The sequence below is a fragment of the Pseudomonas syringae group sp. J248-6 genome, from assembly GCF_032586995.1.
Taxonomy (GTDB): Bacteria; Pseudomonadota; Gammaproteobacteria; order Pseudomonadales; family Pseudomonadaceae; genus Aquipseudomonas; species Aquipseudomonas amygdali.
In genome coordinates, this window is record NZ_JAWHOP010000009.1 from 112,414 (window position 1) to 207,816 (window position 95,403).

Below are 95,403 nucleotides of genomic sequence, written 5' to 3' on the forward strand. Positions count from 1 at the left end.
GGTGATTCCACTGGAATCACTTTGAGCACCGACCAAGGTGATTCCACTGGAATCACTTTGAGCACCGACCAAGGTGATTCCACTGGAATCACTTCGAACGCCGGTCAGGGTGACTCCATTCGCCAGCCCCCGAAAAACAGGGTCTCCAACAAAAAACCATTCCAATCAAGAAACGGTTTGTTACTGACCCTGAGTTACACGCGCAGGCAGTCTTGCCTCGCCCTATCAATCATTTCTTATAAAGGAAGCGCTCAGCATGGCTGACAACTTTCAGCTCAACCTCGGTTCATTGCGAAGCAGCGTCAACCTGACCCTGCACACCCACCATGCCTCGCGCCTCTGGTTTGGTCGTCAACGCACCGAAGGCAAGCCTGGCATGATCGGCCTGAGCGGCTTTGCCAACATCCTCAATCGCATCAAGCGTGGCTGTGAACAGGACGATCCTTATTCGGACTGGTTTCTGATCCTTATAGAAGAAAAGATCGAAGCCTCTGAACAGGAAATGAAAGATATCGACGCCAGGCTGGACGAGGTTATGGCCTCACTGCCCCCGATGCTGTCGATTGGCCAAAACCTGTCCGTGCAACCGGTGACACTGCCGCTGTTCCTATCCACGCCGCTGGCGTTCAAAGCGGTCTTCTTGCTCACGGCCTACGACGAGCTGGTGCGGCGCATTCTGCTGGCCAGCCACGTCGGTCTTATAGACAACAACGCCAAAGGCCAGTGGCTCGATGAGGGGGCCGCAATACTGCGTCGTCTTTTCGGCCTGAGTCAGCGCTGGAAGTTCTCGGGAGCAAGCCGGGATGATTTTGCGGCAAAGAACGCACGTTCCGAACAGGCTCGTGAGATGTACGCATCGTTCGGTGAAATCCCCCAAGACATCCTGGAAGGAACACGCAAATCAAGCTTCGCGCCGTCCGCCGCCGCGACATCAACTACCACAATCAATGATGACGATCACGAGGATGGCTTCGAGGAGACCATCACGCTGGGCCTGCCCCATCAAGACATGCCTGATCCTGAGTCCGACAAGTGAGCAGCGTGACGGCCAACACTGCGTATCAGACTCAAGAGGGTCACAGTCTGCAACAGGGTGCCTTCCAACCCCTGCAACAGGATGCCTTCATCGGACTGCAACACGCGCCCTTCCTAAAAGGCCTTTTAAAACCTTTTAAAGGTAAGGGGGGGATGCTCCAGTTGGCGGAGTTATGCCGGTCCCTTGAAGGTGATTTGAATGCGCTGGCCGAAGATCAAGTGCTGGCCCAGGCGAACAGACATCCCTACACCCTTCTGCCTGTCCGGATGGTTCGGCAACGAACAAGTGCTGGCACAGTTTTTCTCCGCTGGCAGGAAATGGGGACGCGCCAGATGGGCGTCAATGTCTGGTCCAACTTGCTGGCCGACCCCAGAACACCCGAATCACTGCTCCAGGATCTGCACTCCATGGAACAGCAGCGCGTCGCTTTGAATATGCAAATAAGCCTGGTCCATACCATCGGCCGGCAGGCCGCCGAATGTGCCGAAAAGATGGCCCAGGCAGATGCCGTTTACTCAGGACGGCTGCAACAGATCTCACTATCCAGCGGCACTACACCGCATACCCCGAAGGAGTCCTAACATGGGCACATCAGTAGATTGGGAAGGCAACATCGGCTCTGTTCCAGAATTCAAGGAATTTGCCAACGGCAACAAGGATCCACGCCGCTTGCTACGGCTGAACGTTTACTTCGACAACTCGATTCCGAAAGCCGATGGATCAGGCTATGAGGACCGGGGCGGATTCTGGGCCAACGTAGAGCTTTGGCATAAGGACGCAGAGCACTATGCCAACATTTATCAGAAAGGCATGAGGGTGCTGATCCATGGTCGGGCGGTCATGGATACCTGGACCAAAGATGGGGAGGAAGTTACTGCGTTGAAGGTGCAGGCTTCACGTGTGGCGATCCTTCCAGCAAGAATTGAAGCCGTGCATTTAACCCAGTCCCAGACTCAACAGGCGGCGCGCGCTCAACAGACTCAACCTGCCCGACCAGCGCAGAACGACCACGATGCATTGCTGGATTTCGACGACGATATTCCGGTGTAGAGCATCCGAGCGAAAAATCGCGCGCTCTGCGTGATGCTGCTGGTGGAAACGAAACTGATCAGCGTCGTTCTCCATCGGCAGACTAATTCTCATGAAACTGATCCTATTTGGGTATCGCTATGATGAAGTCACGGGTTTCCGAACAGCAATTACCCTTCTCCAAAAACGCGCCTTCCGCGTGGTGCTTCTGAAAAACAAACAAAACGACGTCGTACTCCACCGACTAAAAACCTCATGCAAAATATAACACCAGGATCTTTTAACGATGAAAGCGCTAATTCTAGTTTCTGCTTTGGTTCTATTCGGCAGTGGTTTGGCAGCTGCTGTTGATCGTAAATTAGTAGAGTTCACTGTAGAGGATGAAAGCCAAAATACGACTGTCCTGATCCCGGAAGGCAGGCCAACTCCCTTTGGGAATTTCGGCGGAAACATGCGGTCATTTGGATGTGCTTTCGAGTCAAGCACGGCTGACACTCAGTTTTCCGTGGATCTCAGCTCAGGGATCTACACTATAATTCTTCCTTTTGAGAGTGATGAGCGGGGCGTTACGGCATATGTATCGATTACGAAACGCTCAGCTATAATCGAAAAAACTGCTGACGTATCTGGCAGTTGCAAACTCCCGATTGGGGTCAATACTTCGACGGGTGCCACATATCTTGGTCAATTTCCTTGGAATACAGCTGTGCCTGTGAAATTTGCGGATGGCTCAGTTGTAAACCTCACGGCAAATCAGCCGGTTGAAATCAAAAAAAAATAGCGTTTTGTCGAAGAACAGCTCTATCCGTGGATCACCAGGTTCTAAAGAATCGCTCACCTCGGCAATCCCAAGTTACGATAAATCTCTCACTGGTCGAAGCTCATGAGTCTCAACAACTTTGTTACCTATGTCATCCGCATGCCAAACGACACCGCGTCAAGGACCGCCCTGACTACTGAATTGAATGAGGTGGTTATCAGGAATGGAGGGGAGTTGACCGGAACATCACTGGAGGATGAAATCACGCTCAATGAGCTATTTGAAGCACGCATGAACGACCTGGATGTCCAAGAAGCTCGGAGGGCAGCTCAGGAGCTGGCGACAGCTGAATACCTCGAAGATTGAAAAAATCGCCTCGTTCGTGAAGTCTTGGATGTATCCGATCTACTCCACGGGAATCCTCTGTTGTGAGAACAACCCCTACAGCGACGCATGAGACTTCGGATCGGCGTCGATTCAACAACCCTCACCATGCTGTGATGCTCGCGGGTGCTGAAGCGGCGCTTAAAGGCATCCCTCTCCACGAATGCCCCTACCGGCATCCAGCTATGCGCGCATCGTGGCTAAAGGGGTTTGCCCAGGAGCAACAACAAAGCTTCAATTTCTGACTCAGCGCGGTTAATACTCTCCCTCTCGTTTACGGTTACGCATGGCGAGCGCAGATCAGGTCTAGGACAGTGCTGCCTCAAGTCACTTTGAGCTCATTGATTCATGACCGCCGAGCCTAATTGCGAGACAACTTTCGTTCAAACTCTTCTCGATATTGCGAAATTCCCAGAGCGTCATCGTGCTGTTGCTAACACTTGGGCTGATCATTTCGACGTGCCGCCGGAGCGACGTGACGAGTTCATTCTCAACTACCTGAGTCACACCTCTTCAACTCGATGCTGGTGCGTGTCTCTCCATAACGATGACTCGGTTGCACGTCCAACTGTGGCGCGCCTGGGCAGGCAGCTTCAATACTTCGATGGCCAGCTGATTTCAGCGGTGCGATTTGATGAGAAGAGAAAAGTCCCAGGCCACGCACCCACGCCGAAGCGAGCTTTGAAGCTGGCTCATCAGTTGATTACTCATGATGGTGCGGACGCGATTCTGACGTCATTCTGCAAACACGCACGGGACCTGGCGCGATATGAATCAGAACTTAGTATAAGACCGCTGGTGAAATACGATTTATGGCCGCTTAGTTCAGAAGGCAGAAACAAACGTTTTTACGCCCCACGCGACCGCTTTTACATCACCTGTATCGGCGCGGCACTGAAGAGGTTTTCTCAGAGTCTCGATCAGGAGCTGCTGCATGCAGTGCGTTCTGTGCAGTGTCCATCCGCCAAACTTTACAACTGGCTCGCTCAAGGCGACCGCAAACGACGACTACAAGCCTTGAAAGCACAACCGGTATTGGTGCCGGTATTGATCGTTGGGGTTGGAATGCCTTGGCCCAAGATTGCAGGTGGACTGTTGGTGGAATGCCCATGGGGCGACCTTCAGGAGTTTTGCTGCTCATGGGAGGGGGAAACCGTCATGGACGGGGCCGGGTTCTTAGGACGAGCCGTAGACACAGGCTTGCCTTTAAACAGGGTCTTGGCATGGTTGTTCTCAGTCCCGACATCCGCGATCCGATTCCTTGGCCAGCAGCGGGTCTACGACACCGGCAGCGCACTCAGTCGTTTGAACTCCGAGGGCCTTGAGGCAGGCTGGGAGCATTTGATCGCGGGCTCTGTGCTAGGCAATCGTCGCCCGAGAACGAAAGCAGAATGGCGTTTTTTCTATGCGTTCAGATCAGCTATTCCATTGCAAATACTTCGACCCTTGCGTGACATGAACAATCTTTTGGCGGGCTGCCCTACTGACTGGGCGGATCCTGCTTGGTCAGATATAGCGGCCAAACTGGTTGATTTCAGAGAGCTGTTAGACAATCTCGACAGGGCTAATAGTGAAGAGGCGCGAAGCACCAAGCGGCGTCTGCACGAGTTTGTGGGGGGGTTGAACTTTCGCCAAATATTCAATGTGATCGATGCTTTCCACGGAGCACTCGTAGACATCAGAGCGAGGATGGAGCGGGATATCCCGCCTGAGCCATCTGACTGTTTCACAACGTGGCCGGGGCTGCTGCTGGGGAGTGATCCAATCACCTGCAGTGTGACCGGTTTGCAGATCGTCGAATTGCGCTGCCCAGCAGACCTAGACCAGGAGCATCGCTCTCTGGGTCATTGCATCGACACATACGACTACCGCGCATATTCGGGCGACTGCCGACTCCTATCAATCCGATCTGGTGGACTGCCGCAGGCATCGGTCGAGCTCATACTCAGAGCGGGCCGTAATGAGCGGGCGACGGGGGAATTGACACTTCAGCATCTGCACATCGCTCAGATCAGAGGCTACAAAAACGCGACCCTGGAGGCTCATTCGGCGGTGATGAACGCCTTCGAGATATTCATGGTAGCAGTCAAAAGCGGTCGTATTCCCGTGCTCCTGCACTGGCCAAATATGGCGATGAAGATGGCGCGTTACGCTGACAATAATTCGATCTTCAACATCCGATTTGCAGAAGAAATCGTGGGCTGGGTTAACACCTTGCTGGACAGGGGGCTCTGATGATGGGATCGCCCCGATTGATGAACAAACGCCCAGTGTTACTGCGTAAAGCCATTTACGATGGCTACGACTTCGGGCTGTCACTGAGTTATCTCGAAGGTGCTAACAAGCTGTTGTTGCGCCGGGGTGGGTTTTTCATACGCCGAACTGATCATCCGCTGAATCAGTTCTGGCGCGTGCCCAAGGCCAAGCTGCTCGATGACCTCGATGTGCTGTACCGAGAACTGGCTGAGCTCGCGGATGGAAAACACATCGAAAGCTGGCAAGCATTCAGGGACAGGATTACCGCTGCCCAGTCCGATACGCACCGTGACGCATTCACCTGGGGGATGAAGTTCCGGCTCGCGCCGTTGGCTGAAGGTGGTGTGATCCTGTCAGGGGATTTTCATCCTGGGGCGGTAGCAATCGCCAAGCGCATGCGTGGAGTGTTCCTCTCGGCAGGCAAAGCCTGGCGGGTAACGGGCACAGCAGAGTTGGTGCGTAGCAACCTGATTCTGGAACTGGGCTTGACCGAGGATCAGTTCGAAATTCTGGATTCCCTGCAGGAGTTGCTCGCTGACGGGTCGGTCAAGGCGGTGAGTGAGGTCACCAGTATCAGTCTGGGTGGTCACTCTCCGGAGTCGACCAAAAGCGAAGAGGAAGTTTCAGACTCAGGTATCTACCTGGCATCTGTCCCATCGATCAAAAACACCGAGCTGACCAGCGCCGAGATCAATAAGGCGCTGGGAGGGTTCTCGCTGATGGAGCATCAGCCAGCAGGTATCAGGCACCTGCTGCAGCGCACGAGTGCGCTGCTGGCCGACGATATGGGGCTGGGCAAAACTCGCCAGGCGGTGATTGCAGCTGGTATACGCGCCCAAGGCAAACAGGTGCTGGTGATTGTGCTCAACAGCCTGATCATCAACTGGCAGCGCGAGATCCTGATGGTGTTTCCCCAAGCTCAGATCGCCATGCAAACCTTTGATGCCAGTGCTGGCTGGATCATCGTGAACTACGAGAGGCTGGGTGATTTTGTCATGCACGCGAGCCGTTTCGCGGTGATGGTCATTGACGAGGCTCACCGACTCAAGGAACCCACTGCAGCGTGGACACGCCACGGCTTCGACATTGCTGCCCAGGTACAAAACCGCTACCTGTTGACGGGCACGCCAGTGCTCAATCGCGAAGCGGAGCTGCACACACTGCTGAGGCTTTCGGGCCATCCAATCGGACAACTGCCCCTCAATGAGTTCTGCGAGCGATTCGCCGGCAGTCCTGAGTTTCGCAAGACGCTTAGAGATGAAATATCTGACTGGATGCTTCGACGCCGCAAGGATGTGCTGCCCAACCTGAAGGGGAAGCAGCGCCAGACTGTGCCGGTGATACTCAGCCAGGTAGAACGTGACGAGTACAATCAGATCATGCGCAGCGACCAGCACCGATTCGCAAGGCTGGGCGCACTGCGCCAACTGCTCGAGCGCGTGAAGGTACGGATCCTCGCGGATCTGATGGCCGAGCTGGACGTGGACGACAAGGTGATCCTCTTCTGCGAGTATCAGGAGTCCGTGGCCACGTTGCGTGAGCACTGCCTCAAGATGGGCGTGGGGTGCGTGACGTTAGTAGGTAGCGACTCGCCCAAGAAGCGACAGAAAGCGATTGATGCTTTTCAGCAGGACCCGGACTGCAGGGTGTTTATCGGCACCCGGTCGGCCGCCGGCACTGGTTACAACCTGACCGCCGCGAACTATGTCTTTTTTCTGGGGCTTCCATGGACACCGGGGCTGCAGGACCAAGCTGAGGATCGAGCCTATCGCAACGGTCAGTTACGCATGGTTGTCGTCAAGATCCCTTTGGCCGAGGACACCATCGACCAGCAGCTATGGCAGATGCTCAGGGACAAGCGCGCCTTGGCCAGCGATCTGATCGATCCGGAAGCGGAGGAGTCGAGCAAAAAGGCTCTTGCCGAGATCCTCTGATTCACTGTGGCGGGTTGCCATGCATTTGAGCTATGTTGCTGAGGCCTGAATATCCAGGCGGATGTACTCTCAAGGAACGACGATGGCCAAGCCTACAACTATTGCCGAAATTAACGCGCTGTACACCTACAAAGATGAAGTTCCAAACGGAACGAACGACGGGAAGCTGGTTTCTTGCGGACAGCACGGCGATTATAACGAGCTCAAAACCGTGTATAAAACCAAGCTCAAGGAGTCCGTTGATGCAAAGGATATAACTGAGCAGGATGCAATCGATATTCTTCACTCTGCATGCAAGCTCGTTGCAAATCCTCGCAAGCGCGAAGACTTTTATGATCACATTGATGAAAAGCTGAAAGAGTTGATCGACTGATCAATTTTCCTGGAGGGTGGCCGCTACTGCCCTCCTTTCCGTAATGCGTCCCTCCCCAATAACCTGAATCGATCCGTTAAGGGTTTAGCAGTGCTTTGCAACCTGAGCGCTGGCACCTTGGCCACCATCAAGAAATGGGGTCAAGGCACACATGATCAGGCAGCTTTCCACACTTTCCATACTCGCGCTGTTCGCCGGATGCACATCTGTAGCGGACAAACCGGTTGGGCCTGCTTTCGACAGCAGCCAGAATCCTGAGCTGCTCTCGCCAGACCTGTACTCAAGTGGCGCAAAGTCCGGCCAGGAGCCGATGGTCCGCTATGGTCGATACGCTCTGGTGAATACCGCCCCAGAAGCCGAACAGCGTGACCTGATGGCCCAGATCATCGATGTCAGCATTCCGGCCAATATGCATCCGTCCGTCCAGGATGCGATGCAGTATGTGGTCAGCCGCTCAGGCTACACCTTGTGCCCACCGAGCACCGGTCACGTAAACATCTTGTTCACACGCCCTCTTCCTGCTGCCCAGTACAAGCTCGGACCAATGAGCCTGCGCAACACGCTGCAGGTACTGGCCGGTCCGGCATGGCAGGTCAAGGTCAACGAAGTCACGCGCGGTGTTTGTTTTGTACTGCGGCCAGGTTACCAACTGCCGGAGACGTCTAAGCCCATGGCACTGGCTCAACCTGCGCAACCGGCCAGCACTGGATCAACCTCGGTAGCCAGCACCTCCCCAGCCGTTACCGTTGTAACTGCCCCGGCAACAGGAACCCCATTCAGCAAGGACACACCCCCTGCAGGGCAACCGCAAACCACGGTCGTCACGCAGGCAAAAGCGCAACCAGCTGCATCCATCAGCACCCCAGCCAAGGAAGGCACCCCTACACAGCAAAAGCCGACTCCTGTGAGCGCGGCTCCGGCGAAGGCCACATCTCAGACCACGGTCACCAAGAGCATCGCTTCGACCAGCCAGGCTTCGACAAAACCTGAACCTGCAGCGAAACCCGTCGCAACGGTTGTGCCACAGCAAACGTGGAACGCGCCTGTGGGCAGTACCTTGCGTCAATCGGTCGAAGACTGGGCCAAGCGGGCCGGCTGGCAGGTTATCTGGGTGCCGGAGGATCTGGACTACCCCATCGAAGCACCCTTGAGTTTTACAGGCTCCTTCACCTCGGCAGTCAGGCAGATATTCCCACTGTACGACAATGCCAAACGGTCCTTTGTGGTGGACGGTAATGAAGGAAATGGTCAGCAGGTTCTGCACGTATCGGAGAGGAAAAAATGAGCATGCCCTTCATGCGTCAGACCGCTCTGTGCCTCGCTGTTTTGTTGGCATCAGCCTGCTCAGTCCAACGGGTGGATGAAGCCGCTGCACGGGCAGAGGCTACCGCCGATTCTGCTGGCCGTTACGCGGCTATCCAGCGTAACAAGCAGAAGCAGGAACGGCGCGACACAGTGATATTCAGCGACAAACCCTGGGTTTCAACGCAGCCAGTTGTTGCGAGACGAGGTATCCCCTCCAAGTATGACTGTGAGGTCGCATACCGGCCTGCTGGCAGTGTCGGAATTGCTGAAATCGCCCAGTACATTTCTGGCCAGTGCGGGATCCCCGTACTTGTCTCGCCGGATGCGCTCAATCCTGGCCTGCTGAACGCCAATGCACCTGCCCAAGGCAACAATGCTCCTCCAATCAGCACTGCCCCCAACCCTGACAGCCTGGCCGGACTTTTGCCTGCAGGCATTACAGGCGGCTCCAACCTGGCGCAGGCCTCTCAGGGCAGAAGCTCTGACTTCGCATCGATGCTGACACCGAATCTCGTCAGTGGGTTGCGCTACTCGGGGAAAGCTTCGGGTCTGCTGGATGACGTCACCGCGCGGCTGGGACTCACCTATCGATTCAATCCCACCTCACGGTCAGTGCAGGTCAGCTATTTCGATACCAAGGTGTTCGACGTCTACGCATTTGGTGACGTGCAGGAAATCAAAAGCACCGTCAGATCCGGTATGACCACCTCCTCAGGTTCTGGCAGTGGTTCGTCGAGCGGATCGTCCTCAGGAAGCAGTTCTTCGGGCGTTTCAGGTGACTCGGGCAGCAACCAGAGCACGACAGTCACACTCAACACATCGATCTTGACTGACATCCAGAGCAACGTGAGGGCCATGCTTAGCACGTCGCCGCCTGGTCGCATGTATCTGTCGCCCTCGACAGGGACGTTGACCGTGACAGACCGGCCAGACGTGCTTTCGAACGTTGAGACCTATCTGGCCAAGACCAACCACGCGATCACCCAACAGGTGCTGTTCAACGTGAAGGTCTTTGAGGCGACTCTGACCGACACCGATCAGCTGGCTTTGAACTGGGCGGCCGTCTACAACTCGCTGAGCACAAAGTGGGGCCTGTCTCTGTCGAATACTGTGCCAGGCATCAGCTCCAGCGCTATCTCCGGCTCTGTAGGCATTGTAGATACAGCCAACTCCGCCTGGGCAGGTTCCAACGCGATCATCCAGGCAATCGCAGAACAGGCCCGGATCTCGAATGTTCGCTCGCCGTCCGTGACCACATTGAATCTGCAGCCTGCTCCACTGCAGATCGGTAACGTTCAAGGCTACATCCCATCGGTTCAAACCAACACCACTGCATCAGTGGGCTCCAGTACGGCAATTACTCCAGGCACGATCACCTCCGGCTTCAACATGACGCTGCAACCACGCTTGATGGACGACGATGAGATGCTGCTCATGGTTTCGATCAACATGAGCTCCAAACCTACCTTCGAGCCATTCACCAGCAACGGCTCCAGCGTTCAGATCCCCAACTACGATGCGAAAAGTCTGTCGCCAAAAGTGAAGCTCCGCAGCGGTCAGACATTGATCCTGTCGGGCTTTGAGGAGCTCAGCGACAACACGGACAAGATCGGCACAGGTTCACCTGGATTCTTCGGTCTTGGCGGTGGTCGTAAGCGCACCTCGTCAAAAAGCATTCTGGTGGTGCTGATCACCCCGATTGTGACCAACTGACATGGCGAACCCGTTCTCTCTGTTCCGAAAGCGCGCCCCGCGCGCTCAATTGCCCAGCGACGGCAAAGTTCAGATTCTGACTTATCACGGTAGATCTTTCGTGACAGGCCTACTGTGGCACCCGTTGGGTAGCCTTACTGGCTACATGAAAGAAGCACGACAGTTCGGTCGCGCCCAAGAAATGGACATTGTCGCCATCAGGCATACCGAGTCGGTGATTCAGGCCGGGTTCGTTTCGCAGAATGACGGCGCAGTCAAAGGCATGTATTCCCTTGCAGCATCACTCGCTGGGCAACTGGGCGCATCGTGGCTGGCTGCCTGGAGGATCGAGGACGCCGATGACAGATACGCCTTGGTCGCAGTGTACCGAGGCGCGGTCATCCCGGGAGCAGACCTGGTAGGCAGCAGTGAGGAAATAAAAAAGAAGGTGGCTCAGCAGCTGAGCCGCTCGATGAGCTTCGACAAGATCTTTCTCCCGCCGGAGTTTGCTCGCGGTGGCGAACGATTCGACCCAGATACATTGTTGCAGCCATCAAATCTCAAGCGCGAATACAAGCTGACACCGCTGGCATTCGGCCGGTCCAGACAGGAACTGCTGAAAGCCGCTGTGATTGGTTCGTTGGTCGTGGTCGGCCTGATTGGGTGGCAGCAATGGAACGAACATAAGCTGCAACTTGCTCGCCAGGCGCAGGAAGCGGCAGAGGCGGCAAGGCAAGCTGAACTGGATGCCCTGAACCAGCGAACAAACTCACCAGTTGTGATCGAGGCGCTTGTGCATCCGTGGGTAAAACAGCCTTCTGTCCCAGTTTTTCTTGAAGGTTGTAACGGCGCAATCGACCAGTTACTACCGGCAATCGAAGGGTGGCTATTCGTCTCCGCTAAATGCGACGGGACGCTGATGTCGGCCAACTACAACCGCACTGGCAACAGCACCACGATGGCTTTCACCGCTGCTACTGCGGGCTACTTTGCTGATACGCCCGCGTTCTACGACGAGGGCAACATGGCCGCTGTGAAGCTCACCTTCGAGCTGCCGCTTGCGGGTGATGACGTTCTGAATCCTGCAACGCAGGCCTTGGACAGCATCACTTCATGGCTGCAAGCCCAAGACCTGCAGCCCAAGATCACGGAAGTACCTGTGACGGTTGTCCAGCCACCAGCGTTGCCTGGCCAACCAGCGCCTCCACCACCACCGCCCCCGGATTATCGACACTTCGAAATCCGCTACACGAGCCTGTTGCCGCCAGCGATTGTTCTCCAAGGCGTGCAAAGCACTGGAATGCGCCTGCGTGAAATCAAAACCGACTTTCAAGACGGCAAATTAACCTGGAACGTCATAGGTGACCTCTATGTGCATTAACACTCGCGCCTCAATTCTGCTGACCTTTCTGTTGTCCTGCGTAGCCGCCGGGAACATGGCCGTCGCGGCTGATCCATCTCCCACCGACATCAGTCGGATCAACATTGGCGAGCTGTCCCAGGTGCAGAGTGAAACCCTTCTCTTCAAAGCTCAGGCGGCGCGAGCTCGTGCCAAGGAAGACATCGTAAACGGGGGCAAGACATCTACGTCTGCGCCGGTTCAAGTAACGCAGACCGCTTACACGATGCCCGCCCCGGCCAGCAATACCGCACCGCAGTTGCCGGTGGTCAAGACCGTGTTCAGGACGAATAACGCCCTGTATGCCACGTTGCTGTATGGAAGTGGTTTCGAGGTCGATGCATCAGTTGGCAATGCTGAGCTGCCAGGCGGGTTCAAGGTAATCAGCGTGTCCCTCGACAGCGTTGTACTGAGCCATGACGGACGCCGATATCCCCTAGGGTTCTCGACCAGGGCACCCATTGGTTCGGTTGACGCGCCCCAAATGTCACTGCAGACACTCAAGCCTATAACTCCCGGCCAGCCCTCGGCTATGAGTCCGCTGTCCAGCATGTCGCAGGAGTTACAGCGATGAGCGGCGCGGTACGAATTGAGCCAGAAATTGAGGCTGATCCGTTGGCACATCAGGTCACCCGACCGACTGCGCTCGTGCAACCGATAACCATCGCCATGCAGTCTGACGTGGTCGGAACGGTCCTGACTGCGGAGGGACAGCGGTTGGGGGATATCACCAGCGAGTTGCGTCAGCTGGTTGCCCTGTTAGCACCTGCCACTATGGCCGAGGAAGCAGAACTGCTCGTGTCGTCTCAGCACATGCACGACCCTTATGTGATGGCATTTATGGACCGCCTTGACCGAGCCGGAGTGCCGTTTCAGATCATCAGCAGCACGCTCAGCGAGATAAAGTCGCTGTACCAAAACGCCGGCAAAGCTTTCACCGGATCTGTAGACAGTACCCAGCGCCAGCAAGAGGTGATTCGTATCATTGGCGCGGCCCATGCACGACGCGCTTCCGACGTGCATTTCATCGTTGGCCACGAAATCACCTACATCAAGTTCCGTGAGGACGGTCTCTTGCGGGAGTACGGGCAGATCCAGAGCGCCGTAGGAAATGAGCTCTGTTCTTCACTCTTCAACTCAATGTGTGACGTCAAATCCGAGGGCTACTATCAACCGGAGTTGAAACAGGACGCGCGCATAGCTCGCACCTTCCTCGATCAATTGGGACTGTCCGGAGCCCGTGTAGCCACACGCCCTTTGGTCGACGGGCCCCTGATGGTGCTGCGTCTGATCTATGACGATCAGGAGAAACAGTCCGTAGACGATCTGGGGTTTCTGCCACAACAGAATTTGCTGTTCAAGAGGCTTCGAAGCCTCCCTTACGGCGTGATCATATTGACCGGTCCGACTGGATCGGGGAAATCGAAGTCGCTTCAGGTGCAGATCAACCTTCTGGCTGAAGAATGCAAGGGCACGAAACATATCCTTACCGTTGAGGACCCGCCCGAATATCCGATGCGTGCAAATCAGTCCCCTCTTGCCAGCAATGAGACATGGGGAGAATCCATTACAAACTCCGTGCGACTCGACCCCGACATACTTATGTACGGGGAGATTCGCGATCTGGAATCTGCTCAGGGAGCATTGCGCGGTGGTATGACTGGCCACCTCGTTTTAACAACTTTACACACCAACAACGCTGTAGCAGCAATCCCTCGGCTGATCGACATGGGGGCTGATACAAGCCTGGTCACCGACCCAACACTCATCGTCGGCCTTATCAACCAGTCTTTGCTGCCTACGTTGTGCAGGAAGTGTCGCGTGCCTGCGCACAGCCAGATCAGTACCTTGGATCCGCAGCTGGTCGAGCGGCTTGAAAAGATGACCGTGCTGGATCAGGTCTATCTGACCGGGCCTGGTTGCTCTCTATGCCGTGACGGGGTGAACGGCAGGGCCGCTGTCGCAGAAATTATTCTCCCGACCCACCGGTTCATGGAGGAGATCCGAAAGAATGGCCCAAGCGCTGCGCGTCAGTATTGGGTCAAGCACATGGGTGGTATCACGAAGGTTGCTCACACGCTCATCAAGATTAATGCGGGGCTGATTGACCCGCGTATGGCGGAGGCCGTAGTAGGTCCACTGGATTTTGACAGCTACATGCTGGATGCCGAGTCAACCGAGGCAGAAGCCTATGCTCAGTAAGGTGATGGACGCTTGGACTGGGTTTGTAGATAGCTTTTACAGAAACCAGTTCGGAGGCAATGAGCGTATCCGGCTGTACGACAGCATGACCGCTTTGCTGGAGAATGGGGTGCCACTCGACCTGGCCCTTGATCGTATTGGATCAATCTACAGTGATGGTGGCCGCCGTGCTCGACATCCGATCGCCCTTGCCAGCTATGGCATAGGCAAAGCTGTGGACGGCGGCAAGACGCTGGCCCAGGCATGCCTTAACTGGGTGCCTTATCAGGAGCACGCCGTCATCAGCGCCGGTGAGAAGTCAGGGAACTTGATCCAGGCATTCAGCGACTGCGTGCGCATCATCGAGGCTCGGCAAAAAGTGATGAGCCTGGTGCTCTCAACGGCCTTGTACCCGATATTTGTCTGGAGCTTGATGGCCTACTTGCTGAACGTAGTCGCCACTCGGGTGGTGCCTGCCATGAGCCGCTCATCCAACCCAGAAGCCTGGTCCGGCGCACCAATGGTTCTGAACATGATCGCCACCTTTGTGACTAACTGGGGGCTGCTGACTTTGTGCCTTGTAGTGGTCCTGGTTGTCACCAGCGTCGTCACTCTGCCTTATTTCCGTGGGCCTTGGCGGACACGGCTGGAGATCTTGCCTCCCTGGTCAATCTACAAAGCGCTCCACGGCTCAACTTTCCTCCTCAATATCGCGGTCATGCTGCGAGCAAATATCGATCCGCTCGGAGCGTTGGACACGTTAAAGCGCGGGGCAAATCCGTGGCTGCGTGAACGCCTGGAAGCCGCTCACTATGGGGTTCGGATGGGTAAAAACTTCGGCGAGGCTTTGGATCTTTCCGGGCATGAATTTCCAGGCCACGAAGCGATTCAATTCCTGATTGTTCTCTCCACCACGCAGAGCTTCTCAGCAGCAGTGCACCGCTACAGCCTTCGCTGGTTGGAGATATCACTGAAACAGGTCGAGCGTTACGCAAAGACACTGTCCCTCGTATCCATGGTTCTGATCGGCCTGTTGATGATGCTGGTCATGGTCGGAGCCTACAGCATGACCGGCAATGCCACACAGGGCATGACGCACTGAGCACTACACCCGTTACCCACATACCCAGGACCACACACATGCAAAACATTACTCAATCCGCTCGGGCGAACCAGATCGGCTACATATCGGTTGAATTGCTATTCGTTCTCATCGTTATTCTGATGGGGATGGGCTACGCCCTCTACAACGGTTGGAGCGCGATGGGCAGTTCGGACGTCAACAACGAGCAAGGTAACGTCGGTCAACTGATCGCCAACACTCGCAAGCTCAAAGGCAGTGCCGGTTACGGAGCGTCAGGGACCGATCTGATCGCCCAGCTCAGCTCTATTAAGGGCCTTCCTAATATGTCCTTCTCCGGCGGCAAGATTTACAACGCCTGGAGTGGGCAGGTCACTGTGGTTGCCAATGGCATGACCTTCACAGTCACCGAATCGGGCTTGCCCCAAGATGCCTGCGTAACGCTGGCCACGACGATTGGACGCGGGCATAAGGTCACCACCGCTATCAATGGCGGCACGGCTGTGAGCGGCGAGGTGAGTTCTGCTAATGCTACTAGTGGCTGCACTACAGACAGCAACACCCTCGCTTGGACGGCCTACTGAGCATGAGCCCGATCATCGACACGCCCTTTGTAGACCTCTATCTGGGGCCGGATTTCACGGACGTAAAAGGCCTGGATGGCCAGAGCGGACGTGTCGAGGCTCCGGAGAACTGGAAAGAAAGCGCCCAGCTTTTACGAGAGGAATGCTCCAAGCATTTTGAAGTGCATCAGGATCCTGAGTTCTCGTTGATCAAAGACGGGACGGTGCTTCGCGTCACTCAGATACCCGATGCCTTCGGCCAGGCTGTCTTCGTACTGCGCAAATCAAATGCGCAGGTGCGGCAGTTCGACCAGTTGGGTTTTCCAGAAGACCTGGTCGAATCGTTGCTTACAAAGCATGTGCGCGGCCTGGTGATTTTCTGTGGCGAGATGGGCACTGGAAAGACCTCAAGCGCGGCTTCGCTAATCATCGCCAGGCTAATTGCGTGTGGTGGGATAGCGTTGGCTGCAGAGGATCCTGCCGAGACAGATTTGAACGGTCGTCACGGACCTGGTCGCTGCATCCAGATGCAAGTTTCAAGACGCAATGGGGGTTATGAGGAGGCTCTGATGAGGGGCCTTCGCTCTGGCGCGGACATGATGCTTATCGGGGAGATCAGAGACACCCCGACAGCAGTTCAGGCGGTACGAGCGGCGATCAACGGCCTGTTTATCATCACCACAGTCCACGCGGGAACAGTACCGCAGGCGATTGAGCGAGTAGCGACACTTGCGGAGCCGGCCATCAGCAACGTCCGATCAATTCTGTCACAGGGTTTGGTAGCTGTAGCTGCGCTTGCCCTCGAAGGTGAAGGCGAAATGCGACATCTGAAGATACAGAGCCTTTCACTAACTGGACCTGACGGCCCTGGTATTCGCGAGAAGATCCGTTCAAATCAGATCGCGATGCTTAGCCAGGATGTGGATCAACAATCGAACAGGAGCATCTGGGGATGAATCTTTTCAAGCCCAGCCGGACCAGAACAAACGGTTTCGTGATAGTAGAGCTGCTCTTCGGCTTGATCATTTTTGCCATTGCGTCGGCCATTGGCGTTTCGCTGGTCGCAGACAGAATGGATGCGCAGAACTATCAGATCGCAGCTCAGCAACAGCAGCAGATCGCAGAGGCCGCTTCTAAATACCTAAAGGACAATTTCTCAACGGTCTATGGATCGGCGGGTACAACCACTCCCGCGACGATTACTCCACAGATGCTACGGAACACCAACTATCTGCCAGCCAGCTTCAGTGACACAAATGCATTCGGTCAGCGCTTCGTGGTGCTTGCCCGAAGGGTCAACGTCAATCAGCTAGAATCCATCGTGATCACTACCGGCGGACAGGCTATCGATGAGATCGGTACACGGACGATTGCGGAAAATATGGGCGCGCCTGGTGGCTTCATCCCGTTCAACAACACCGGCGTTATTCAGGGAGTACGAGGCGGCTGGCAACTTGCGCTGAGCAACTACGGCATCAACCCAGGTGTTGGCCACACTGCGAGCGCCTTGTTCCTCCAGGATGGCACTCTCTCCAACGACTACTTGTACCGCAACGCCATCCCAGGCAAGCCCGAACTCAATCGCATGAACACGGCGCTCAGTATGGGAGGAAACAATGTCAACGATGTGGCTGCATTGAACGCCTCTGGAACAGTGACAGTTGGGGGGAATGTCGACACTGCTGGATCAGTGAACGCCACTGGTAATGTGAATGCGTCGGGATCTGTCACAGCCCAGGGCAATGTGAGTGCGTCCGGGAGCGTCACAGCTCAGAACAACGTCGTCGCCGCAGGCGATGTATACGCCCAGTCGGTGAATGCCTCGGCCAACCTCACGGGCGCTGCTGCCCGAATATCAGGCGAGACTGTCACAGGCGGCTGGTTTCGCACTCAGGGCGACACCGGCTGGTACAGCGAAAAATGGGGCGGTGGCTGGTACATGAGTGACTCAGACTGGGTCCGGGTCTACGGCGACAAAAATCTCTACACAGCCGGGAACATTCGGGGTGGGACAGTGACTTCGGAAGGTCGCGCGACCGTCGGTGAGTACCTGCAGCTCAATGGCGTGGCGACTGCCGGCACAGCCTGTGCTGCAAACGGTATGGTTGGTCGCACCAGTACGGGTCGATCGCTTTCATGTGATAACCAGGTCTGGGTGGTGAACGGTTCCAGTGCCCCTACCTGTACAGCGAAGACTATCAACGGTTACGACGCAAACGACGCGACTACCTATTCCTGCCCAGTCGGCTACACGAAAGTCGGATGGGACACCACCGGCTCCGGCCAGCGGAACAGTAGTACCCCGGGAATCGTGATAGGCCAGAACGACTACGCCACCATTTTCTGTTGCCAGTTTTGAGCAGGCTCATAGCAGTCATCGAGGACGTAGAGTGAACATTTATTGGCTTGCAATGGTGGTTATTACAGCCGTGCTCGGAATGGTTTACGAGAAGTCACACCAGGCAGAGCAGAGCTCCCAGACCGTGGAGATATCCCTGATTGCTCATAACGTCCTCGTCTACAGAAATGCCTTGGCCGAGTATGCATACACTCACAAAGCTGCGTCAGGCAGGGTGGCAGACAACCAGTTGGTTCTGCCCACTTGGTACGCTCGTTACCCTGGAGTGGATGGAGTGATCGATGCTGGACGAAGTTACGCCTTCTTCGGATCCCCTCCTCCCGGTCTTGTTTCAGAGATGATCAATTTGACTGATGGATCGCTGGCCATCGGCACGGCGGCGTCTGGCAATCTTGTCACACCGTCATCAGGTAGCGTAGGGGTCGCATTACCGGCAATAGTACCCAACGGCGCAGCCGTGGCTTACCAGTGATGGTTACCACGGGTTAACCTAGCTCACCCCCTTCCAGCTACCTCTTTGTCGTAATCTTCCCAACTGGCAAACCCAATCGGCCGCTTAGGCTCTTCTGGACGAGCGCGTCGTTGGCGAACTAGCAACACATTGATTTGGCTCACATGCTGGATGAGCTTCACTGGAGAACCGTCGGATTTATTGCCGTAAAATCCAATCAAAGATGGATTCCAGTATGTTAAATCAGTGAATGAAAACGTAACTTCTCCACCAAAAGTGACCAGCTGGCCTCCAACCTCGTACTCGTCCTCGAGCTCCCTGTGAAAGGTATTGATCCAATCGAGGAGGCGCCAGTAGAACTCACTAGCGTGATTGTGATCAATCGGGACAGGCGGGAGATAGGGTGCGTTGTATCCAAAGCCGAGATCGAAAGTAGGTGCCATTGGAAGGTCCTTTTTGGTGGTTTAGGACCACTCTAGTCGAACCAAGGTGCGTCTGCGAAATTCTCCATAATGCCGCCCTGCGTCGCCCTTGATGAAGGCCGCTTACCGAAAGGCTCACGCAGCTGAATTTACAAATCAATATTTCACTTTGAATGTGGGTGAATCCTTAGGCCGTTGGCCGCGCCGGTCGTATAGCCCGAGAAACCGTCGTTCCGACATGCATGGCGCCAGGCGCAACATTACATTATCCCAGCGGTGGCCATTTACGAGCCGGACTGGCGATCAGGCAAGGCAATAGCCACGCGTATAGCCCGTGCAGACGGCGAGCTGCTGGGCATTGCTGGGCTGTGGGAGAAGTGGCGCGATCCGTACACCGACCAGACCCTGCACAGCTACACCATGCTGACCGTGAATGCAGATGATCACGACTTCATGAAGGCGTACCACAAGCCTAAGGATGAAAAGCGCATGGTAGTGATTTTGCCCAAGGGCTCGTATGCGGACTGGTTGACTGCACGGCCAGAGCAGACCGCGGCGTTTATGAACCAGTACCCGGCAGATCGGCTGATTGTGGACATGTGATGAGCCTTACCTGGAGCTGGTGACGGACAGGCTGACTTGTCGCGCTGGCTGTCACGGGCAACCTGAATATCGAGGGAACTCCGCTCGCTGAATTGAACCTCTACCGCCAGGCTCGGCATCACTACTGTCTTTCTCTAGACATGGCACAATGACGACCTAACAACCGCCAAGATTGAGCGACGACGTTTGAGCACGGACACTCTCCTACCCAAAATTTCTGAAGTAAAAGGCCAGCCTACGTGGGTTGATAGCAATCTTCCTGACCTGCGTACCTTGGCGCGTGAGCTGCGTACTCATGCTCTTGAGGAAGTCACTGCGGCGTCCAGCCATGAAGACGCCATTGAGGTGACAGCTCAGCATCTGGGGTTCATCGACTCTGCGATTCTGTCCATAACCGTCATCACGCCTATGGGGGATGTAACTATCCTGCGCAGCAGCATCTACCACATCGTCGAAAAACGACTGGATGCCCGTGAGCGCTACGTAAGATTGGCTTTAGACACTCTCACTGGGCCGCTAGAGGTCTGGAAAGTGGCTTTCACGGATGACACTGACCGTCTGGCTTTCATTGGTGCGTATGAGTCTAAGCGGCAAATGCTCGTAAGCGTTGTGTTCATCGAGGGCCAGATGCTCTGGAATTTTATGCACACGGACGCCAAATCGCTCAACAAGCATCGTCATGGCGAGCTGGTGTACAAGCGCTACACGCTTTTTTGAAAGCAAAGAAAAAGGGCTACTTGTGAAAGTAACCCTCAAATTTGAAGCTTGATATTCATATACACACCCTCAAGCAGGGGTGTGGAGGTCTCACCCTACGCCGATGTTCAGCCATCGCCGGGGTTCCTACGCCAGTCATTGCCGCTGAAGGCCACTGGTTTCGCGCTCACTTGCAATCATATACAAGGTGACACGTGTGTCAACCAAATTTGATGAATGGCCGTGATATTCCGGGACTTCCAGTGACCCTTGATGATAGGAATTTCCCTGCACCACCTGCCCTTGATTGGGCCTATGGCAGTACCAGGTAACTGCTAGCCGTTGTTTTGGAGAGTCAAAAACGGGAGCTAAGGCCCCCGTTTCTTCTCTGGTGCGGCTAGTCCTTAGAATTCCTGTATCACGCGATACAAGCGAATAGACCAGTAAGCCGCTTGGAGCGCGCGAATCAGTTCAGACGGCAGAAACCGTTCGAAAACTGCTTTCATAGAGTAAACCTCATGCGTTAAAGGGCTCGCCCAGATCGAGCGAGGGTATCAACGAGGCGGACAGCACAAAGCCTTAAAGTTGACGGCAGTGTCATCCCGCAATACCCTTTAACCGCCAAGTCAAAAGAAGTATTGCGTTTCGTCTTGCCCTGCATGTTACCAATCGCTTTGCAACGAAGGAAGAAGTTCGCTGAGCGCTACGTGTGGATGAGGCCAAAACGCCGTGAGGCCCGCAGTTTGCGGGCCTCGTCGTTTCTGAGTAAAAATTTGCAAAAGGTACATCGTGGGATGATATGCATTAAAAGTATTCCCCACTGTACCCCTCAGAATCATTGAGCCTCACCGTTCGTCGGTGGCCGGGGAGTTCGTTTTCGCAGTTTTTTGGTAAGTGTTGCTAGGGTATCTGTTGTCAACTAATCGTCGAATGCTTTTTTCCGACGAGCGGTCAATGCACTGAGCCATCAAGACAGTAACCGAACCTTTCGCTAGCGCTAGTCTCAGTACTTCACTTTGAAAGTCGGCGAATCCTCTGGACGCTGGCCGCGCCTATCGTATAGCCGCGTGGTACTGATGTTGGCATGGCCCAGCCACATCTGCACCTTGGCGATATCCGCATCATGCTCCAGCGCATTGGTTGCCGCTGTTGCTCGCAAACCATGCACACCCAATCGCTCGACCTCGATGCCTGCCACGCGTGCCCACTGCGCAACAATGGTGTAAAGACCATTCGCAGTGATACCGGCACCGGTGGTGGTACCACGCATCGAGCGAAACAGCGGACCTGGAGCAGTTGCACGTTCAACATCCTGTTCTAGGTAGGCATAGATGCGCTCGGCGGCCACTGGGTGTAGAGGCAGAAAGCGGATTTTGCTCCCCTTCCCATGCACTCGAAGATGCTTTATGCCTCGACGTTCCTGCAGGTCGACGGTCTTTAGTTGCGCCGCTTCCTCCCGACGCAGGCCGTGGTACAGCAAAACGGCCAGAATTGCCCGGTCGCGCAGCCCCTTGAGCGTTTCAGTGTCCGGAGCATCGAGCAGCTGCTTGGCCTGGTGATCACCAAGGGCCGGTGTCTTGCCTTCATTGCTCTCGACACGTGGCCGTTTGACGCCATGCACGGGATTGCCGCCGGCGACTGCGTTGTTCTCCAGGAGGTGATCGAACAAGCTGGCCAGCGCCGCCAGTTTGCGACGGATCGTGGCACCGGCCAGGCCACGCAGCTCCAACTGTGCACGCCAGGCTAAAACGTGAGAGCGGGTCACAGCGCGGAATTCCTCGGAGCTGGCCAGACCGACAAAGCTGCAGAAGTCCTGCAAGTCATTCTGGTACGCACGACGCGTGCGAGGGTTGTCGATATTGGCGAACCACTCCGCCGCCGCTGGCACACTGGCCAACTGCTGGAACTCGACAGCTGTAAGCCGACGTTCACTGGTAATGATCAGATCAGACACCTCAACCTCCATTCGCACCACTGTGAATCGTGCGGCAACGCTCAATGACTGCCATGACGCCAGGATGACGTGGGAAGTCCTGGAACGGCGGCTTTCCGTACCAAGGGAAGGTTCCAATAATACTGTTTGGTAGCGCATCCAGTTCAAGCGAGAGCAGCACCAAGGTCTTGAAGGCGTTAGGTACCTGGTCTTTTTCAAAGTCGGCCCATCGCTTCATCATTTTCACCACGGACTTTCCCGCGCTGTCACGCGGGCTGGACTTGTGATGCACCAAAGCATTGCGCGCGCTTACCAGGCTGTTGAGGCCATTGATGGCGGGACTATTGATCTGAAACGACTGTCCACAAGCCAGGCGGGTCGCAATCATCCATTTGCCCTCAAGGTCCATCTTATCGAGCTTTTTGGCCATTTGGTCACCCAGGCTCATCGCCGCGTATTCAAATGCCGCCGCCTCGATGGCCATTGCGGCAAACACGATGGTCTTAATGCCGGCGGCTCGGCGTCGTTCATATTGTTCCATCATTCCATTGGGATCGTCGAAACCGCTGTAGCCCGCCAGGGCATCCGGATCGATGGCCTCATCCAGAAAACACCCGAATGCTTGCTCGGCGATTTCGGCATAGGTCTCAACCAAGGAGTCAACGCGAGTGATGTAATCGATCTTGGTCAGCTCTGGAATATCCACCGACAGCTCCTCGCCCAAAAGTGGTGATAACCTATTTTATCAGCTCTTTGCTATCAGGTAGGTTTAAGGGTTGCGGCATAGCGATCGAAATGTGACCACGATACTCATCTTTATCTGTCAGCCTATGCAAAGGCGACGCGGATGAAACCTAGCCCATAAAGCTGGGCTTCATGTTATTTCCTGACTGCATGCTTGCAATACCTCATTGATTTTGCTTGCCATGCTGTTTCGCTTAGAACTTCAAGCAAGATCTTCCGAAAAATTTTACACTTTTTAGTGGTGCAAACTCTCCTCAGTTTCCGGCATAAAAAATATGGACATGATCGAAATAGCAACCAACGTCAAAGCTCCACCACACAACTGAAAAGTGCTGATGTTTTCACCCAGAAATACACAGCCCCCGGCAACACCAAATACAGGAACCATACATAGGAAAGCCCCTGCGGATGAAGCACTAATGAATCGGGTTGCATAGAAATAAAGCGCAAAAGCAACTGCATATTGAATTACGCCGGAGACAATAGCTAATATCCACTGCATTGCATCAGTGTGAGGGAGCTTTATCTCGCCAAAAATCCCACTAAACAATAAGGCCCCCAATGCCAACACCATTGCAGCAACCTGCTGGTATGCAACCATCACCAATGGATTTATAGAGCCTGACACTTTACTAGACAAAACTACATAAATAGCAGCGGAAAGCGTTCCGCCAAACACTAATAACTGACCCAATGGCTCCATGCTACCAACAGAAAACCCACCGTCGCCTAGAACTATTACCAAACCAAACAAAGCCGTACTTGACAGCAAGAGAAATTGTATAGAAAGACGCTCCTTGAATAAAAACGCACAAAGAAAAGCAATCATCAAGGCTTCAGTGGCTTGTATCAAGCTCGCGGTTCCTGCCGCGATCCACGTCAGCCCAATTAAGCCGAGAAAGTAGGCAATACCTGGCTCCAAAAATCCTAGATATGCAACCTTCCGTATGTCAGCGCTCGAATTTTTATCAATACGAAGAACAATTATTATCCCCCATAAAAATACAAGACTACTGACAAGTTGAACATTAAGTAGAAGCACTGGCGAAAACCCTTCCAAGGCACCTTTAGACATTACTGTCGAACTACCCCAGCATAAGGCAGCTAATAATGCCGCCCCCACCCCTTTCAAGCGTCTTGTTCTGAACGTATCCAATTTCGCCCCACCTCTTCTTCAATATATAAAATCTTTACTGTTAACGGCACGCAAAGGCTTCCAAGGATTGTGATAGATCGCCTCTTCATTTATTTTTTCGGGTGCAAACCACTCATCCATTGAATCGCCATTCACCTCATCATGGGATATGTAATCCATAGATAGCCATTTCCATACTTCCGCTTTCTGCGCATCACTTTCCTCAGGACCAGCTACTGTGACGTTATGCGGAATAAGAACATCCGTATGATACATGGCGCTATAGCTAGATCCACTATAGTCTTCTGGAATGTGGTGGGGGCATTTACGTAATGATAAGGTTGAAGCTCGAACCTCATTTGGCCTGAGCGAATTGTGCCATGTGGAACTACCGCCACCCCAACTCTGCCCTCCATTTCCAACAGAATGCATTGCAGTCTCGTAGACAAAACGAACAGCCTCGTTTATTCCTGGCTGATGGCCATTCATAACAAGAGCGCTAGCCAAATGACCAGGTGAGTTAACTGAAATCAAAACACCACCCGGAATTCGCCGATCGTGATTCAGCGTCTGATGGGCACCACCATAAAAAACGTTTACACCTGCCTTAAAGAGATTGATGTCGTCACCGATTCGTAACGGGATTGCCTCTGTATATATAACATCGGAAGCTACGGGCGAGTGCTCCAAGAGATACAAATTACTGACCTTTTGACAAACCTCTAAAATTTGGGGCCCGGGTTTCGCGCGTGCTAAGGCAGTGTGCTTAAAAAATATTAGTAGGGCACTAGCTCCTCCATCAAGAGCACGCTTCTTCCACCCCCTTCTGGCATCTTGGATTGTATTAATAAGGTGTATATCTCCGCACTCAATATCATGCTCATCGATAGTAACAAAGTCATATGACACCCCATTAGCTGATCGCGATCCAATTCGCCCGAATAGGCAAGGCTGAAACCTCGCAGCCCATTTTCGGAAAGCCTTTTCTATAAGATCATGATTTTGTACGGACAAGATCTCTTCATTGGCTATATCGATATCGGGGCCAATGGATTTCCCATTTGGATAAAGTTCTAGCCGATTCACGATATCGCTGAGCGATGGGCCTTGAAAACCAACAACCATCTTATATACCCCTTGTCAATTCCATTGCACCAGACTGCTCTACCGGAGTATTAACCAGGTAGTCTGAAAATCGATGATCAGTGCCTTCAGAACAAGGAAGCCAATTAACAAACTTACTTACGATAGGCTCCCAAAAATATTTAGTGTGCTCATACAGAAACTCCCAATCCAATTCGTCGGACTCAACAATTCCTCTGTCGGGATTTTCAGCCGCCCACTTCATGGCCGCAAGAATGCTCGATACAACTTGAAGACTGGTAGCGTTGTTATGCTCAGCAATTTTTCTGGTCCTTCCAATAGAAAGATTTGAACCCAGCCAATATCCTCCGTGAATGCCGCTTATAATAAAAACGCCGAGCTCATCCAGTCCGGCAACAACATCCTCTTTTATGACCCGTTTTGACTGAACAAGATTTTCGTCGCCGTTTTCGAGCAACTGCAATGAACTAACTCCGGCATCGCATGGGTGATAAGCATAGTAACAAGTTGGTCTGTATAGCAGACCGGAATGATCCTTAACCGTAAGATAATCTGCTATAGATAGAGACTCGTTGTGCGTGAGGAGGAACCCTTCAAAATCCAAAGCATTAGGGCTCCAAGACTTAACCCTAACTTCACGACCCGTCTCACTTAATTCAATTCCGCACCTTGATCCATATGACTGTGCCACAGCGCCATCGGGCATTATAGGCTCATGGGAACCCCACCCTAACTCACTCGGCTGAAGAGCTTCCGTGATAAAACCGTCGACTGACCAAGTGCAATTGAACTCACCTTTCTGTCTTGGAATATAGCTGACCTGGGTATCACGTTCTGAAATTTGTATAACCTTAACGTCTAGTTCTCTAGCCAATGCCCCCCACTCTTGCTGACACTTGGGGCTAGTAATCATCCCTTTTTCTCCTGCCATATCGAGGAGTGCTTTTTTTACAAGCACAGACACGAAGCCGGGATTTGCACCATGTGCCACGATAGCGGTAGGAAGGGCAAGATGCTTCTGCTTACTCCGGCGGGCCAACACCTGTTCCCGAAGAGCATAATTACTCGTATCTATTTTCCCATGAGACTTTTTATACTCCCAAGGCTCGATACAACTATCCAGGTAAAACGTCTTTTTACTTTGTGCCACCGCGATCAAATCCAATGTTGACACTGAAACAGCAAGATTCAGTAAAAAAGCCTTCTCTATCAAAACAGGACTGAGAACACTAATATAGTTTTCAGCTGAGATTGCCTTCTTGATAAAGTCCGCATTGTAATCACTGGCAATACTTTTTCGACCATCACTATCAGCTTTGTCGAATATGATTATAGGGCAAGTGAAGCAGCCCCTGAGTAGGGGAAGAAGGCCTTGTCCTACGTTACCGAACCCTACAATCACTATTTGTGTGATGGACTGCATGCTTCCGTACTCCTGTGCTTAGATCTATGTGGTATGGTGGCTGCGCCAAATGAAATATGCATGATGCATGCATACAAAGCTAACAGAGGTCACATGACAGTTCAACCTATCGCGTTTGACACCGTGCTCGGGATGCTAGGTAATCGATTCGGAGCCCTTGCCCTAACGGTCACCGACCTGATCGATGACTCATTCCGAGATGAGCTCCCGGTCCAGGGTTCAGATGCACATGCACTCATTTTGCTTGCCCAGAAGCAGGCTCTGAAGATCGATACACTGGCAAGACAGCTGAAGCTTGCACATTCATCGACCGTCAGATTGGTTGATAGGCTCGAAAGGAGCGGGTACGTGCTCCGCCAGTCTGGAAGGGACAAACGCGCTGTGCTGCTCAGCCTCTCAGATAGCGGGCATGAGATTGTTAGTAGAACTCTTAAAGCTCGCCAGGCTGCTGTTGAAAGAGTATTAAGCTCGTTGAAACCAGACGAAGCTTACGTGCTTCTAGATTTAGTAAATCGACTTCTTGAGGGTGTTTCAACGGATTTAGGACGATGCGAACACATTTGTAGGCAGTGTGATGAAAACGCTTGCGACCTTGATGTTTGCCCTGTTGAACGACGTTATTTGACCATGCCAGGCGCCATGACTGGCCCTGAAATCTAGTATCGAGGATGGGCGAGCTATTTTCGAACTTGACACCAGAATTTGCACACTGCGATCGCCCGCTGCACGAGGCTAGGGGGATAGTAATACCTTATGCTGCTGTCAGCGTTGCATACGCTTACTAACAATCCTCCGCTCCAGCAGCATTGTGATGGAGCTCTGCATCTTGCTTCATGTCAGAGGTAAGTGAAAAAGAAGCTATTCGATATGCCTGAGACCATTTCAAAGTATAGTAATTTGGCTACAATGTGATGATCCGAGGAGATTGTCTACAAATATAGCAAATAGGGGAACAGACCGACATGAATGAGGTAATACTTAAAGGTGGTTGCCTATGTGGAGCCGTCCGGTACACGTTCTCAGGAACACCTCTATCAAGCTCGCTTTGCTTCTGCCGTAGCTGTAGACTCGCTAGCGGTTCTGCGTCGGTCGCCTGGTTCACAGGAAACGATATACAGCTGGAGATCCGCGGCACAGCACCCCAGATCTTCAAATCATCTGCTGTCGCAGAAAGGGCATTCTGTCCAGTCTGCGGGACGCCATTGCTTTATAAACCTAAGGAACGGCCTGGCACTGTTGAGATAACAACTGCCACTCTCGACAATCCCGAACTGATTCGCCCCACAGAAGAGCTTTGGCTGTCTCATAAGATATCTTGGGCCGTGTCCGACCCAGACTTGAAACACTCCTTAAAAGACGGCCATGGATGATACCCGACGACGCTCTTTTCCTTCGGTTCATTTACGTCAGTCGAACCTCTGTCTCCCGAGTCGTCGGCTAAATTCATTGCAATCAAACGCTAGGGCTAGTCATAAAGGAGCGTAGCGAGCTTTCCTACACTGCCCCTACATGAGCATTTCTATTGATCTACTCATTTGCTGACAAAATGCCTGTGCTTGTCAAACGCGGCTGATAGCCTGTCAGTTGTGACCTTACGAATCTGTGTCAATCGGTACTCAATCCGTTTAGGGTTTCAGAGGGTGCGATCTTCAAATCCCTGTCAACCTGCTTCCTTTGAGCTAAAAGCCCTCATCGGAGACCTTATGCGTTTGTATCTGTGCGAGAAACCCAGCCAGGGTAAAGACATCGCCGCCGTACTCGGGGCCAAGACACGAGGTGACGGCTGCATCAAAGGCAATGGTGTGGCCGTGACATGGGGAATTGGACATTTGCTGGAAACCGCTCCTCCCGATGCTTATGGCGAGCACCTGAAGAACTGGAGCTTGGACACACTCCCAATCCTGCCAGCGCAATGGAAAGTGATCGTTAAGCCGAAAACATCCAGTCAGTTCAAGGTCGTCAAGCAACTGCTCAAGGAGGCCACTGAGCTCGTCATAGCAACCGATGCTGACCGCGAAGGTGAGCTGATCGCACGCGAGCTGATCGATTATTGTGGGTATCGTGGACCGATCCAGAGGCTTTGGCTTTCGGCACTGAATGAAGCCTCCATTCGGCAAGCGCTCAACAGCGTCAAACAGGGATCAGAAACCTATCCGCTATACCTTTCGGCACTCGCACGCTCCAGGGCAGACTGGCTGATCGGCATGAACTTCTCTCGTTTGTTCACCCTGTTGGGAAGACAGGCCGGGTACACAGGCGTGCTGTCTGTTGGACGTGTGCAAACCCCTACCCTTCGGCTGGTGGTTGACCGGGACCGGGAAATTTCGGACTTTCAGCCTAAACCGTTCTGGAGTCTAGAGGTTCAGCTCTGGACTGCCGGCCACTCGTTTCTGGCGAAGTGGGTCGCCGATGAGTCGGTAGTCGATGAAGAAGGGCGTTGCCTTGATCAGCGTGCTGCTGCTGCCGCGCTTGCTGCGCTGAAAAATAGCCAAGTTGCCACAGCTACTTCGATTGATACCAAGCGTGAGAAGGATGTCGCACCACTCCCTTTCGATTTGAGCACCCTACAGGAAGTGTGTTCAGCCAAATTCGGGATGGGGGTACAAGAGACTCTTGACGTTGCCCAGTCACTCTATGAAACCCACAAGGCGACTACTTATCCTAGAACTGATTGCGGTTACCTCCCAGAGAGCATGCTGGATGAGGTCCCTATAGTCCTTGATGCTTTGAACCGAACTGATCCCGCTATTGGTAAGACACTGCAGCTCATCGACCCGGAGCAGCGTTCCCGTGCATGGAATGACAAAAAAATCACTGGTCCCCACCACGGAATAATCCCTACGCTTGAACCAGCAAACCTTGCAGCAATGTCCGAAAAAGAACGCAAAGTCTATGAGTTGATTCGCGCGCACTTCCTTGCACAGTTCCTGCCTACCCATGAGTACGACCGGACCGTGGCCACGTTTGAATGCAACGCAGTTTCCCTGCATGCAGTGGGCAAGCGAATAGTGGTCTCGGGGTGGAAAATCCTCTTCTCGACACCGGCCGGGGATGATACCGACGTTGAGGGTGATGGAAGCGGGGGACGCTCTCAGACCTTGCCAGTTCTACAAATTGGCACACAGTGCGACATTCAAGACCTGCAGCTTAAAGCGCTTAAAACCGAGCCGCCCAAGCACTACACAGAGGGCACCTTGATCAAAGCAATGAAGACCATTGCCAAGCTCGTCAAGGATCCGCGGCTGGCTCAAAAGCTGAAAGAAACCACGGGCATTGGAACGGAGGCAACTCGGGCCGCTACCATTCAGGGTTTGATTGATCGAGGCTCGCTCATCAAGAAAGGTAAAGCATTACGGGCGACTGAGGCAGCGTTTTCGCTCATTGACGCTGTCCCGCCTGCCGTGGCCGACCCTGGTACCACTGCGATCTGGGAGCAAGCGCTCACCATGATCGAGCTAGGTACCCTTACGCTCGATGACTTCATCGCCAGGCAATCAAGCTGGATCAGTAGGCTGGTGGACCAGTACAAGGGCACTACCCTGTCGATCAAAGTGCCCGAAGGTCCCAAGTGTCCGCTGTGTAATGCGAAAACTTCGCAACGTAAAGGAGCCTCAGGGGTTTTCTGGGCGTGCTCCCGTTACCCCGAATGCAAAGGTACGGTGAACATTGGTACAAGCAAGAAAAAAACGCCGGGCAAGTCAGCCAAGCCGCGAGCCGCCACTGCCAGAAGCAGCTGAAAGGCTGGTTATAGCGGGGTTACAAATGATGTGCCACAATGGCGCTATTACCAGTTCCACCCCGCTGGTCACTGACGGTCATCAGTGACACCCAGGAGAAGTCGGCCTTGCCTTCATTCTCCTACCCCAAAGTACGCAAAGCATCGGGAGGGGCGTACAGATCTTGTTGTGAATTCTCCCTGTGTCTCCCTGTTCAGTAGCAGACACGCAGCCGTCTAACTCGTGAAAGCGGGTTCATAGGCACACAGAGTTCACAGAAGCTTCGATGCATAGTCGTCTAAGGGCCGCACTGGTGTTGCGGTCCACTTTTTTTTAAAACTCTCCCGACTCTCTCGGAAGGTAACCTGGTCATCTCGCAAAGCTGGATGACCAGGTTACCTTCCTAGGTAGCCACTTTTCGCTACCGGTGCCCACCGGTGAAAAAACGGGCTCCCTTTGTGCGCGAATGCGTGCCTTTTGATAACTGGCCCCAGCCACGACAATGGGCCGGGTGATGTCGATGTAGCAATGCGTGAGATCAATGCCCAGGGATCCTCGCTGAGCTAGCGCTCACAGGTGGCAAACTTTACACGTTGTAGCAAAGTACACATCGGCTGAGAGCTATCGTCATGAAATTAGATAGCTCTCAGCACGATTCCCACTGAGCCAGCTTTCGAAAATCATGGCTTCTCCAGCCAGATGAAACGCCTGTTCGCGTGAAATTCCTCCAACGTATTATTGATTTGTATGAATAAAGCAAGCTCTAAGTACGCCTCGCTTTTGCGGGGCTAAGTCAGTAAGGAACGCTGTATTTTGCGTTCGTCAATGTAAGGAATGAACATGAGTATATGGAAGGGAGTGCTTGACTGGATGATCACTAAATTTGCATCAAAGCAGTCTCCAGTAAGACCAGAAACGGTTGAAAACCAAGCGGCTCAGGCAGCCTTAGAACTCGCTGCAATTCTCAGGGTGGGGGGAGCCTTGGAGCATGACGAAATCCCCATGATCACACGTCGACTGCAGTCCGTGGTTGATGCAACAAATGCGGTGGTGGCTGCCTGCGAACCTATTCAAGCGGAAGGAAGATACTGTCGTAGAGAGCTCTGAAACAAGCATCTCATGCTGATCGTGGTCAAACCCGACAGCTCGTGCTTGACAAGCGTTCACAGAATTCACATTCTCAAGACATGTACCGCTGACGTTGTCAGCAACATGCCCGGGTAGTCAGGATCTCAAGACTACGATGCGCTCCACGCATTGATCCATCCCCAAGTTCGCAAAGCTTCCGGAGGCGCGAACGATCGGTGTTGATTGCCGATGGATGCATATTCTACCTTGCACTAAATGCTCTGCTCTACTCGGCTTGGCCGGAACATGTGACCTATTTTTCATACCCTCGGGGAAGCCTTTCCCTTAGGGAGGAGTGTCTCCGTTTTCTGCTGTTTAAACGGAGATAAACCATGTCAAATTATGCGGCTATATACTCATCGTCTCAAAATTCTGAAATCACCAAACGCGTTGACGTACTTTACGGCGAAGCATGCCGTGAATATCCGACATACGAAACTCTGGTCTTTGAGCATTTTTGCTCTCAGATGATTGAGACTTTCGGCGATGACGAACTTGCGCCAGAAGCGGCAGATGCATTTAGCTATGCACGCTCGGACTATGATTATCGTTCCCCTTCAGAAATCATGGCGGCAAGGGAAGTTAATCGGAGCCATGGAATCTGCAGCCACGGCCTTACTGAAGACACCTGCCCATGCGGTTGTTTTGAGTTCACAGGGCAAGAGGTTTACGAGGACTATGGCCCTGATGAATGTGAACCAATGGATGCTGATTGCTTTGTAACAACTGATCCTGCCCTCGAAATGAGTGATGAGGAATGGGAGCTTATGAACGAACAATGGCGTCAGCAAGAAATTTTAGAGGCTAGCAGACCAATACGCACTTTCCTAAAGACTTTGTGTATCAAGGCCTTGAACTTATCAACGATCCGTCAAAGGTAGTCAGGATCTCATGACTACGATGCGTTCTACGCATTGATCCAACCTAAAGTTCGCAAAGCTTCCGGAGGCGCGAACGATCGGTGATTTATATGCCGATGGATGCACATTAAACGCGTCACTCACCCAGCGGGGAATCACTCCCCTACAGGGCGGTGTTCTCCGCGATATTCCCTGGAGAAACATCATGAGTACAGCAAGCTTTCGTTTTGGCGTCATGGTCGGCACTGCATTGCGTGAATGCATACGTGCGGTCAACCAAAAGCCAAAACCTGCAACAGTCCATGTGGTAACAGCGCAGTGCAGGATAATGCCTGAACCTGCGATGACCCACGACGAGTGCGAAAACTACTGCAGCGTGCCCGCCATAGTGCGTCGCAAAGGGATCAATCTTCGTGATTGGTATGAGGCTAATACGCAAGAGGCTCAAACCAAACCGGTGAGGAAAGCCCGTAAATCTCGCGCATCTCAGGTGCCTGAGACGTCCAAAAAGCAGAATGCTGACCCAGCAGTTAAGGCCCCTGTCATGGGTTCGTTGGACCAGCTCATTGCTTGATTATCCCCGCCCCCGAGAAGCCCCTCATTCGTTGAGGGGCTTTTTTTCATTAAGAGGGTTGACAAGCGAATCGCCCTTAAAGGATTCTAAACCCATGTACCGCTGACGTTGTCAGCAACATGCCCGAGGTAGTCAGGATTTCACGACTACGATGCGTTCAACGCATTAATCCAACCCCCAGTTCGCAAAGCATTCGGAAGCGCGAACAGTCGATCAGATGTCTGATTGATGAATGCACATTGATTCACACACCCCACCGGGACCTTTCCCGTCGGGTTGGTCTCGTGCTCAGCAGGAGACCTTCATGAAAAGCAGTCTTGCGCTTTACCAAGCATTGATTTCAATCGATGTAACGGAAGATCGCGCCGCTGCAGTCGTCGATGCTCTGGAGTCGGATATGCAAACGCAACTCGCGACCAAAGCCGACATCGATAAGCTCGAGTCCCGACTCGAACTGAAACTCACCATTCGTATGGCTGTCATGCTGACTGCTGCCGTAGGCATTATGCTTACAGCATTCAGATTCATGCATTGATTGTCATAAAATTCGCTCTACCACCCATGCGGGAATACCTTTCCCCTTGGGCGAAGTGTATCTCCGCTTTGAACACTCAAAACTGGAGATACATCATGAGCAATTCTACTAACGAATCCAAATACTTCGACCTGCACACTACTGGCATTGGTTATCTCAACCGCATTCGTGAAGTGAAGCCTCGCAAGGGTAATCCTTTCATGGCTGTCACCGTTGCCGCCCTCAAAGGCAGCACAGAATCGGTTGAATACACATACATCGATTGCAACGTGGTTGGTGCTGAAGCTGATAAGCTGATTCGCCGTTGCCAAGAAGCAGTTGATGCAGACAAGAAAGTTCTTGTGAACTTTCGTATCGGTGATATCTGGGCTGATGTTTTCACTTACAGCAGTGGTCCAAAGCAAGGTCAAACAAGTGCCAGCCTCAAAGGTCGTCTCTTGTACATTGCCTGGATCAAAGTTGACGGTGAATACGTTTATCAGGCACCTCTAAAAGAAGAAGCACCTGCCTCTTCTGAAAGCCAAGCGCTGATCACACCTGCTGAAATTCAATCTGAAGCACCCGCTCCAGCTGAATCAACAGCGAAAGTTACTCCTGCGGCTGTTACTCCCTCTGCAAAAACACCAGCCAAACCGGCTCGTGCAGCACGAGGACAAAGACAAGCTGCTTGATAGCAATTTTACAAACTCAAGGCGCCCTTTAGGCGCCTTTTCTTTTCTCCACTGCGTAGGTAACGAAATCATGAAATCCGCCATCGCTGTTCTCGTATTTACGCTGCTCAGCATTTGTTTTTTTGAGTATGGACAACAGTTCGCCTCACAACTATCGACTCAAATCGGTGCCTGTGGACTGGTAGCCGCTTTCCTCTCACTCACAATCACTGCCTTCACTTCTTGATACGCAGTCTTAATACACACCCCCTAAGGATCCCCATCCTTAGGGACAGGGGACTCACACATCGGGCTCCCTAATGTCTCAGAATCCTAACCGACTGCCACTGCTCATTGAAATTGGTCTTCTGGCGTCCAGAGCGCTTACGCAAGAGCGTATTGATCATCTGGTTGTCGCAGGCGAGATTACACCGCATAAGACCGCTGACGCTCATTGGGAGGCGGTCATCGACAAGTTGGAAGACTTGGTACTCATGGATCACATCGACAACTTTAATCCGAGCCACAGTCCGATACTTGCTGGTTCGGGGCTCTTAAACTCGTACTGGACACTCAGGCATTGGAAGGAACTAGCCGAAAAGCCTGATTGCTGACATAAACTCACAAAGATTCCATACCAAACGTTCTCAAGAACGAAAACCAACCTGACCGGGTAATTCACCTCCCGGTCGGGCCAGGTGGTTGCCCGCACCTGGAGAATTACTATGTCCATCACCATAAATCACTTGCCATCCACTTTGCTGAAGCTGCCTGTTGTGCTGACGCCTTCCGCTTGGAAAGAGTCTGTTCATTTGGAACAACCGTCACACATTGCGGAGATCGGCACTCGTCTAGGTGAAGTCGTACTCGAAGCCTATCGCGAGCTGCATCTGCAGCCAGATGAGGTTCAGATCGACTTCGGTATCTATCGTTTTCTACCCAACGGGGACCGCTCGGGGCGTCATTGGCTCGAACTGAGACTTCATCGGATAGATGCCATAAACGGCAGTCCCTACCTTTGCATTTCGCTTAGAGCTGAACAGCCTCTCAACCTCTTCTGACCCAGTCGTCAACCTGAAATCACGAACAAGCCCGAATCTTCGGGCTTTTTTTCGGGCTTCCATATAAGTGGCCTGCCCGATAATCCGGAGTAGTCATGATCAATCTGCCCGGCTATTTGGCCATACGCACCATCAGCGGTCGCAACGGCGCTTTCAACGTTGGGCGACTTTCGACGTCCATTGGTGAGTTCGTTATCAAGGACGCGCTGCTGGACCAGTACCACGAGGGCAAATATCGAGGTGATTTTGTGATCACCGAAATTCGTCCCTCCTACTACACAAACGGCGGCAGATTAGTGGTCGAAGTCCGCGCCAGGCTGGACAGTATGTCTTTGGACGATGTGGCTAACCTGAGCGCCGACGAGGCTGACAGGCTGTCCAACAACGAAACTGACCCACTCGACGAAGAAGCATCCAGCGGCTCGTCGTCAAACAGACCTCGTCCGGCTATTCAAACAACGTCGAGAAGATCAGTTTCCGCTGACAGTGACGCACCGTTTGGGATGACGAGATCCGAGCCTGAGAAACAGGTCACCGCCCATGAGGCTGATGCAGAGCTGTTCGGCACGATCTGGCCAATTGGACGTTCAGTCAAGCTGGACACAACTGTAGACCGTAAGCGTCTGCGGCAACAATGTGTTCGCCTTGGCGAGCTCGGGTATGAACTTGACTTCAAGCTGCAGATTTGGAATCTCAGCACTGATTGACCTTGTTTAGAACTGAGCGTTTTCTATTTTCACTTCCCCTGAGGGCTCCCTCATGGGTGCTCCTCATTACTGACTGAAGGAGCATTACATGCACCCACTTTTCATGAATCTCAAGAAACAGATCCTGGACACCATTGAGGATCAACTCACCAACAACGAAGAAGCCCCTGACGCAGAAATCTGGAACATTCTGGTCGACGAACTCGAACTGACCATAGAACAGGCGGACGCGGCCATAGCAATGCGACCGCGCTTTCGATGCGAAATATTCATTGCGGGGCAAAGCCCGTTATATCAAACAAACACCGTAACCTTCGATCCGCATCAGAAAAAACTCGTGGCTGCTGAGCCTTTGAGTTTCGATCAGATCTTAGAGATATACACGATGCTGTTGAAGAGTCGACCGGGTTACCGACTCAAACTGGGGGCTCACTGGGCCGCTGGTTTGAACTCAGAGGGTGAGCTGTATTGCACCCATCTAAACCCATGCGACAAAAACATCATGTTTGAAGTTTACGACTTCGACCGCGATGCGTTCGTTGATGGTCGCTGGCAGTATGAGACAGAAAAACAAACACGGGCGGCAATCGAAAACCCCGTATTTATCCGCTAAACACATTGAATCCCGAGGGGCATCACCGCCCCTCAGGGCGGTTCCCCTCCTGTTTTGGAGGTCCTAATGCCGAACCGCACTCAACTCTTTCACATAGAAGAATGCCCGGATCTGTACGTCGACGCGTGCGTCTGTGACGAGCAGCGAAACCTGATATTTATCTCAGCCTGGGGCCGCGACACGGCCATGCAGGAGTTTCTGGCCAGGCTAACACTCGGTAACTCCGAGAACGGCTTGGACCAGTTCCACATTGTCATGAATGACCAACGCATCCCGGTGTTCCCTGATACGGATCTGTTGGAAAAACGCACCACTCGCCAGCTTCGCGGAACGCTGTTCGGTAGCCTGCTGCACTTATGGCTGTTCGATCAGCGTTGCTCGCAGCCGGATAGAGCAAACCATTCTGCTTACGCGCTCATCAATCAAGCCCAAGACCCGTTCGATAAGTTGTGGCCGCTGATCGTAGACACTTGCCCTCTTCCTTTCCTTCCACATTGGCGTGAGCCGGTGATGGAAGTCCTTACTGAGCACAACATGTTGTATCCGCTACCGGGAGCTATTGGCTCGGTGACAGCCTGGCGTTTGTCGCTGCAGCTGGACGTGCTCGAAAAAGTCCTGGGCGAACTCATTCGCGTAGGAAAACTCACCACTGAAGTTACGGCGTAGTTCACGCCACCAGTCTAAGGAGCCAACCATGGCTTTGATGTTCTCACGGCTTGCCCGTAATTTTGCACGCAACGGCTATTACCCCACTGACGAACTGACTCTGGAGCGCACTCTGCAGGCCTTGTTGCCGGCGTCCTCGGGACGGATGCGGATTCTTGATCCCTGTTCGGGAGAAGGAGTGGCTTTGGCTGAGGTCGCACACCGACTGGAGCGAGACCGAACAGAGGCGTATGCGGTTGAGTACGACAAAGAGCGCGCTGATCATTCAAAAACGTTGCTGGACCGAGTTCTGCAGGGTGACTTGATGGACACCATGATCTCTCGACAGTCCTTTGGACTGCTCTGGCTCAACCCTCCCTACGGGGATCTGGTCGCTGACCACTCCGGCGCTTCACAGTACCAGGGTAGCGGGCGCAGAAGACTTGAGAAGGTGTTTTACCAAAGGTCACTGCCGTTGCTTCAGTACGGAGGAGTGATGGTATTCATCGTTCCTCACTACGTGCTGGACGACGAGCTGTGTGGCTGGCTCACCAATCACTTTACCGGGCTGCGGATCTGCGCTGCGGTAGACCGGACGTTCAAACAGGTCGTTATATTCGGGATCAGGGTGCGCCGTCAGGATCTGGCAAGACCCCGGGAAGTGGCTGCGATGCGTGAGCATTTGCGGGCAATCGGATCTGGGGAGCAAGCTGCTGATCTGCTACCGGCCTCTTGGCCATGGGAGCAATACGCTGTGCTACCGATCGCCAATGATCTGGAACACTTCTACCGAATCACCCTTGAACCAGATCAATTGGGTGAAGAGGTTCTTCGTCTGAAAGGCCTATGGCCTGATTTCACGCTGAACTTTGGCCAGACTGGCGCTCATCCGCGCGCGCCCGTGAAGGCACTTTCACGGTGGCACTTGGCGCTGGCACTTGCTGCTGGAGCCATAACCGGTGTGGTGACCTCTCGTTCTGGACGTGTCCTGGTGCTCAAGGGCGACACTTACAAGGATAAGGTTCCCAAGACCGAATTCACCGAGGACGAGGACGGCAACGTGTTTGAGACTCGGATCTTGACTGATCGTTTTGTGCCAAGAATTCGGGCATGGGATATGACGCCAGGCTCATCCTATCTAGGATGCGCACTGACCATCAGCTCGGATGCGACAACACCATCTGCACACACAGCTACCTCAAACACTGCTGCACGTAGTCAGGACGCTTCATTTGAACTTGGCCGTGTGATGCTCACGCACAGCGTTCAAAGTCTGCTTCACAATAGCTCTCTCGACGTGAGGCAGTACCTGGGCCGTCACGCGACGGGCGATTGGGGCGAGATTTCGAACGACGACTGGGACAGCAACCAGCAAGCACTGAGCGCTGATGGCCGAGTGTTCTCCGGGTATGACATCGACGCAGAGGATGAGACCAGACTCTGGATCATTACCGAGTCTGATCGTTCAGTAACAACAGTCATGTTGCCATCTGACTACTAACAAACCTTACCAAGACCTTTAAATCATCTAACCGCACCTCAGGGTATGAACAATACCCTTGGTGGTGTCGTGCATGCCCTGTTTACCCCATTAGTGGAGAAACATCATGAACGACCTACCTTTGTCTTCGCCTGTAGGCCACCCTCGTGTGCCAACTTTGAACATTGAGCTCACTGAGTTTATCGAGGAGTTTGGTGACGAACTCCTCGAGTCACTCAACCGCTCGAATCCACCGGTCTATGCCGGCATCGACAATCCGGCTCGGCAGTGGGTGCTGGACGGCCTCAAACGACAGCCCTTCCCTGCCCAGGCTCAAGTGGTCCAGGCAATTGCCGCGCTTTTGCTCGATCAGAATGAGCAGGCTGGGATCATTAATGCCGAGATGGGTACAGGCAAAACAATGATGGCCATCGCAGTCGCTGCCGTCATGCATGGAGCTGGTTATCGCAGGACGATGGTCATCGCTCCTCCGCATCTGGTCTACAAGTGGCGGCGCGAGATCCTCGAAACCATTCCTGACGCTCGTGTCTGGGTGCTTAACGGACCGGATACCTTGGTCAAGCTGCTGAAGCTGCGCGATCAACTGGGAAATACCTACGACGGACGTCAGGAGTTCTTTATTCTCGGCCGCGTGCGGATGCGGATGGGGTTTCACTGGCGTCTGGCCTTTTGGCAACGACGTGCCGGCGGTGGAAGGAGCCTGGCAGCGTGTCCAGATTGTGGACGTCTGCTCCAGGACCCGGAAGGCAATCTGATCACCGCTGAGGAATTTCAGCGTGAAGAGCGACGTCGACGCTGCGAACACTGTGATGCGGCTTTATGGACGCTGATGCGTCCGGGAAAATCGGATGGCGGCAGCCGCCGCAACACGATCCTTAAGTCGATGTGTCGCATCCCTACAATCGGACCTGTTCGTGCAGAACGGCTTTTATCTGACTTCGGCGAAGACTTTCTCGCCTCGATGCTTCTGGACAATGTCTCTGAGTTCATCAACCTGATGGACGCCAAAGGCAATTTCATCTTCAGCGACCGCCAGGCCAAGCGCATGGAGCGTGCGATGGCCAACATCGAGTTCGGGTTCGGCGAGGGGGGTTACCAGCCCACCGAGTTCATCAAGCGCTACCTACCTGATGGGTGCTTCGACCTACTGGTCGTGGACGAGGGGCACGAGTACAAAAACAGTGGATCTGCTCAAGGCCAGGCTATGGGTGTACTTGCAGCCAAAGCTCGAAAGACTGTGGTGCTGACCGGCACTCTTATGGGCGGCTATGCAGACGATCTGTTCTACCTACTGTTCCGGATCCTCACCAGACGTATGATCGAGGACGGCTATCAACCCAACGCGCGAGGGAGCATGGCACCGGCTGCAATGTCCTTTATGCGAGATCACGGGGTATTGAAGGATATCTACACCGAGCGAGATGGCAGTTCTCACAAGACGGCCAAAGGTAAGAAACTCTCCGTGCGGACCGTCAAAGCTCCAGGGTTCGGCCCGAAAGGCATTCACCGCTTCGTTCTACCCTTCACTGTGTTCCTGAAACTCAAGGATATCGGCGGCAACGTGCTACCTGGTTATCGGGAGGAGTTCATCGATGTTCCGATGTCTCCAGACCAAGAGGCGGCTCACCGTAAGCTTGCCCAGACCTTGACCGTCGAGCTTCGGCAGGCGCTGGCCCGTAGAGATACGACGCTGTTAGGGGTGGTGTTGAACGTGCTGTTGGCATGGCCGGACTGCTGCTTTCGACCTGAGGTGGTGAAACATCCTCGATCCAGAGACACGTTGGCTTTCGTGCCGTCGGTCTTCGATGACGACGAACTCATGCCGAAGGAACAGGCCCTTCTGGACCTATGTCTTGCTGAAAAAGCTCGGAACCGCAAGGTTCTGGTCTACTCGGTTTACACGGGTACCAGAGACACCACAAGCCGCATGAAGCGGGTGCTGGAACAGTCGGGACTGAAGGTGGCAGTGCTGCGTGCATCGGTGGACACAGCCAGGCGCGAGGACTGGATCCTCGACCAGGTTGATCGAGGTGTCGACGTACTAATCACCAACCCGGAGCTCGTAAAAACAGGTCTGGATCTGCTCGACTTTCCGACCATTGCCTTCATGCAGACGGGTTACAACGTCTACACGGTGCAACAGGCGGCGAGGCGGTCATGGAGGATCGGACAGAAGCAGGACGTCAGGGTGATCTTTTTCGGCTACATCGGCAGTTCTCAGATCACCTGCCTGCAGCTGATGGCCAAGAAGATCGCCGTATCACAGAGCACGTCAGGGGATGTTCCAGAGTCTGGTCTGGACTCGTTGAACCAGGACGGTGACTCCGTAGAGATGGCTTTGGCGAGGCAGCTTATCAACGTTTAAAAATTGCCACCTTCGGGTGGCATTTTATTCTGCCCGAACTGGCGGTAGGTGCCTCAAACACAAAAGTCTTGACTGACGGGCCGAGCAAAGTTACTAGTACCAGTCTGCAATGTGTGACATTTCAACCACTAGCATCAGAAGTTGCACTGTAGGGAGCTTACCCGAACGTACCAATTAGCGCCGATGCTGCCCAAGGAAGAAAAATTGAACTACATCCAAGACATTAAAACAACATTAAAAAACTTCGCCACAGAAGATAACGATTCTTCTATAGTTTTGAAAGGGGCCTGGGGAACAGGCAAGACGCACTTATGGCAGCAAGTCGTATCAGCCGAAGCAGGACTCTTCAAGAAGCGCAACTACAGTTACGTATCATTATTCGGAATAAGCACTTTAAAAGATTTGAAGCGCGCTTTATTTGAGAATAAAGTCCTCCGAGAAAGTGCAGCATCACAACCCAGCGCAGATAGCTTTCACGAAAATCTAAAGGATTTAGCTGGTAAATCCTCCAGCTGGCTTCGTAAAGGCTCATCACTTCTGAACGACATAACCGCATTCGGATTCCGCGGAGTAGGACCTGCAGTCGAGGCGCTCCAATTTTTCAGGGTAACAGACACACTGATTGTGCTGGATGATTTTGAACGCAAGAGCTCGTCCCTACATGACAAAGAAGTCCTAGGCCTAGTATCTCTGCTAAGCGAGAGCAAAAACTGTCGTGTTTTGATGCTTCTAAATGACCAAGGACTTAGCGCCGAATACACCTCATACCACGAAAAAGTTTTTGACTACGAAATCAATTTTGAACCATCTGCCAGAGATGCTGCTTCAATCGCACTTCCCGAGACCCCAGAAGTCTTTGGCATTCTCAAGGAAAACTGCATAAAACTTGAGATTACCAACCTCCGACTACTTACCAAAATTAGGCGCTACGCTGAGATAATCTTAAAATCGATAAAAAACAAAGATCTCAAAGTAGTTGATCGAGCCTTTTTAGTGTTACCCCTAGCCATCCAATCAATTTATGGGGGGCCGAACGCCAAAGCCGAAATTGAGTTCATATTGCGAGAGCAATATAGGCCTTGGTTTGATTTGAACGATCCAGATCCTGCCATGCAAAAAAAGCGAGAGGAGCACGACAAAAAACTTCAATTTTTACATGACTACGGCTTATCAGCTATAGATGAGCTCGACATGTCTATTATTAAGCTTGTCCAGAATGGGTACGTTGAGCAGAGCAAGCTTGACGAGGTTGTTAAAAAATTTGAAGAAAAAATAGAACATGAAAAGCATATGCACAAACTCAGAGCGGCATGGGACTTTTATCACAAATCTTTTTTTGACAACGAGCAAGCTGTGATAGATGGCTTTAACGGTGCAATTCTTGAAGGCCTCCATCACTTCACACTAAGCGAACTCGACTCCATTACCGGCCTGTACTACGAACTCAATCGTGCAGATGAGATAAACCCGATAATCGAACAATATATGTCCACAATTATTCAAAAATTTAATTTTGAGGACAAGGAGGATGTGTTCCATTGGCCAGCATCCAGCTACCTAGATGAGAAGCTTAATGAGTACTTCTTGGCCAAATGCAGCGTAAGAAACCGCAACTTGCAAGAGCTTATAAGCAGCGCAATGGAATCAAAAAGTGGAATGCAAGTTCATGGGGCCATCGAAGGATTATCATTAGTCGACGAAAAAGAATACTTAAACTACTTAGCGACTCTAGAAAACTCTGAACTAACCAACATAGTTAGAATGCTTTTGAAATGCGGAAACGTGGTCACACACGACACGGATGCTCAAAAGGCTTACAAACTCACATTTTTGAAGACATACAGAAGCCTGCTGGAGCTAGCGTCACGCTCACAGCTAAACAAAACGAGAATGGTAAAGTTCCTGTCCTATGAAAAGCTATATCAACGTCTTGAATTGGAGATTAAGCAGCAAGAATCTGAAAAGTTATCGTCATCAGATTCCATATCCGAGGATTGAAATAACTGGCGGTGATGGGCGGCGAGGCTCAGCACTTACGGCAACGCATTCTAAGCCTGAGGCGAGGTAGCTCAGCTGGATAGTGATCCGTCAGTAGATTTGAAGATGCATGTGTTCCAAAAAAACCGTGAGCTGCTATCACATAGAGCTTACGGCGATCTAAACCTATTCCGACCGGAAAAGGGTTTCCTACTGTTACAAACCACATTTTTTGCGAACGTGCCTCACATCTTGAGTGAGGTCCTCCATGAAGCTGCCACTGCGCCCTTCTCTTTCCAGCACCACCGTCCTGCAAATCGTGGCCCTGATCGTCCTGATCGGCATGCTGGTCTACCAGCAGTGGCAGATTTTCCACCTGAAAACAGGTTTTGAATCAGCTGCGAACCTGGATACCGTAAACGCGATCACCCAGCGCATCAACGGCGTGGATGACCGGCTCGATGCCGCCAGCCAGTTGAAATCCGTGACCATCGATGACTTCAGGGCCGGCCAGCAGGCTCTGTCAAACCGCATCGATGCCGTTCAAGCCCTCCTGAAGCAGGTGCAGGAGGCGGCGAAGGACGCTGCCCAACAGGGTGCCTCGATGCAAGAAGTTGTGGTCATGGGCGCTCGGATCGAGGAGCTGCAAGTGAAACTCCAAGACCTGCGTGCGGCTAAACCAGCATCTGTTCAATTCACGGCAGCCAAACCAAAGACTCCACCCCCCTCCCGCAAAACAACAGCACAAACCAAAGTCCCGGAGGCTCCTCCCCCGTTTTCGGTCGTGGGTGTGGAGTACCGCGGGGGCGAACGTTTCTTGTCAGTTGCGCCGCCTGGCAGCACTCAGCTGAGTCAGCTGAATCTGGTACGCCCGGGCGACATGGTTGCGGGGAGCAACTGGCAGCTCAACAGCCTGGATGACTCCCGCGCCCTGTTCAGCATCAACGGCTCAACCCGCATCCTGCCCCTGCGCCCTTAGAGGTTCACATGACCGTTTACAACCTGCGAATGTTCACACTGACGGGAGTCATCCTGATCACAGCAGCTGGCATGGCCAACGCTGCAACAAACAGTTCTGCACAGTCCACCAGTAGAGAGCAACAGAGCGCCGTGCTGGACAGTCAGTCGCAATCGAGCGACGAGATGCTTGCACGAGACTGGAACCTCAGTCCTCAGGAATGGCAGCGCTATCAAACGCTGATGCAGAGTTCACGAGGTGTGTATTCCCCCGGGCTGGATCCGCTGACAGCATTGGGTATCGAAGCACGCAATGATGAAGAGCGCCGGCGGTATGCAGAGCTCCAGGTCAAAGCCGAGGCGCAGCGCACGGCAAAAGAGTTAGCGTATCAACGCGCATACGATGATGCCTTCAAACGCCTCTACCCCAATCTTATGCCCATCGCCAGTTCGGCGTCCCAAAGTGCGAACTCGAGCCCTGCCACTCAGGGCAACGGCCGATTGGCAGTGTTCGTTAAGGATGACTGCCCGGAATGCTCAATTCGGGTGAAGGCCCTTCAAGCTCAAAAGCAGCCGTTTGACGTGTACATGGTGGGTAGCCAGAACGACGATGAACGAATTCGCAACTGGGCGATTGTCTCGGGGATCGACCCTGCGAATGTCAGAACCCGACAAATCACCCTCAACCATGACGGTGGACGTTGGCTTGGCCTGAGCTTGGGTGGCGAGTTACCGGCCGTTGTGCGAGAGGTGAATGGGCAATGGCTACGTCAGTGACGTGGGCAGGCCTTGCCCTGCTGTGCTTCGCGTTGACAAGCCATTCAGCCGAGCTTCCCCCGCCGGCTTATCAACTGGCTGCCCACGCCGCGAACATTCCGTCGGAAGTGCTCTACTCGGTGGCACTGCAGGAAAGTGGGACGCCACTGCGGGGCCAGCTGGTCCCGTGGCCTTGGACGCTGAACGTTGCCGGCGCTAGTTATCGTTTTGCAACCCGTGCCGATGCCTGCACCGCACTTATCATCGCACTCGCGCAGGCGGGTCCCAAGCGGGTCGACGTCGGATTAGGTCAGGTCAACATGGGCTGGAACGGCCAGAGATTTAAATCAAGCAATCCGTGCGACGCGCTCAATCCCTACAAGAACCTCGATGTAGCTGCACAGATGCTCGCCGAACTGCGCGCGCTTGGCGGTGACTGGATCACCGTAGCCGGACGCTATCACCGGCCTGCCGGCGGCGCTCCAGCCGCCAATTACCGCAAGGCCTTTGCCAAACATCTCAGCCGGGTAACCGGCATTCAAATGCTGGTGACCAATCCATGACCCGATCAGTGATCCTCGGCGCAGCGCTCTGCCTGCCATTTATGATCTGCCAAGCTGCAGAGCTCACCGTGGTTGAAGACAAAGGCGGTGACTCAGCGTTGCCTTACTATCGATCTCTCAATCCCGAGCCGTCCTCTTCTGTCTCAAATCACCTGACCTCGCAACTGGATCCTGTAGCAGCACAGGGATTGCCGGTACGCACCACTCGAATGACTCCAGGGACAGTTCAAGGCCGAATCATCAACGCGCCAGGCCTGCAGCCTTTGTTCCTGATCGGGGACGATGAAACATCACGCCGATGGCTACAAGAGCGCGGTGCGGTGCTGAAGCAGATGCAGGCCGTAGGACTGGTGGTCAACGTGGCCACACAAGAACGACTTGCCATAGTCCGGAGTTGGTTGCCCGAGGCGCTCGTATCCCCCGCATCTGGTGACGAGCTTTCTCAGCGCCTCGGCCTGAACCACTATCCGGTGCTGATCACCCCAACTGCCATCGAGCAATAGGAGGTCGACTCATGGCTCATGATTACGCCATTGAATCACTGCTCAGGCCCGCCGTTGAGCTGTACACCGTGTACGTGTGCGCTGCAGGCGCATTCCTATGCGTGTTCGCGCCCTGGGCTTTTGCGCTGACGCCACTATTTGGCATCGTGACCTCTGCGGGCTTTCTCGCTTTGGGTTTAGTGCGTCTGAAACAAGCTTGGCAGGTGCTGCGCTATCGCCGAAACATCCGTCGACTGCCTCATTACACGATGACCAGTAAAGAAGTGCCGGTCAGCAATCAACGTCTGTTCATCGGACTTGGCTTTCGCTGGCAGCAGCGCCACACGCAACGGTTGATGGATACTTATCTGCCGAAGTATTCCAGCTACGTGGAATCCACCTCGTGGTTCCGGGCAGCACGTCGGTTTGAGGAAAGAGCAGAGTTTGCTCCCTACCCTGTCCGGCTTCTGGCCAGAGCCACATCTTGGGACGTGCCCATCAACCCAGTGCGACCTCTGCCACCCGTAGGCGGCTTGCCAAGGTTGCACGGCATCGAGCCATACGAGGAGAACGTCTCTCTTCCGTTGGGTGAGCGAGTGGGCCATTCGATTGTTCTGGGCACAACCCGTGTCGGAAAAACGCGCCTGGCTGAGTTGTTCATCACTCAGGACATTCGGCGGAAAAAGCACGGCCAGCACGAGGTCGTCATCGTCTTTGATCCGAAGGGCGATGCAGATTTGCTCAAGCGCATGTATCTCGAAGCCAAACGCGCCGGCCGCCTGAATGAATTTTATGTCTTCCACCTGGGCTGGCCTGATCACTCGGCACGCTACAACGCCGTTGGGCGTTTTGGGCGGATTTCGGAGGTGGCCACCCGGATCGCAGGCCAACTCTCAGGGGAAGGTAACTCAGCAGCGTTCCGTGAGTTCGCATGGCGTTTCGTGAACATCATCGCAAGAGCCCTTGTCGCATTGGGCCGTCGACCTGACTACCTGCAGATCCAGCAGCACGTGATCAACATCGAAGGGATCTTTCAGGAATACGCACTCAAATACTTTGATGAGTTTGATCCAAAAGCGTGGGACGCCATCGTTGCCATTGAAGGCAAGCTCAACGAAAAAACCGTACCGTTCAACATGAAGGGCCGTCCGTTTCGCGTGGTTGCTATCGATCAATACCTCTCTCTGACGCGCGTAGCGGACCCGGTCATGGATGGTCTGCGAAGTGCGGTCCGCTACGACAAGACCTATTTCGACAAGATCGTCGCCTCGCTGCTGCCGCTGCTTGAGAAGCTGACGACTGGAAGAATGGCGGAACTGATCTCGCCTGATTATCAGGACGTGAACGACCCGAGACCGATCTTTGACTGGATGCAAGTCGTCCGCAAAAAGGCCGTGGTTTATATCGGCCTGGACGCCTTGTCGGACACAGAGGTCGCCGCTGCCGTCGGCAACTCTATGTTCTCCGACCTGGTCTCGGTCGCTGGCCATATCTACAAGTTCGGTGTCGACGACGGACTACCGGGCGGCGTCCCTGGCACCAAAGTGCCTATCAACCTCCATGCCGATGAGTTCAACGAACTGATGGGTGAGGAATTCATTCCGATGATCAACAAGGGTGGCGGTGCCGGCATGCAGGTGACTGCCTACACCCAGACAATGAGCGATATCGAAGCGAAGATCGGTAACAAGGCCAAGGCTGGCCAGGTGATCGGTAACTTCAACAACGTGTTCATGCTGCGCGTCCGCGAAACGTCCACCGCCGAGCTGCTGACAAACCAGTTGCCTAAGGTTCAGGTTTTCACATCCACCCCGGCCAGCTCGGCGAATGACAGTGCAACGGGCAATACCGCGTTCACATCATCCAGTCATGACCAGGTGCAGCAGGTCAGCGTGCCAATGATTGAGCCAGCACACGTCGTCGGCCTGCCCAAGGGCCAATGCTTTGCGCTCATGGAAGGCGGCAATCTGTGGAAAATCAGAATGCCTTTGCCTGGCCATGATCCTGATGAAGTAATGCCGGCAGATCTGCAGGCCTTGGCGGAAAGCATGCGTCAGACGTATCAGGTGGGCAAGGTCGACGACACTGGCTGGTGGTCAGCGCCCGGTTATCAGACGCTAAACGAGTCGCTGCCTGCAGATCTGCTCGACGACTTCAAAAAAATCGCTGTTGCACCTGAGGATGCGGCATGACTCTCGGCGGGTTGAGCGATCGGCAAGGGGGCATCTGATATGGCGGACGTTGCCGATCGCGCGAAACAGCAGCAAGACCACGAACAGTCGTTCATAGGATCTCTCTTCACCCTGCCATTCCGATTCGCTGCAGTGATGTTCCTCTCTCTGGGGGGAGCCATCATCGTCGAATGGATCTGCATGTACTTCTTCTGGCCGGAGGCCGGTTGGCAGCATGCTCGTGCAATGCTCGATCATGAACTCAGCTGGCTCTCCAAGGGGTTCCTGCAGAGTGTGGTTGTTCAAGAGCCAGGCCGAACGGCGACAGGGCTGGTTCAAACCACATATGACTGGCTGGTGGTCAAGACTGGGCTTCAGGACTGGGTTCAACACACCTCTGATTATGCTGCGACAGGACAACGATCACGCGGTTTCGATATGCGCTACATGCTCGGCGTGGGAGTCAGCAAGTTTCAGGATTATGGCCTTGCGGCGCTCTACACGACACTGGTGTTTTGCGTGCGTCTGGTGATCCTGACCCTCGCAATCCCTTTATTTGTGATGACGGCATTTGTTGGTTTTGTGGACGGGCTGGTGCGCAGAGACTTGCGGCGGTTCGGTGCCGGCCGCGAGTCCAGCTACCTCTATCACAAAGCTCGGGCAACGATGGTGCCACTGGTGATCATCCCCTGGAGCCTCTACCTGGCTCTGCCATTCAGCGTGAGCCCATTATTGGTGCTCCTGCCATGCGCGGCACTGCTCGGCCTGGCGGTCAGCATTACGGCGTCCAGCTTCAAAAAATACCTTTAGGTGCCCTCCATGCAATGGACAGAAGAACAACTGCCGGCTATTCACTCCTTCGCAAAGAAGCTACTGGTCCAGGCATTTGCCGGTACCGGGAAGACAACAACACTTGTCGGTTACGCCACGCATAACTCGTCGGTCAAAATGCTGTACCTCTGCTACAACAAAGCCGTTGAGATCGCGGCAAAGAACCGTTTTCCACGCAATGTGACCTGCAAAACAGCTCACGGCCTCGCCTACGCTGTCTATGGCAGCCAGTACAAACACAAGCAGGCTGGCAACCTACGTTTGACCGACATCGCGAGGACGATCAATACCCAGGATTGGGAGCTGGCCAAAGATATCGTTTCTACCCTCAATGCCTTCATGGCCAGCAAGGATCTGGAGCTGCTGGAAGACCACTTTGTGCGATTCCAGAGCAACCGCACACTGACCTCGGTCCAGCAGCAGTACATGAGTAAAGCGCTCAACCTGACCAGAGACGTTTGGGAGAAGATGGTCGATATCAACGATCGCTCAGTCCCCATGACGCACGATGGCTATCTGAAGCTGTACCAGATGAGCCAGCCAGATCTGAGCCAGCGTTTCGGTGCGATTTTGCTCGACGAAGGGCAGGACGTGAACCCGGTCATCGCGAACCTGGTCCAGATCCAAACAATAACTCAAGTCACTGTAGGTGATCGGCATCAGCAGCTGTATCGGTTCAGAGGCGCTGTGGATGCTTTAAACAGCCCGGCGATGAAGGACGCCGAGAAGCACTTCCTGACTCAGAGCTTCAGATTTGGACCGGCTGTTGCCTACGTGGCCAACGTCATCCTTTCCTTCAAGGGTGAAAAGATCCCCCTGCAAGGCCTGGGACAGCCGACGTTGGTGAAACGAGCCTTACCGGACGATCTCCCTCACCGCACCTACCTGCACCGTACTGTGAGCGGTGTGATCGAGAACGCGCTGCGCCTGGTCAACCAAAACCACCGCATGCAGTGGATCGGAGGGATCGACAGCTATTCCTTGCGCGATCTGGAGGACCTGTTCTATTTCAGCCGGCATATGAATGACCAGGTCCAGCAGCGCAAATTGCTGACCGACTATGCCGATTACGACCAGTATGTCGTGATCGCGAAGGCCACGCAGGATCCTGAGATGCTGCGCTCGATCAAAATCATCGAAAACTATGCGGATCTGCCCCAACGGATCGAGCAGCTCCGTGCTGCATCTGTCACGTCGGAGCTCGATGCAACCGTGACCCTTACCACTGCGCACAGAGCCAAAGGGCTGGAGTGGGATTTCGTTGGGCTTTATGACGACTTTTCTGCAGATCCGCTCTCCCCTGACATCGACGCCGGCAAACGCGACGATGAGCTGAACCTTCTATACGTAGCTGTCACACGAGCCATGAAGATTCTGGCCGTCAACTCGCTGGTGATCGACATCATGCAGCGCTTCAAAGACAACCGATCCGTAATCGCGGCCACTGCGTGAGGCTGACCCATGACCACTTTTGAATACACCCAGACCTTCGTCCCACTCCCCTACAAAACCGTTACCAGCGGCGTGCTGATATTCAAGTCGACGGACGACACTACCGAACCGGACATGCACGGATATTTGAACAACCCTGAAACGCTGGCCGTGTTGAATCGCCACGGCAGAGAAGGATGGGAGTTGGTGAGCGTTCAGCAGATCAATCGTGGCCATGAACAAATTGGCAACCAAAACGCACAGGGCTGGGCGTTTGGCTACGCGATCAGCACCGGGTTTGTGTTCTTCTTCAAACGCAGCACTGCATCTTTAACTTCATTGGACAAACCCCCTCAGACCTAAAAAGGGTTTCGTACTGATTCCATCCGGGCCGATGGTCATGCTGTGGGCATAGATTCCTACAGCTTCCAAGGCACGCGACGTGAAAATCAAACTCCCCGCGATCAAACCAGCGTTTTCAAGCATCCAGATCTGCCTGTCTGCAGTCCTCATATGCACACCGCTGCTTTCCTTGCATGCGCGAGCAGCCGGCACGGCTTCCGAGCAAGCCAACGTGGAAGTAATGATTCGCCAGCTCAATGCGCTTGAGGCCGTCGCCCAGCGCAGCGCTGACCTGCCCAGTGAATCAGCCCAGCGCTATCACATGGATTACTCCAGGTTAGTCAGCGATATCGCACGCATTCGCCAGGGCCTGCAGGATTATCTGACTCCCTCCCGGGCACAGCCCCGTGACCCAGTCGAGATATCAGGCCAATACAACGTCAGCGGCGATCACACGCGATGACGATGTCCTCTACCCAGATCAGTGCCTTTCAGGCCGCTGCCGGCTTTTCACCGGCCAACAGCAACACGCTGTGGACCGGCCTTGCTATGGGCATCCTCATTCTGTGGGGCGTCTGGGTGTTTACAAGCATTTATCGCGGTTGGGCGACAAGAAATCTTGCAGCTCCGGCGGCTGCAGTAGCAGCTACTCGCTGGGCGGTGCTGTTCATGATTATGACATTCATGCTGTTGAGTTGATTTTTCCAAGGAGACAAAGATGATGCTGTATCGATTATTTTCCCAGGCAGTTGCCTTTTTTCAGTCCCGCCGCTTGATCGTCCTGATGGCGGTAAGCCCAGGTAGTGCTTTTGCAGTGCTACCAGCCGCGCAGGCCCCAACGCGCGGGACGGGCACCAGCTTCGCACAGACGATGCAAAACTACGCGTTTGATGGCTTCACACTACTGGGGTTGTGTCTCTGCGCTTACGGCATCGTGATGGTCGGACGCCATGCGCTGGGCGTCTACCACGAAATCCACATGGGCAAAGCCAAATGGGCTGACTTGGGCAGCACTGCCGTAGTCGGTGTGGGCTTGATTGGCGTCACGATCTACCTGGTCACTACAGCTACCAACATCCTTTGAGTCGCAGAGGCTTCCATGACTGAGCTCCAGCAAGATCAGCATGAAGACGGCACCCTGCGTTTTCTGCCAAGTCGATTGAACAATCAGCCAGTGGTGATTGGCGGTCTTACGGCGGACGAGATGTGGGTCACTGTATTCGGCTGCAGCGGCGTAGGCTTTGTGATTGGTCTGCCGCTGGCCTTCATCATCACACCATCAATGCCCGTGGTGTGCGCCCTGATAGGAGGAGTAATGGGACTACTCATCGCATCTCGGGTTTTGCGACGCCTCAAACGCGGTAGACCTGAGACATGGGTCTACCGCAGGTTGCAGCTGCAGACGGCAATGCTCGGTCCGACCTCATTCAACAAAGCCAACCTGGTCCTTCGATCAGGCAACTGGACTTGCCGCCGGAGCGAGCAACAATGAGTCGTTTCTTGAAGTTGGCCGACTCCCAACGTGCCCACATCAATAGCTTGAGGATAGCGATAGTCTTGATCGCGCTGGTGGCAGCAGGCCTTGGTTTTGGATGGTGGAGTTCGCCGAAGCAATTGACCGTTCACGTTCCGCCAGATCTGCGGTCTGGAAGCACGCGAATGTGGTGGGATGTCCCTCCCCAATCGGTATACACATTCGGCCTGTACATCTTTCAGCAAATGAACCGGTGGCCGGTCGACGGCGAGCTGGATTATCAGGCAAATATCACCCGCCTGGATGCTTACATCACGCCATCTTGTAAGCATTACCTTCAGAGCGATTTTGAACTGCGCAGGTCTAGCGGTGAGCTACGCAAGCGCGTCCGAGGCGTGTATGAAATTCCAGGTCGAGGCTATGGAGATTCGCCAGAAACCAGGACGGTGACCAACTCTATCGATGATTGGACTGTCACGCTCGATATCACTGCAGACGAGTATTACGGCGGGCAGTTGGTCAAGCGTGCCCTCGCGAGATATCCGCTCCACGTTGTACGCATGGACGTCGACCCCGAAACCAATCCCTTCGGTTTGGCATGGGACTGCTACAACGGCGCACCACAACGCATCGAGGGCAATGTGGAAGCTCCCGCAACTCCGTCGAAAGGAGTCTTCAAATGAGTGTATTGCGGGTAATCACATGCTCGACATTACTGGCGGTGCTGGCTGGCAACGCCCAAGTCGCCTCGGCAGTCGAGATTCTCCGCTGGGAGCGGTTGCCGCTGGCCATTCCTCTGCGCATCAATCAGGAACGCATCGTCTTCGTTGATCAAAATGTTCGTGTTGGACTCCCGCGCTCGCTGACTGAAAAGCTGCGGGTGCAGAGTACGGGCGGTGCGATTTACCTGTTTGCGAAGGAAGCGATAGAGCCCACTCGACTCCAGCTGCAGAACGCCAAGACCGGTGAAATCATTCTGGTCGACATCGCTGCTACAGAGGCATCTGCGGATCAAACGCCGCTGGAGCCGGTGAAGATCGTCGAAGGTGAAACATCATCCGCACGGTATGGAGGGGCTGCTACAGCACGCTCAGCCAAGGCCACTGCTAAGAGCACGGAATCAACCAGCCGTTCAAGCGATGAAAACGATGAACCAGAGGAAGTAGTCAAGCGAGAAACGCCCGTCCCAGTCGTCCTCACCCGCTATGCAGCCCAGATGCTTTATGCGCCGTTGCGCACCGTCGAGCCTGTAGACGGCATCGCACAGGTGAAGGTTGAGCGCAGCCTTGATCTGGCCACCCTGCTTCCCACTCTACCGGTGAAGTCCACCCCCTTAGGCGCATGGCGTCTGGATGATTTTTGGGTGACTGCCGTGAAGCTGCAGAATCAGACGGCGCAGCGCATCACGCTTGACCCTCGCGAGCTCATGGGCGAATTCGTCACAGCAGCGTTCCAACATCCTTATCTTGGATCACGCGGCGATGCCAGTGACACCACGACCTTGTACCTTGTCACGCGGGGACACGGGCTGACACAGGCGGCCGTATTCTCGGCGACCCAAGCAGATCCGCGTGCAGCGCAGGGAGCGAAGCATGAAAGGTAATCCGCTGCTCAAGTACCTGGTGATCCCATTCCTCCTGTTAGTGATTTTCGTCGGCATCAAGTCACTGGGAAGTGCTCCCGCACCTAATACCGAAACCCCTGCTCCAAAACTGACGGCTGAGCAAGCCAAAGCCCTTGGTGTAGAAGGCGATACGCCGAGCGACACGCTGCGCACGGTCGTCGCTGAAGGACGCGAGCTCAAGCAACAGGTCACAGACGTCCTTGCGCAGAACGCTGCCTACAAGCAGGACAACGAGACGCTCAAACAGCGACTGGCAAACATTGACCAGACCGTCGACCAGCGCCTTAAAAACGCCCAGGAGCAGTTCAAGCTGGATAGTCAGCAGCAACAGCAGAGCGTGCTGGAGGGCTTGCGCAAACAGATGGATGAACTGACCCGAATGGGACAAAACAATAATTCCAATTCGGATCTACCGATTGGCTTGGGTGTTCAGCCTGGTGATGGCCAACAGTTCAAATCGGAGACAAACGGTTCAGACATCGTTTGGATTGATCCACAGGACGCGACGGCCTTGGACAGCAACGGTAAACCGATCACAGCCGGCAATAGCGTCCCCGCGAGCGCCTACAGCTTTCCTACAGCCTTCGGCGAGTCTGTAGACCGAGGACAGAAAGCGCTCACGACAGGCGCTCAGTCTGTCCGCGATGACATGGGTGGCCAGCAACAGGAGCGTAAGAAGGTAAGACGTGCCTACACCCTCCCTCAAAACTCGACGTTGATGGGCTCGGTAGCCATGTCCGCTTTGATCGGCCGGGTTCCTGTTGATGGGACGGTTAATGACCCCTACCCGTTCAAGGTGCTGATCGGTCCGGACAACCTGACTGCCAATGGCATCGACCTTCCTGACGTAGCTGGTGCGGTGGCCAGCGGTACAGCGTCCGGCGACTGGACCCTCTCATGCGTGCGGGGGCAGATCAAAAGTCTGACCTTCGTGTTTACCGACGGCACTGTCCGCACGTTGCCAGCACCGGTTCAGGGTGGCAATCAACAGAATAACAACCAGAACAACTCTGGAGACCAACAACCCATCCAGGGTGGTCTTGGCTGGATCAGTGATCCATATGGCATTCCATGTATTGCGGGCGAGCGACGCAGCAATGCGCAGCAGTACATCGGTTCACAAGCCCTCATCACCGCAGCAGGCGCTGGAGCAGCATCGTTGATCAAGACCGAGGGAAGCACCTCCTCATACGTCTCGAACGCTTCTGGGACGCTTGGTAGCACCGGTTTGTCTGGCAACGAGGCGATGGGGAAGATCCTGACCCAAGGAGTCACGGACGTTTCGAGCTGGGTTAACAAACTCTACGGACAAGCGTTCGCGGCCATTTATGTTCTGCCTGGTGCGCAAGTCTCACTGCACATCGATCAAGAGCTGGAAATTGACTACGAACTCAAAGGCCGCAAGGTCAAGTACGCCTCAGGAGCGAACCATGCCAATGCCAACCTGGACTGATCACTTGGGGTCAGCGCGCAGCGCGCTGTTGTATTGCGTTCTTACCGCGGGCTTGCTGGCTGGATGCTCGACAAACAAAGAGCAAATGCTGCCGCATGGTCAAAACACCATGATGGACGTCTGGAACCAAGGCACGACCGGTTCAGCCGGGAGCGCTAGTGGGCGGCAGTTGCTCGATGCGCGCTCGGAGTTGCGCCGTCCAATCGATGTACGCGCTACCCAGCCCTTGCAGGACAGCGCGGCCTACACCCGTACCGCTCAAAACGAGATCTACAGCCAGTTCAAGCGACTGCCCAATCCGGATCTGGTCATGTACGTGTTTCCACACCTTGCGGGATCCGATCCAGCACCAGTCCCTGGCTACACCACTGTTTTCCCTCTCTATCAGCGTGTGCAGTACGCCATGCCTGGCGAGCGGGTTGAGGACTACTGATGACTCTTTTTCAACGGCTCAAAAGCCGCGCATCCCTCAATTCAGCTACGCAGACGGATATAGCGGGCTCCCCTCTGCTGAGCGAGCCTTCAGCGGTCGAATTTGAACAGCCTGATGATGATCTGGTTGAGGATTTGAAAGCTTCAGATCAAAACGATGTGGATGCTGCCCTGGAGCGTTACCTGAAGCGACTGGAGGATCAGGGCATACCTGCGCCAGGCGATTGGAGAAACCCAAAGCAGAAGCCTGCCACAGTTGGCGACGTCGCCGCGCTGTACGACGTCAAGCCGAGCTTTGTCGACCTCCTTCCATGGATTGAGTACCTGCCTGCTGAGCAAGCGATGCTGCTTGAGGATGGAAAATCCTTGGCAGCATTCTTCGAACTGACTCCGATCGGCACTGAAGGCCGGGATCCCGAATGGCTTCGCAAGGTGCGCGATGCCTTGGAGAACGCTCTGCAAAACAGTTTTGACGAGCTCGATACCTCACCTTGGGTTGTGCAGTTCTACGCGAAGGACGAAACCAGCTGGGATGACTACCTCCGGAACCTGCGGGAATACATCCGACCACAGGCTAAAGGCAGCCCTTTCTCGGAGCTGTACCTGGATCTGTTCAAGCATCACCTCGATGCAATCGCCAAACCTGGTGGTCTTTTTGAAGACACCACAGTTTCCAAATTGCCCTGGCGTGGCCAGCAACGCCGCGTGCGGGTAGTCGTATATCGCCGGGTAGTCGGAGATGCAGCTTTCCGTGGCCAAACCCCAGCCATGCACCTGGATAACATCTGTCAGCGCTTCACAGGAGGCCTGGCCAACGCCGGCATTAAAAGCAAACGGATGGACGGTTACGATATTCGACACTGGCTCCTGCAGTGGTTCAACCCTCACCCCGATCACCTGGGAACGACGCTCAAAGACTTTGATCGCTTCTTTCAACTGGTGAACAAACGCACAGAGGATGCCGGCGAGGATCTCCCACTGGTCACTGGCGACGACTTCGCGCAGGGACTCTTTTATCGAGAGCCAAAATCCGACAGTCAAAAAGGCTTGTGGTACTTCGATGGCCAGCCTCACAAAGTCATCATGCTGGATCGGCTGCGCGAAGCCCCGAAGACCGGCCACCTGACTGGCGAAACACGTAAAGGCGGTGATGCCTTGCATGCCCTGTTCGACAAGTTGCCTGAGGACACTGTGCTGGCCATCACCCTGGTCATCACCCCTCAGGACGTGCTTGAGGCTCATCTTGAAAAGCTGGCACGCAAGTCGGTGGGTGACAACCAAGCTTCACTACTGACCCGCGAAGCGGTAAACGATGCCAGGAAACTGATCGGTCGTGAACACAAGCTGTACCGAGGCAGCATCGCCTTTTACCTCAAAGGAAATGACGAAGCACAGCTCACCGCGCGCAGCATGCAGTTGACCAACGCATTGCTGGGTGCCGGTATGGAACCCGTAGCAACTGACGACGAGGTGGCCCCGCTCAACAGCTACCTACGCTGGCTACCCGGGAACTTCGACGTCAATCAAAAGCGAGCCATGGACTGGTACGTGCAGATGATGCTCGCCCAGCATGTTGCAAACCTGTGCCCTGTGTGGGGTCGCTCCAGTGGTACTGGGCATCCTGGCATCACGCTATTCAACCGTGGTGGGGCTCCACTGACATTTGATCCATTGAACAAGCTGGATCGTCAGATGAATGCCCACATGTTTCTGTTCGGCCCCACAGGGGCAGGTAAGTCTGCCACGTTGAATAACCTGCTCAACCAGCTCATTGCGGTTTACGCTCCCCGCCTGTTCATCGTCGAGGCGGGTAACAGTTTCGGCCTCTTAGGGGATTTCGCGAAAAAGCTTGGGTTGACGGTCAACAGGATCAAGCTGGCCCCGAACTCGGGCGTTAGCCTGGCTCCGTTCGCCGACGCTATTCGCTTGGTAAACACCCCGAGCCAGGTCAAGACCTTGGACGCTGATGACCTAGAAAGCTCTGACGAGGACATGAATGCCAAGCCCGATGAAGACGATGATGAACGGGATGTCCTCGGCGAGATGGAAATCGTAGCCCGTTTGATGATCACCGGCGGTGAGGAAAAAGAGGAAGCTCGGCTGACCCGGGCTGACCGCAGCGTAATCCGACAGTGCATCCTTGCTGCGGCCAGAATTTGCTCCGACGCCGATCGCACCGTCCTGACGGAAGATGTCCGCAATGCGTTGCGCGCGGCCGGGGAAGACACCTCGATTCCGGAGGGCAGACGCAATCGGATGCTTGAAATGGCCGAAGCCATGGACATGTTTTGCATGGGCGCCGACGGGGAGATGTTCAACCGTACTGGTACGCCTTGGCCTGAGGCAGATCTGACCATCGTCGACTTGGCCACCTATGCACGTGAGGGCTACAACGCCCAGTTGTCGATCGCTTATATCTCGCTGATCAACACCGTGAACAACATAGCGGAGCGTGATCAGTACAAGGGCCGTCCTCTGGTCAACGTGACAGACGAAGGCCACATCATTACCAAAAACCCCCTCCTCGCCCCTTACATTATGAAGATCACCAAAATGTGGCGAAAGCTCGGGGCCTGGTTCTGGCTGGCAACACAGAACATGGATGATTTTCCTCCCTCAACTGCACCAATGCTCAACATGATCGAGTGGTGGATCTGCTTGAACATGCCGCCTGACGAAGTGGAAAAGATCTCCCGTTTCCGTGAGCTAACACCTGCCCAGAAGGGCTTGATGCTGTCAGCACGCAAAGAAAGCGGTAAGTACACCGAAGGCGTGGTTCTTTCGAAATCGATGGAAGTCCTGTTTCGCGCTGTTCCGCCGAGCCTGTACCTGGCATTGGCCATGACCGAGCCGGAAGAGAAAAAACAGCGCTACGACCTGATGCAGTCCATGGGTGTCGACGAGTTGGGAGCTGCCTTGGAAGTAGCTGCAGATCTAGACCGGAAAAGAGGTATTGAACCCCTGAACATTACATTCCCAACACCCCGTGCATTGGAGAACCTGGCATGAGAGCCATGGATGCCCTGACTCAAAATCTGATCGACAGTCTTACCCAAATACTTCAGTGCCCGCAGGAAGACTCCCTGCTCGCATTGAAGGTCTGCGCGCCGGTACTGATCGAGCACCTACAAGTCGTCAAACATGTAGCAGTAGATCGCAGGGAGATTCAGTCCCAACTGCACAAAGCACTGGATCAGTGGCTTGAGCATCACCCTCAGCCTGAAAGCGCCCAGAAAGCTCTTCTGACGCTGCTGGATCAGGAGCTGCTGGCAAAACAGCTTCTCGACAAAGAGGCCTCCGCATGAAGAAGCGACCGTCGCGCCGGCAATTCCTCTACTGCATCGGTGCGGTCGCCTTGGCTTTCTCACCTTTTCTGCTGACCAAGGTGATGCAGAATAAGCCTGGCGTCACAGGTGACCCCGTGGCGCAGGCAGCCGATCAGAGGAGACATAGTGGCGGATGGGTTTACGGGAGCCGTGGCGCCCGTTTCACCATCGTCGAATATGCAGATCTGGAATGCCCTTACTGCAAGGATTACTTCCCACACCTCAAAGCCTGGGTTGATCAGCATCCAGACGTCAATCTTCAATGGCACCATCTGCCCCTACCGATGCATGAGCCTGCAGCGAGCTATGAGGCTCGGTGGGCTGAGTGCGCGGGGATTGAGAGAGGCAATGGGGCTTTTTGGCTCGCAGTCGAGCTCATTTATCAGCGTACTCGGTCGAACGGTGCTGGAACCGTTGGCAATCCGCAGATCCCTGGGCTTGAAGATCGACAGCGCTTCATTGATAACTGCGCTGCGAGTAACCCGTCTGTGCAGCAGGCCGTCATTAGCCAGGCTCACAAGGCGAGCCAGGACGGCATCACAGCCACCCCTACGCTGGTCATTAAGGACAACCAATCTGGTCGCTCGATCAAGCTGCAGGGAGCACCTGACGGTGACGTGCTGCTCTCCGCAATGGACTGGCTGGCCAGCGCGAGGGATAGATAAATGAATCCAGCCTTTGAACAAGCTCTGCAAGCGCGCTTGCTTTGGCTCCAGGTCCGTAGCTATGGCTCACTTGGCTTTCATCAGATGGCGAGGGATGCTGCCCACAAGGCGTACTGGCTCGTCGAAGAGCTTGCTATGACGCAAGCGCGCTGCGAGATTCCGTTCGCGACGTACGCATATCCATACGGTGCAAAATGTCCCATCATTCTCAGCGACGTTCCCAGACTCGCGGACCTCTATGAGCAGGCTTGGAGCCACGAAGCAGGGGTTATTGAGGAGGAGCGCGAAGAGGCTGCAGAACAACTCAGAAGGGAGCAGTCGAAGGCCTATGCCATCAAGTGTATCGAGCGTAACGACTGGAAAGCGCTGGACCTTCCATCGCCCGAACACCTATCAGAGGAGTTGTACGCAGGTAGACCGATGCGAGTCGATGGCCACTTCCTGGACTATGAGGACGGTATTGTATGGATGGACAATCCATATGGCGTCGAGGGGTGCTTAGGGGAGGAGCCAACAATTCACCTATGTCGCCAGTTCCTCACCAAGATTGCGAAGGGTGGCATGTACGGTCCAGAGCCTTAGCAAATTCGTAACCGTCCGGGCAACTCATCTAGCGTAGCTGGCTCTATTGTTTTACGAGATTGCGCAACGATGAAGCTCAGCCCTCAATGTCGATCAGGGACTGCCGGGCATCATCACCCCAGTCAGACCCGATCAAAGCACTTTCTCGTGCTATCAACAATTGAAACGCTTGAGATTCCTTTCAAGCGTTGCTGGATAACTTAAACTTGCCGACTACGCTGCGAAGTTCATTAGCGAGCAATGAAAGCTCGTCAGCCGTTACGGCGTTGTCCTCTACGCCTTCCATGACGATTAAGCTGCTGTTTCGAATGCCGATGACGTTGCGATTGATATCCTCTGAGACCGAATGTTGCTGCACCGCCGCACTTGCAATCTGAGTGTTCATGCCCACAATTCCGTCTACTGCTTCATTGATCTGGTTCAGGCTGCCAGACGCTTGGCTCGCTGCCTGAATGCATTCCCTAGCTCGGGTTTGCCCAGCTTTCATCTGTTGAACAGCGGCATCAGTAGCGCCTTGCAACTGTTGGATGATCCGTCGAATTTCTTCTGTGGAGTTTTGTGTGCGCGAGGCCAGAGTCCGCACTTCGTCAGCCACGACCGCGAAACCACGGCCTTGCTCGCCAGCTCGCGCCGCCTCGATGGCCGCGTTAAGGGCCAGCAGGTTAGTCTGATCCGCGATGGTACTGATGACCTCGATGACACCACCGATTTCTTTGCTGTGTGTCGCTAACGCTTCGACTTTGCTTGCACTGAGCTCCACTTCGTTGGCCAACGCCTCAATAGCGGCACTTGTTTCAATCATAACTTTCAAGCCGTCGTTAGACGCACTGCTTGCAGATTCAGCGGCACGTGCTGCGCCCTCGGTATTCTGGGCCACGTCGGCAACGCTCGCGGTCATTTCGTTGATGGCAGTAGCAACCTGCTCGGTTTCAGCCTGTTGTGAGTTCATTGAGGCTTTGGCTTGGCCTATGGAGATCTCTAGTCGCTTTGCCGCATCTGAGACTGAATGCGAGCTACGCTCCACCTGGCTCAGTGAGCCAGAGAAGGCCGTTACCATGCGGTTAAGTCCCTCGCCTACATCACCGATTTCATCGTGGCTGTTGATTCGGACGCGCGCGCTCAGATCGCCTTGAGCAATACGTGCCGTCACAGCTAGGAGCTCATCAACCCCAATCCGCAGAGCCTTGTAGATGCCGACGAACGCATAGAGCAGCAGTATCGCAATGGCGATAAATAGCTCAGTGCCGAAAGTACGCTCATTACTCAGTGTATTCAGACGCTCATCAATTCGAATTCGCAGCGATTCCTGGATCTGATCCTGAGCTTTGTAAAACTGAGCAACGACGGCGTTTCCACGCTCGCCCAAGGTGTTGGCATTCACGTTTGAGCGCTTGCTCGGATCAAGGTAGTCCACCAGGTCTTTACGCAGATTTTCCAGGTCGGTAATGGCTGTTGTTACAGACGGCTGAACTACACCAGATAATTTCGGCTCTTCTCGGCGAAGCAGGGAAAGGCTCTGCTGCAACTCTTGACGCATTAGCAGCTCCTGTTTCAACAAAGTCTGGGCAAAAATACGAGTGGTGTCGTCCAGAGGACGGTCAGCGCTAAAACCGCTGGCCAGACCGCGAATCTGTCCGACCAGATTTATTTGCCGAGGCAGACGTATAGAGCTTAGATCGATGAGGTACAACGAACCTGCTTCTTCGTCCAAAATCATGCCGGAAGTGGCCGTAATGTAGTAAACGAAATTCATTAGGTCGGTTAACTGGTCGTTCCACGCGGAAAAGATCACCAAAGGTGCTTCGCCTGCTTTGGCGCGTTCAACCAGCTGCACACTAGCGGTACGCAACGTCTGAACTCGGTCTGTCGTTGCCAGTTGGGTGCTAAATTTTGCGTCCTGCGCAGCAAGAGTCGCATAGGCATCGTTAAGCTTTTCAGCATTGCGTGCTGCATTGGCTACTGCGTTGGTGTCACCGCTGAGCATGCCGTGTGTCAGCGCCCTCTGAATCATGGTTAGACGCAGGATAGGGGTGACGTCCAACAAGTATTGTTGACCCACCTGTTCATGCTTGATGCCCGTGATGCTCGTGTTCAGTGAAAGCATCACCCGGGTGCCTAGCAGGAGCAGAGGAATCAGGACAATAAATCCCAAAATTGCGAATTTCATGGGGAATCGAACACGGTTGGTAACGAACAGGGCAGGCGCTAATAAATTCATCGGGTTCTCGATCACTCAAGGTCTGTGAGTGCTTTCTTAGGCGTTAAAAAGTGCCCATCTCTCATTTATGGTTATGAGGTAATGAAAGCATTCCAAGAGATCTTCCTCAAAAGCCGCTTACTCTCCTTTGTTACAGGATCGAATTGCCGCGCTTCTCTTGGTACGAAAACTATCGGCTGCACCGGGCGAAGCTGTAGGGAGGAATGCATGGATAACCAGCATAAAGGCTAAGTAGACCGGTAATGGCACCAGTTGGAGGTGCGTCCGGGCATCCCGTCTTGCGCAACTAAACCGGTCGCCACCTATGCGGTAGTAGCTCCGCAATCTCACTTGCCCGCTGCGTCGGCAGGCGCGTGAGGACGTCCTTCAAATAAGCATACGGATCATGGCCGTTGAGTCGCGCCGATTGGATCAAACTCATGATCGCCGCTGCACGTTTACCGCTGCGTAACGATCCCGCGAACAGCCAGTTCGAACGCCCAAGAGCCCACGGCCGGATTTGATTCTCGCACCAGTTATTATCGATCGGCACGGCACCGTCATCGAGATAGCGCGTCAGCGCTATCCAGCGTTTGAGACTGTAATCCAGCGCCTTGGCGATGGCCGAACCCTCAGGCACAAGCTGTCTTTGGGCGATCATCCAGGTATGAAGTGCGTCGGCGATTGGCGCTGCTTTTTCCTGCCGTATTCGCTGCCGATCACCCGGCTCCAGCTCTCGGACTTCTCGTTCAGCTTCGTACAAGGCCGCGATGTAGTTCAGCGCTTTTTCGGCGACCTGGCTCTTGTTGGTCACGTGCAAGTCGAAGAACTTCCGGCGGGCATGGGCCATGCAGCCGATCTCCGTAACGCCCAGTTCAAAGCCTGCCTTGTAGCCGGCAAAGTCATCGCAGACCAGCTTGCCGTTCCAACTGCCCAAGAAGGCTCGGGCATGTTCGCCAGCGCGGCTCGGGCTGAAGTCGTAAACGACCGCCGCCAGGTTGGAGAACTGACTGGTGGCATAGGCCCAGACGTAAGCGCGATGAGTTTTTTTCGCACCAGGCGTCAGCATTTGTACCGGCGTCTCGTCGGCGTGAACGACGTCGTGCGTCAGCACGGCTTCGCGCAGCGCATCAACCAGCGGCTGTAATTGCACGCCGCAGTTGCCCACCCACTGCGCCAAGGTCGAACGGGCGATGGGCAGCCCGGCGCGGCCGAAGATTTTCTCTTGGCGATACAGCGGCAGATGGTCGGCAAACTTGGCCACCATGATGTGGGCCAGCAGGCCTGCGGTCGGGACGCCTTTGTCGATGACGTGCGCCGGTACCGGCGCCTGGATCAGTGTTTCGCACTGTTCGCAGGCCCACTTTCCACGGATGTGGCGTTCGACTGTGAACACGCCGGGCGTGTAGTCGAGCTTTTCGCTGGCGTCTTCGCCGATGCGCTTGAGTGCGCAGCCGCACTGGCAGTGGCTGTTGTCCGGTTCGTGATGGATCAGTGTGCGAGGAAACTGCGGTGGCAGCGGTGCGCGCTTGGGTTGCTGGCGCACTTTGGCTTCGACAGGTGCCGGTTGCAGCGCCTCAAACTCGACTTCGATAGCGGCGATATCCGTATCGATCAAGTCGTCGAGCAGGCTGGCTTGATCCGGGCTCAACTGCTCGCTGCGCTTGGCAAACTTGAAGCGTTTGAGCAGCGCGATCTCGTGGGCCAGCTTCTCGTTGACCGATTTGTGATGAGTGATTTGCTTGTCCATCGTCTCGACGCGCTGGATCAACTGCGCCGCCAAGGCACGCAGTTCTTCAGGGTTTAATTGATCGAGATTCGGATGCGAAGTCATGCCGCCGATTTTGCCAGAGAGGGCTAGTGGCGGCGATAGACTGATGGGCCAATTGCGCTGGCAAGCAGGCCATGGCAGGCGAATTAGAGCACCGTGATGGCTGCTCCGGAACCGACGCGTTGCCAAGGCAAGCCGAGCACCAAGGCTTGAAGTTGCTCTGCATCCAACTCGACTTCAGAGCCGTGCCGCACGCCCGGCCAAAAAAAACGTCCTTGATTCAAGCGCCGGGCAGCAAGCCAAATCCCCAAGCCATCATGCACCAGCACTTTCATGCGATTGGCACGACGGTTGGCAAACAGATAAGCACAGTGCGGCTTCGCCGCACCGAACACCGCCACGACCCGCGCCAGCGCAGTTTCAGTGCCTGCGCGCATGTCCATGGGCTCGGTGGCAAGCCAGATGGAGTCGATGCGGATCATCGCAGCAGGTCTCGCAGGAAAGCAGAACACGCCGCTGCATTTTCTGCCGGCCAACTCACCACGACTACGCCTTTTGAATGCGGCACTTCGATTCGGATCGTGGCAGGAAGGGCCTGATGCATCGGCACCGGCGGCGATGTCTTGACCGGGATGAAGGCGGTTTGAAGTGTCAGGTTTTTCTGTGCATGCACCCGAATCCATTTATGGACGAGGTTTGCATTGAGGTTGTGGGTCAAGGCGACATTGGCAATTGAAGTGTCAGGTTGGGCGCACTCAGCAATGACCTGGGCCTTGAAGGACTTGGAATAGGAACGGCGTTCTTGTGGCATGGGCGTCCGCTTAAAAAGGCTAAAAATGGTGTCCACCTATATTTGGGTGGACACCATCGCCTCAAGCGACGGTGTCAGGAAGGTGTGTTGCCCGGACGGTTACGCAAATTCGCCAATGGCTAGCCGCCAACCTTTCACTCCCTGCTAGGTGTTAATAGGGGCGCTAAAAGAGTTCGGAAAAAATCGTACGCTAAGCATGCGACTTGTCAGGTTTTCCGGCCCAACAAGTTGACATACTGGTGAACTTGCTCCCGTCGCCGCGCCGCGCAGGATGCTGCGACTAGGGTCATGCCGACGTCGGCCGGTCATCCCGGGATCTACCTGTTTGTCACCTTAGCAACGTAGGTCCTCTAAGGAGCTATAGGTGTGCAGCTGAGCTAGTTCGCGGATCGCCCCGCTGGCAAACTGCATTGGGACCGGAAAGCTGAAGACAACTACGCTTTCCACTGTAAAATCTCCTGCGATACCAACAAAGGCACCCACTCGGCCCTGATATTCCCGCAGTACACGCACTCGGTCCAAGTGCTTTCTGAGCAGATCACGCTTGCCGTTTACTTCTACGTTGCGAAAATCGCTTAGCTGTTCGGCAATTTCCCCGTAGGTCTTACGAAACTGCAGGTCCTTGCACTCGATGATGAGGACCCGCTTTTGCTCCGGGCTCCAGGCAAGGACATCAACATCTCCATAGTCACGGTCCAGGCTTTGCTTCAAGATCTTGGTAAGCTTAAGTTCGGCTGCTGTCTGCCAGCCTAGTTCCGTCAGTCGAGCCAGCACCTTCGCATTGAAGGCCATACCATCTCTATTACGCGCATAGCCTGCGTAGCGTTTCATCGCGTTCCCCAAATGCCGGTCTGGGTAGCTGCCACTGTAGTAGCTCTGCACCGTCGCGGCGAACCCTTCACGCACCAGGCCGGGTGCAAGGATCAACATAGGGTCATCCTCAAGGTCGAGTTGGAAGATCGGTCGACGTAATGCGCTTAGCCGCCGACGGAAGCGCCAAGGATCGATATCCTTTTGGTCATACCCATGCGGTACATCGGCCCATGCTTGGCGGGGAACCAGCACGAAGTGCTCGAGTATCATTAGTCCCGTCTCGATCGAGTCCGCCATGGTCAATACCTGCGAGCGACGTATAGCGAGCACTGCCTGTTGCTGGTCGATCCCATAATCCTCGAGGGCATCCAAGAATCGCCGGTAAGCATCCAGGTCAACGCCAAATTCCTCCAGCCAGGCTTGGTTAAACTGACTGTCGACGTCCTGTTGCACGCTTGCCGCGACCTTTGGCTGTTGTAGGTTCTTGTCATAGCGTCGCACCGATGCCTGGTAGCGATAGGCGCTGGTTGCCGAGCCGTAACCTTCCATCACCGTGTCGATAAAATCCTGTTGCACATGAACATCGCCGAGCGGCCGGATGATGACAATCGGCTTCATCAGGTCCCAGCGGATTAAATCCGACCAGCCTCCAATGTGGTAAAGCCGCGACGCCTTAGCCAGCAATTTTGCCAAGTCCAATTTGCCTAGTGGTTTGCACGTGCCCAGAGGCGATTCGCACAGCGCCATTTCCAGCAGGTTTCGGCTTGGCTGGAAGACGGCATTGAGCCTGTACTCATGATCGCGCATAGCACTCAACGCCCCCGTCTGGTTCTGGCGCAAGGCCAGGACTGCTGCGGCTGTACGGTGCCAGCGATCCCGCGAAACACCCGCCACCTCATGATTTTCTAGCACTGCGCGGACCACGCTCTCCCTGTCGAAGCGTCGTAATTGCTCACAAAGATCTCGCTGCAGATGCCCGACTAACCGCCCAAAGTAGGCAAGGCACTCCGCCTTGCCTGTAATCCGCCCGCCGTGCTCGCGCCCGCGCACTGCCCAGCCCATGCCCAAGCAGTCCGCGGCGTCGTCCAGCCGAGTAATAGTGATCAGGGAACGACTTACTAGTTCGGTAATTGAGTCGCGATAGCTACGCACCGGAAATACATGGGCGTGCCGCGCCTGAGTGTTTGGCACGATCTGTGCGACAAGTGACTCGACCAGTCCAGACGCCGCCCCGGCAAGGGTGACCACGCCTTCCACGAAACCCCGGACCAATGCGCGCTCGGCTATGTTATCGGGATGATAGATAGCCTGATCGAGGCCTTTGTCGATTAAGAGCTCGACCGTCCGCAACTGTGGGTCCAGCCGACAGGTGATCGCGTCCCTGGCATCTGCCTCGTTGCCCCACTGGGACAGATCTCCGGCCAGAGGCGGGCATACAAAGACGCACCGCCATAAGATCGGCCCGTGGCCAAGCTGCTCTGCCAGCGCATGTTCCAGCACCGGCGCGCATCGGACCAGCCAGGTGGCCACCATCTTCCAACGATCATAGCTTTCTGTGTCCGGTCCTCCGATTGGAGACGCTAACTCACTCCACCAGCAGCGCTTGTTAGTCAAAAACGCCCCTTTAGGCCGCCCTGGCGCATTGACGCTTCCGTACAGCGGTTGAAGGTCATCCTCCTCGAAGTAGCTAGCCTCCTCTTTTCGAATCATAAACCAGGAGCCATCCACGTATTCCCGAGCGTGTTCGTCTGTGGCAAGAAGCGCCCGATTACGAAGATCCAGAAGGCCGTTTTGTGTGATAGATACCACAAGGCTGGTTCCACTAGCCTCGACCGGGATATCAGCATGCGGAATCATGTGGCCATTGAGCGCATCCGTCCACGCGTACATATTTAGGAGTCCGTTGGCGTTCTGCAGCCAGACGTTGCTGCCTTGCAGACGCATCTCCGATTCCCACAACCGCCATAGGTCCAGTGTCTTAAAACCATTAATATGGCTCAGCGTACAAAGATCGTGGATGGCGATCGCCTCGATCTTCCAGTCCGCTCGTGGCGGTGCGACGAACGACATGCCCATCCCACGCCCGACCCCACAGCAAACTAGCAAAGTGATGCCGCTTTCAAACCCCGCACTCTCGCTCGCCCGTTGCTGGGCTTGCTCCACGATCCGAGAAACATCGGGCGCGACTAACTCGGTCATCTTGTCAACGCCGGCGAAACCGCCATCGGCAAAATCCTGCAGGCTATCTAGCACAAACACCATGTTGAGCCAGCGGCCAGCGTCCACCATACGAGTCAGGTGCGCCAAAGGCGCTGCCTGTTCATTCGTGAACGACAGCGGCTGCCTAGAGGTCAACGGCACCGCATCATGTAGTAACTGGACGTATTCGATGGCCAGGTTGTATCGCAGTGATGCGCGCAAATAAGAAACGCTAAAGCTGCGCAGACACCACCAACGGATGGCTAGAGATACTGCGGTCGGCAACACCAGATACAGGGTATCGCCGACCATTGCCAATGGGCGACGCTCCAAATCAGTATTGCCGAATGATTGTCCGCTCAGCCCCTGCCTGAGCTGGGGAGTGAACATGAATGGGCGTAGATCTTCGACATCTACGTCAATTGCCCGCAAGTCTGCGGCAGTAAGTCCGACCCCATTACGTAATTCCGCTGCCTTAGACGCCATTCGCAACGGCAGGCTAGTGAGGCCCATTTCGGTACCGCGCAGATTTCGCCGAAGTCCCGCCCTTGAACAGAGCAGCTCCGACACCTTCAACAATGCGTGCCCTGCATCGGCTATGACTTTGAAGTTCCCTTCGACAGGCATATCGTCAAGTAAATTGACAAAACGTTGCAGATAAAAGCCTGCGCCCTCCCAGATGCCTGGGAGAATTCGGTAGTTACCGCGTCTGGAGCTGATGTTCTGGACCAGTACGTCCTCAGGTGGATCCTCCAGTACACCCACCGCACGACCTGCCACGTGAAAACCGTGCACTATCATTCCTGGAGGCAAAGATCGTTTACCATTGCCCGCCGCGATGGCCATGTGAATCAAAAGCTCGATACGTAGACAGTGTTTTTGGCAATCTGCACGAAGCAGCAGACCACCGAATGCGGCCGCACTTTTCACCGGGCAAAAACCGTCCAGCTTTTTAGGCAGTGGCGAACAAGCTGCCATTAGCGAACCGAGAGATTGTTGGCCGAATCCTTTCGCCATCTCAGCTAGTAATGAGCCATAATCCACTTGGTATGGGCCGAATTCCGGATCCTGCGTGTCCATATTCAATCCTTTGAAGCACCCGTTATAGTTGTGGTTTCGAGCAAACCGCTGGCCAGGGTGGAATTGCACAGCAAGATTCGGATGCACTATGCAAGGCTCGATTGAATAACGCTAGTAGGGAGCATGTGCAGCCTTGCGATAGGTGCTTGGCCAAAGCGGACGCACGCACGCTGCGCATGAAATCCATCGTAGCTTTGGAGAAAAACGCGCGTGCCCTTGCCCGCGTTTCATGTACTGGGTTGATAGACGGTACCGAACGTACCGATTCTGCCTATTGACACAACTGGCGAACTTGTAAGAGCCTGGATAGGTAACTTCAGCTTCAAACCCGTAATGAGGGCTACCTACTAGTGGCCTCGACGCAGCTGTCTGCGTGAACATCCCCAAAGCTCGCAAAGCAACCGGAAGCGCGAGCGGCCAACTGACGTTGGTGGCTGCACACTCCTCACTTCATCAACCCAATGGGAATCCTCCCATTGGGCCGGGTTCCCTTTTTTGAGAATCCTATATGAATACCTTCTCACTGCTCATCACCCCTAAGATAGGGGAAGCCCGCGGCGTCCCACGTATTTGGCTTGAGGGCCAAAAGCTTTTAAATGCCGGCATCGAAATAGGAACTCGTTTTTCACTCATCCGCCTAGAAGGACAGACCAGACTAGAACTCGTGCCAGCCACATCACCAGAGTTCAACACGGGCGATGTCACGGTCTCCAAGCGGGTTAAAAATGGAATCACTACGCCTCTCATCGAGATCCGGACAGCCCTACTCAGAAGCTTGTTTAAGGCCGCAGAGAAAGTCCGAGTTGTCATTCGTTTGGGAAGGATCGTCATCACTCCCCTCAACAATGACAAGAGGATTGAAGAGCGCCTGGCGCGACTGAAGCGAAAGCTCGATGAACAAGAACCACTGGCGGTATGCAGTCTGTTTCACGGTGGAGGCGTGCTGGATCGTGCAATACACGCCGGCTTGGCACGCTCTGGAATTGATACTTTTGTCAGGATTGGTATTGAGGTCGAAGATCAGTACCTGGACGCCAGCCTGCGCAACAACCCGATGCTTTGGCGAGACACTTCATTCGCAATCTGTGCAGATGTCCGGGACGTGCAGCGCGGCACGGGCACCCCGGAATGTGATTTGGTTGTTGCGGGCATTCCCTGTACTGGAGCCTCACGTGCAGGCAAGGCCAAAAACAAACTCAACTCAGCCGAACAACATCCATCCGCAGGCTCTTTATTCATAGACTTTCTGGACTTTGTCCGGTACTCCAACCCAGTCATGGCAATCGTCGAAAATGTACCTGATTACCAGACCAGCACTTCGATGGAAGTGATCAGATCTGTGTTGAAGTCATTGGGCTACCGGCTGTTCGAGTGCATCCTCGACGGAGCAGTGTTCGGGGCATTCGAAAGCAGGTCCAGGATGGCTTTGGTTGCATACACGGAGGGGGCTTTTGGGCCTTTGACACTGGATCAGATCACCCCTCTTCGCACAAAAGAGCGCTCACTCAAGGAGCTCATGGACGCTGTGCCAGAAACTGATGAAAGCTGGAAGTGCTATGACTACCTGGGACGTAAAGAGGAGCGCGACATTGCCACAGGCAAGGGCTTTCGCAGGCAACTACTAACACCTGAAGCAACCTCATGCGGCTGTATTGGGCGTGGGTACGCGAAGGCAAGATCGACAGAACCATTTATTCGACACCCAAGAAACCCGGCGCTAAGCAGGCTTCTGACGGTAGGCGAACATGCTCGCGTCAAAACAATACCGGTTGAAATCGTTGAGGGAGTATCCAACACCACAGCCCACGAGATACTGGGTCAATCTGTCATCTATACCGCTTTCGAAGCAATTGCGGCCACTTTAGGGAAGTTGATAACGAAGCTGCACAGAACTGCCAGACCGGCAGGTGTGATGGCGGCTTGAAAACGTCCGGCCTACCTTACGGGTAGCGCCGGGCTATCCTCGAAAGGATTTAGTACCAGCCATATCGCTTGTGGACTTTCCAAATCTGTACTGTGCATGCAAGGCAAATTACAGCGCAGATCGCCATGAATACGAGCTCCGGAGTCCCTCTACTGTCCCAGCCGGTCAATGCGCTGAGCGAGTCATACCCCAATGCTACCGTACCGGCCACAACAGCAGCAGTCCCCCCAAAAATGAGCACTAAATAAAGCAGAAACGTTTTCATCGTATCACCCTACTGTTTGTCCAGGTCAGCCGCCACCCAGCCTTTGGCACCATTATAGTCATCACCTCCAGCGGCGATGAAAATGTGGCCAGTTTCATCCACCGCGAATACACCTGGGCGCTCATGGCTCGCGTCGCGCAATGAATCCTTCCAACCGTACACAGTGCCTTGCCAGATCATCACTATGCCGCCACGGTGATCCTGGTTGATCTTTCGCCACTTATTGGCAGTTGCGCGCAAGGCTTCACAGAGATTGGTCATGCCTGAATTTCCTGTTCGGATAGGACCTGGCGGTAATAGGCGGTCCAGATTACTTACTCTGGACCACCATCCCACTTTGAAATGGCCACTTTCAATTCTGCATCAAGCATTTCGCATTGCTCATTACCCAGCAAATTCTCTGCCTGCAAAGCGCCTATCCAACCCTGAGCTTCAGCCGCAATGTGGAACATCACCTCACGGTCGCCAGCTATGGCCACCTGCTCGATGCGCTGACGGGCCCGTTCCAAGATTTGGGCAATCGGGTCATTGTCTTTCATCGTCTATTTTCCGCTCTGAGTGGGGCTATCGACAGCCGAATCGTTGAATCGGCTATCTACAAGCTCGGCGAACCGAGTCTGTTCGGAATCACTGATCCATCATGTCCTGCAAGTTGCCACGGCCAAGAATCAAACCGACAGCCTCCGCAGATGCGGCGCGAACCAAAATCTTACTATCATGCTTCAGCGCTGCACGCAGAGCGCGCAATGCATCAGCACCACCAGCAGCGCCTAGTCCCTTTGCGGCCCCAGCTCGAACTTCGGATGAGCCATCAGAGTTCAGTACATTGATCAGTTCAGCAACGAGTTCTTTGTGAGTAGCCATGACATTCCTATTCGTATCAACAAGTAAGCGAAAATCGCTTTCTACTTCTGCCACAATTGACCCCGCCCTATCAACCTAAGACGTGATCAACTGCCCTTGGCTCTGTTTACGACGCTCTACGGCACTCAGCATCAAATCAATGGCCTTCTCCAGATTCGCAACTGCATAGTCGGGACATGGTGTTGAGCTTGGCTTTTCAGGATCGTTGAGCCACGACCGAACTGTCCGCGCTGCGCAAGGCCGCGCTGTAACCGCCGCGATAAGCTTGGCGCTGTAGGCTTGGGTAATCCCATAGGTATCTAGCAGTTGCAGGTATCGAGTGCGATTATCCACATGCACCTCTTCTAGAGAAATAGGCAATGTTGCCTAGGCAGGCAAATAGGCAGTTCTGCCTATCATATCAAGGACTTTTCACGCAGCACTTCAAAGACCTCGCGCGCAAGGGCTGCCATCATCAGAAAAAATCCCAAGAGCAGAGCAATAATAAATGCCTCGCTGTAGGCCAGATCTGCAGTGCGCTGCCCTGCTTCTCCCAGACCTATAGAAGCCAAAACCGCAATCAATTGAGCCACTTCTAATTTCATAAGACGTTCCTTGTGTCTTTTTAGTGCAAAAGTCGTGCGTTCCTACTGGCCAGGCCCCGCACGAAGCGAGGCTTGGAGTGAAGCTGAGCGGCAGCCAGGCCGGCGGTAGGCACTGGGTGCGATAAGGTCTTTTCCTATGCAACTGCGTGCCCAGCAACAACAGTGCAGTGGTCAAGGGATACAGCACCCGAAACATCCTCCACCATGATAACCGGCTCGCAGCACATTACGTATGCCTTGCCCCGGGTTTTGGTCTTGATCTTTTCACCAGAGCCCAACAGCTCTTCGTAGAACACGGCCGCCCCTTCAGGGTGCGTGGTGTTCCAGTCGTGGCACTGAGCCTTAGCAGAAGTTTCCTGCTCACGCAGGGTCATGCTTTTGCGTTTCGGTAGAGGCATCGGGTCAGCCCTTCAAGGAGTTGGATGCCAAAGGGGCATCCTTCTACGGCCTCTGCCCCGCTTTTGAGGGCAGGGCTGGTTGTGTACATCAGCGATATTGGCTCAAAGAATGAAGGGCTCTTTGTTGCCCCATTCCTGAAAGTAATGTTGGAAGGTCTTGCGGTCAGTACCGATGTAACCCAATTTCACGCCCGGCCAGCGTGCACAAGCAACCTCAAATGCCACTTCCAGCGATAGGTGGCAGAGTATGTGCTCTAGTGCTGGACGTTTGATTTTATGCGGCGTGGAACTCACTTGCTGCCCTCAGTGATTCGATTGAATGAGGACACATTACCGTATTCGGAAATACTGTGGAAGCTTTTTATTTCCGTTATCGGTAATACTTTGATGCATCTTCAAGACGTCCACTCATGACCTGTAACGCTGCAGCCTTACGAGACAGCAAGCTCTGATTCACGCCAGTCTGCTGGATCGCATCGCGCTGAGACAGGCCGTCGACGAAATGCGCACGCAGCGCTGCCTCAAGCATCTCCCCTCTGATTCCGGTAAACGACAGCAGCACGTCGAAGTGCTGAGACGTGACCTTGCCTGGGATCAACCCTGACTCTTTGAGCTGTGACATCTAAACTCCAGACACACGGTGGACCAGGAACTTTACCGTAATCGGAAATCTTAAGCACGGCGATTGCGGAGGAGTCTGGACCTATACGCCACTTCCAACATCTACCTTAACCTTGCAGGCACGCTAGCAATGCTGTTTCCCTCAACCACTACCGCGCCTGCTGCTTGATGGCGGCCGCACGGCCCTAGCAGACGCCATCAAACCCCAACCGTCTCGATAACGGTTTCCTACTGACGACAGTTCATTAATCGCGTTTTCTGTACCTGACACCACCTGCAGGTACTGCCTAATGCCACCCTCCAGCCCCTACCGCCTCAGCGGCAAGAACCGCATGGCCTTACTGATCTTGATTGCGGCCATACAGGTCCCCCTCGCGAACGCGGAGACGTGGATCGTTACCGACCGGAACCACCCAGTTCAGGCACCGGCACATGTCCGGCTGATCCTCCTCGACGAATCCGAACGGCTCGAAGCCAAGCTGTCGGAAGGACTGCCGGCGAACCAGCAACAAGCCATCGCGATCATGCAGCAACGCCTCATGAGCAGCGATGCGCGGCGCTTGCAACGAGATCTGGCTTTGGCTCAACAAAACCTCGTAGACGCCTGGAGCATGGGGGTAACGAAGGTCCCTGCAGTGGTGGTCGACCGCAAGTTTGTTGTGTACGGGGAAACCAACGCTACGGCCGCTGAATCTCGCATTGCCCAGTGGCGCGCCGCCGCCAAATACCAAAATGCAACCGGCCGGGGGGAGGCACCGCGATGAACTTGCCAAAGCCTCCAGCATGGGCAGCCCTGGCACTGTCGATCACAACCTGGCCGGCAGCAGCGGGCACGGTGACATCTGCCACCCTAGTCGCCTCAACCCTGTCGCCTGACTGTCTGGAGTACAAGGTGGTCGGGATCTGCTACTGGCTGCTTTGCACCCCGTTTGGATGCAAGGTGAAGACGTCGACCAAGGTTCGTCACTTCGTTCCAGACGCCGTGGTCTCAAGCTATTCGAATACCGGTGAAAACCCCTGGATTGAGGTCTCTTCGTTGAGTTCATCAAATTCATTCGCCCAGGATGGCGGTGACGGAACCACCAATCACAACAACGAAGATAGCCTGGCTAAATTCAAAAACGCTGACGTCATAGGCCACCCCGGAGGAGCAACATTCAGTAAGTTTGCCAGCGCCTCGGGTTATGCCTGTCAGGGCGCTGCCACGCCCTACATGCCCTACCTGCTGAGCACTTTGAACACCGTCGCCTGGCGTTACGGAGTTCCAGAATCAGTTTATCCAGAAGCACTTATTCCCGGCCGTCGAGAGGTGGGGGGTCTGACGTCGGGGGACATGTGGGGAAGCGTCTACCCTCGCAGTGGTTTTATCCATCAAGCCGACGATTACAAGGCTGCATCCGTGATCGCGCAGCGTGCTGGTGACGTGGTCACTCGCAGTGGCCAGGTTCACGTCTATCAACCGCTTCTGGCACAGCCCCAGCCAGGCTACTGGCCTGCAGGAGAATTGATCGAGACCGACGCCACCACCGGTAAGTGGCAAGAGCTGACGCCGACCCTCAGTCAAAGCTGCGCGGTATTTCCAAACTCCCAGCCCCGTGTGCAGGCAACCGATGGTGGTTACGCCTGGGCGTTATGGCGCCCGTATTCCTGCTGCAAGCGGGAAGGACAAACCTTTCTTGGCAGTACGGACTTTCAATGATGATCATGAGGACTTCAACTATGCGCCGCGCTGCCTTTCTGACTATCGCATTCATGAGCACCCTGACAGCCCACAGTGCTCTCGCCGAAATTCCGGGAATCAATGCAAGCTCGTCGGGCAGCGTGATTGGCGACGACGTGCTCTACAGCGTCGGAGGCGGCAACGCTGTGACGATGGGTACGGCGGGGAATATGGATAGCATCAGCATCGGCGGAGGTTGGAACAGCAACCTGGTCTGCGGAAACATGAACATGAACAACACGCTCCAGAATCAGTTGAATGGAGCAACTTCCGGATTTCAGACGATCATGGGGTCGATGATCTCAAACGCTACCAGCGCCGTTTCATCACTACCAGGACTGATTATTCAGCGTGCTAACCCCGCTTTGTACAACCTGCTCACCAACGGCATCCTGCAGGGTCGTCTTGACTTCGACCGCTCCAAAGGCACTTGCCGTGCCATTGCTGACAAGATGCTCGATGTCGCCGGAGGACAGATGGGCTGGAACAAGATCGCCGAGGGCCAGGCTATGAGCCAGGCGGTGAAAAACGGGAACACAGATGCTGTATCAGCCGTTGCACAGGTCGAAAAGCAGGGAGGGAATGACGGTATTACGTGGCTCGGAGGAAATAAGGCCGGCGGATCTGGCCAGCAACCTATCAAGGTTGTAGGCGACGTTACCCGAGCGGGATACAACTTGCTGAACGGACGCGGCGCTGCCGATACATCGTCCATTAGTCCTTCGGCCTGCAACAACGGCATGGTGTGTTCCACCTGGTCATCGCCTCAGGCAGCCACCACTTTCGCCAATCGTGTACTGGGAGAGCAACAACAACGCACTTGCGAGGATTGCACCAAAACGACGTCCACTGCCGGCGTTGGGCTCACTCCTCTCATCCAGGAATCCTACGACTCCAAGCTAAAGGCGCTGCAGGAATTGATCTCAGGCAGCAAGGCCCTCACTTCAGAAAACTTGACTGCAGCGAGCAGCGATTCTCTACCTGTTACCCGTGGTGTGGTAGAGGCACTCAGGACTGAGCATGACCAGGATATCCTCGCTAAACGTCTTGCTTCAGAGGTCGCGTTATCTGAGGTTCTCGGCAAAGCGTTACTGCTTCAGCGCACCATGTTTACCGGCAGTAAAGAGCCGAACATTGCTGCCAACGATGTGGCCCTGCAGGCGGTCAGTCAGCAGAACAGCAGCCTGCAACAGGAAATTGACAACCTGAAGACCGAGCTGGATATGCGTCGCAACCTGGCCAGCAACTCACCGACAGCCATTCTACAGAGAGCTCAGAGCCGGAAGGACAGCTCCAAGGGCATCTTTCAAGGCGATCCAACCCCTGACCGCCTCAAGCAGCTGCAGAACCCTGCGAAAGGTAACTGATCATGAGTTCATCGCTGGTTGCCAAGGGATGGCTACGTAGGGGCGCGAAAGCGCTCGTGTCATTCACCTGGCCGGTCGTGCTGACCATTGTTCTGGCTGTGATTTTCATAACAGCCATCGCGCATTTCTTTGGAGATATTGAGCAGTTCAGGGAATGGCAAAAAACGCACTACAACTACATGCTGGCCTGGCGGCTGTCGCTTTATGCAGCGATAGGACTTGGCTGGTACCGGCTCAGGCGCACCCTTAAACAGCGAGCATCAGACACAAATCCATTTCCCTCGGGTCTTCGGCGCTGCGAGGTCATGGCCATCTTCGTCGTTCTCCTTTTCGAGTTTCGCCGCGCCGCCACTGTAGCGGGAGTCGAACTGCCATGATCTTGCACACGAATGACTACCTTGAGTATTACCTGACACTCGTCGGATGGCTGATCAACAGCGGCATCTGGAACATGATCGAGGACAGCGGCCTATTCGCGGCCCCCTTTGCCGCCATTGTCATCAGCGAATGGCTCAGAGCCCGCGGTGAGGGAGCTGATGAGGGCAACAAGGGCGTCCTATCACTTGCCAGAGTGGAAAACCGTTTCTACACAGCGATCCTAGTCATCATTCTTGCCTGCATGCCCTTGGTGAACGTCAGCATCGATACCATCCAGTTCGACCGAAGCCGATCTGATCAATGCCAATACTCGATACCTAATCCGGCTGACACGGGCTGGGAAACATCCTTCAGCACGCTGAACGGCAAAAGCGCCACCGTGCCCGTATGGTGGCTATTTGTGCATGCCATGTCCAAGGCAGCAACTGCCGCCTCAGTCGCGGCCATTCCGTGTGGAGTCGACTTGCAACAGGTCCGGATGGACGTCAACAAGGCCCGCATCAACGATCCGCTGCTTGCCCAGGAGGTCGCTGACTTCACGAACGATTGCTACGCACGTGCGCGCGCAAAGCTGTTCATGACCCAGCCTACCCTCAGCAATGATCAACTCAACGACGTCAACTGGATCGGTTCGCACTTCTTCCTGCAAACATCCGGCTATTACAGCGATGGTTTCTCTGGGTTCAGGTCACACACTCCCCGAACCAAATGGCCCTATGACGCAACCCGGGACGCAGGCCTGCCACAAACCACTGGTGGTGGTGGGTTTCCTACATGCACTCAATGGTGGTCGGATGGGAGCGTCGGCCTCAGAGCCAGGCTGCTGGAACAAGTTAGTCCAGATCTGCTGAGCAAGCTTGCCCAGTGGGCAAAGTTCATGACACAGACCGAAGTCGATGACTCAGTCATCCGCGATCTGGTCTCACCAAGGAAGCAGCAACTGACTCAGGGACAGGTTTATTCAGACTATGGCGGTCAAGTCGGTGGCTCAGTGCTAAATGACTTCACACGCCTTGCAGCTACAGCTGGTCAGGCAGCGGGATCTCTTGTGATGTATCCAGCCATGGACAGCGTAAGGCAAGCCGCCCCAATGGTGATGGCCTTCCTGAAGATGGCTCTCATCATTTGCATTCCATTTGTGCTGGTGATCGGGATGTTTGATCTGAAGGTCGTTATGACGATTACTTTTGCTGCGTTCGCTTTGATCTTCGTCGACTTCTGGTTCCAGCTGGCCCGCTGGGTGGATAGCACGATTTTGGACGCCCTTTACGGGAACGGGATCGGCAGTAACGTTCCCCACTCCAATTTTGACCCAGTGTTTGGGGCCAGCAATGCTCAGGGAGACTTGCTGCTGGACTTCGTAATGGGTGCCATGTTCCTAGTACTTCCGAGCTTTTGGGTAGTTGCCTTGGGCTGGACCGGAATGAAGCTTGGCTCACTCATGAATGGGCTAAGCGAGGGAACAAAATCTGCCCAAGCCGCAGGGGGAAAAGGAGCTGGAGAAATTATAAATCAGGTAAAAAAGTAACAGCGCAGAATAAAGAAAGACCAGCGAAAGCTGGTCTTTTTTTTATTTGTATTCACTATCAGAATCAAACCACCCCTTGGTCTGTCCGAAGACGTTGGACTCCATCCCATAGGGTAGCTCTTCCTCCTTAAGAGAATGGCTCAAAGCATCGCCTTGGGTTGACGTATTCATCAATCCAATTGCAATTGCGACTATCGCGATCACTCCCACAACGTACAGTAATCCCCAAGCCGCAAAAAAAGCGATGAATCCGATCGTAGCCAACCGGACGGCCCACTTCACAGGGCTCACAATCAGTGCTGGCATCCCGACGCGGCTGATAGATGACCACAAAGCTTTTTCCAAGCGCAGAACCGCAGCCACACTACGTCCCAGGCCTTGCCCGATCCGCATAGCAGCGCTGCCTTGTACTTTAACTGTGCTCATAGCCACCTCGTGACCCACTCAAATATGTCTTTCTGACATCATTTATAGACGTATACCCGCTCATATTCAACCTACTTCCCCTTGGAAATCAACCTTCCGACGAATAGCCGGCCAACTGGATCAAACCGTTTAGCTGTACGGTTCGACAGCGTTTTCGAATGAAATACTGTCCCAGTAATCCAAGTGCATCCGCGCTTCCATCCCTACCATTCCAGAGCTGCTACACACTTTTCACCTCCCACAACTGATCGAGCCTGGTCGTATAACTTTGACTCATCAGCTCGCGACGCATAGCCCACTCCGGATTAGAAGGAACACTCCCAGCTCGTAAAGTCCCTCTGCCCCAGCGTGTATTGATCTCGTCCAGGACTCCCATGACCTTCTCCGAAGATGCCGGCTGCGAAGCAGCGAACATGTCATCCGTAAATTCGCCAGGCTGTCTCAGATCCAGCAACAGAACCTCTGCTTTGCTGTACTTGAACCCCGGTCGAAACAAACGATTCACTGCCTCAGTCGCCGCCCTGGTCATCAAACGCACGTCGTTGGTGGGGTATGGCAATTCAACCAAAGCGCCGTTGGCGTACTTGGCTTCTTCCGGATTGAACATGCCGGTACGGATGCTGACGCGGATCTTCTTGCACAGCGAGTTTTGAGAACGGAGCTTCTCGGCCGCACGCTGAGTGTAGGTGGCCACCGCCTCTTTGATAGGCTGAATGGTGGTTAGCCGTTTTCCGAACATTCGGCTGCAACAGATCTCCTGCTTGGGTGGTGCAGCTTCGCCCAGCTCCAGGCACGAAGTACCTGCCAGCTCACGTGCGGTCTTTTCAATGACCACGCTGAACCGGTCGCGCAGAGTACGCGGGTCGGCGGTTGCAAGGTCCATTGCGGTGCGGATGTTCATAGCCTCCAGGTGGGCATTCATCTTCTTCCCTACCCCCCAGACCTCTGAGACCGCCGTATTACGCAGTACCCAGTTGCGGTTATGCAGGTCGCAAATGTCTACAACACCGCCTGTATGGGATAGCAGTCGCTTAGCAGTGTGGTTTGCCAGCTTGGCTAGCGTTTTCGTAGGACCGATACCCACACCCACAGGAATGCCAGTGCATTTAAGAATGTTCGCCCGGATGCGTCGACCGAACGCTGTGAGATCGCCAGGGACACCGGTGAGGTCTGCAAACGCCTCATCGATGTAAAGGAAAGATGTCAACCCATGGACATGAGTGGAAGCGGCGCTAACTCTAGTTTTGCGCTGAATAAACCGTGTCCATAGATATCCACCTATGAAGTGCTTTCAGAGTCTAATTTGTCCATACCGAAATCTGCGGTCGACTGCGGACAGCAACTCTTCTGGCCTGATGGAATCATTCATGACAGGCAGCTATGAGCCAGCCGCGCGGTGGCCGGTGGCAACTCGGTGCATGGCGTGAAGCGAGCTAGGATTCAAACTATCCAAGGCAAGACCCGGGCCCTAGATGGTCACTAGGCCTAGGCGATGCTTGATGCGCTGGATAATACGTCGGTGAGAGGGCTACGTGATGGGGCGATTCTAGCCGTGTTGCTAGGCCTGCGCCGCGAAGAAGCTGCTCAACAGCACGTCAATCACATGGTAGAACGCAGAGGCATCCGGCACCTAACGGTCCAGGGCAAGGACCGCATGGTGATGCCTGATCGAGATAGAAAGTCTTGCGAAACTCCCGCAGGCAGTACACGTACTGTCAAATTAATTCTCGTTAATGGATGTGGTAAAGTCGAAGCGTCCTGATCTGATTTCATCTCGAAAATTGTCGCCGTATTTCTGTTCCCAAAACTTGATGTAGGGCGCTAGAACCATTCGCAACACCAGCCACCACAGCATGACCGCTGCATCACCCTTGAAGACGTGGGCAGGCACGTATCCATGGGACAGGTGGTTGCGCATGTCCCCATACACTTTATCCAATAGAATAGCCCGTAAATTTCCGAGCAGCGGCGCCCCCAGATCAGCAATCAGCAACTCTTCATCGAGCAGGGCCTTTAGACCGTCTCGCTCCTGAGAGTTGTCCGGGTATCGCTTTGAAGGCTCCTTCTCGAACTGCTTTAAGCGATAACGCAGGGAGTTCTCTAACTGGGGGATGAGATAATGGACTGCCGAAAGGTAATCGCCATTTAGTCCCGCCACCAGACCACGCGAAAAGAACTCCTGATGACCATCCGGTACTAGCGGGTTTCTCGCCAAGAAAGAGTCCAAGATCTCCTCATGAAAATAATATTTGCTCGCAATACCGTCCAAGGCGGGCAGGATTCTGGCATTGACCTCTAATGTATGATCGTTCCGTAGGCTCTGCATAGCCCAGTCATGGGCGGTATCTGCTTGCGCGTCCTCGCCTTCGGCAGCACTTGGCGTAACCGCGACTGTCATCCCCTCATGGTCGATATGAATCCCACCGAAATCAGCCAACAATGGATCCAAGCTCGATCCGACAGTATCTTTTAAGGTTTCAAGATCAGAAGGTTTTGATATGGCAAAAGCGAGTCGGAAGATCGAGTCATACACGTCTGTCCCTTCAGTAACCTTTTCTGCATGCTCGGCATATTCACGCAGACTTCCGAATGAATGAGAGAAAAGCCCCATCTCATGTTGGATATCACGTTGTGCCTCTCTCAATTCCTTGTAGAGTTCGTCTCGCTTAGACCGCGTACCCGGTATGCGCTCTAGGGCTTCGATGGCCTGCATGTAGCAGGACGCGGCGATAGAACCTTTATGCAGCCGCGCTTCCGCTTCGTGGCACTCGGCAATTAGCTGGAGGATTTGATGGGAGCGTGGTTTGTCCCCATGACAGCTTTTGAGTGATGTCTCGAGAACTGAAACTGCAATCCGATACTGTTTACTATCAAAGAAATGTCGATGTGTTTCGAGCGCCTTGGCATAGAGGAAATCATCATCTTTTATACGGTATTCCCAGCAAAGCCTCAGCAGATTGACGTCAGAGCGCAACAGTTCGTCCGAAGCTAAAAGCTCATTCATGTAATCATATACAGCGCTACGGTCTGTCAATTGTCGTAGCGAAGCAACGAGCATTAGCGCGCGCTCAACTCTGGCAAATGCGGGAAAGTTTCGTCCGGCCTCAAACAGTCGCTTGGCAGACTGGATGTATGCGCTGACAGCAATCTTTGGCTGTTCCTTGTCACGCACTTCCAGCCATACTAAATCGCTGAGTCGAGCCCGCAACTCATGGTTTTTGATAAGAGGAGTGGCGTTAGCGAGCGCTTGCATTGCCTTGCTATTGAAGTCGCCGATACGCGCGCTTGTCCCTCGCTCGGTACGCCATAGGGGCCTGAAGGGGACCCTCTTGTCACTAGGGTGCAGCATCATCGTTGCCGCGCACTGTACGACGAACGCGGCAGGCTCAACAGCGAAATCAGCCAGCTTGACAGCCAGATCATGGCATTCGAGGATGTTTTCTGCCTCGAATCCGGTGAAGAACCGCTCGAACTCCTCCGAAGTTACTTCCTGTTGCTTCAAATCCATATTTCCTCCTAGGCGAGAACGATATCTCGGCCATTTGCTCAAAACTAACCGAACTGAAGTTGCTTGATGCGCTGGTAGTCTCGTAAAAATATCTCATGTAGCCTTGGGCCTTTCCTTCCTGGAGAAGGGCCAGTCGTGTACACCCACGACTGCCACCTCAAAGCTTCATCGACCCGCGCGGATCCAATGAAATTATATTTGACGCAGGCAACTGCCGCTCAAGCTCAGCGATACGGTCATACAGCTCAATGATTTTCGCATCCGCTTCGCTCAATAAGCTTGCGAGTTGGTCGCGCTGCCGGGCAACTTGCTCAATCCGATCACGCAGGGCGCGGCTTTTCTGGCGGGCGAGAAGATTTACCTGGTTCAACGAAGGAAGTCGCTCCTCCACATGTTGTTCCACGTAGGTTTTTATCTCTGTGATGAGACTCGGGAAACGAGATTTCTTAAGCGCCGACGGATCGCTCCCGGCCTCTTTGGCCACGTTGTTCTGAGTGACCGGTGTCCCCTTCGGTAGAAGCTGTGGCCTATTGAGCTTCAGGCGCTCAAAAGCATCACGATACTGATCAGCTGCGCTGCGGCGGGCAGGGAGTTCAACGTCCATTTGCGCTCCCTACGACACGACGAAAGCTCTCTACGCTTCGCTGTTGGGCCATCAACGATTCCATTAGCGGACTCCCATCCTGAGCAGTAGCAAGCCGCTCTTTGAGTACATGTTCAAGATCATCTACCGCGCTCAATCGTTCTGAGTCATACAGCACATCAGGGCAAGGTTTTGCATCCACTGAATCACCGCCCCCGCAATGGGCAATGTTGTCAATTCCGCCGTACGGACAAGGCTCGCGACTCGAACAAACGCCAAGAATGATCGGGCGACAGGCGACTGCGCCTTTCTTTGCCAAACCAATCATTTTCTTCGCATCCTCTGGCGAAATCAGCCGAACAATCTCAGCCTTTCGTTTGTCTCCATGGGGACTGATAAAACGTTCACTCGTAAGCTGCTGCAACTCTCTCCCAAGCGTCTCGTACATTGTACGAACGTACAGAGTATGAGCCTTTTCCTCTAGACGCATCCGCGAGTGATTTTGTCCGTAAGCCCGGAAGCTTGCATGTTCACTGCCCCAGTTCTACGCAACTGATGCCAAGCCAACGGCCATACAGCGCCCGCTTGATACTCCTCCGGCAATGAAGGGGTAGCCAGCCGGGCTAATTTCAAATCCTCAGTCGTGATACGCAAACGTTCTAAGTCAAAGAGCTTCCCGTACCGCCTCAAAAGGTCGGCATATGGCGGAATGCTCGGTCTCCGTGAGTGATTACCTTTATTGCGCAATGAGCTCCAGGGCTCGTAAGAAAAATCGGTCAGGTAGCGCCCGGCGAGAACTCTTGCAGCCTCATGAGGTGCGTGTAGTGAGCGAAAAAGAGAAATGACCTCCATCGCCTTCACGGCGACCGCCACAGATGGAGATGTGACCCAAAGGGCGTCGCTATCAGACAGCGTTTTTGTCGTCTGCCCACGCAACAAAAAAATGTCGCCGAAGCTCTTGTCGTGCTCAACGTCAAGGCACCCGGCTCGAAGATTCCATGCTTCCTCAACCCGCATGAAACTGAAGTTTAGGATGTAAGCTAACCCCGCGCCGGTGACCAGTTTCAGATAGCTAGTCAGCGCTGTTACTTGCAAGTCGCTACCTCGACCCACCCACCGTTCAAGTAGCTCAAAGACGCCGAAGCGTTTCGCGGTATCCGCAAACGCGCCGAGAAAACGAAGCCCCGTTTTAGTGCCTGACAACTGCATGTTATAGCCGCAAAAAGGCGGGGCATTTACGCACGCCGTTCTCTCCGAAACCCTCTGGTTATGTTCGTAAGCCGCGAAGCAGAACCGGTAACAAGCTTCAACCTGTTCTCGATGGGATAGGAAGTCATCAAGGCACTCTCGCAGCCTAGTCACTTGATAGCGCCAAATGCGTGGAGGAATGTAAGGTGTTTGAGCTGTATGGTGAGTTGGAAAAAGCGCAGCCAGGCGGGTTAGAGAACCTGGATCCAGCAACGTAAACCCTACGGCATCTCTGGACGCGTAAAGCTCATGCATTAACGAAAGAAACTCGGTTTTTCTTGAGCTAGAAAGAAAGGCAGGTATCCGTTGGCATACGCGTGGAAAATGGCTTAGTTCGCTGGCAAGGATTCCTGCCTCTTCGCAAAGAACAAACAGCCGTCGCATCTGATCGAAACGCGTTTTAAGAGATCTGTAGCCACGAGCGCCGTACGGCCCGTATAGCCACCAGCCTGTGATGACTCGAAGCAAATTTGCGTTCGTTGAGCTGATTGGCGCCGCTGATTTTTTAGCTGGTCCATCACCAAAATTCAGGGTCACTGCCTTCTTGGCCCATGGATCAAGCCTCCAAATTGGATCGCCCCAGCGGCTTACGACGTCGCCCAGCGCATCAATTACGACTGGCCAATCAGGCGGCGGAGGCCAGCTCTCTGGACGGTAATTCGATGCCCCAGGAACGGCGAGAGGCGACTCGATAGAAAGCCCTAATGTCGAGAGCATAATCATAGGGAAAGCCCCGCTGTAACTTCCGCAAGTCGAATAAATCCGTCCCAAGCTGGGTGATAGTCCTCCTCAGCTATGCGAGCCAGTGCCTCTTCAACCCATAGCCGACGCACCTCGCTACTTTCATGAAAGAACCGTAGCTTCGCACTCAGACGCTCGACCGCAAGCATCGCTGGATGATCAGCCTCTTCAGATCTGTCCGTGCACGCCGGACGATACCTAACTAGCTCCAAGCTCTTGAGCATTCGCAAACTACTCAGAGACCAGACGTGATCCTCGCTTTCAATATCCCGATGATTGACGCAGAAAAGGCAACCCGCTGCATTAATACAATCGGGATCAGGTGCATTAGTTGGAGCATCCACGACCGATTCTGGAATCGGCGCCACACAAGTGCCTGGAGCAGGCGAGCAAACGACGGGATCTGTTTGCCGGTGAAATCGACTGATTTCAATCATAGCAATTTGCGGATTGGGCTCGGCGTAAACACGAATCAAAGTTTCAGCGGTGTGCTGTGCGATTTCTGCCACAAGTTCGGGGCGTTGCGACTCACGTAACAGCCAGTTGATACGCGCCCCCCGGAGCTTACGAGGCCGAACGAATTGAATACCGGAATATGTGCAGAGGCGCGTGATAGCTGTGAACTGGGGAGCTTCTAGAACGAGACGTCCCCCAAGACGGACGAGAGGGAAAAGAAGCCCCTCTAGATCGTCTGGAAACCACGTGTTTCGCCACTCGATGTAGCGTTCGAACCACTGCTTGTAGCTTGAGAACACGTCAAACAGCACTTCACCCTGACGGCGCTTTTTGTAAGACCTGACTTGGTAACCGTCAAGATGACTCGTGTAATGGTATTGGTCGATCCGAAGCTGATGCGCCTGTGACAAATTCATGCCAGTTTGTGCGATGAACATAAGCAGTTCGGCTTCAATTCGTAGGTTCACTGCCGGGTATCGAGTCTCGATTGAAACGTCAGAGTTCCGAAGTTCGCGGTTTCGAAGGATGTCCGCAATCTGGAATTTGGTCCGAGGTCGAATCACTCGTGACGCTTCCTTCTTTGTATCGCGCAGGCGGCACCAGATAGGTAGCGTGGAACCCGACCGCAATTCCACTTGGATGGGAAGTGGCCCCGTCACAACTTCATAGGTAAGGGCCATACAGAGGTCGGCAATGAATTGACCGAATAAAAAGCTATCTTCTAAGCTTTGCTTACCAGTACTCCCATTTCCTGCCCTTCCGTTGCCTCTTGGTTTGCGAATTCGGGTGCTGTAGAGAAGCGTCGAGCTTCGACCCAGAACTCTGTCGAGCATTGTCGCGGTTAAACTTGCCGTGTCGTATAACGATCCGGCGGTTAGATATTCTTCCACGCGGTGACGCTGTAGAAGATGCTCAGCCCACCCCAGGTATGCTTCCGCGACCGAATCAACACTCAACGGACGCCCGCATTGATCCACCCACTGAAAAAACTTCCTCAACGCACCGATCTTGTTATTCGCCGAAAAGCGGCTTCCTCCGCCGGCAAGACCATCGGTCAAACAATCATGGAGCCCTTTCACAAGCTCTACCCGCTCCAGCAAGGGATCACCCAAAGCACCTGATGTGATTTCACTGCGTACAGTCTTCACTTTTGCCTTAGCACCACCGTTGTATAAAAGTGGTGCCATATCCCAGGGCGTCTCATTTTTCGCGTACTCAAGCGTTGGAAACGTCAGGTCTGAAAACGTCAGATTATTCATCGCTTGCTCCCTGCATTGAAGAAATCCCTGTAAACGCAGTCATGAAGCTGTTCGCAATGGCCTGCTTAGCAGGTGCGGCTTGCACAAATTTGATGTATTTGAAGGTGGTAGCCTCCGAATTTCGACCGTGAAGCAATGCATTGCTGACAGTCGCAATCACTATCGCCACATCAGTGCAATTTGCTAAAGCGAGCCTAGCTAACTCAGTTCCAAAGGTGCATCGGGATTGGTGGAAGCGAAACTTCCTGAGCGTTTTGATGCCCGACGCGATGCCTAATTTTCTAAGCGATGACATCTCAACGTTTATGGCCGAAGATTGATCACTGTTGCGACGTCCAAAAGGGTTTCCGAAACGTGTCAAGAACACCAAGTCTTGATGCTCGCCAGCAGCAAGTGCCTCGCGAGTCAACCTGCGAAGACCCTTGGCGTACTCCAAGACTTCTGAACACAAAGCTTCGGGAATCCATACCTGGCCAGTTACTCCAAATTTGGTATGCACGGGCGGGGACGCACCTGGCCCTACGGATAGCAGAAGCAGACCTTTAGCAGACGGATCATGTAGGGCACGCTCCAACGTATCGATACGAAGGTCACAGATCGTTCCCAGTCGCATACCCGTGAAGAAACCTAAAGCCAACATCAGGTAAAGCTCGGGTGAGGCGCTCTGTTTTGCGAAATCAAGAATGGTGTCTCGATCAACCGCAGAGACTGGAAATAGCCCACCTTCCAAAGTGACCCCAATGCGTTTTCGGTTTGGAATACCAAGATCGGTGGTGGTGCCAGCTAGCGTCCGCTCGAAGCCGACCTGGTCAAAGTATTTGATGAAATAGCGCTTGTCTTTCCACAGCGGCAATAACGGGCTTAGAAGGCCACGCCTCCTAACCCACCTGTAGAAACTGATGCAATTACGCATGTATTCGGAGGCCGTGGCGGGACTGATATGACCAGCATCGCGGGCCGTGATAAGCGCCCCACGGTACTGAACAAGACATCGATCAGCCTTTCGAGACGGAAACTCAAACCACTGAAGCCCGCGACTCTCCAAAAACTTCGCGTAGTTCAACAGCCCATTCAGGTTGCTAGAAACGGTCTTAAGGAGTGCCTCACCATTGGTGACTCTCTCCATAGCCCAGAGATTGGCTTCTCTCCAAGGCAAGCCGTCTTCCCAGAATATTTGTGGTAGACCTTCGATCACTACACGGGAGCTATTCAGCGAGTAGGTAATCAGGCGGTCTTTGACAGAAAGGTCATGCGGACTGAAGTGAATGTGTTCGACGGTAGGCAAGTGGAATCTCTGTAAGAGTAAGCGTCAATGTCCATGGGGACAAGATCTACGTTTGGGCGTCCACAGTATGCAACTTATTCTTATCGATGCTGTAGACCTCGGAGGCTGGCACCATCGACTCGATGATCGACATGACACGCTCGCTCATGTCGCCATTTATGTGGAATGGAAAATCAGCGCAAGGCCCGATGAGAAAGCGAAGCGTGGAAAGAGGCATGATGCTTCAAATGCATTCCGGCATGATTTGTGAAGGAAGCCTACAGCCCCCAGAGAAAATCCTGCGTTAAGCTTTTTCTGCTTCAGCCTGAGCGTGTCCAGACCTGTAGATTTGTAAAGCGTACATGCGAATGCGCAGTCAATCGCTTCCAGCGCAATGGGTCGACTCTGACAGGGAACTCATTAGCTTTCGAATGCCACAGATCAGTTCCATACTTTCAAGCAAGAGGTCTTTTATGGGCTGTGTATCGAGTACGTCAAGAAGCACTGGATATTATTCCGGTTACGAAAGCCATGAGGAACCCAGGGCGGCAAGCAGACCGACGAACAGCGATGATCGCGGCTACGAAACTGATTCAGAGCCATCCAGTGGCAACTTGATACCCAATGCGAGGAGAGTGTATAGCGAATCTGTTTTGTGGCACGGTACATCCATGCAATCAAAAATAGACTTGAGAAGCAAAGGGTTCGATGCAGGTAGAAAAACTGGTGGCGCTACTGCAGGTGGCAACGCAAATATGTTTATGAACTTGAGTAGGGAGGCTCAGTCTGAATCCAGACAACATCATTATTTGTCTTCATCCCGCAAAGAAGCCAAGGACTTTGCCATGTTTGCTGACATGAGTAATCCCACACTGGTACGCACTATCGGCGTCAGGAACAACTTAAGCCTGATAACCGACCCCAGGACCGGCGGCACCGCACTCATGACAGATCAATCGATTCCGCGCAAATTTGTGCTCGGATCAAAAAGCAGTGCTCCCGGAGAAAATGCGAAAGTCTTCAGGAATGAAATGCGTGCGGCAGGACACAATGTGTCGACAAAGCAAGCCGGCGAACTGCTCAGAGAAGTCCAGTCTGATTCAGACGATGACAACTTCCCTGACCCCGATGACTTTATCATGAGCCGCTTTACTGGATAATCGGATGGAGATGAAGGTCTTCAAGAATTCGTCTGAAAAAACCGAACTCTTCGGGCCAGCATAATCGAAGTTTCAATCAGTACTGCTGAATGAGTCGAGTAATTACCCTGAGTAGTTTTTTGCTGTCGACCCTGAAGCTGCCGCTAGGCAACTCCAGGGTAGGCAGCAATTACCAAGGTACCCTTCAAAGATCAGATAGCATAAAAAGCATCAACCCATGCGCCGTATTCTTGGCTAACACACCCAAGACTTGAACGCTAGGGTAGCGGTGGAGCACCAGCTCACACGATACGTTAGAGGCCATGGGCAATCGCCCAGAACGTCGACAGAATCAGGGTAGCTCAGAATCATTCCACCTAACTTACTAGAGCGCGTAGTTGCTGCTGAACACCTTTATGCCGTGGCGGCGCAACACCTCTTTGATCTGAAAATAGGGAGCCCCCATTTTCACAAATGGCTTGGCGTCGTAGCTACGGGCGATGACGCAACCGTCGTTATTGCTGAGTACCACGATGGGCGTTTTCTCCAGATCTGGACGAAAAACACGCTCGCAGCTGGCATAGAAGCAATTGCAATCGATAAGCGCGAAGACAGCCTCATGCTTTTCCATGACGGCGCATGCTGTAGTTCACTACGCCCCAGATGACGAGGTTGTCACCCTCCAGGATGTGCTTGGACGGGTAGGCACTATTTTCGGATTGAAGTTTGACAACCCCATCCATCATGAAGAGCCGCTTGCAAATCGGTTCCGAATTATTAAGCGCTGCCACAACGATCTCTCCATGCTCGGCAGTGCGACTGCGATCAACGACGATCAGATCCTTATCAAAAATACCTGCCCCAATCATGCTGTCTCCGAGAATTTTCGCCAGGTACACATGCGGTGCCCGTACCTCGGCCAGTTCGTCTAGAGACACGTGCTTCTCGATGTAATCGACAGCGGGAGAAGCAAACCCAGCTGGCACCTGAAATGAGTAGAGCGGTAGCTTGATACCCCCTTCAGACAACGGACCAAGAATGACTACGCTCATGATGAAGACCTTTCTATAAAGTTAGCTGTATAGATATACAGTTAACTCTTTGGCCAGCGCGCGGTCAATCGTACTGAAAGGCATTTTCGACGAGTGACATTAGGGGTGACATCATGTGCGGACGCTACTCGATCTACGAATCCATGGACCACTACCTCAAGGAGCTTGCCCCAGAGCAGATCGTGATCAATGGGTACGACCTCCTGCCCATAGAGCGCTACAACGTGGCTCCTAGCACTCGGGTTGAGATCATCCGTCCCACCGAGGAGGGTCTGAGTGTCGACAAGGTTCGGTGGGGGTGGGAGCCTTTCTGGGCGAAAGGCAAACGGCCAGCCCCAATCAACGCTCGAGTCGAAACCGTGATGACGGGAAAGTTCTTCAAAGAGCTCTGGCCTAGCGGCCGGGCAGTTGTCCCAGCGAACGGGTGGTTTGAATGGGTGAAGGACCCGGATGACCCCAAGAAAAAGCAGCCCTACTTCATCCGCCTTAAGAGTGAAAAGCCCATGTTTTTTGCTGCGTTGGCCCAGGTGCACAGAGAGATTGAGCCGCATGATGGCGACGGGTTCGTGATCATTACGTCGGCAAGCGATTCGGGAATGGTGGACATTCATGATCGCCGCCCGGTGGTACTGACGGCAGCAGATGCACGGGCATGGCTTGATTCCGAAACTACACCGCAGAAAGCCGAAGCGTTGGCAAAAGAGCACTGCAGGATTGTTGACGATTTCGAATGGTTCCCGGTTGATCGCGCAGTGGGGAACGTGCGGAATCAAGGACCGGAGCTCATCCAGCCCGTTGAGCTTTGACTGCCCCACGCCTTTGACTTCGACCCGACAAACGGCTGTCCATCTTCGTCCGCCCCGAAAGGGGCTAAATGGGCTGAAGCAAATGGCAGAGCGAAGGGTTTGAATGGAATGGGGGAATAAGGGTAAGTGCCTTACCCGAAAGGGCCGGCGAGTCCGCCGGAAATGGATGCCGAAAGGGCTCGTAAGGCATTCTCAATAAAAAAGAAATTTACAATAAATGTTACTTAACAGTCACTTGGAGGCTACATTTTTTTACGCGAGCGTGGCAACATCCAATTCTGTCACTGTTTGGATCCCAGCCAATCAAGCGACGGCTATGTATATAACCTTTCCAGGATGGATATAGGTTTCGACTTGTCACGCTGAGCCATATAAAGCAAAAGGCCCACCAATGACTTCATCATGGGTGCCTAAATGCTTAGTTTCTTCACGCGAAGAAAAGCGTCTCCGATATCGTCCAATGCTGCTGCAGGCTTTTTCAAACCAGAATCTCCCGACGCGTTGCTGTCGACTTCCCGACGGCGCCAGTTGATTGAAAACATCTGGCAGCGGACCTCTCTGCCACGTGAGCAGTTCGAGACGCTTTACATGCAGGCATTCAAGAGCTACGCAGCCTTGGTGCAGCATCTCCCTGCCTCTGAAAATCATCACCATGCATATCATGGTGGCATGCTGGATCACGGTCTCGAAATCGTCGCCTACGCACTGAAGATAAGGCAAATGTATCTGCTCCCCATCGGAGCGCCGCCCGAGTCGCAGGCGGCTCAGTCAGAAGCATGGTTTGCAGCATCAGCCTATGGTGCACTCGTCCACGACTTGGGCAAGATTGCGGTAGACGTCAAGGTTGAACTCGCGGATGGCACTATCTGGCATCCATGGCACGGGCCTATGGATCAGCCATACCGATTCAAGTACGTGAAAGGTCGAGACTATCGGTTGCATGGAGCCGCTTCGTCGCTGATCTACTCCAACGTGATTCCGGCGAAGGCATTGGACTGGCTCAGCGGGTTTTCCGAGCTCTGGTCTCAACTCGTGTTCGCATTCGCTGGTCAGTATGAGCATGCCGATATCCTTGGTGAAATTGTCTCCCAAGCTGACCAGGCTTCCGTGGCACAGGAGCTCGGAGGCAATCCTGGCCGAGCTATGTCAGCGCCCAAGCAGTCCATTCAACGGCAGCTCGCTGAAGGCTTGAGGATGCTCGTCTCCGAGAAGTTTAAGTTGAACCAGCCCGACGGTCCCTCGGACGGATGGTTGACTCAGGACGGCTTGTGGCTTGTCAGCAAGCCAGCCGTAGATCAGCTCAGAGCTCATCTGCTGTCACAAGGTATTGAACACATCCCCACCTCCAACGCCCCGATGTTTAACCTGCTTCAGGATCAAGCGATCATTCAGCCCAACGGAGAGGGGAAAGCGATATGGAAGGCCAGCATCGACAATGGTCGGGGTTGGAAGAACACATTCACGGTGCTGAAAATAGCGCCGGCACTGATCTGGCCAAACACAACTGATAGACCTGAGACGTATACCGGCTCGCTGACCGTGGAATCGTCAGCAGTTGCTGATGAAAACGAGCCAGTTACTGTTGGAGATCACGAATCACAACCCGTGAGCAACAAAACTACGCCTACAGCGTCAGCAGCGCCCCCTGCACCAAAGCAAGCACCTACTGCAGCGAAAGATTTTGATGCACTGGACGAGCTGCTCGATCTATTCCCCGACCCGGTAGCGCCATCACCGACTCAACCAGCACCCGAGTCGATAGACGATGATGATCAGATTCCCTTTTCGCCACCTCCTCCGACAGCTACTCGTCTAAGCCAACCTCGGCAGCTTGTGGGTGACAAGGCAACGAATGACACACCCCGAGTGGAAGAGCCTGCGAAAGTCTCGCCTGAAGGTGGCTCAAGTCACGGATTGAACTTCATCACCTGGCTGAAGGGGGGCGTGATCTCCCACAGGGTCATCATCAACGACGCCAAGGCACGTGTACACACCGTAGATGGCACGGCGTTCTTGGTGAGCCCGGACATATTCAAACGTTATGCGCTTGAGCACCCAGACATAGAGCGAGAGGCGAAAGAGCGCGATCTGGAGGCTTGGCAGGTCGTTCAGCGATCTTTTGAGAAGCTGAAAAAACATCGCAAGACTGCCGCAGGCTTGAACATCTGGACCTGCCTGGTCAAAGGACCGCGAAAAAGCAAACAACTACGGGGCTATCTGCTCATAGAGCCTACCGACGTCTTCAGCGAGGTGCCCTATGACAACCCGGTCATCAGCTTGGCAGAATTGGTAGACAAGGACACATCTGAATGAAACCGATGACGCTTCCGGAGCTGACCCAGGAATACGTACTCACTCATGATCTTAGGCCCGACACCGTCAAGATCTATTGGGCTGCCACAAAATCCTATGTCAGATTCTTCGGCGACTGCCTTGCCTGTGAGACGACCCACCGCGACATGCTTGACTGGCGTAGGTCTGAGCTCGAGCGGATCTCCAAGCGCAGCTGGAACACGTACTCCAGCCATTTGCGCACCATATACGGCTATGCAATTGAGCACGGTCTGCTGGATCTGGTTGTTAACCCACTTAAAAACACGCGTGTGATGCCGCCCAAGCGCCCAAAAAAGACCGTTGCGAACGACGCAAGCGTCCGCGCTCGTAATTGGCTGAGGATGCAGACGGGAGAGGAGCGTGCCACCGCTAAACGGACAGAAATCACACCTGCCTGGTTCTGGCTGAGCGTGTTCGAAACTTTCTACTACACGGGGATCAGGCTCAACGCGCTGCTATGCCTGAGATATGCGGATGTATACCTGCGCGACCGACTGATCAGAGTCAGAGGCGAAACGGAAAAGACTCATCGTGAGTTCCTGATTCCTATCCCGGACGGCCTGATGGCTCAGCTAGAAACGCTTATGCACGCAGCGAAGGGCTTGAGGTTCCGGCCTGGTGACCAGTTGTTCAACGTAAACAGATTTTCAGGCCACTACCGCCGCCATGAGATGAACTCCAACCAAGTTGAGGCGATGTATAAAAAACTCACTGCGATGACCGGTATACGCATGACGCCTCACCGCTTCCGACACACGATCGCCAGTGAGCTAATGACGCTACCGGAGCGCAACATCTATCTGACCAAGAAATTGCTGAACCACTCGAATATAGCTACCACTATGGATTACATCGAACCCGACTACGACATGATGCGGGAGGTGATGAATGAACGAGGAAAGCGGCCGGCCAAAATCAGCTACATGGCAAAACCAGATGCGACGCTGCGTGCTGATAGACACCGATCAATATCTGCTCCAGTTAAGGACTTGACTCCGTCGACTACGACTCGCGAAAGAACTGCAAAAGCCGAAAGCGCAGCTGGCCGGGCCTTGACCAAGCCCCGCGCACTGCCTAAACCGGTCTCGATCATGAGCCCATCAACTGCTCCAGATACCAGGACAGCGAACCGCGACGAGACGCCCTCACCCGCTAGTGACCGCGACACCGCAGTCAGCCAGCTACCGTTAGGCTGCTCCAGTCCAGAAGATCTGTTGAAAAGCTTGGGAGAACTCACCAGGTGGGTACAGAACAACATTGCCGGTGGTGGAACTGGTGCTGAACCAGTGATTGAGGAAAGACCTGTCCCAAGCCAGGATGCTCGGCAGCTACGCCCGGAAATGTTGGAATTGGCCGGATGGATTGGCAAGTCAGGCTGATCACCTGCGTAGGATATTTGTAAAAATACTCAATCTGCCATTATCAGCAGATGCATCGCGGTGCAGATTATTTAATTATCAGGCCTAATGACTGCTTCATATGGGCCGATACACGCGCAGCACAGCATTTTTTGCCAAAAAAAACGCCCCGTACACAGGCTTTCGCTCGGTACGGGGCGCTCCAATTTGACATCACAGCTTGCTGACGCTATGTTTCGCGACAGACGGCTGCTTGTTTGGGTATAAGACCCCTCATACGGTAAAGCCTGCCTCAAACTGAGACATGAACACCCATCAAGGTCCTAAAGATACAGCCACAACAGTGTTTGGTCGGGGTAAGGGGATTCGAACTCCTGACATCCTGCTCCCAAAGCAGGCGCGCTACCGGACTGCGCTATACCCCG

At 54.0% G+C, this 95,403-nt stretch carries 90 protein-coding genes, 1 tRNA gene and 7 pseudogenes; 68 read left to right on the forward strand and 30 right to left on the reverse strand.

Annotated elements, in window-relative coordinates; translation table 11 throughout:
- From RYC17_RS14015 to pilM, 20 genes and pseudogenes are all read left to right on the forward strand, one after another.
- Positions 1-264, forward strand: a pseudogene (locus RYC17_RS14015) (hypothetical protein); the annotation flags it as partial.
- The gene (locus tag RYC17_RS14020) at positions 257-1,036 is read left to right on the forward strand and encodes a PFL_4669 family integrating conjugative element protein (RefSeq protein ID WP_004396423.1); all 780 of its coding nucleotides are present in this window, start codon (positions 257-259) and stop codon (positions 1,034-1,036) included. The pseudogene RYC17_RS14015 and the gene RYC17_RS14020, both read left to right, overlap by 8 nt.
- On the forward strand, positions 1,033-1,617 hold the full coding sequence (locus RYC17_RS14025) for a DUF3158 family protein (RefSeq protein WP_004396425.1): 585 nt from the start codon (positions 1,033-1,035) through the stop codon (positions 1,615-1,617). The genes RYC17_RS14020 and RYC17_RS14025 overlap by 4 nt, the downstream gene beginning before the upstream one ends.
- A gap of 1 nt (position 1,618) precedes the next feature.
- Positions 1,619-2,086, forward strand: a complete 468-nt coding sequence (locus RYC17_RS14030) for a single-stranded DNA-binding protein (protein WP_004396429.1) — start codon at positions 1,619-1,621, stop codon at positions 2,084-2,086.
- A 265-nt stretch (positions 2,087-2,351) separates the two neighbouring features.
- Positions 2,352-2,846, forward strand: a complete 495-nt coding sequence (locus RYC17_RS14035) for a hypothetical protein (protein WP_316903451.1) — start codon at positions 2,352-2,354, stop codon at positions 2,844-2,846.
- Between the two features lie 102 nt (positions 2,847-2,948).
- A complete protein-coding gene (locus tag RYC17_RS14040; RefSeq protein ID WP_316903453.1) occupies positions 2,949-3,191 on the forward strand; it encodes a hypothetical protein in 243 nt (80 codons plus the stop codon).
- 62 nt (positions 3,192-3,253) lie between these two features.
- A complete protein-coding gene (locus RYC17_RS14045; RefSeq protein WP_074321440.1) occupies positions 3,254-3,454 on the forward strand; it encodes a CrpP family ICE-associated protein in 201 nt (66 codons plus the stop codon).
- A 103-nt stretch (positions 3,455-3,557) separates the two neighbouring features.
- Complete coding sequence (locus RYC17_RS14050) at positions 3,558-5,444, forward strand: PcfJ domain-containing protein (protein WP_316903455.1); 1,887 nt, start codon at positions 3,558-3,560, stop codon at positions 5,442-5,444.
- Positions 5,445-5,446: 2 nt separating this feature from the next.
- Positions 5,447-7,399 (forward strand): DEAD/DEAH box helicase, encoded by a 1,953-nt coding sequence (locus RYC17_RS14055; protein ID WP_316903568.1) that lies wholly within the window; start codon positions 5,447-5,449, stop codon positions 7,397-7,399.
- An 82-nt stretch (positions 7,400-7,481) separates the two neighbouring features.
- Positions 7,482-7,772 (forward strand): hypothetical protein, encoded by a 291-nt coding sequence (locus tag RYC17_RS14060; RefSeq protein WP_316903456.1) that lies wholly within the window; start codon positions 7,482-7,484, stop codon positions 7,770-7,772.
- A gap of 151 nt (positions 7,773-7,923) precedes the next feature.
- Positions 7,924-9,057: a TcpQ domain-containing protein gene (locus tag RYC17_RS14065; RefSeq protein ID WP_316903458.1), complete on the forward strand. Its 1,134-nt coding sequence runs from the start codon at positions 7,924-7,926 to the stop codon at positions 9,055-9,057.
- On the forward strand, positions 9,054-10,790 hold the full coding sequence (locus RYC17_RS14070; RefSeq protein ID WP_316903460.1) for a PilN family type IVB pilus formation outer membrane protein: 1,737 nt from the start codon (positions 9,054-9,056) through the stop codon (positions 10,788-10,790). Before RYC17_RS14065 ends, RYC17_RS14070 begins: the two co-directional genes overlap by 4 nt.
- Before the next feature lies 1 nt (position 10,791).
- Positions 10,792-12,150 (forward strand): type 4b pilus protein PilO2, encoded by a 1,359-nt coding sequence (pilO2, locus tag RYC17_RS14075; RefSeq protein WP_316903462.1) that lies wholly within the window; start codon positions 10,792-10,794, stop codon positions 12,148-12,150.
- Positions 12,140-12,742 (forward strand): type IV pilus biogenesis protein PilP, encoded by a 603-nt coding sequence (pilP, locus tag RYC17_RS14080; protein WP_316903464.1) that lies wholly within the window; start codon positions 12,140-12,142, stop codon positions 12,740-12,742. Before pilO2 ends, pilP begins: the two co-directional genes overlap by 11 nt.
- Positions 12,739-14,370 carry a GspE/PulE family protein gene (locus tag RYC17_RS14085; RefSeq protein WP_316903465.1) on the forward strand — a complete coding sequence of 544 codons (1,632 nt, stop codon included), beginning with the start codon at positions 12,739-12,741 and terminating at the stop codon, positions 14,368-14,370. Before pilP ends, RYC17_RS14085 begins: the two co-directional genes overlap by 4 nt.
- Complete coding sequence (locus RYC17_RS14090; protein ID WP_257111952.1) at positions 14,360-15,451, forward strand: type II secretion system F family protein; 1,092 nt, start codon at positions 14,360-14,362, stop codon at positions 15,449-15,451. Before RYC17_RS14085 ends, RYC17_RS14090 begins: the two co-directional genes overlap by 11 nt.
- Positions 15,452-15,489: 38 nt before the next feature.
- Positions 15,490-16,014, forward strand: coding sequence for a type 4 pilus major pilin (locus tag RYC17_RS14095; protein ID WP_005734830.1), 525 nt, complete (start codon positions 15,490-15,492; stop codon positions 16,012-16,014).
- A gap of 2 nt (positions 16,015-16,016) precedes the next feature.
- A complete protein-coding gene (locus RYC17_RS14100; RefSeq protein ID WP_029240894.1) occupies positions 16,017-16,949 on the forward strand; it encodes an ATPase, T2SS/T4P/T4SS family in 933 nt (310 codons plus the stop codon).
- Entirely contained in the window at positions 16,946-18,352 is a 1,407-nt protein-coding gene (pilV, locus tag RYC17_RS14105) for a shufflon system plasmid conjugative transfer pilus tip adhesin PilV (RefSeq protein ID WP_316903469.1), read from the forward strand. Before RYC17_RS14100 ends, pilV begins: the two co-directional genes overlap by 4 nt.
- Before the next feature lie 31 nt (positions 18,353-18,383).
- Positions 18,384-18,824 carry a type IV pilus biogenesis protein PilM gene (gene pilM / locus RYC17_RS14110; protein ID WP_316903471.1) on the forward strand — a complete coding sequence of 147 codons (441 nt, stop codon included), beginning with the start codon at positions 18,384-18,386 and terminating at the stop codon, positions 18,822-18,824.
- Positions 18,825-18,847: 23 nt separating this feature from the next.
- Here pilM and RYC17_RS14115 read toward each other — a convergent pair whose 3' ends face one another.
- Complete coding sequence (locus tag RYC17_RS14115) at positions 18,848-19,246, reverse strand: DUF6173 family protein (protein ID WP_316903474.1); 399 nt, start codon at positions 19,244-19,246, stop codon at positions 18,848-18,850.
- A 198-nt stretch (positions 19,247-19,444) separates the two neighbouring features.
- Between RYC17_RS14115 and RYC17_RS14120 the strand changes: the two are divergent.
- A pseudogene (locus tag RYC17_RS14120) lies at positions 19,445-19,828 on the forward strand (SOS response-associated peptidase family protein); the annotation flags it as partial.
- A 186-nt stretch (positions 19,829-20,014) separates the two neighbouring features.
- Positions 20,015-20,545 (forward strand): PBECR2 nuclease fold domain-containing protein, encoded by a 531-nt coding sequence (locus tag RYC17_RS14125; protein WP_316903476.1) that lies wholly within the window; start codon positions 20,015-20,017, stop codon positions 20,543-20,545.
- Between the two features lie 982 nt (positions 20,546-21,527).
- Here RYC17_RS14125 and RYC17_RS14130 read toward each other — a convergent pair.
- The 5 genes from RYC17_RS14130 to RYC17_RS14150 all read right to left on the reverse strand — a co-directional run bounded on the left by RYC17_RS14130 (position 21,528) and on the right by RYC17_RS14150 (position 26,863).
- Complete coding sequence (locus tag RYC17_RS14130) at positions 21,528-22,478, reverse strand: tyrosine-type recombinase/integrase (RefSeq protein ID WP_316903478.1); 951 nt, start codon at positions 22,476-22,478, stop codon at positions 21,528-21,530.
- A gap of 1 nt (position 22,479) precedes the next feature.
- Positions 22,480-23,163: a hypothetical protein gene (locus tag RYC17_RS14135; protein WP_316903479.1), complete on the reverse strand. Its 684-nt coding sequence runs from the start codon at positions 23,161-23,163 to the stop codon at positions 22,480-22,482.
- 273 nt (positions 23,164-23,436) lie between these two features.
- Positions 23,437-24,357 carry a DMT family transporter gene (locus RYC17_RS14140; protein ID WP_316903480.1) on the reverse strand — a complete coding sequence of 307 codons (921 nt, stop codon included), beginning with the start codon at positions 24,355-24,357 and terminating at the stop codon, positions 23,437-23,439.
- Positions 24,358-24,375: 18 nt separating this feature from the next.
- Positions 24,376-25,461: a hypothetical protein gene (locus RYC17_RS14145; protein ID WP_316903482.1), complete on the reverse strand. Its 1,086-nt coding sequence runs from the start codon at positions 25,459-25,461 to the stop codon at positions 24,376-24,378.
- Position 25,462: 1 nt separating this feature from the next.
- Entirely contained in the window at positions 25,463-26,863 is a 1,401-nt protein-coding gene (locus RYC17_RS14150) for a saccharopine dehydrogenase NADP-binding domain-containing protein (protein WP_316903484.1), read from the reverse strand.
- A 132-nt stretch (positions 26,864-26,995) separates the two neighbouring features.
- On the opposite strand from RYC17_RS14150, the gene RYC17_RS26945 reads away from it, so the two are divergent.
- From RYC17_RS26945 to RYC17_RS14315, 35 genes are all read left to right on the forward strand, one after another.
- The gene (locus RYC17_RS26945; RefSeq protein ID WP_410478459.1) at positions 26,996-27,523 is read left to right on the forward strand and encodes a MarR family winged helix-turn-helix transcriptional regulator; all 528 of its coding nucleotides are present in this window, start codon (positions 26,996-26,998) and stop codon (positions 27,521-27,523) included.
- A 302-nt stretch (positions 27,524-27,825) separates the two neighbouring features.
- Positions 27,826-28,233 carry a GFA family protein gene (locus RYC17_RS26950; RefSeq protein WP_410478456.1) on the forward strand — a complete coding sequence of 136 codons (408 nt, stop codon included), beginning with the start codon at positions 27,826-27,828 and terminating at the stop codon, positions 28,231-28,233.
- 333 nt (positions 28,234-28,566) lie between these two features.
- Entirely contained in the window at positions 28,567-30,600 is a 2,034-nt protein-coding gene (locus RYC17_RS14155) for a DNA topoisomerase III (protein WP_316903486.1), read from the forward strand.
- Between the two features lie 819 nt (positions 30,601-31,419).
- Entirely contained in the window at positions 31,420-31,686 is a 267-nt protein-coding gene (locus RYC17_RS14160) for a hypothetical protein (RefSeq protein ID WP_316903488.1), read from the forward strand.
- A gap of 353 nt (positions 31,687-32,039) precedes the next feature.
- A complete protein-coding gene (locus RYC17_RS14165) occupies positions 32,040-32,588 on the forward strand; it encodes a regulator (RefSeq protein ID WP_212785016.1) in 549 nt (182 codons plus the stop codon).
- A 184-nt stretch (positions 32,589-32,772) separates the two neighbouring features.
- Complete coding sequence (locus RYC17_RS14170; RefSeq protein ID WP_212785018.1) at positions 32,773-33,141, forward strand: hypothetical protein; 369 nt, start codon at positions 32,773-32,775, stop codon at positions 33,139-33,141.
- Positions 33,142-33,445: 304 nt separating this feature from the next.
- Positions 33,446-33,676 (forward strand): hypothetical protein, encoded by a 231-nt coding sequence (locus RYC17_RS14175; protein WP_005730111.1) that lies wholly within the window; start codon positions 33,446-33,448, stop codon positions 33,674-33,676.
- Between the two features lie 95 nt (positions 33,677-33,771).
- On the forward strand, positions 33,772-34,347 hold the full coding sequence (locus RYC17_RS14180; RefSeq protein WP_212785020.1) for an STY4534 family ICE replication protein: 576 nt from the start codon (positions 33,772-33,774) through the stop codon (positions 34,345-34,347).
- Positions 34,348-35,051: 704 nt separating this feature from the next.
- Complete coding sequence (locus tag RYC17_RS14185) at positions 35,052-35,387, forward strand: hypothetical protein (protein ID WP_004662777.1); 336 nt, start codon at positions 35,052-35,054, stop codon at positions 35,385-35,387.
- A gap of 95 nt (positions 35,388-35,482) precedes the next feature.
- Positions 35,483-36,094 (forward strand): DUF3275 family protein, encoded by a 612-nt coding sequence (locus tag RYC17_RS14190; protein ID WP_010201239.1) that lies wholly within the window; start codon positions 35,483-35,485, stop codon positions 36,092-36,094.
- An 88-nt stretch (positions 36,095-36,182) separates the two neighbouring features.
- The gene (locus RYC17_RS14195) at positions 36,183-36,707 is read left to right on the forward strand and encodes a hypothetical protein (protein WP_316903492.1); all 525 of its coding nucleotides are present in this window, start codon (positions 36,183-36,185) and stop codon (positions 36,705-36,707) included.
- 66 nt (positions 36,708-36,773) lie between these two features.
- Positions 36,774-37,373 (forward strand): hypothetical protein, encoded by a 600-nt coding sequence (locus tag RYC17_RS14200; RefSeq protein ID WP_016981084.1) that lies wholly within the window; start codon positions 36,774-36,776, stop codon positions 37,371-37,373.
- 28 nt (positions 37,374-37,401) lie between these two features.
- On the forward strand, positions 37,402-38,853 hold the full coding sequence (locus RYC17_RS14205; protein WP_316903494.1) for a DUF6094 domain-containing protein: 1,452 nt from the start codon (positions 37,402-37,404) through the stop codon (positions 38,851-38,853).
- A 106-nt stretch (positions 38,854-38,959) separates the two neighbouring features.
- On the forward strand, positions 38,960-41,218 hold the full coding sequence (locus RYC17_RS14210) for a DEAD/DEAH box helicase (RefSeq protein ID WP_316903496.1): 2,259 nt from the start codon (positions 38,960-38,962) through the stop codon (positions 41,216-41,218).
- A 204-nt stretch (positions 41,219-41,422) separates the two neighbouring features.
- Positions 41,423-43,216 (forward strand): hypothetical protein, encoded by a 1,794-nt coding sequence (locus RYC17_RS14215; protein ID WP_316903498.1) that lies wholly within the window; start codon positions 41,423-41,425, stop codon positions 43,214-43,216.
- Positions 43,217-43,463: 247 nt separating this feature from the next.
- Positions 43,464-44,174 (forward strand): hypothetical protein, encoded by a 711-nt coding sequence (locus RYC17_RS14220; RefSeq protein ID WP_316903500.1) that lies wholly within the window; start codon positions 43,464-43,466, stop codon positions 44,172-44,174.
- Between the two features lie 8 nt (positions 44,175-44,182).
- Positions 44,183-44,929 carry a TIGR03759 family integrating conjugative element protein gene (locus RYC17_RS14225; protein WP_046835294.1) on the forward strand — a complete coding sequence of 249 codons (747 nt, stop codon included), beginning with the start codon at positions 44,183-44,185 and terminating at the stop codon, positions 44,927-44,929.
- On the forward strand, positions 44,914-45,471 hold the full coding sequence (locus tag RYC17_RS14230) for a transglycosylase SLT domain-containing protein (RefSeq protein WP_010216478.1): 558 nt from the start codon (positions 44,914-44,916) through the stop codon (positions 45,469-45,471). Before RYC17_RS14225 ends, RYC17_RS14230 begins: the two co-directional genes overlap by 16 nt.
- On the forward strand, positions 45,468-45,974 hold the full coding sequence (locus RYC17_RS14235) for an integrating conjugative element protein (protein WP_316903504.1): 507 nt from the start codon (positions 45,468-45,470) through the stop codon (positions 45,972-45,974). Before RYC17_RS14230 ends, RYC17_RS14235 begins: the two co-directional genes overlap by 4 nt.
- Positions 45,975-45,985: 11 nt before the next feature.
- The gene (traD, locus tag RYC17_RS14240) at positions 45,986-48,145 is read left to right on the forward strand and encodes a type IV conjugative transfer system coupling protein TraD (RefSeq protein WP_316903506.1); all 2,160 of its coding nucleotides are present in this window, start codon (positions 45,986-45,988) and stop codon (positions 48,143-48,145) included.
- A 39-nt stretch (positions 48,146-48,184) separates the two neighbouring features.
- On the forward strand, positions 48,185-48,934 hold the full coding sequence (locus RYC17_RS14245) for a TIGR03747 family integrating conjugative element membrane protein (RefSeq protein ID WP_316903509.1): 750 nt from the start codon (positions 48,185-48,187) through the stop codon (positions 48,932-48,934).
- Positions 48,935-48,943: 9 nt separating this feature from the next.
- Complete coding sequence (locus RYC17_RS14250) at positions 48,944-50,407, forward strand: UvrD-helicase domain-containing protein (protein ID WP_003435730.1); 1,464 nt, start codon at positions 48,944-48,946, stop codon at positions 50,405-50,407.
- A 9-nt stretch (positions 50,408-50,416) separates the two neighbouring features.
- Positions 50,417-50,749 (forward strand): DUF4177 domain-containing protein, encoded by a 333-nt coding sequence (locus tag RYC17_RS14255; protein ID WP_316903512.1) that lies wholly within the window; start codon positions 50,417-50,419, stop codon positions 50,747-50,749.
- 79 nt (positions 50,750-50,828) lie between these two features.
- The gene (locus RYC17_RS14260) at positions 50,829-51,191 is read left to right on the forward strand and encodes an RAQPRD family integrative conjugative element protein (protein WP_316903514.1); all 363 of its coding nucleotides are present in this window, start codon (positions 50,829-50,831) and stop codon (positions 51,189-51,191) included.
- Positions 51,188-51,427, forward strand: a complete 240-nt coding sequence (locus RYC17_RS14265) for a TIGR03758 family integrating conjugative element protein (protein WP_005783177.1) — start codon at positions 51,188-51,190, stop codon at positions 51,425-51,427. Before RYC17_RS14260 ends, RYC17_RS14265 begins: the two co-directional genes overlap by 4 nt.
- Before the next feature lie 19 nt (positions 51,428-51,446).
- The gene (locus RYC17_RS14270; RefSeq protein WP_005747140.1) at positions 51,447-51,812 is read left to right on the forward strand and encodes a TIGR03745 family integrating conjugative element membrane protein; all 366 of its coding nucleotides are present in this window, start codon (positions 51,447-51,449) and stop codon (positions 51,810-51,812) included.
- Positions 51,813-51,827: 15 nt separating this feature from the next.
- Positions 51,828-52,220 carry a TIGR03750 family conjugal transfer protein gene (locus RYC17_RS14275; protein WP_005783176.1) on the forward strand — a complete coding sequence of 131 codons (393 nt, stop codon included), beginning with the start codon at positions 51,828-51,830 and terminating at the stop codon, positions 52,218-52,220.
- Positions 52,217-52,885 carry a PFL_4703 family integrating conjugative element protein gene (locus RYC17_RS14280; RefSeq protein WP_005783175.1) on the forward strand — a complete coding sequence of 223 codons (669 nt, stop codon included), beginning with the start codon at positions 52,217-52,219 and terminating at the stop codon, positions 52,883-52,885. Before RYC17_RS14275 ends, RYC17_RS14280 begins: the two co-directional genes overlap by 4 nt.
- On the forward strand, positions 52,882-53,805 hold the full coding sequence (locus RYC17_RS14285) for a TIGR03749 family integrating conjugative element protein (protein ID WP_044292969.1): 924 nt from the start codon (positions 52,882-52,884) through the stop codon (positions 53,803-53,805). Before RYC17_RS14280 ends, RYC17_RS14285 begins: the two co-directional genes overlap by 4 nt.
- Positions 53,795-55,279: a TIGR03752 family integrating conjugative element protein gene (locus tag RYC17_RS14290; protein WP_316903517.1), complete on the forward strand. Its 1,485-nt coding sequence runs from the start codon at positions 53,795-53,797 to the stop codon at positions 55,277-55,279. Before RYC17_RS14285 ends, RYC17_RS14290 begins: the two co-directional genes overlap by 11 nt.
- Positions 55,257-55,712, forward strand: coding sequence for a TIGR03751 family conjugal transfer lipoprotein (locus RYC17_RS14295; protein ID WP_080392430.1), 456 nt, complete (start codon positions 55,257-55,259; stop codon positions 55,710-55,712). Before RYC17_RS14290 ends, RYC17_RS14295 begins: the two co-directional genes overlap by 23 nt.
- Positions 55,712-58,720, forward strand: coding sequence for a conjugative transfer ATPase (locus RYC17_RS14300; protein ID WP_316903520.1), 3,009 nt, complete (start codon positions 55,712-55,714; stop codon positions 58,718-58,720). The genes RYC17_RS14295 and RYC17_RS14300 overlap by 1 nt, the downstream gene beginning before the upstream one ends.
- Complete coding sequence (locus RYC17_RS14305; RefSeq protein ID WP_316903522.1) at positions 58,717-59,016, forward strand: hypothetical protein; 300 nt, start codon at positions 58,717-58,719, stop codon at positions 59,014-59,016. Before RYC17_RS14300 ends, RYC17_RS14305 begins: the two co-directional genes overlap by 4 nt.
- Positions 59,013-59,702 carry a DsbA family protein gene (locus tag RYC17_RS14310; RefSeq protein WP_316903524.1) on the forward strand — a complete coding sequence of 230 codons (690 nt, stop codon included), beginning with the start codon at positions 59,013-59,015 and terminating at the stop codon, positions 59,700-59,702. The genes RYC17_RS14305 and RYC17_RS14310 overlap by 4 nt, the downstream gene beginning before the upstream one ends.
- Entirely contained in the window at positions 59,703-60,284 is a 582-nt protein-coding gene (locus RYC17_RS14315; protein WP_316903526.1) for a hypothetical protein, read from the forward strand.
- Positions 60,285-60,465: 181 nt separating this feature from the next.
- On the opposite strand, the gene RYC17_RS26955 is transcribed toward RYC17_RS14315, so the two are convergent.
- The 6 genes and pseudogenes from RYC17_RS26955 to RYC17_RS14340 all read right to left on the reverse strand — a co-directional run bounded on the left by RYC17_RS26955 (position 60,466) and on the right by RYC17_RS14340 (position 69,155).
- Positions 60,466-61,341: a methyl-accepting chemotaxis protein gene (locus tag RYC17_RS26955; RefSeq protein ID WP_370661146.1), complete on the reverse strand. Its 876-nt coding sequence runs from the start codon at positions 61,339-61,341 to the stop codon at positions 60,466-60,468.
- A pseudogene (locus RYC17_RS26960) lies at positions 61,342-62,502 on the reverse strand (HAMP domain-containing protein); the annotation flags it as partial.
- Positions 62,503-62,788: 286 nt separating this feature from the next.
- Entirely contained in the window at positions 62,789-64,315 is a 1,527-nt protein-coding gene (locus tag RYC17_RS14325; protein ID WP_122310392.1) for an IS66-like element ISPsy43 family transposase, read from the reverse strand.
- Between the two features lie 83 nt (positions 64,316-64,398).
- On the reverse strand, positions 64,399-64,734 hold the full coding sequence (gene tnpB / locus RYC17_RS14330; RefSeq protein WP_004409766.1) for an IS66 family insertion sequence element accessory protein TnpB: 336 nt from the start codon (positions 64,732-64,734) through the stop codon (positions 64,399-64,401).
- Positions 64,731-65,063, reverse strand: a complete 333-nt coding sequence (gene tnpA, locus RYC17_RS14335) for an IS66-like element accessory protein TnpA (protein ID WP_003317539.1) — start codon at positions 65,061-65,063, stop codon at positions 64,731-64,733. Before tnpA ends, tnpB begins: the two co-directional genes overlap by 4 nt.
- A gap of 333 nt (positions 65,064-65,396) precedes the next feature.
- Positions 65,397-69,155 (reverse strand): zinc chelation protein SecC, encoded by a 3,759-nt coding sequence (locus RYC17_RS14340; protein WP_316903528.1) that lies wholly within the window; start codon positions 69,153-69,155, stop codon positions 65,397-65,399.
- 508 nt (positions 69,156-69,663) lie between these two features.
- Here RYC17_RS14340 and RYC17_RS14345 point away from each other — a divergent pair.
- Complete coding sequence (locus RYC17_RS14345; protein WP_316903531.1) at positions 69,664-71,079, forward strand: DNA cytosine methyltransferase; 1,416 nt, start codon at positions 69,664-69,666, stop codon at positions 71,077-71,079.
- Between the two features lie 274 nt (positions 71,080-71,353).
- Here the strand turns inward: RYC17_RS14345 and RYC17_RS14350 are convergent, their stop codons facing one another.
- The 6 genes from RYC17_RS14350 to RYC17_RS14375 form a co-directional block, all read right to left on the reverse strand.
- Complete coding sequence (locus tag RYC17_RS14350) at positions 71,354-71,605, reverse strand: hypothetical protein (RefSeq protein ID WP_003425134.1); 252 nt, start codon at positions 71,603-71,605, stop codon at positions 71,354-71,356.
- A 53-nt stretch (positions 71,606-71,658) separates the two neighbouring features.
- Positions 71,659-71,883, reverse strand: coding sequence for a hypothetical protein (locus RYC17_RS14355; RefSeq protein WP_053932075.1), 225 nt, complete (start codon positions 71,881-71,883; stop codon positions 71,659-71,661).
- An 88-nt stretch (positions 71,884-71,971) separates the two neighbouring features.
- Entirely contained in the window at positions 71,972-72,262 is a 291-nt protein-coding gene (locus tag RYC17_RS14360; RefSeq protein WP_011267010.1) for a HEAT repeat domain-containing protein, read from the reverse strand.
- 341 nt (positions 72,263-72,603) lie between these two features.
- Positions 72,604-72,792, reverse strand: a complete 189-nt coding sequence (locus tag RYC17_RS14365) for a hypothetical protein (protein ID WP_316888355.1) — start codon at positions 72,790-72,792, stop codon at positions 72,604-72,606.
- 134 nt (positions 72,793-72,926) lie between these two features.
- The gene (locus RYC17_RS14370; RefSeq protein WP_316903534.1) at positions 72,927-73,190 is read right to left on the reverse strand and encodes a hypothetical protein; all 264 of its coding nucleotides are present in this window, start codon (positions 73,188-73,190) and stop codon (positions 72,927-72,929) included.
- A gap of 370 nt (positions 73,191-73,560) precedes the next feature.
- Positions 73,561-73,812 (reverse strand): PapB/FocB family fimbrial expression transcriptional regulator, encoded by a 252-nt coding sequence (locus tag RYC17_RS14375; protein ID WP_020342649.1) that lies wholly within the window; start codon positions 73,810-73,812, stop codon positions 73,561-73,563.
- A gap of 289 nt (positions 73,813-74,101) precedes the next feature.
- On the opposite strand from RYC17_RS14375, the gene RYC17_RS14380 reads away from it, so the two are divergent.
- From RYC17_RS14380 to RYC17_RS14400, 5 genes are read left to right on the forward strand one after another with little or no spacing between them, the layout of a single operon-like run.
- Positions 74,102-74,575, forward strand: a complete 474-nt coding sequence (locus RYC17_RS14380; protein WP_316903537.1) for a TIGR03757 family integrating conjugative element protein — start codon at positions 74,102-74,104, stop codon at positions 74,573-74,575.
- The gene (locus RYC17_RS14385; RefSeq protein ID WP_316903539.1) at positions 74,572-75,510 is read left to right on the forward strand and encodes a TIGR03756 family integrating conjugative element protein; all 939 of its coding nucleotides are present in this window, start codon (positions 74,572-74,574) and stop codon (positions 75,508-75,510) included. Before RYC17_RS14380 ends, RYC17_RS14385 begins: the two co-directional genes overlap by 4 nt.
- Complete coding sequence (locus RYC17_RS14390; protein ID WP_316903541.1) at positions 75,507-76,898, forward strand: integrating conjugative element protein; 1,392 nt, start codon at positions 75,507-75,509, stop codon at positions 76,896-76,898. The genes RYC17_RS14385 and RYC17_RS14390 overlap by 4 nt, the downstream gene beginning before the upstream one ends.
- Before the next feature lie 2 nt (positions 76,899-76,900).
- A complete protein-coding gene (locus RYC17_RS14395; RefSeq protein WP_316903543.1) occupies positions 76,901-77,275 on the forward strand; it encodes a hypothetical protein in 375 nt (124 codons plus the stop codon).
- Positions 77,272-78,804, forward strand: a complete 1,533-nt coding sequence (locus RYC17_RS14400; RefSeq protein WP_147232446.1) for a conjugal transfer protein TraG N-terminal domain-containing protein — start codon at positions 77,272-77,274, stop codon at positions 78,802-78,804. Before RYC17_RS14395 ends, RYC17_RS14400 begins: the two co-directional genes overlap by 4 nt.
- Before the next feature lie 42 nt (positions 78,805-78,846).
- On the opposite strand, the gene RYC17_RS14405 is transcribed toward RYC17_RS14400, so the two are convergent.
- Together RYC17_RS14405 and RYC17_RS14410 are read right to left on the reverse strand one after the other, a co-directional pair.
- On the reverse strand, positions 78,847-79,197 hold the full coding sequence (locus RYC17_RS14405; RefSeq protein WP_241689279.1) for a DUF3742 family protein: 351 nt from the start codon (positions 79,195-79,197) through the stop codon (positions 78,847-78,849).
- A 253-nt stretch (positions 79,198-79,450) separates the two neighbouring features.
- Positions 79,451-80,419: pseudogene (locus RYC17_RS14410) on the reverse strand (DUF4113 domain-containing protein); the annotation flags it as partial.
- A gap of 198 nt (positions 80,420-80,617) precedes the next feature.
- Between RYC17_RS14410 and RYC17_RS14415 the strand changes: the two are divergent.
- Positions 80,618-80,878 (forward strand): annotated as a pseudogene (locus tag RYC17_RS14415) (integrase); the annotation flags it as partial.
- A gap of 72 nt (positions 80,879-80,950) precedes the next feature.
- Here RYC17_RS14415 and RYC17_RS14420 read toward each other — a convergent pair.
- The 7 genes and pseudogenes from RYC17_RS14420 to RYC17_RS26965 all read right to left on the reverse strand — a co-directional run.
- A complete protein-coding gene (locus tag RYC17_RS14420) occupies positions 80,951-82,738 on the reverse strand; it encodes a DUF4209 domain-containing protein (RefSeq protein ID WP_023103784.1) in 1,788 nt (595 codons plus the stop codon).
- Between the two features lie 157 nt (positions 82,739-82,895).
- Positions 82,896-83,342, reverse strand: coding sequence for a hypothetical protein (locus tag RYC17_RS14425; protein WP_316903548.1), 447 nt, complete (start codon positions 83,340-83,342; stop codon positions 82,896-82,898).
- Positions 83,332-83,769 (reverse strand): hypothetical protein, encoded by a 438-nt coding sequence (locus RYC17_RS14430; protein ID WP_235551121.1) that lies wholly within the window; start codon positions 83,767-83,769, stop codon positions 83,332-83,334. The genes RYC17_RS14425 and RYC17_RS14430 overlap by 11 nt, the downstream gene beginning before the upstream one ends.
- Positions 83,770-83,801: 32 nt before the next feature.
- The gene (locus RYC17_RS14435) at positions 83,802-85,292 is read right to left on the reverse strand and encodes a hypothetical protein (RefSeq protein WP_316903551.1); all 1,491 of its coding nucleotides are present in this window, start codon (positions 85,290-85,292) and stop codon (positions 83,802-83,804) included.
- A complete protein-coding gene (locus RYC17_RS14440; protein WP_316903552.1) occupies positions 85,289-87,025 on the reverse strand; it encodes a site-specific integrase in 1,737 nt (578 codons plus the stop codon). The genes RYC17_RS14435 and RYC17_RS14440 overlap by 4 nt, the downstream gene beginning before the upstream one ends.
- Positions 87,018-88,310, reverse strand: a complete 1,293-nt coding sequence (locus RYC17_RS14445) for a site-specific integrase (RefSeq protein WP_316903554.1) — start codon at positions 88,308-88,310, stop codon at positions 87,018-87,020. Before RYC17_RS14445 ends, RYC17_RS14440 begins: the two co-directional genes overlap by 8 nt.
- Positions 88,311-88,389: 79 nt before the next feature.
- A pseudogene (locus RYC17_RS26965) lies at positions 88,390-88,527 on the reverse strand (DNA polymerase V subunit UmuC); the annotation flags it as partial.
- A gap of 517 nt (positions 88,528-89,044) precedes the next feature.
- Here RYC17_RS26965 and RYC17_RS14450 point away from each other — a divergent pair.
- Positions 89,045-89,449, forward strand: coding sequence for a type III effector protein AvrRpm1 (locus RYC17_RS14450; protein WP_316903569.1), 405 nt, complete (start codon positions 89,045-89,047; stop codon positions 89,447-89,449).
- Positions 89,450-89,816: 367 nt separating this feature from the next.
- Here RYC17_RS14450 and RYC17_RS14455 read toward each other — a convergent pair.
- Together RYC17_RS14455 and RYC17_RS14460 are read right to left on the reverse strand one after the other, a co-directional pair.
- Positions 89,817-90,059, reverse strand: a pseudogene (locus RYC17_RS14455) (DNA polymerase V subunit UmuC); the annotation flags it as partial.
- On the reverse strand, positions 90,046-90,480 hold the full coding sequence (locus RYC17_RS14460) for a LexA family protein (RefSeq protein ID WP_003318766.1): 435 nt from the start codon (positions 90,478-90,480) through the stop codon (positions 90,046-90,048). The pseudogene RYC17_RS14455 and the gene RYC17_RS14460, both read right to left, overlap by 14 nt.
- Positions 90,481-90,593: 113 nt before the next feature.
- Between RYC17_RS14460 and RYC17_RS14465 the strand changes: the two genes are divergently transcribed.
- From RYC17_RS14465 to xerC, 3 genes are all read left to right on the forward strand, one after another.
- Entirely contained in the window at positions 90,594-91,286 is a 693-nt protein-coding gene (locus tag RYC17_RS14465) for an SOS response-associated peptidase (RefSeq protein ID WP_316903556.1), read from the forward strand.
- 414 nt (positions 91,287-91,700) lie between these two features.
- Positions 91,701-93,599: a MobH family relaxase gene (gene mobH / locus RYC17_RS14470; protein ID WP_316903558.1), complete on the forward strand. Its 1,899-nt coding sequence runs from the start codon at positions 91,701-91,703 to the stop codon at positions 93,597-93,599.
- Entirely contained in the window at positions 93,596-94,999 is a 1,404-nt protein-coding gene (xerC, locus tag RYC17_RS14475; RefSeq protein ID WP_316903560.1) for a site-specific integrase, read from the forward strand. The genes mobH and xerC overlap by 4 nt, the downstream gene beginning before the upstream one ends.
- Before the next feature lie 327 nt (positions 95,000-95,326).
- Here the strand turns inward: xerC and RYC17_RS14480 are convergent.
- Positions 95,327-95,403, reverse strand: a tRNA-Pro gene (locus RYC17_RS14480).

Excerpts from the sequence above, each read along its gene's own strand:
- RYC17_RS14020 (WP_004396423.1), top strand. The coding sequence starts at position 257 with ATGGCTGACAACTTTCAGCTCAACCTCGGTTCATTGCGAAGCAGCGTC.
- RYC17_RS14030 (WP_004396429.1), top strand. The coding sequence starts at position 1,619 with ATGGGCACATCAGTAGATTGGGAAGGCAACATCGGCTCTGTTCCAGAA.
- RYC17_RS14035 (WP_316903451.1), top strand. The coding sequence starts at position 2,352 with ATGAAAGCGCTAATTCTAGTTTCTGCTTTGGTTCTATTCGGCAGTGGT.
- RYC17_RS14040 (WP_316903453.1), top strand. The coding sequence starts at position 2,949 with ATGAGTCTCAACAACTTTGTTACCTATGTCATCCGCATGCCAAACGAC.
- RYC17_RS14050 (WP_316903455.1), top strand. The coding sequence starts at position 3,558 with ATGACCGCCGAGCCTAATTGCGAGACAACTTTCGTTCAAACTCTTCTC.
- RYC17_RS14055 (WP_316903568.1), top strand. The coding sequence starts at position 5,447 with ATGGGATCGCCCCGATTGATGAACAAACGCCCAGTGTTACTGCGTAAA.
- RYC17_RS14060 (WP_316903456.1), top strand. The coding sequence starts at position 7,482 with ATGGCCAAGCCTACAACTATTGCCGAAATTAACGCGCTGTACACCTAC.
- RYC17_RS14065 (WP_316903458.1), top strand. The coding sequence starts at position 7,924 with ATGATCAGGCAGCTTTCCACACTTTCCATACTCGCGCTGTTCGCCGGA.
- RYC17_RS14070 (WP_316903460.1), top strand. The coding sequence starts at position 9,054 with ATGAGCATGCCCTTCATGCGTCAGACCGCTCTGTGCCTCGCTGTTTTG.
- pilO2 (WP_316903462.1), top strand. The coding sequence starts at position 10,792 with ATGGCGAACCCGTTCTCTCTGTTCCGAAAGCGCGCCCCGCGCGCTCAA.
- pilP (WP_316903464.1), top strand. The coding sequence starts at position 12,140 with ATGTGCATTAACACTCGCGCCTCAATTCTGCTGACCTTTCTGTTGTCC.
- RYC17_RS14085 (WP_316903465.1), top strand. The coding sequence starts at position 12,739 with ATGAGCGGCGCGGTACGAATTGAGCCAGAAATTGAGGCTGATCCGTTG.
- RYC17_RS14090 (WP_257111952.1), top strand. The coding sequence starts at position 14,360 with ATGCTCAGTAAGGTGATGGACGCTTGGACTGGGTTTGTAGATAGCTTT.
- RYC17_RS14095 (WP_005734830.1), top strand. The coding sequence starts at position 15,490 with ATGCAAAACATTACTCAATCCGCTCGGGCGAACCAGATCGGCTACATA.
- RYC17_RS14100 (WP_029240894.1), top strand. The coding sequence starts at position 16,017 with ATGAGCCCGATCATCGACACGCCCTTTGTAGACCTCTATCTGGGGCCG.
- pilV (WP_316903469.1), top strand. The coding sequence starts at position 16,946 with ATGAATCTTTTCAAGCCCAGCCGGACCAGAACAAACGGTTTCGTGATA.
- RYC17_RS14115 (WP_316903474.1), bottom strand. The coding sequence starts at position 19,246 with ATGGCACCTACTTTCGATCTCGGCTTTGGATACAACGCACCCTATCTC.
- RYC17_RS14145 (WP_316903482.1), bottom strand. The coding sequence starts at position 25,461 with ATGGTTGTTGGTTTTCAAGGCCCATCGCTCAGCGATATCGTGAATCGG.
- RYC17_RS14150 (WP_316903484.1), bottom strand. The coding sequence starts at position 26,863 with ATGCAGTCCATCACACAAATAGTGATTGTAGGGTTCGGTAACGTAGGA.
- RYC17_RS26945 (WP_410478459.1), top strand. The coding sequence starts at position 26,996 with ATGCTAGGTAATCGATTCGGAGCCCTTGCCCTAACGGTCACCGACCTG.
- RYC17_RS26950 (WP_410478456.1), top strand. The coding sequence starts at position 27,826 with ATGAATGAGGTAATACTTAAAGGTGGTTGCCTATGTGGAGCCGTCCGG.
- RYC17_RS14155 (WP_316903486.1), top strand. The coding sequence starts at position 28,567 with ATGCGTTTGTATCTGTGCGAGAAACCCAGCCAGGGTAAAGACATCGCC.
- RYC17_RS14160 (WP_316903488.1), top strand. The coding sequence starts at position 31,420 with ATGAGTATATGGAAGGGAGTGCTTGACTGGATGATCACTAAATTTGCA.
- RYC17_RS14165 (WP_212785016.1), top strand. The coding sequence starts at position 32,040 with ATGTCAAATTATGCGGCTATATACTCATCGTCTCAAAATTCTGAAATC.
- RYC17_RS14170 (WP_212785018.1), top strand. The coding sequence starts at position 32,773 with ATGAGTACAGCAAGCTTTCGTTTTGGCGTCATGGTCGGCACTGCATTG.
- RYC17_RS14175 (WP_005730111.1), top strand. The coding sequence starts at position 33,446 with ATGAAAAGCAGTCTTGCGCTTTACCAAGCATTGATTTCAATCGATGTA.
- RYC17_RS14180 (WP_212785020.1), top strand. The coding sequence starts at position 33,772 with ATGAGCAATTCTACTAACGAATCCAAATACTTCGACCTGCACACTACT.
- RYC17_RS14185 (WP_004662777.1), top strand. The coding sequence starts at position 35,052 with ATGTCCATCACCATAAATCACTTGCCATCCACTTTGCTGAAGCTGCCT.
- RYC17_RS14190 (WP_010201239.1), top strand. The coding sequence starts at position 35,483 with ATGATCAATCTGCCCGGCTATTTGGCCATACGCACCATCAGCGGTCGC.
- RYC17_RS14195 (WP_316903492.1), top strand. The coding sequence starts at position 36,183 with ATGCACCCACTTTTCATGAATCTCAAGAAACAGATCCTGGACACCATT.
- RYC17_RS14200 (WP_016981084.1), top strand. The coding sequence starts at position 36,774 with ATGCCGAACCGCACTCAACTCTTTCACATAGAAGAATGCCCGGATCTG.
- RYC17_RS14205 (WP_316903494.1), top strand. The coding sequence starts at position 37,402 with ATGGCTTTGATGTTCTCACGGCTTGCCCGTAATTTTGCACGCAACGGC.
- RYC17_RS14210 (WP_316903496.1), top strand. The coding sequence starts at position 38,960 with ATGAACGACCTACCTTTGTCTTCGCCTGTAGGCCACCCTCGTGTGCCA.
- RYC17_RS14220 (WP_316903500.1), top strand. The coding sequence starts at position 43,464 with ATGAAGCTGCCACTGCGCCCTTCTCTTTCCAGCACCACCGTCCTGCAA.
- RYC17_RS14225 (WP_046835294.1), top strand. The coding sequence starts at position 44,183 with ATGACCGTTTACAACCTGCGAATGTTCACACTGACGGGAGTCATCCTG.
- RYC17_RS14230 (WP_010216478.1), top strand. The coding sequence starts at position 44,914 with ATGGCTACGTCAGTGACGTGGGCAGGCCTTGCCCTGCTGTGCTTCGCG.
- RYC17_RS14235 (WP_316903504.1), top strand. The coding sequence starts at position 45,468 with ATGACCCGATCAGTGATCCTCGGCGCAGCGCTCTGCCTGCCATTTATG.
- traD (WP_316903506.1), top strand. The coding sequence starts at position 45,986 with ATGGCTCATGATTACGCCATTGAATCACTGCTCAGGCCCGCCGTTGAG.
- RYC17_RS14245 (WP_316903509.1), top strand. The coding sequence starts at position 48,185 with ATGGCGGACGTTGCCGATCGCGCGAAACAGCAGCAAGACCACGAACAG.
- RYC17_RS14250 (WP_003435730.1), top strand. The coding sequence starts at position 48,944 with ATGCAATGGACAGAAGAACAACTGCCGGCTATTCACTCCTTCGCAAAG.
- RYC17_RS14255 (WP_316903512.1), top strand. The coding sequence starts at position 50,417 with ATGACCACTTTTGAATACACCCAGACCTTCGTCCCACTCCCCTACAAA.
- RYC17_RS14265 (WP_005783177.1), top strand. The coding sequence starts at position 51,188 with ATGACGATGTCCTCTACCCAGATCAGTGCCTTTCAGGCCGCTGCCGGC.
- RYC17_RS14270 (WP_005747140.1), top strand. The coding sequence starts at position 51,447 with ATGATGCTGTATCGATTATTTTCCCAGGCAGTTGCCTTTTTTCAGTCC.
- RYC17_RS14275 (WP_005783176.1), top strand. The coding sequence starts at position 51,828 with ATGACTGAGCTCCAGCAAGATCAGCATGAAGACGGCACCCTGCGTTTT.
- RYC17_RS14280 (WP_005783175.1), top strand. The coding sequence starts at position 52,217 with ATGAGTCGTTTCTTGAAGTTGGCCGACTCCCAACGTGCCCACATCAAT.
- RYC17_RS14285 (WP_044292969.1), top strand. The coding sequence starts at position 52,882 with ATGAGTGTATTGCGGGTAATCACATGCTCGACATTACTGGCGGTGCTG.
- RYC17_RS14290 (WP_316903517.1), top strand. The coding sequence starts at position 53,795 with ATGAAAGGTAATCCGCTGCTCAAGTACCTGGTGATCCCATTCCTCCTG.
- RYC17_RS14295 (WP_080392430.1), top strand. The coding sequence starts at position 55,257 with ATGCCAATGCCAACCTGGACTGATCACTTGGGGTCAGCGCGCAGCGCG.
- RYC17_RS14300 (WP_316903520.1), top strand. The coding sequence starts at position 55,712 with ATGACTCTTTTTCAACGGCTCAAAAGCCGCGCATCCCTCAATTCAGCT.
- RYC17_RS14305 (WP_316903522.1), top strand. The coding sequence starts at position 58,717 with ATGAGAGCCATGGATGCCCTGACTCAAAATCTGATCGACAGTCTTACC.
- RYC17_RS14310 (WP_316903524.1), top strand. The coding sequence starts at position 59,013 with ATGAAGAAGCGACCGTCGCGCCGGCAATTCCTCTACTGCATCGGTGCG.
- RYC17_RS14315 (WP_316903526.1), top strand. The coding sequence starts at position 59,703 with ATGAATCCAGCCTTTGAACAAGCTCTGCAAGCGCGCTTGCTTTGGCTC.
- RYC17_RS26955 (WP_370661146.1), bottom strand. The coding sequence starts at position 61,341 with ATGGTAACGGCCTTCTCTGGCTCACTGAGCCAGGTGGAGCGTAGCTCG.
- RYC17_RS14325 (WP_122310392.1), bottom strand. The coding sequence starts at position 64,315 with ATGACTTCGCATCCGAATCTCGATCAATTAAACCCTGAAGAACTGCGT.
- tnpB (WP_004409766.1), bottom strand. The coding sequence starts at position 64,734 with ATGATCCGCATCGACTCCATCTGGCTTGCCACCGAGCCCATGGACATG.
- tnpA (WP_003317539.1), bottom strand. The coding sequence starts at position 65,063 with ATGCCACAAGAACGCCGTTCCTATTCCAAGTCCTTCAAGGCCCAGGTC.
- RYC17_RS14340 (WP_316903528.1), bottom strand. The coding sequence starts at position 69,155 with ATGGACACGCAGGATCCGGAATTCGGCCCATACCAAGTGGATTATGGC.
- RYC17_RS14345 (WP_316903531.1), top strand. The coding sequence starts at position 69,664 with ATGAATACCTTCTCACTGCTCATCACCCCTAAGATAGGGGAAGCCCGC.
- RYC17_RS14350 (WP_003425134.1), bottom strand. The coding sequence starts at position 71,605 with ATGACCAATCTCTGTGAAGCCTTGCGCGCAACTGCCAATAAGTGGCGA.
- RYC17_RS14355 (WP_053932075.1), bottom strand. The coding sequence starts at position 71,883 with ATGAAAGACAATGACCCGATTGCCCAAATCTTGGAACGGGCCCGTCAG.
- RYC17_RS14365 (WP_316888355.1), bottom strand. The coding sequence starts at position 72,792 with ATGAAATTAGAAGTGGCTCAATTGATTGCGGTTTTGGCTTCTATAGGT.
- RYC17_RS14370 (WP_316903534.1), bottom strand. The coding sequence starts at position 73,190 with ATGCCTCTACCGAAACGCAAAAGCATGACCCTGCGTGAGCAGGAAACT.
- RYC17_RS14375 (WP_020342649.1), bottom strand. The coding sequence starts at position 73,812 with ATGTCACAGCTCAAAGAGTCAGGGTTGATCCCAGGCAAGGTCACGTCT.
- RYC17_RS14380 (WP_316903537.1), top strand. The coding sequence starts at position 74,102 with ATGCCACCCTCCAGCCCCTACCGCCTCAGCGGCAAGAACCGCATGGCC.
- RYC17_RS14385 (WP_316903539.1), top strand. The coding sequence starts at position 74,572 with ATGAACTTGCCAAAGCCTCCAGCATGGGCAGCCCTGGCACTGTCGATC.
- RYC17_RS14390 (WP_316903541.1), top strand. The coding sequence starts at position 75,507 with ATGATGATCATGAGGACTTCAACTATGCGCCGCGCTGCCTTTCTGACT.
- RYC17_RS14395 (WP_316903543.1), top strand. The coding sequence starts at position 76,901 with ATGAGTTCATCGCTGGTTGCCAAGGGATGGCTACGTAGGGGCGCGAAA.
- RYC17_RS14400 (WP_147232446.1), top strand. The coding sequence starts at position 77,272 with ATGATCTTGCACACGAATGACTACCTTGAGTATTACCTGACACTCGTC.
- RYC17_RS14405 (WP_241689279.1), bottom strand. The coding sequence starts at position 79,197 with ATGCGGATCGGGCAAGGCCTGGGACGTAGTGTGGCTGCGGTTCTGCGC.
- RYC17_RS14420 (WP_023103784.1), bottom strand. The coding sequence starts at position 82,738 with ATGGATTTGAAGCAACAGGAAGTAACTTCGGAGGAGTTCGAGCGGTTC.
- RYC17_RS14425 (WP_316903548.1), bottom strand. The coding sequence starts at position 83,342 with ATGGACGTTGAACTCCCTGCCCGCCGCAGCGCAGCTGATCAGTATCGT.
- RYC17_RS14430 (WP_235551121.1), bottom strand. The coding sequence starts at position 83,769 with ATGTACGAGACGCTTGGGAGAGAGTTGCAGCAGCTTACGAGTGAACGT.
- RYC17_RS14435 (WP_316903551.1), bottom strand. The coding sequence starts at position 85,292 with ATGATTATGCTCTCGACATTAGGGCTTTCTATCGAGTCGCCTCTCGCC.
- RYC17_RS14440 (WP_316903552.1), bottom strand. The coding sequence starts at position 87,025 with ATGAATAATCTGACGTTTTCAGACCTGACGTTTCCAACGCTTGAGTAC.
- RYC17_RS14450 (WP_316903569.1), top strand. The coding sequence starts at position 89,045 with ATGTTTATGAACTTGAGTAGGGAGGCTCAGTCTGAATCCAGACAACAT.
- RYC17_RS14460 (WP_003318766.1), bottom strand. The coding sequence starts at position 90,480 with ATGAGCGTAGTCATTCTTGGTCCGTTGTCTGAAGGGGGTATCAAGCTA.
- RYC17_RS14465 (WP_316903556.1), top strand. The coding sequence starts at position 90,594 with ATGTGCGGACGCTACTCGATCTACGAATCCATGGACCACTACCTCAAG.
- mobH (WP_316903558.1), top strand. The coding sequence starts at position 91,701 with ATGCTTAGTTTCTTCACGCGAAGAAAAGCGTCTCCGATATCGTCCAAT.
- xerC (WP_316903560.1), top strand. The coding sequence starts at position 93,596 with ATGAAACCGATGACGCTTCCGGAGCTGACCCAGGAATACGTACTCACT.